74 protein-coding genes, 1 tRNA gene and 1 pseudogene (1 of these 76 running past the window's edge) are annotated in these 86,919 nt (G+C 65.4%); 27 read left to right on the plus strand and 49 right to left on the minus strand.

From position 1 onward, the window contains the following. The 10 genes in view from ABZ677_RS05005 to ABZ677_RS05050 are tightly spaced (at most 48 nt apart) and all read right to left on the minus strand, a layout consistent with a single transcriptional unit that may run on beyond the window. A protein-coding gene (locus ABZ677_RS05005; protein WP_358367047.1) for a hypothetical protein crosses the window boundary here: on the minus strand, positions 1-534 show its start. 1,719 nt of this gene lie to the left of the window's left edge; 534 of the gene's 2,253 nt are visible here — the first part of the coding sequence; the start codon lies at positions 532-534; its stop codon lies off the left edge, out of view. Next, positions 515-1,801, minus strand: a complete 1,287-nt coding sequence (locus ABZ677_RS05010) for a glycosyltransferase (RefSeq protein WP_358367050.1) — start codon at positions 1,799-1,801, stop codon at positions 515-517. Before ABZ677_RS05010 ends, ABZ677_RS05005 begins: the two co-directional genes overlap by 20 nt. Positions 1,802-1,849: 48 nt before the next feature. Beyond that, a complete protein-coding gene (locus tag ABZ677_RS05015; RefSeq protein WP_358367053.1) occupies positions 1,850-2,821 on the minus strand; it encodes a glycoside hydrolase family 16 protein in 972 nt (323 codons plus the stop codon). Next, complete coding sequence (locus ABZ677_RS05020) at positions 2,818-3,522, minus strand: DUF998 domain-containing protein (protein ID WP_052047957.1); 705 nt, start codon at positions 3,520-3,522, stop codon at positions 2,818-2,820. The genes ABZ677_RS05015 and ABZ677_RS05020 overlap by 4 nt, the downstream gene beginning before the upstream one ends. Continuing rightward, complete coding sequence (locus ABZ677_RS05025) at positions 3,519-4,799, minus strand: hypothetical protein (protein ID WP_358367056.1); 1,281 nt, start codon at positions 4,797-4,799, stop codon at positions 3,519-3,521. The genes ABZ677_RS05020 and ABZ677_RS05025 overlap by 4 nt, the downstream gene beginning before the upstream one ends. Further along, positions 4,796-6,496: a lipopolysaccharide biosynthesis protein gene (locus ABZ677_RS05030; RefSeq protein WP_358367059.1), complete on the minus strand. Its 1,701-nt coding sequence runs from the start codon at positions 6,494-6,496 to the stop codon at positions 4,796-4,798. The genes ABZ677_RS05025 and ABZ677_RS05030 overlap by 4 nt, the downstream gene beginning before the upstream one ends. Next, a complete protein-coding gene (locus tag ABZ677_RS05035) occupies positions 6,493-8,265 on the minus strand; it encodes an alpha/beta fold hydrolase (protein WP_358367062.1) in 1,773 nt (590 codons plus the stop codon). The genes ABZ677_RS05030 and ABZ677_RS05035 overlap by 4 nt, the downstream gene beginning before the upstream one ends. A 44-nt stretch (positions 8,266-8,309) precedes the next feature. Further along, positions 8,310-9,257 carry an amino acid--[acyl-carrier-protein] ligase gene (locus ABZ677_RS05040; RefSeq protein WP_358367065.1) on the minus strand — a complete coding sequence of 316 codons (948 nt, stop codon included), beginning with the start codon at positions 9,255-9,257 and terminating at the stop codon, positions 8,310-8,312. Continuing rightward, positions 9,254-10,411, minus strand: a complete 1,158-nt coding sequence (locus tag ABZ677_RS05045) for an acyl-CoA dehydrogenase family protein (RefSeq protein ID WP_358367068.1) — start codon at positions 10,409-10,411, stop codon at positions 9,254-9,256. The genes ABZ677_RS05040 and ABZ677_RS05045 overlap by 4 nt, the downstream gene beginning before the upstream one ends. 4 nt (positions 10,412-10,415) lie before the next feature. Next, positions 10,416-10,673 carry an acyl carrier protein gene (locus ABZ677_RS05050; RefSeq protein WP_037194242.1) on the minus strand — a complete coding sequence of 86 codons (258 nt, stop codon included), beginning with the start codon at positions 10,671-10,673 and terminating at the stop codon, positions 10,416-10,418. A 268-nt stretch (positions 10,674-10,941) separates the two neighbouring features. Between ABZ677_RS05050 and ABZ677_RS05055 the strand changes: the two genes are divergently transcribed. Together ABZ677_RS05055 and ABZ677_RS05060 are read left to right on the plus strand one after the other, a co-directional pair. Further along, positions 10,942-12,381: a hypothetical protein gene (locus tag ABZ677_RS05055; protein ID WP_358367070.1), complete on the plus strand. Its 1,440-nt coding sequence runs from the start codon at positions 10,942-10,944 to the stop codon at positions 12,379-12,381. A gap of 175 nt (positions 12,382-12,556) precedes the next feature. Next, positions 12,557-14,482: an Hsp70 family protein gene (locus tag ABZ677_RS05060; protein ID WP_358367073.1), complete on the plus strand. Its 1,926-nt coding sequence runs from the start codon at positions 12,557-12,559 to the stop codon at positions 14,480-14,482. 6 nt (positions 14,483-14,488) lie between these two features. Here the strand turns inward: ABZ677_RS05060 and ABZ677_RS05065 are convergent, their stop codons facing one another. Next, positions 14,489-15,013: an Lrp/AsnC family transcriptional regulator gene (locus ABZ677_RS05065; protein ID WP_170945762.1), complete on the minus strand. Its 525-nt coding sequence runs from the start codon at positions 15,011-15,013 to the stop codon at positions 14,489-14,491. Positions 15,014-15,129: 116 nt separating this feature from the next. Between ABZ677_RS05065 and ald the strand changes: the two genes are divergently transcribed. Further along, a complete protein-coding gene (gene ald, locus ABZ677_RS05070) occupies positions 15,130-16,212 on the plus strand; it encodes an alanine dehydrogenase (protein ID WP_358367076.1) in 1,083 nt (360 codons plus the stop codon). Between the two features lie 15 nt (positions 16,213-16,227). Here the strand turns inward: ald and ABZ677_RS05075 are convergent, their stop codons facing one another. Together ABZ677_RS05075 and ABZ677_RS05080 are read right to left on the minus strand one after the other, a co-directional pair. Further along, positions 16,228-17,586, minus strand: a complete 1,359-nt coding sequence (locus ABZ677_RS05075) for a YibE/F family protein (RefSeq protein WP_094632826.1) — start codon at positions 17,584-17,586, stop codon at positions 16,228-16,230. Positions 17,587-17,816: 230 nt separating this feature from the next. Then, positions 17,817-19,067, minus strand: a complete 1,251-nt coding sequence (locus tag ABZ677_RS05080) for a pyridoxal phosphate-dependent aminotransferase (RefSeq protein ID WP_094632827.1) — start codon at positions 19,065-19,067, stop codon at positions 17,817-17,819. Between the two features lie 115 nt (positions 19,068-19,182). Between ABZ677_RS05080 and ABZ677_RS05085 the strand changes: the two genes are divergently transcribed. Further along, on the plus strand, positions 19,183-19,887 hold the full coding sequence (locus ABZ677_RS05085; RefSeq protein ID WP_358367080.1) for an SOS response-associated peptidase: 705 nt from the start codon (positions 19,183-19,185) through the stop codon (positions 19,885-19,887). A gap of 7 nt (positions 19,888-19,894) precedes the next feature. On the opposite strand, the gene ABZ677_RS05090 is transcribed toward ABZ677_RS05085, so the two are convergent. Continuing rightward, positions 19,895-20,122, minus strand: a complete 228-nt coding sequence (locus ABZ677_RS05090; protein WP_094739994.1) for a DUF3263 domain-containing protein — start codon at positions 20,120-20,122, stop codon at positions 19,895-19,897. A 100-nt stretch (positions 20,123-20,222) separates the two neighbouring features. Here ABZ677_RS05090 and ABZ677_RS05095 point away from each other — a divergent pair, with 100 nt between their 5' ends. Then, positions 20,223-22,136, plus strand: a complete 1,914-nt coding sequence (locus ABZ677_RS05095; RefSeq protein ID WP_358367084.1) for a prolyl oligopeptidase family serine peptidase — start codon at positions 20,223-20,225, stop codon at positions 22,134-22,136. On the opposite strand, the gene ABZ677_RS05100 is transcribed toward ABZ677_RS05095, so the two are convergent. The 3 genes from ABZ677_RS05100 to ABZ677_RS05110 all read right to left on the minus strand — a co-directional run bounded on the left by ABZ677_RS05100 (position 22,129) and on the right by ABZ677_RS05110 (position 26,952). Continuing rightward, positions 22,129-22,398 (minus strand): hypothetical protein, encoded by a 270-nt coding sequence (locus ABZ677_RS05100; RefSeq protein WP_037194043.1) that lies wholly within the window; start codon positions 22,396-22,398, stop codon positions 22,129-22,131. The genes ABZ677_RS05095 and ABZ677_RS05100 overlap by 8 nt on opposite strands. A 91-nt stretch (positions 22,399-22,489) precedes the next feature. Continuing rightward, complete coding sequence (locus tag ABZ677_RS05105; protein ID WP_358367087.1) at positions 22,490-23,482, minus strand: hypothetical protein; 993 nt, start codon at positions 23,480-23,482, stop codon at positions 22,490-22,492. 170 nt (positions 23,483-23,652) lie between these two features. Then, entirely contained in the window at positions 23,653-26,952 is a 3,300-nt protein-coding gene (locus ABZ677_RS05110) for a heterodisulfide reductase-related iron-sulfur binding cluster (protein ID WP_358367090.1), read from the minus strand. 586 nt (positions 26,953-27,538) lie between these two features. Between ABZ677_RS05110 and ABZ677_RS05115 the strand changes: the two genes are divergently transcribed. Then, positions 27,539-28,234, plus strand: a complete 696-nt coding sequence (locus ABZ677_RS05115) for an ammonium transporter (RefSeq protein ID WP_358367093.1) — start codon at positions 27,539-27,541, stop codon at positions 28,232-28,234. 276 nt (positions 28,235-28,510) lie between these two features. Here ABZ677_RS05115 and ABZ677_RS05120 read toward each other — a convergent pair whose 3' ends face one another. The 6 genes from ABZ677_RS05120 to ABZ677_RS05145 form a co-directional block, all read right to left on the minus strand. Further along, positions 28,511-29,632, minus strand: coding sequence for a S1 family peptidase (locus ABZ677_RS05120; RefSeq protein ID WP_358367096.1), 1,122 nt, complete (start codon positions 29,630-29,632; stop codon positions 28,511-28,513). Positions 29,633-29,719: 87 nt separating this feature from the next. Continuing rightward, positions 29,720-31,018, minus strand: coding sequence for a S1 family peptidase (locus ABZ677_RS05125; RefSeq protein WP_037194051.1), 1,299 nt, complete (start codon positions 31,016-31,018; stop codon positions 29,720-29,722). A gap of 75 nt (positions 31,019-31,093) precedes the next feature. Beyond that, positions 31,094-32,734: an Hsp70 family protein gene (locus tag ABZ677_RS05130; RefSeq protein ID WP_358367099.1), complete on the minus strand. Its 1,641-nt coding sequence runs from the start codon at positions 32,732-32,734 to the stop codon at positions 31,094-31,096. Continuing rightward, positions 32,731-33,852 (minus strand): hypothetical protein, encoded by a 1,122-nt coding sequence (locus ABZ677_RS05135; RefSeq protein WP_358367102.1) that lies wholly within the window; start codon positions 33,850-33,852, stop codon positions 32,731-32,733. Before ABZ677_RS05135 ends, ABZ677_RS05130 begins: the two co-directional genes overlap by 4 nt. 42 nt (positions 33,853-33,894) lie before the next feature. After that, entirely contained in the window at positions 33,895-36,405 is a 2,511-nt protein-coding gene (locus tag ABZ677_RS05140; RefSeq protein WP_358367105.1) for a helix-turn-helix transcriptional regulator, read from the minus strand. A gap of 7 nt (positions 36,406-36,412) precedes the next feature. Continuing rightward, positions 36,413-38,176, minus strand: a complete 1,764-nt coding sequence (locus ABZ677_RS05145) for an Hsp70 family protein (RefSeq protein WP_358367108.1) — start codon at positions 38,174-38,176, stop codon at positions 36,413-36,415. Between the two features lie 261 nt (positions 38,177-38,437). Between ABZ677_RS05145 and ABZ677_RS05150 the strand changes: the two genes are divergently transcribed. The 3 genes from ABZ677_RS05150 to ABZ677_RS05160 all read left to right on the plus strand — a co-directional run bounded on the left by ABZ677_RS05150 (position 38,438) and on the right by ABZ677_RS05160 (position 44,407). Beyond that, complete coding sequence (locus ABZ677_RS05150; protein ID WP_358367111.1) at positions 38,438-40,993, plus strand: IniB N-terminal domain-containing protein; 2,556 nt, start codon at positions 38,438-38,440, stop codon at positions 40,991-40,993. Positions 40,994-41,141: 148 nt separating this feature from the next. Continuing rightward, the gene (locus ABZ677_RS05155; protein WP_358367113.1) at positions 41,142-42,950 is read left to right on the plus strand and encodes a dynamin family protein; all 1,809 of its coding nucleotides are present in this window, start codon (positions 41,142-41,144) and stop codon (positions 42,948-42,950) included. After that, positions 42,947-44,407: a dynamin family protein gene (locus ABZ677_RS05160; RefSeq protein ID WP_037194062.1), complete on the plus strand. Its 1,461-nt coding sequence runs from the start codon at positions 42,947-42,949 to the stop codon at positions 44,405-44,407. Before ABZ677_RS05155 ends, ABZ677_RS05160 begins: the two co-directional genes overlap by 4 nt. Here ABZ677_RS05160 and ABZ677_RS05165 read toward each other — a convergent pair. Together ABZ677_RS05165 and treS are read right to left on the minus strand one after the other, a co-directional pair. Continuing rightward, complete coding sequence (locus ABZ677_RS05165) at positions 44,396-44,956, minus strand: hypothetical protein (protein ID WP_141216585.1); 561 nt, start codon at positions 44,954-44,956, stop codon at positions 44,396-44,398. The genes ABZ677_RS05160 and ABZ677_RS05165 overlap by 12 nt on opposite strands. A gap of 39 nt (positions 44,957-44,995) precedes the next feature. Beyond that, entirely contained in the window at positions 44,996-47,176 is a 2,181-nt protein-coding gene (gene treS, locus ABZ677_RS05170; protein WP_037194066.1) for a maltose alpha-D-glucosyltransferase, read from the minus strand. A 297-nt stretch (positions 47,177-47,473) separates the two neighbouring features. On the opposite strand from treS, the gene ABZ677_RS05175 reads away from it, so the two are divergent. The 6 genes from ABZ677_RS05175 to ABZ677_RS05200 all read left to right on the plus strand — a co-directional run bounded on the left by ABZ677_RS05175 (position 47,474) and on the right by ABZ677_RS05200 (position 53,463). Then, a complete protein-coding gene (locus tag ABZ677_RS05175) occupies positions 47,474-47,974 on the plus strand; it encodes a Pro-kumamolisin, activation domain family protein (protein WP_094632840.1) in 501 nt (166 codons plus the stop codon). Between the two features lie 240 nt (positions 47,975-48,214). Beyond that, entirely contained in the window at positions 48,215-50,059 is a 1,845-nt protein-coding gene (dnaK, locus tag ABZ677_RS05180; protein ID WP_032376212.1) for a molecular chaperone DnaK, read from the plus strand. Beyond that, positions 50,056-50,688 carry a nucleotide exchange factor GrpE gene (gene grpE / locus ABZ677_RS05185; RefSeq protein ID WP_037194070.1) on the plus strand — a complete coding sequence of 211 codons (633 nt, stop codon included), beginning with the start codon at positions 50,056-50,058 and terminating at the stop codon, positions 50,686-50,688. Before dnaK ends, grpE begins: the two co-directional genes overlap by 4 nt. A 31-nt stretch (positions 50,689-50,719) precedes the next feature. Beyond that, the gene (gene dnaJ / locus ABZ677_RS05190) at positions 50,720-51,895 is read left to right on the plus strand and encodes a molecular chaperone DnaJ (RefSeq protein ID WP_358367119.1); all 1,176 of its coding nucleotides are present in this window, start codon (positions 50,720-50,722) and stop codon (positions 51,893-51,895) included. Further along, positions 51,895-52,311 carry a helix-turn-helix domain-containing protein gene (locus ABZ677_RS05195; RefSeq protein WP_052047962.1) on the plus strand — a complete coding sequence of 139 codons (417 nt, stop codon included), beginning with the start codon at positions 51,895-51,897 and terminating at the stop codon, positions 52,309-52,311. Before dnaJ ends, ABZ677_RS05195 begins: the two co-directional genes overlap by 1 nt. A 405-nt stretch (positions 52,312-52,716) precedes the next feature. Next, positions 52,717-53,463 (plus strand): FAD-binding oxidoreductase, encoded by a 747-nt coding sequence (locus ABZ677_RS05200; RefSeq protein ID WP_358367123.1) that lies wholly within the window; start codon positions 52,717-52,719, stop codon positions 53,461-53,463. A 9-nt stretch (positions 53,464-53,472) separates the two neighbouring features. On the opposite strand, the gene ABZ677_RS05205 is transcribed toward ABZ677_RS05200, so the two are convergent. Together ABZ677_RS05205 and ABZ677_RS05210 are read right to left on the minus strand one after the other, a co-directional pair. Further along, a complete protein-coding gene (locus ABZ677_RS05205; protein WP_094632844.1) occupies positions 53,473-53,877 on the minus strand; it encodes a MarR family transcriptional regulator in 405 nt (134 codons plus the stop codon). After that, positions 53,874-55,289: an MFS transporter gene (locus ABZ677_RS05210; protein WP_094633160.1), complete on the minus strand. Its 1,416-nt coding sequence runs from the start codon at positions 55,287-55,289 to the stop codon at positions 53,874-53,876. Before ABZ677_RS05210 ends, ABZ677_RS05205 begins: the two co-directional genes overlap by 4 nt. A 159-nt stretch (positions 55,290-55,448) precedes the next feature. Here ABZ677_RS05210 and ABZ677_RS05215 point away from each other — a divergent pair, with 159 nt between their 5' ends. Further along, the gene (locus ABZ677_RS05215; RefSeq protein ID WP_032376217.1) at positions 55,449-55,679 is read left to right on the plus strand and encodes a hypothetical protein; all 231 of its coding nucleotides are present in this window, start codon (positions 55,449-55,451) and stop codon (positions 55,677-55,679) included. A gap of 1 nt (position 55,680) precedes the next feature. Here ABZ677_RS05215 and rsgA read toward each other — a convergent pair whose 3' ends face one another. The 3 genes from rsgA to ABZ677_RS05230 form a co-directional block, all read right to left on the minus strand. After that, a complete protein-coding gene (gene rsgA, locus ABZ677_RS05220; protein ID WP_358367128.1) occupies positions 55,681-56,691 on the minus strand; it encodes a ribosome small subunit-dependent GTPase A in 1,011 nt (336 codons plus the stop codon). A 154-nt stretch (positions 56,692-56,845) separates the two neighbouring features. Continuing rightward, a complete protein-coding gene (locus ABZ677_RS05225; RefSeq protein WP_037194081.1) occupies positions 56,846-58,294 on the minus strand; it encodes a trehalose-6-phosphate synthase in 1,449 nt (482 codons plus the stop codon). A gap of 52 nt (positions 58,295-58,346) precedes the next feature. Beyond that, positions 58,347-58,520: a hypothetical protein gene (locus tag ABZ677_RS05230; protein WP_008710019.1), complete on the minus strand. Its 174-nt coding sequence runs from the start codon at positions 58,518-58,520 to the stop codon at positions 58,347-58,349. Between the two features lie 105 nt (positions 58,521-58,625). Between ABZ677_RS05230 and ABZ677_RS05235 the strand changes: the two genes are divergently transcribed. The 4 genes from ABZ677_RS05235 to ABZ677_RS05250 all read left to right on the plus strand — a co-directional run bounded on the left by ABZ677_RS05235 (position 58,626) and on the right by ABZ677_RS05250 (position 63,245). Further along, entirely contained in the window at positions 58,626-60,374 is a 1,749-nt protein-coding gene (locus tag ABZ677_RS05235; RefSeq protein ID WP_358367132.1) for an ABC transporter ATP-binding protein, read from the plus strand. Continuing rightward, entirely contained in the window at positions 60,371-62,119 is a 1,749-nt protein-coding gene (locus tag ABZ677_RS05240) for an ABC transporter ATP-binding protein (protein ID WP_358367135.1), read from the plus strand. Before ABZ677_RS05235 ends, ABZ677_RS05240 begins: the two co-directional genes overlap by 4 nt. Before the next feature lie 69 nt (positions 62,120-62,188). Continuing rightward, a complete protein-coding gene (locus ABZ677_RS05245; RefSeq protein ID WP_358367138.1) occupies positions 62,189-62,755 on the plus strand; it encodes a TetR/AcrR family transcriptional regulator in 567 nt (188 codons plus the stop codon). A 1-nt stretch (position 62,756) separates the two neighbouring features. Beyond that, complete coding sequence (locus ABZ677_RS05250; protein ID WP_094630303.1) at positions 62,757-63,245, plus strand: FBP domain-containing protein; 489 nt, start codon at positions 62,757-62,759, stop codon at positions 63,243-63,245. Positions 63,246-63,388: 143 nt separating this feature from the next. On the opposite strand, the gene ABZ677_RS05255 is transcribed toward ABZ677_RS05250, so the two are convergent. Then, complete coding sequence (locus ABZ677_RS05255) at positions 63,389-64,042, minus strand: hypothetical protein (protein ID WP_358367141.1); 654 nt, start codon at positions 64,040-64,042, stop codon at positions 63,389-63,391. Between the two features lie 30 nt (positions 64,043-64,072). Next, positions 64,073-64,600, minus strand: coding sequence for a hypothetical protein (locus ABZ677_RS05260; protein ID WP_037194096.1), 528 nt, complete (start codon positions 64,598-64,600; stop codon positions 64,073-64,075). Between the two features lie 92 nt (positions 64,601-64,692). On the opposite strand from ABZ677_RS05260, the gene ABZ677_RS05265 reads away from it, so the two are divergent. Both ABZ677_RS05265 and ABZ677_RS05270 read left to right on the plus strand, forming a co-directional pair. Further along, positions 64,693-65,502: an alpha/beta fold hydrolase gene (locus ABZ677_RS05265; protein WP_037194098.1), complete on the plus strand. Its 810-nt coding sequence runs from the start codon at positions 64,693-64,695 to the stop codon at positions 65,500-65,502. Positions 65,503-65,592: 90 nt separating this feature from the next. Then, entirely contained in the window at positions 65,593-65,853 is a 261-nt protein-coding gene (locus tag ABZ677_RS05270; RefSeq protein ID WP_008710007.1) for an MbtH family protein, read from the plus strand. A 10-nt stretch (positions 65,854-65,863) separates the two neighbouring features. Here ABZ677_RS05270 and ABZ677_RS05275 read toward each other — a convergent pair whose 3' ends face one another. Continuing rightward, positions 65,864-67,327 carry a threonine/serine exporter family protein gene (locus tag ABZ677_RS05275; RefSeq protein WP_358367146.1) on the minus strand — a complete coding sequence of 488 codons (1,464 nt, stop codon included), beginning with the start codon at positions 67,325-67,327 and terminating at the stop codon, positions 65,864-65,866. 92 nt (positions 67,328-67,419) lie between these two features. Here ABZ677_RS05275 and ABZ677_RS05280 point away from each other — a divergent pair. Continuing rightward, positions 67,420-67,494: transfer RNA gene (locus ABZ677_RS05280), tRNA-Thr, on the plus strand. A 159-nt stretch (positions 67,495-67,653) separates the two neighbouring features. Here the strand turns inward: ABZ677_RS05280 and ABZ677_RS05285 are convergent. Then, the gene (locus ABZ677_RS05285; RefSeq protein ID WP_358367149.1) at positions 67,654-68,652 is read right to left on the minus strand and encodes a DUF368 domain-containing protein; all 999 of its coding nucleotides are present in this window, start codon (positions 68,650-68,652) and stop codon (positions 67,654-67,656) included. Between the two features lie 621 nt (positions 68,653-69,273). On the opposite strand from ABZ677_RS05285, the gene ABZ677_RS05290 reads away from it, so the two are divergent. Together ABZ677_RS05290 and ABZ677_RS05295 are read left to right on the plus strand one after the other, a co-directional pair. Beyond that, on the plus strand, positions 69,274-69,546 hold the full coding sequence (locus tag ABZ677_RS05290; RefSeq protein ID WP_358367151.1) for a hypothetical protein: 273 nt from the start codon (positions 69,274-69,276) through the stop codon (positions 69,544-69,546). Positions 69,547-69,613: 67 nt separating this feature from the next. Further along, on the plus strand, positions 69,614-70,432 hold the full coding sequence (locus ABZ677_RS05295) for a hypothetical protein (RefSeq protein WP_358367154.1): 819 nt from the start codon (positions 69,614-69,616) through the stop codon (positions 70,430-70,432). A 188-nt stretch (positions 70,433-70,620) separates the two neighbouring features. Here ABZ677_RS05295 and ABZ677_RS05300 read toward each other — a convergent pair whose 3' ends face one another. The 8 genes from ABZ677_RS05300 to ABZ677_RS05335 all read right to left on the minus strand — a co-directional run bounded on the left by ABZ677_RS05300 (position 70,621) and on the right by ABZ677_RS05335 (position 80,385). Next, entirely contained in the window at positions 70,621-71,430 is an 810-nt protein-coding gene (locus ABZ677_RS05300) for a TIM barrel protein (RefSeq protein WP_358367157.1), read from the minus strand. Further along, entirely contained in the window at positions 71,427-73,145 is a 1,719-nt protein-coding gene (locus ABZ677_RS05305) for an FAD-dependent oxidoreductase (RefSeq protein ID WP_358367160.1), read from the minus strand. Before ABZ677_RS05305 ends, ABZ677_RS05300 begins: the two co-directional genes overlap by 4 nt. Before the next feature lies 1 nt (position 73,146). Then, positions 73,147-74,232 (minus strand): Gfo/Idh/MocA family oxidoreductase, encoded by a 1,086-nt coding sequence (locus tag ABZ677_RS05310; protein ID WP_358367163.1) that lies wholly within the window; start codon positions 74,230-74,232, stop codon positions 73,147-73,149. Beyond that, positions 74,232-75,065, minus strand: coding sequence for an aldo/keto reductase (locus ABZ677_RS05315; protein WP_358367166.1), 834 nt, complete (start codon positions 75,063-75,065; stop codon positions 74,232-74,234). The genes ABZ677_RS05310 and ABZ677_RS05315 overlap by 1 nt, the downstream gene beginning before the upstream one ends. Beyond that, entirely contained in the window at positions 75,062-77,020 is a 1,959-nt protein-coding gene (locus tag ABZ677_RS05320; RefSeq protein ID WP_358367169.1) for an FAD-dependent oxidoreductase, read from the minus strand. Before ABZ677_RS05320 ends, ABZ677_RS05315 begins: the two co-directional genes overlap by 4 nt. Positions 77,021-77,031: 11 nt before the next feature. Beyond that, positions 77,032-77,901 carry a shikimate dehydrogenase gene (locus tag ABZ677_RS05325; RefSeq protein ID WP_358367172.1) on the minus strand — a complete coding sequence of 290 codons (870 nt, stop codon included), beginning with the start codon at positions 77,899-77,901 and terminating at the stop codon, positions 77,032-77,034. Between the two features lie 52 nt (positions 77,902-77,953). Further along, positions 77,954-79,321, minus strand: coding sequence for an MFS transporter (locus ABZ677_RS05330; RefSeq protein WP_358367174.1), 1,368 nt, complete (start codon positions 79,319-79,321; stop codon positions 77,954-77,956). Positions 79,322-79,485: 164 nt separating this feature from the next. Next, positions 79,486-80,385, minus strand: coding sequence for a LysR substrate-binding domain-containing protein (locus ABZ677_RS05335; RefSeq protein ID WP_358367177.1), 900 nt, complete (start codon positions 80,383-80,385; stop codon positions 79,486-79,488). A 142-nt stretch (positions 80,386-80,527) separates the two neighbouring features. On the opposite strand from ABZ677_RS05335, the gene ABZ677_RS05340 reads away from it, so the two are divergent. Together ABZ677_RS05340 and ABZ677_RS05345 are read left to right on the plus strand one after the other, a co-directional pair. Next, entirely contained in the window at positions 80,528-81,217 is a 690-nt protein-coding gene (locus ABZ677_RS05340; RefSeq protein WP_094632869.1) for an SDR family NAD(P)-dependent oxidoreductase, read from the plus strand. A 264-nt stretch (positions 81,218-81,481) separates the two neighbouring features. Further along, a complete protein-coding gene (locus tag ABZ677_RS05345) occupies positions 81,482-81,676 on the plus strand; it encodes a hypothetical protein (protein WP_358367180.1) in 195 nt (64 codons plus the stop codon). Between the two features lie 81 nt (positions 81,677-81,757). On the opposite strand, the gene ABZ677_RS05350 is transcribed toward ABZ677_RS05345, so the two are convergent. From ABZ677_RS05350 to ABZ677_RS05380, 7 genes and pseudogenes are all read right to left on the minus strand, one after another. After that, positions 81,758-82,162, minus strand: coding sequence for a nuclear transport factor 2 family protein (locus tag ABZ677_RS05350; protein WP_358367183.1), 405 nt, complete (start codon positions 82,160-82,162; stop codon positions 81,758-81,760). An 86-nt stretch (positions 82,163-82,248) separates the two neighbouring features. Beyond that, a complete protein-coding gene (locus tag ABZ677_RS05355) occupies positions 82,249-82,674 on the minus strand; it encodes a nuclear transport factor 2 family protein (protein WP_358367186.1) in 426 nt (141 codons plus the stop codon). A gap of 145 nt (positions 82,675-82,819) precedes the next feature. After that, positions 82,820-83,791 carry a fumarylacetoacetate hydrolase family protein gene (locus ABZ677_RS05360; protein WP_358367189.1) on the minus strand — a complete coding sequence of 324 codons (972 nt, stop codon included), beginning with the start codon at positions 83,789-83,791 and terminating at the stop codon, positions 82,820-82,822. Next, on the minus strand, positions 83,788-84,213 hold the full coding sequence (locus ABZ677_RS05365; RefSeq protein ID WP_358367192.1) for a hypothetical protein: 426 nt from the start codon (positions 84,211-84,213) through the stop codon (positions 83,788-83,790). The genes ABZ677_RS05360 and ABZ677_RS05365 overlap by 4 nt, the downstream gene beginning before the upstream one ends. A gap of 82 nt (positions 84,214-84,295) precedes the next feature. Beyond that, entirely contained in the window at positions 84,296-85,462 is a 1,167-nt protein-coding gene (locus ABZ677_RS05370) for a cytochrome P450 (RefSeq protein WP_358367195.1), read from the minus strand. Between the two features lie 154 nt (positions 85,463-85,616). Then, on the minus strand, positions 85,617-86,216 hold the full coding sequence (locus ABZ677_RS05375) for a TetR/AcrR family transcriptional regulator (protein ID WP_358367197.1): 600 nt from the start codon (positions 86,214-86,216) through the stop codon (positions 85,617-85,619). Between the two features lie 106 nt (positions 86,217-86,322). After that, positions 86,323-86,919: pseudogene (locus ABZ677_RS05380) on the minus strand (alpha/beta hydrolase); the annotation flags it as partial.

Genomic DNA, 86,919 nt, shown 5'->3' on the forward strand with positions numbered 1-86,919 from the left:
CACGGAGGCGAGGGCGGACGTTCGCGACGACGGTGAGACGACCTCACGGGCCCGCGAGAGCCACACCGGCAGGTCGGGACGGCCGTGCTTGCGGTACCACAACACCGACGAGCCGATCAGGGCCAGACACAGCCACAACGTCCACATCCGGGGCGACCAGCGGTATCCCCACATCGCCACCGATACCATCAGTGTCACCACCGAGATGCTCAGGATCGGCAGGGCCGCAGGAACCGCGGTGCGCGGGATACGCACCCACGACAGGATCGCGGCACCGGGTCCGAAGAACAGCAGGACCGTCAGAAGCACGACGCGAACCAGCGTCGGCAGCGCGATCATCGAGGCCAGACCGGACAGGGCGGCGAGAACGCTGATGTCGGAGTAGCGCAATCGGCTACCCGCGCGCCGCCGAGTGCCTGCAGCGGAGTCGGTGGTGCCGACGGGCCAGTCGACGGTCCAGTCGGACGGGACGAACAGCTTGTGCCGCAGATCCGCGATGGATCGGTATCCGGAATCAGTCGAGGACAGGTTCACGGCTCACCCCCGCCAGAGGAGTGCGCTCGCGCCCTTCGCGTCTGCTGCGCCGGATGGCCGCGGGGCCCTTGGCGATGGACAGCAGTTCCATCCGGCCGATGCCGTCGGGCAGGTCGGCAGCGAGATCGTCGGGAGGGGAGGCGACCTTGCTCATCTTCGCCGACAACCGAATTGCGCTGCCGAGTCGGCGGACGGCCACCGTGGCGGCCAGCGTCGCCGATCTGCGGTCGGTGGCGACCGTGTACAGCCACGCACCGAGCCCGAGCCCGTACCCGCGCGCCTGCACCGCCAACGCCTCGGAATCGGCGCGGTGACGGTGCCACACGATTGCCGCAGGTTCGTACACGAGCTTGTCGCCGGCCATCAAGACCCGGAAGAACATGTCGAGGTCCTCACCGCCGTTGGTCGGGGATCCCACTCCCAGTGCCTCGTCGAATCCTCCCAGATCGAACATCCGGCCGCGGTCGACCGCAAAATTGGCTCCGGTTCCGTACATCCCGACCTGGAACGGAAACAGCGGCACGTCGGCCGGAGGATTCTTCAGGTCGTAGACCCGAGGCGTCACCGAACTCGCCCACCCGACACGACGATCGAAATACGCCTGCGCCTGAGTTCTGATCTCCCCACTCGGCACGATGCCGGACACACACGTGACCCGATCGGCCCGCCCGAAGCCGCGCGCGATGCTGCGCAACCACCTCGCGTCGACGGCGACGTCGTCGTCGGTGAAGGCGACGATGTCGTGTCGGGCCGCCCGCAACCCCGTGTTCCTCGCCCTGGACAGACCTGCCGTCGGCTCGGACACGACGCGAACACGGGGGTCGTGCAGCCCGCGAACGTACTGCTGTGTGGCATCGGTCGGGGATGCATTGTCGACGACGACCACCTCGAAGTCGGGGTAGTCCAGAGCGGACACCGACGCGAGCGCGCCCTTCAGATGGTCGACTCGGTCGCGAGTGCAGATCACCACGGTGATCGGCGGCAGCGCCCGATCGGGGTCGGGCAGAGCGTCGGGCATCGGAACCTGGGCGAGCGACATGGCCGCCCGTCGCGCGTCTTCTGCCGCGATCGCGCCGTCGACGACATCGAGTTCGACGAAGCCCAGCGGGTCCAGTCCGCGTCGGATCAACAACCGGGCGCGGCGGTAACCGTCGGAATCGTCGAGGGCGAGAGACTCCGGCAGATCCTGCTCCAGGTCGATGTCACCGATCCACACGGCACCGTCCCATTCGGGAGACTGGAGTCTGGGGAGCGCGGGAGGTAACACGGGGAGGGTCCTTTCGGGGTGACACGTACGGGCAGGTGGAGCGGAGTCTCAGTCGGCGCGATACCGCACCCAGTCGACCGTCATGGTCGCCGGGAACGGCGTGGAGTTGTCGGTTGGACCGGGCCAGTCGCCGGCGACGGCGACGTTGAACAGCAGGAAGAACGGCTTGTCGAAGACCCAGTAGTCGTCGCCGCCGATCAGGTCGTCCGGAGTGACGGTGGCCAAGGTGGTGCCGTCGATACCGGTGGTCACGCGACCCGGTGAACGCTCGACCCAGTAGGTGTGGAAGTTCTCGGACAGCGGCTCCGGCGGGATTCCGCCCGCGTCGACCTTCTGACTCGTCAACGAATCGGGTTGGGGGGCATGGATTCCGGTGTGGTACTGATCGGCCTGGTTCAGCGTCTCCATGACGTCGATCTCGCCCGAGAGCGGCCAGCCGACGGAGTCCAGGTCGGTACCGAGCATCCAGAACGCCGGATGCAGGCCTGCTCCGGCGGGCATCTTGATCCGAGCTTCGATGCGGCCGTATGTGAACTCGAACTTGTCCTTGGTGGTCACTCGGGCCGAGGTGTACCCATCACCGTTGCGCATGGCCTTGATGACCATGTTGCCGTCGCCGTCGAGAGACGAATTCTCGGTCGAATCGGTGTAGTCCTGCTTCTCGTTGTTGCCCCAACCGGTCTGTCCGACATCGTGACTCCACCGGTCGTCCGCCACCGCATCGCCCGCCGTCCCCGAGAAGTCGTCGTAGACGGTGAATCCGGGCTTGGTGGCTGCAGTGTTGGACGCCGACGTCGTGGAGGTGGCGTCGACCGTGCCCTGCGCAGTGCCGCCGGGATCGGAGCGGTGCGTCATCCCGTACACGGTGCCGGTCACAACCAATCCCAGGACGACGAGGAACGCCAGAACGGACGGCCAGCGCCGTCGTGGAGGCTCGACGATGAGCCCGGTTCCGGGTAGCCGCGAAACCTCGACGGTCCCCGCTCCGGACTCTCGACTCGATGCGGCGTGACGACTCACGCGGTCTCGTCGACGTTCTTCGGTACTCGCGTCGCGTTGAACTGCGAGACCGACAGCACGACTATGCCCACGAGAAGGGCATAGGTGGCGATGCGTTCCATGGTGCCGATGCCGAGGCCGAATTCGTGACCGCTCATGTAGGCGAAGTATCCGGCCAGACCGACGGCACCGAGTGCGGTCACGACGGTGCGAATGCTGCGTCGCAGACTCCGATGCCCGCCGGCTATGACGAGGCCGAAGTTTCCGAAGACGAAGAACGCGGTGGCACCGAACGAATGGATCGGGTAGTTCACGCCCTGGTTGACGACGCCTGCGGTGATGGCACCCACGCCTGCGACGAGGAAGAACGACGCGGCTCTACCGTCGATCCGGCGGACGATGTACCAGGATGCGCCCACTGCCGCGATCGCCACACCGAACAGCACCATCGAGGCGTTGAGCAGGACGTAGAGCTGGCTGCACGGCCAGTTGCCGGTGGGACCGCAGAACGGGATTCCGAGTTCGCTGATGTAGTTGTTCCGGTAGCTGTAGAGCCCGCGCCACGTGGCCGAGACGATGTACTCGACGAGGACGAACTGCACCACCGACAACCCTGCCCAACGAGCGACGTGGGCGACGAAGCCCGATCGCACCGGTGCCTGCGTGCTCGACGATGGCCGGTTCGCTTCGGGTTTCGTGGGGCGCTTCGCTTCGGTGGTCATGCAGTCTTCTCCTGAGGGGCCAGCAATGCGAGGGGGTTCGCTGCTACGAGATCGAGTGCGGATTGCACGGTGTGGCTGTCGAAAACATTGTCGTGGAACGACGCCGAGACGAACACGACCGAATCGATGGTCTCCATCGTGATCATCACCGACTCCGGTTGGCCCGGATCGGCGATCACGAAGAAGGCGCGGTCGGCGGGCTCGGCAACCCAGGAGATCTGCTCCAACTGCCTGACTCTACCGAGATCGGAGTACATGAGCTGGACCTTCGGATCCACCGGGACGCGGTCGCCGAACACCCCGGAGACGGCCTTGTGTTCGCGCTTGTACTTGATGGTGCTGATCGTCGCGGAAGCGATCGGACGGCCCTTGGCGATCGCACCGGACAGTGCCCCGTGCACCTCCCCGGCCGAGGTGGGATCGATGTCCGAGAACCGGATCCCGGCAGCGAAGTTACCGAGCACGACCGCCGACGGCGGAAGGTAGCGGCGGCAGTCGAAGAGAAAAGCTGCGGAACGATCGAGCGAGAACGATGTGCGCGCGAACGCCGCGGCCACGGCCGCGCACATCACCGCGCTGACACTCGCGCCGGGCAGGTGGGATTCTCGCCACTGCCGGATCGCATCGGTGGTACCCGACGGCGTCACCACGGTGGCCACCGCAGCGGACGGTGCCCACGGCCGAAAAGCCGTCGGCGATGCGGTGTCGGGTGCGGCGGCCATGACCGTGGATTCGCGCTTCGAGCCGGGACGTACGCGGTCGTAGAGCGTGTCGACGACGTTCCTGGGATTTCGAACGACCCAGCGCAGCAGTGCTTTTCGAAGTGGGTGGCCGTCGACGGCACTGTCTGCCCACGTCGGAAGCGGTGCGTCGGGGCGTGCGTCGGCCAGGTACGCGAACAGATCGACCGGCAACAGAGCGTCGCCGAGACCGTGATTGAGATCGAGGAACAGGTAGCGACCCGCCAAACGAAGTCGAAGAGGAATTTCGGGCACGGACGCGTGCGAGAACACGGTGAGTTCCTTGGCCAACTGCTCGTGACCGACGGCGGGTCCCTCGGCGATGTGCTCGAGTACCCGCTCCGGCTCGTAGACCCAGCCCGCCGAAGATTGGTCGGCGCGCAGACCCAGCCGCGTCGCAGGACCGATCGAGGCCAGGGCCAGTACCCTGCTCTGCACTCGTGCAAGATCGCCGAAGTCGGCGGGTCCCAGCACGGTCACGATGCGCGAATCGGACCGCAGCATGTCCAACGAACTGGCGCGATATGTCTGAGTCATGGTGCCGTCCTGTGTTGAGCGTGGACAGGGATACGACGCGGTGACGATTCGTCGAGGGGCGGCGGACCGTCCTGTGGCTCGCGGCGAGGCGGTTCACGGTGTCGAGGTTCGGCGTGTCGGGGCTCGCCGTGGCGGGGCTCTCGATGACGCGATCGAGGTGCACGGGCGTCGCTGTCGTCGATCGGCCCGCGGGGTCCGGGGGAGCCCGACGGGCCCTGGTCGTCACCGGACTCGCCGTTGCTGCCTGCGGACAGCTCGCGGATCCAGCGCACGAGCGGCACGATCAGCACGACGGCACCGAACGCCTCTGCGGCGAGGTACGCCCAGCCGACGGCCGCGATGCCCATCGACGACGACAGGCCGATCGATCCGCCGATGATGATCGAGGTGGCCACGACCTGCACGATCACGGCCAATCGCATGCGTCGACGGACCCGCGCCAAACCGTCGTAGAGGGAACCGACGACCGAGAGCGGGATGGTCAGTGCGGCCAGTTGCACGATGATGGTGCCCTGGTCGCGGTAGCCCTGGCCGATCAACCCCAGACCGAACGGTGCGAAGAAGGCCAGGAAGATCGACCCACCCACCGCAACGATGCACACCAGGGTCATGAACCGCTTGGTCAGGCGGTGGAACTGTTCGGGGTGGGCGGCGACCTCGGCCACGTACGGTCCGATCAACACGCTGATCAGAATGTACAGAGCGCTGACGATCGACCAGGTGAGCGAGAAGTAGGCGTTCTGCTCGGCGCCGAGGGTGGCGACGACGATCATCGGCACCAGCAGCGGAGCGAGCGATCCCAGCGCGGTGATGCCGTACGCCGAGCCGAAGTAGGCCCACATCTCACGCCGGGGCGGCAGATCCGGCTTGCCGGCGTACCGCTGTTCGGTGCGGACGTTCTTCATGATCGCGCGCAGGACGAAGATCGACGCCACGATCGCGGGGACCGCCCAGGCAGAAATGATCGAGGTACTGCGCTCGGTTGCGAAGAGCGCCAACAGCATGACGAACTTGAAGACGGCGTGGAAGACGTTCTTGGCAGCCGCCCAGCGCGCGACGCCCAGGCCGGACGACGTCTGATCCTGCAGCGCGAACACCGCGAGCACGGCGACGAAGAACGGGAACGAGACGATCTCCGCGGTGTTGGTGAACATCTCGTCCACCGGCGCAACCAGCAGGAAGCCGCCGCCGAGCACGAACGCGAACGCGGTGACGGTGAGGTAGCCGCGCACGATGAACGTCTTGGCCAACCGGCCCGAGATCGGCAGGAACCGCTCGTACATCGAACCGAGGCTCAGATTGGACAGCGTCGAGAGCATCACCGCGGAGGTGATGACCGCCGACGCGCTGCCCACCTCCGCCACGGGATAGAGCCGGCCGGCCGCAGCCCAGAACAGCAGGCCGAGTGCGCCGGTGATGGCCGTCGAGAGCATCAGGGCCATCGAATTGAGCGCGAGGTTGCGATCGGACGCCTTCGATCCCGGCCCCGTCTCGGGTGCCGGGTGCCGGGTGGACTCCTCGGCGACCGGAGATACGTCGACCGAGTGCACGGCATCGTGCCGAGGCACGGTCTGCACCGGCATCGTCGGGCTGTTCATCAGACCCAGGTCGAACCGAGCCGGTTCGACCGGATACCACCGAAGCTGTTCGAGCTGTTCGTGCTTGGGCGGCAGGATCCGGGGAGCGCGGTGCTTCACAATCGAACCTTCCCCACCGGCACGGGAGGCGACGGTGCGGCGATCTCGATGTCGAAGGCAGCAGCAGTGGCCGCGAGAAGTTCGGCGCGCACGTTCTCTCGCAGATCGCGACCGTAGAGCGAGTGATCACCGGACTCGAAGGAGGTGACGGTGGGTACGGACGATCGGCGCTGGAGCCGGCGCATTCCCTCCGGGCCGCGGTTGGTCTCGAACCAGGCGGTGTCGCTGGGGGAGAGCAGAACTCGCGTCTGCACCTGACGGTCGCTGAGAATGCGTAGCGAGATCTCGGGAACCTGGATCAGTCCGCGTCGCCCGAGCCAGATCCACAGGGCATACGGAATCCGCGGCTGCAGTGCATTCTTGGTCGCCACCCCCCAGTGATGCAGACGATCGAGTGCGCGAGCCCGCAGTCCCGTCTCCTCTGTGTGCATCGACGAGCGTTTGACGAATTCGAGACGACGAGTGGTCCAGTCGAGGGTGTTGAGCAAGACCGCGGAACGAACCCCCAGTTCCCGGGCGGCGAAGCTGGAATACCAGGAGCCGGAGCACATTCCGGCCACCAGGACGTTGTCCGGGGTGGTGCCGGACTGTCGGACGGCGGTGAGAGCGTCCTCGTTGCCCTCGTCGCTGTAGAGCCGGGTCAACTCCCCGTCGCAGACGCTGCCGCTCTCGCCGGTGCCGCGTCGATCGAAACGCACCGTGGAGACCCCGAATCGAGGCAGGAGCCGGGCCAGTTCCACCCACATGCGCACCGGACCGACGCGGTGCTCGTTGGCGGTGGGGTACAGCACCACGGTCGGTCCACCGGCCCGGCATCGATCCGAGGTGGACCGAATCGCGAAAAGCTGTTGGTCGCCCAGGTATTCGATGTTCTCGTGAATTCCGTCGACCACGAACCGCGACCGACGCTTCACCTCGAGCTCGGCGGCGGGTACCGCCGGGAACTTGGACGCCGTCCACGTCGCGAGGTGCGCGATGTCGGACGTCGGGATGATGACCTCGAAGTCGCTCGGCTCGAGAAAGTCGTCGTGCGCGGTCAGCGTGTGCTCCTGAGCCGAGAGAGCCTCGACGAGCTTGCGTACCGGCTTGGTATCGCCTCGCTCGGCGCGGGTGGCGACCAGCACCGGCGCATCCGTCTTCGTCTTCGCGGCATCGAGCGCGGAGAAGTCCGCGGCCGAATCCGGATGCAGCACAGCGCCGATGATCGACACCCTGGGATCTGCGTCGGAGTCGGTGGTCACGCTCACCGAATACAGTGCGCGCTGCTCGTGCAGATACGACCGTCCTTTGACGACCGGATCCCACAGCGTCATCGCAGTGAGCGGCCCGCACTCGGCGGCGACCGAACACGCCAACAAGGCGCCGACGCGCAGACCGACGAGGCCGACCTCGCTCACCCCGCAACCGCGAACGTAGTCGACGGCCTCGACGATGCTCCGCTGCCAGTGTGCGACCGCGCCGGGCTGATCCTGATCGCCCCACGAATCGCCGGTGCCGCGGTAGTCGAACCGCAGCACCAGAAGTCCCTGCGCACTGAGCTTCTGCGCCAGCAGGGTCATGCCGCGATACGAGTCGACCTGCTCCTTGCCGAGCGGCGGGCACAGGACGACCCCGCCGCGTGCCCGACCGCCGGACGGCACGTGGACGGTGCCGAACAGCGGTGAGTCGGACGGGCCGAACCACATCGGGTACTTGCCGCCTGCCGTACGCGAAGAGGACTCGGCGGGAACTGAGCCGATGCGCCGGGGCGCGGTGCGGGAGAAGTTCACTTCAATGAGTCCTTCGTGTACGTACACGGGTGGAGCGGTGTCGGTCAGTTGCGCAGTGCGGCAGGCCAGCCCGATCGATCGAGTCCGTGGGTGCGGAGCATCGCCAGTGCGATGCGTTCCATGCCGAAACCGACGCATGCGCTGTGGGCGGGTTCGCCGTCGGCGGTCTCGATGCCGAAGGTGTGCCCGAAGTGATCACGGTGGCAGTTGCACGAGACGACCGCGGTGCCCTCGTCGAGATCTCCGTAGAGCTTGACGACCAGCTCGGTCTTGAGGTTCTCGTTGCGCTGGTTCGCCGCGAGCATGCGTCCGGCGCGACCGAAGAAGGGGTCGTTGGCGATGACCGCCTCGGCTTCCAGTCCCAGATCTGCCAGTATCTGGAGGCCGCGCGGTACCCAGCGTTCGCGGTGTGCGACCGCCTCGTCGGGGGTGCCGACTCGAACGAACTCGTGCATCCGAAATGCCTGCATTCGAGCCGGATCCACCGCGGGCTCGTGCCGGAAGCAGTAGCCGTAGATGTCCATCAGCGTGCCCTCTTCGGGCAGCGTGCCGGTGAGCATCGAGTACGACGGATGGCAGGCGGCCGAGACCAGCATGGTGCCCGCCGAATGCAGAAAGTGATCCCAGTCCTTTCCGTCGGACCTCTCCGCCAACAACGCTGCATGTTCCTTGTTGTCGCCCTCGAACGTGTTGATGGCACCGGTGAGGTTGGGGAACGACGCGATGTAGTCGGTGCGCTCGAACGCTTCCCGGGGGAAGACCGGAGCGAATCGGAACCGCGTGGCCTGACGGCCGTGCTCGGCGACCCCGGCCTGGGTGACGCGGGCGTCGACGAACTCGATGATGTCCTCGAATTCGCCACTGCGCCCGTACAAACCGGGGATCGAGCTGGGTACCAGCAAGCCGGCGTCGACCAGCTCGGCGCGAAAAGACGCTCGGGCGGAGTCGAGTTCGCTGATGTCTGTCTCCGGTGCGGAGTGTGTGGTGGTCATTGTTTTCCCTTGTAGACGAGGGAGAGCTGGGCGTTGTGCCCCAGGATGCGTTCGTTGCTGACCATGATCGCGGACCCGTGCGCGTCCCGAAGATGACGGCCGATGCTCATCTCGCCGTCCTGTCGGTACCCGGAGATGCCGCAGATCTGCAGTGCCTTGCCGACGATGTCGATGACGAGCGTCGACGCGGTGACCTTGACGTTGTTGATCTTGAGCGCGAAGCCGATGGCTCCGAGCTCGGCCGGACTGTCGGCGACGGCCTCGAACTTGGCTGCGGCACCGAACACCGTGTCCACCAACTGCTCGTGCACCACCATCAGCTCCGCGAGGCGAAGCGCGCTCGGCGGCGGCGTCCCCGGAGTCTTGCGTGCGGCCTTCTGTACCGACTTGCGGGCCTTGGTGACAGCCGCGTCGGCAATGCCGAGCCACGCCGATCCCCACAGCACGTGCGCAACCGGAAGCATGGTCTGAGCGGAGATATCGCCGTAGTTGTCGCCCAGGATGTTCGACGTCGTGGTGCGTGCGTCCAGCATGAAGCCGGGGCTGCAGGTGCCACGGAAGCCGAGGGTGTCCCAGGTGCCGGTCTTGACGAGCGTCACGTCGGGCTTCTCGCACACCACGAGCACCTGATCGCTCGGCGGGCTGTCGACGCTGCGCCGCGCCGTCGCCAACACGATCTGTGCGTACTCGCCGTACGAGATGACCGGTGCGTTCTTGCTGAGCGTGATCTGCTCACCGTCGTACTCCACCGCACAGCTGCTCGAACGGACGTCGCCACCGATGTTGATCTCGGTGGTGGCCGACGCCACCAGTATGCGATCGGTCACAATGCGACGCTGCAGGTCTGCCATGGCGTCGGACTTGCCGTGGCGGACGATGCTGAGCACCTGCGACTGGTGCATCACGAAGATCATCGCCGTCGATGCACACTCGGCACCGAGGGCGCGCGAGATCCGGGCGATGTCGGTCAGTGTTGCCCCGCCTCCGCCGAACTCCCGCGGAATTCCGACCCCGAGCAGGCCGGCGTCGCGCAGCGCATCCACCGATTCGGTGGGAAAACGGGCATCGCGGTCGACCTCGTCGGCATAGGTCCGCAGTACGGCCAGCACGTCGGTGATCGACTGGTCGATCGAGCTCTCGTAGACGGTGGTCATGGCCTCAGTCCGTCAGCTGGGCGATGGCCGCGGCGATCGCGCTGATGCTGCCGAACGTCGACTTCTGCAGCATGGTGTCGGGGAACTCGACGTCGAATTCGTCCTCGAGCGCGATCATGACGTTGACGCTGGCGTGCGAGGTGAGACCGCTGTCGTAGAGATCGGCGGCCTCGTCGATGCCCTCCACGGGAACCGGAAGCTTTCCGAATTTCTCCAGCACGGTTCGCACTCGAACCACGTCGTGAGCATTGAGCGTCTGCATCGAAACCTCCACCGATCGCGTTAACCACGAGACCGGACGGCCTCGTCGTCGACTCAGGGTCGGCTGGCTGTGCGCCTTTTCGACCCAAAGTCTCCCCAGACCCCTCCAAACAATATCGTAGATTGTTTAGTAGCGTTACCGGGATGCCCGCATCGGGCTTCTTGACCGCCGTACACTTCGAGTGGAGCGGGGGCTCGTACGGGCGCCGGATCGGGCGTCGAAACACAATCTGTGAAGGACTGTCTGGTCGATGGGTGGAGTCTGCGGGGTGTCAGTGGGTACCGGTGCCGTGCGCATCGCGTACATCGCCGACGGCCGCCGCGTCGAGGACTCCATCGATGCCGAGGGTGCCCACGACCTGCTGCCCGGCAAGCTCGTCGACCTCGGGCCGTTCGAAGACATCGTGCTGGCCGGATGGGACACCGCAGCGGTGACGGCGTTGCTGGAGACCCTCGGCGACGGCACCGTTCCGAAAGCCCGCATGGTCGAGGAGTCCCGCGCCCTGCTCGCCTACGCCCGCACCGTTCCGGAACTGGCCGACAAGGACTACGTGCTGGTCGTCGACCTGGGCAAGAAGGGGCTCTCGGCCACCGCACTCGATGTCGCGGGCGAGTACGTCGAGTGGACCGCACGCACCGTCGACATCAGCGGCGACCGCTTCGACGAAGTGGTTCGAGGCATCGTGATGGCCAAGGGCATCCTGCCTGCTCCGGTCGGACCCGAGGGCGATCAGGAGTATCAGGCCTTCTTCCGTGAGCTCAAAGAGCTGGTCAGCTCGTCGGTTGGCGTCCGGGCACCCAACCGCGGTCCGATGTTGCTCAGCCGAAAAGAATTCGAGCGAGAGATCACCCCGCTCGTCTCCGATGCATTGGACTGGGCCTCCAAGCAGGCCCCCGACGCAGTACTGCTGATCGGCGGCGGTGCAGGCATTCCCGCGGTGCGCACCATCATCGAAGACAAGTGGAACGTTCCCGTCCACGTGCCCGACGCGCCTGCGATGGCTGTCGCCAAGGGGGCGGCACTCGACGAAAGACCCGTCGAAGCCCCCCTCGACGCCGATGTGGGAATCATCACTGTCCCGGACGATGCGTCGGAACTGCTCGATGCGCCCGAGGTGCTCACCGCACCCGACACGCTCGATGCACCCGACACACTCGATGCACCGGAGACGACCGGCCTCGACACCGTCGAGGAGTGGATGGTCGACGGCCTGACCGTCGACCAGCTCGCGACCGAGGATCTGACGATCCCGTCGACCACCTTCGATACGGACCCGGCAGCCGTCGACCTCGACGAACCTGCACTCCTGCAGCCCGAGGTTCTCGAACCCGCGGTTCTCGAACCCTCGGTACCCGAGCCCGGTGTCGTCGCCGAGCCGGTTCGCCGCGGCTCACGCACCTGGTCGGTACGCGATGCGTCCGTGCTCGTCGCCGTGAGTCTGTTGATAGTTGCGGTGGTGGGACTGGTGTTCACCAGGGGAAACACGCCGCCGCCCACTCCTCTGATCGAGCAGCAGGTTCCCGTGGATTCCACGTTCGCCGCGCAGCTCTCCGCCGCCGCCGGTCCGGCCGACGGGGCCGCTCCCGGTCCCGCCGAGTTGCCCGTCCTGGGGCCGGCCCGACTGTCCGACACGGACCTGTACGAGCGGGTGTTCACCTACGACGGCGAGTTGTACCTACCGGCTGTCGATGCGGAGCTGCCGGAATAAACCGCGGGTTCGGTTCGTGCCGGCCCTAGGGGGAGCGAGACGGGTTTCGTCACGTCCGGGTGCGCCCGCCTCCGGGGCGCGCGCCCCGCCGATTCGGCCGAAGCGGTAGCCTGGCGCTCTGGACGAGCTGTTTCGCGTCCGAAGACAACTGCCGATCGAAGTGAGGCCGAAGACCGTGACTGTGCTGCTTGGGGTGTCCATGGGGACCCGGGCCGTGCGCACGGCGCAGCCCCGAGCCGAGCAGTTCGGGGCACCCGTCGCCGACCCTTCCGGCCTGGTCACCGACATCGACCGGCCTCTGTTCTTCCGCAACGAACTCATCGACAGCGTCGGCGGAGACCTTCCGCATCTGGCCGCCGAATCGATCGGTGCTGCAGCCGAAACCGAGCCCGAACTCTCCACCGGCGTCGCGTACCGCGACCCCCGCCAGGCCGACGCGCTGCATGCTGCCCTCGCCGGGGCGCACCTGCACAACTACCACCTGGTCCACGAGGTGGAAGCTGTCGTCGAATACCTGGCAGCAACGGGCGAAGCGCGCAACTGCAGCTCCGTCGCCCTGTTCGACCTCGGAAGTTCCGGACTGACCGTCAGCGTCGTGGACCTGGTGCAGCGCACCGTCATCGCCTCGCAGCGATCCGGTGAGTACAGCGGGGATCTGTTCGACGCCTACGTGCGCAACAATCAGCTCCAACGCCTCGGCAAGCAGTCGACCGACTCCGACATGGCGCTGTTCGAGAAGCGCTGCCGAATTGCCAAGGAACGCCTGTCCACTCAGGACGCCGTGTGTCTGCCGGATGCGAGCGGCATGATCCTGCTCTCGCGTGAGAACTTCGAGCTGCTGATCACCGACCTGCTCGACGAGGCCGTCGAGTTCGCGCGCGAGGTGATGATCGGGGCCAACGTTCCTATCGACGCCGTCGTCCTGATCGGCGGCGGTGCCCGCATGCCGATCGTGCAGAAACGAGTCGGACCGCTGCTCGAACTGCCGTCGATCGTGCCGACCGAGCCCGAGACCGTCGCGGCACGTGGAGCGGCACTGGCCGCTCGGCCGCATTCGCGCACACGCACCGTGACGCGACGCGTACCGGACGCCGTTCGGCCGGTGGAGTCCACAGCGTCGATCGCAGCCGAACCCGCATCGCGGGTGCGCTCGGAGCCGGTGTCGGCTCCGGTGCCGCCTCCGCTACCCGCGCCGGTCCGACCGGTTCCGGCTCGCACCGACTCTCAGCACGCCGCGCCTGGCGTACCCGTCGAGGCTCCTTCGACAGCGCGTCCTGTTCCCGCCCGTCCCTGGATCGCGGCGGCACAGGTCGAGGCACCGCTCACCGAGGGCTCGCATTCTCGGGACACGGTTTCCGAGATGCCGGTCGAGCCCGCCGGTACGGCGGCAGGGTTCGCATCCTCCAGATTCACCGACTCCGCCGAATCCGTTGCAGTCGATTCGGTTCCGGACACGTCACCGGTAGTGGAAGATGTTCACGACGACCACGTGCAGGGGGCGCGGGTCGACGGGGAGGTCGTTGCGGTGAGCGCGAACACGGGGGATCCGTCTGCCGAGGGCTCCGCCGCCCGGACCGAGGCAGAAGACGACGGCAAGCCGGTTCCGTTCCAGCTGAAGAACGTCTACTGGCTCGACGCCGATTACGACGACGACGACGGCGAGGACGATCGCACCCGGGCTCGGCGCAAGCTCCGCACCGGAGGCGTTCTCGCGCTCGGTCTCGCGCTGGTGGTGGGCGTCTCGGCGTTCATGCTCACCCAGCAGAACACACCGCAGGTGGTCGACACCTCGGTCAGTCGCAGTCAGACCCAAGCTCCTGCTGTCACCACCACGGCACCGCCCACGTCGGTGACACCCGCTCCTGTCCTGCCGCCGCCCGCGCCGGCACCGACCACTTCCGTCGAACCGACCACGGTGCCGCCGGAGACCGAGGTCTACCAGGAGCCGTGGACGCCGGAGCCGACCACGACGACGGCCGAGCCTGCTCCGCCGCCCGTCGAGAGCGTTCCTCCGACGACGCAGCAGCCGCCTCCTCTGATCCCGGGTTTCCCGGACTTCACGTTGCCGGTGTTCCCACCGGTCGCTCCTGCTGCACCCTGATCGAACTCACTTGTCCGCGTGTGTGTTTCGCGGTCGGATGTGCTCGAAGATCAGGATGGTCTCGGTGGCGGCCACAGCGGGGTCGGCGCTGAGATTCTCGACGACGAAATCACGAAGCGTGGCGGTGTCGACGGTCGCCACATGCACCAGGAAGTCGTCCGCACCGGCAATGAAGTAGATGTTCAGCGTCTCCTTCCGTGAGGCGATCTTCGATCCGAATTCGCTGATGCGTCGGCGAGCATCTGCTTGCAGCCGAACCGAGATCATGGCCTGGATGCCCTGGCCGAGTGCCTCGGGATCGATCTCGGCGTGGAAGCCGCGGATGACGCCGCGCTCGACGAGCCCGCGAACCCGCGCCAGTGCGGTCGACGGTGCAATACCGGCCGCAGCGGCGAGTGCGTTGTTGGGTGTGCGAGCGTCGCGACGGAGCTCGTCGAGCAGGATGTGGTCGATCCGGTCCAGTGGAATCGACCGAACATCGTTCGGCTGAGTGCCCGCTCCACCCGTCTCGAATGAACTATTGCTCGCCATTTGGCGATCGTACAGAATTTTGTTCACATCCGTTGCAGGTATTTCGTAGATAATTCATAGTTGGCCTACACGGATGGAGCCACGGCTTCACGTCACCCACCACCGAGGAGGCCGCCATGAAGATCGGAATTCCACGCGAGATCAAGAACCACGAATACCGGGTGGCCATCACCCCGGCGGGCGTGCACGAACTGGTCTCGCGAGGACACGAAGTGATCATCGAAACCGAAGCGGGAGCCGGTTCGTCGTTCACCGATACCGACTACAAGGCCGCCGGTGCGCAGATCCTCACCGATGCCGCCGAGGTCTGGGAATCGGCCGAGCTGCTGCTGAAGGTCAAAGAACCTATCGCCGAAGAGTATTCACGCCTGCGCAAGGGGCAGGTGCTGTTCACCTACCTACATCTCGCGGCGTCCAAGGCGTGCACCGATGCGCTCCTGGAGTCGGGTACCACCGCCATCGCCTACGAAACCGTCACTGCGCCGGACGGTTCGCTGCCGCTGCTCGCGCCGATGAGTGAAGTCGCCGGACGCCTCGCCCCGCAGGCCGGTGCCTACCACCTGATGTCCAGTGAAGGCGGCCGCGGAGTTCTGATGGGCGGAGTTCCCGGAGTGCGACCCGGCAACGTCGTGGTGATCGGAGCCGGTGTCTCCGGAAAGAACGCCACCGCAATCGCTTTCGGCATGCACGCCGACGTCACCGTGCTCGATCTCGACGTGAAGGCGCTGCGCGCCATCGACGATCAGTACCGCGGTGCCGTCAAGACTCTGGTGTCGAATGCGTACGAACTCGAACAGGCCGTTCTCGCAGCAGATCTCGTCATCGGCGCAGTGCTGGTGCCCGGAGCCAAGGCACCGAAACTCGTGTCCAACAGCCTGGTTCAGCGCATGAAGCCGGGTTCGGTTCTGGTCGACATCGCCATCGATCAGGGCGGCTGCTTCGAGGATTCGCACGCCACCACCCACGCCGATCCCACCTACAAGGTGCACGAGTCGGTGTTCTACTGCGTCGCCAACATGCCCGGTGCCGTACCGCGCACCTCCACCTACGCACTCACCAATGCCACCCTGCCGTACGTCGTCGCACTCGCCGACAAGGGTTGGGAAGCTGCCTGCGAGGCGGACTCGGGTCTCAAAGCCGGGCTGAGCACGCACAACGGTGCGTTGCTCTCGGAGACCGTCGCCGCTGCCTTCGCCTGACGAGCGGCAGCGGCTCTACGCACTGTGGCGGCCGGAGCCCCGGGTCTTGCGGGTGGGTACCGCGGCCCGGCGCTCGGCGCGGTTCGAGGTTCCTGTCACGGTGATGGGGCGCGCCAGTAGCACCGCGATCGCCGTGGTCAGCGGAACCGACAACGCCAGCGCCACGCCGCCCACCGCGGAGCGGACGATCTCGATGGCCACCGAATCGCCGGTGAGCACGTCCTGGATGGACCGGTCGGCGACGCTGAAGAGCAACAGCAGTGGGAGCGCACCACCGGCGTAGGCGAGCACGAGGGTGTAGACGGTGCTGGCGATGTGATCGCGCCCCACCCGCATAGTGGCGGTGAAGATCTCGCGTCTCGATGCCGTCGGGTCGACCGAGGCGAGCTCGAAGGCCGCCGACGCCTGGGTGATCGTCACGTCGTTGAGTACGCCGAGCGAGCCGATGATGAAGCCGGCCAACAACAGACCGGTGACGCTGACGTTGCCGATGTACGTCTGGACGGCGGTGTTCTGTTCCTCGGACAACCCGGTCAGGTGGGTCATGCGGATGGCGACGTAGGACAGCACTGCCGCCACTGCCATCGAGGTCAGAGTGCCCAGCAGTGCCGAGCTGGTGCGCAGATTCACCCCGTGCGCCAGATACAGCACGGCGTAGAGGATCACCGCGCCGGCGACGAGGGCGACCGGAATGGCGGGTGCACCGTCGAGCAGTGCGGGCAGCATGAACACCACCAGCACGGCGAACGCGATGAGCAGACCGACCAGGGCGCGGAACCCCCGCCAGCGGGCGACGATGCAGATGACCACGGCGAACACGCCGACGATCAACGCCAGCGGCAGGCCGCGGGAGTAGTCGTTGAAGGAGTAGCGGACTCCACCGGATGGATCGGTCTGGAGGACCAGCCGGATGTCGTCGCCTGCGCTCAGAGTCGGTTGTCCGGGGCCCGGCGCGATCTCGAGTACCGTTCGTTTGCCTGCGTCCTCGCCGGTGGTGATGTCGACGATGCTGCGTTGACATTCGTACGAGTCGTTGACGGCGGGTGTCGGGTTGCCGGTGAACGCTCGACCGGCGTCGGGGCTGCCGCAGGTCCCTATGCTCTGCGAGGTGATGGTGCCTGCCTCGGTGGACACCGCACCTCCGCCGGAGGTCTGGAACGGCAGCGGGATATCGACGTTCTGCTGGCTGGGCCACAGAGCGATGGCACCGCCGATCACTGCAATGGCTATGGCGACCAACAGTCCGACGACGACCTTGGCTGCCACCGGTCCCAACGGCACCGGTGCGTCGCTGTGGCCGTGCCCATGACCGTGACCCACATGAGATCCGAGGCTCGGCCTACTGCCGTCGGGAGTATTGCCGGTTGATTCCACGGTGCCAGGCTAGTACGGGGCCGGGCCGTTGCCCGATGCGAGGAGCTCGGTGGCGGGGAGCAGGGGGGGCGTCCCCCGCCACCACCTGACCGACCCGGGGGGGAGGGGTACGACCAGGGCTCGCGGGCACCGAAGTGCCGTCCGCCAATGTACAGATCATTCGCCGTTCAGGCGTGAGCACCCCGATGTTTTGTGCATCACTTTCAACTACTTTGCGGTAACTTCGCGTCTCATTGCTTGTACGACGCGAGGAAGTTACCGAACCTCTCGATCGCCACGGCCAGGTCTCGGGCCCACGGCAGCGTGACGATGCGCAGGTGATCGTGGCCGGGCCAGTTGAAGCCGGTTCCCTGAACCACCAGGATTTTCTCCTGCAACAGCAGATCCTGGACGAGCTTCTCGTCGTCGTAGATCTCGTGGACTTCGGGATCGAGTCGTGGGAACGCGTAGAGCGCACCCCGCGGCTTGACGCACGAGACGCCGTGAATCGCGTTGAGCTTCTCCCACGCGACGTCGCGCTGCTCGAGCAGACGACCGCCGGGCAGGATCAGATCCTCGATGCTCTGATATCCGCCGAGTGCGACCTGAATGGCATGTTGCGCAGGCACATTGGGGCACAGCCGCGTCGACGCGAGAAGGTCGATACCCTCGATGAAGCCTGCGGCGTGCGCCTTCGGTCCGGTGATCGCGAGCCATCCGGCGCGGTAACCGGCCACTCGATACGCCTTGGACAGTCCGTTGTACGTCAGGCAGAGCAGGTCGGGAGCCAGGCTCGCCAGCGAGGTGTGCTCTGCGTCGTCGTAGAGAATCCGGTCGTAGATCTCGTCCGCGAGCAACAGCAGCTGGTGCTTGCGCGCCAGATCGACGATGCCCTGCAGCACCTCTTTCGAGTACACCGCGCCCGTCGGGTTGTTGGGGTTGATCACCAGCAGTGCGACGGTCTTCGGGGTGATCTTGGACTCGATGTCGGCCAGATCGGGATTCCACCCGTTCTCCTCGTCGCACAGGTAGTGCACGGCCTTGCCACCGGACAGCGTCGTCATCGCCGTCCACAACGGGTAGTCAGGGGCCGGGATCAACACCTCGTCACCGTCGTCGAGCAACGCCTGCATCGTCATCGTGATGAGCTCGGACACTCCGTTGCCGAGGTAGATGTCGTCGACGTCGAGCTCGGGGAAGCCGGGTTCGAGCTCGTAGCGCGTCACGATGGCCCGCCGAGCCGACAGGATGCCCTTGGACTCCGAGTACCCCTGGGCCACCGGCAGCGCCGCGATCATGTCCCGAACGATCACGTCGGGAGCCTCGAATCCGAACGGTGCCGGATTGCCGATGTTGAGCTTGAGGATGCGGTGGCCCTCTGCCTCGAGGCGCGCGGCATGGGCGTGTACCGGTCCGCGGATCTCGTACAGCACGTTCTGCAGCTTGGTGGACTGCTGCAACGTGCGGTAACGCGGCTGGGAGTGGATCTGCGGAGTGGTCACCCGTCACATCGTGCCAGGTGGGCGGTATCGGTTTCCACGAGGTTGTTTCGCGAGGTGGTTTCGCGCGGGGTTTGTTCGAGCGCGTTGTCGGTGGCGAGTGGAACAATCTCGTTCCATGTGCGGACGGTATGCCAGTACCCGGAGTGACAGTGACCTGCAGGCGGTGTTCGACATCGCCGAGACCGTCGGTGCGGAGGTGCCGCCGTCCTACAACGTGGCCCCCACCCAGACGGTGCGGACGGTGCTCGAACGAGCACCGAAGGACGAACCCGAGGCCGACGCCGTTCGGCAACTGCGGTCGGTGCGTTGGGGCCTGATCCCGTCGTGGGCGAAGGACGCGAAGATCGGTTCCCGGCTGATCAACGCCAGGTCCGAGACCATCACCGAGAAGCCGTCGTTCAAGAAGGCGGCAAGTCGGCGACGATGCATCGTCCCCGCCGACGGGTACTACGAGTGGGAGAAGCGCGACGGCGCGAAGGTGCCCTACTTCCTGCACGAAGAGGGCGTGCTCGCGATGGCCGGCCTGTACGAACTGTGGCGAGACCCAACCAAGGCCGAGGACGACGAGGCGCGTTGGGTCTGGTCGGTCACCGTGCTCACCTCGCCTGCAGCCGATGCGCTCGGGCACATTCACGATCGCTCGCCCGTCGTACTCCCCCCGGATCTGCGCGCGAGCTGGCTCGACCCCGGGGTGACGGACCTCGGAGACGTTCGAGACCTGCTGGCCGCGATCCCCGAACCACGGCTCGAGCCCTACGAGGTCAGCACCGCGGTGAACAGTGTGAAGAACAACAGCCCGGAGCTGTTGACGCCGGTGTAGCGGTGGCTCAGGCGAGTCTCGTTCGGCAGATCTCGGCAATCGCGGCCCGCTCGTCCGGCGTCAGCTCCTCGGCGATCGGCGAATCGAGGATGCGACCCAGTCGCTCGAAGTAGGTACGCGCGTCGACGCCGAATGCCACGTAGATGTCCTCGTCGCTGCCACCGCCGTACCCACGCCAGGTTCGGCCGAATGTCAGAATCTCGTGGTCCACCGATTGGGTAGTGGTCCGGCGCATGGTGTCCCCCTAGTGCTTCTTGTCTCCCATCATCCGGGTCACGGTTGAAGGGCCGGTGAACAACGCGTTACGTGCACGTCAGTTCACTAGGGTGGACGGCGTGACTGCTCTCGCGTTCGGATCCTGGCCCTCGCCCATCACCGCAGCCGATCTGTCCTCGGCGGGCCACCCCGTCGAGGGTGGTTGCTTCGTCGGCAGCGAGATCTGGTGGTCGGAACTGCGGCCGGCCGAACAGGGCCGAACGGCCGTCTGCCGCCACGTCGACGGAGAAGTGCAGCCCGTTCTGCCCGCACCGTTCAACGCCCGCACCCGCGTCCACGAATACGGCGGGGGAGCCTGGACTGCGACGGCAGACGGCGACCTGGTGTTCGCCGAGTTCTCCGATCAACGCGTCTACCGACTCACCCCCGGCGGCGCACCCGTCCCGCTGACTCCGAAACCGGCTGTGGCGTCGGGCATCCGGTACGCCGATCTCTCGGTGGTCGGCACCGACGTGATCGCAGTCCGCGAGATGCACGACGCAGGCGCGGTGTCACGAGACATCGTGGCCATCGATCTCGGCGGCGGCGGGGTGCGCTCGCTGGTGGCGGGCTCGGATTTCCTGGCGTTCCCGAGACTGTCACCCGACGGCACCCACATCGCTTGGATCGCGTGGAACCACCCCCAGATGCCCTGGGACGGAACGGAACTGCGTGTGGCTTCGCTGGCCGATCCTTCGTCCTGGACGGTGCTGCTGGGTTCGACCGAGGAATCGGTGATGCAGCCGGAATGGATCGACGACGGATCGCTGTATGCGATCGGTGACCGAAGTGGTTGGTGGAACCTGTATTCGGTCACCCTCGACGGTTCGGTCACCCCGCTGCTGACGCTCGACGCCGACTTCGGGGCTCCGCTGTGGCGGCTGGGATCGAGTTGGTACTCGCTGCTCGACGACGGAAAGCTGCTCACCGTGCGCACCGTCGGCACCGACACCCTCGCGGTACTCGATCCTGCGTCCGGCGCGCTGGAGGACATCGCGCTCGACGGTGTGACCTCGGTGGGGCTCGGTGGGCGCTCCGGGTCGACCGTGCTCCTCAAGGGTGGCGGAGCCCAGGTGGCAGGTGGATTGTTCGCCCTCGATCTGGAATCCGGCGAACTGACCTCGGTACGTTCGGGTTTCGAGTCCGTACCGGACAGCGCATATCTGCCCGAGGGACGTCAGGTGACGTTCCAGGGGCCGAACCGCGAGGTGCACGCCATCACCTACGCGCCGCGCAACCCCGATTACGAGGGGTTGGACGGCGAACTCCCGCCGTACGTGGCCTTCGTCCACGGCGGCCCGACGGCGCACGTGGCACCCGCTCTGAACCCGTTGTTCGCCTACTTCACCAGCCGCGGCATCGGCGTCGTCGATGTGAACTACGGCGGGTCGAGCGGATACGGCCGCGAATACCGCAACCGACTGCGTGGGCAGTGGGGAGTGGTCGACGTCGAAGACACCATCGCCGCGGTGCAGGGGCTGGCCGACAGCGGACTCGCCGACCCGCGCCGGTTGGCCATCGAGGGCGGCTCCGCAGGTGGCTGGACGGTGTTGGCTGCGCTGACATCCTCCGACGTGTTCGCTTGCGGCGCATCGTACTTCGGTGTCGCAGAACTGGAGTTGTTCGTCGCCGAGACCCACGACTTCGAGTCCCGCTACATCGACGGGCTGATCGGACCGTTGCCCGAGGCAATCGACCTGTACCGCACCCGCGCGCCGGTCAACAACGTCGACGGACTGTCGTGCCCGGTGCTGTTGCTGCAGGGGCTCGACGATCCGATCGTGCCGCCGTCCCAGGCCGAGCGGTTTCGAGACGCCATGGTGGAGAAGGGAATACCGCACGCCTACCTGGCATATGCGGGCGAGTCGCACGGATTCCGCAAACTGGAAACACAGGTGAACGCACGGGAATCCGAACTGTCCTTCTACGGCCAGGTCATGGGCTTCACGCCGCCGGGAATCCCCGAGCTGCAGCTGTGGCGTCCCCCTAGCTGAGAGGTGGGTGCGCGCGCTTCGCTTCCAGAAACTCGAGCAGCGCGCTGGGGATGGCGCAGTACTTGCTGTTGCCCTCGGACAGCTTGCTGCCTGCCTCGAACGCTGCCTTCGACGGGCCGTCATTCTCGAGGATGAGTGAACAGAGGCGCTCATCGGTGCGGCCGGACTCGCAACACGTCTCGACGTGCGCTCGGTCGTCCGGGGTCAGCGCCGACCACCACTCGTCGTAGCGTCGCCAGAGCTTGTCCGCGTCGTCGGTCATGCCTGCTCCTACTTCTCGGGTACGCCGTGCGTTTCCGACCATACTCACGGTGCCCGATTCGTCCACGTCGCGGGGGTGGTCCGGGGGAGCCTCACACCGCTTCTGCAGGGTGCGCGTCTGTATTCGGGCGCGACGAGGGGCGCGCGGTCGATAGAAAGGTCGCTCGGTTGCGTGGTCCCGTTCTGTGGGCGGCATCGCGGATCATCCGATCGACGAGCTCGGGGCGATCGAGATCCGACCAGGCGATTCGCACCACCTGACGGCCGGTTGCGCGAATGCGATCCTCGCGACGCTTCTCTTCCCACAACACATCGGCCGCCGACTTTCCCTCGGGCACGTAGCGTCCGTACTTCACCTTGCCGTCGAATTCGAGAACAGTCCCGATGTCGGGGAGGTCGAAATCGACCCGTCCGACGACTCCGCGGGAATCTGTGATCGTCACCTGCAGCTGCGGGGTGTAGCCCAGATGGTGCAGCAATACTCGGGCGCGTGATTCGCCGACGCTCTCGGACCGACCGTCCATGAATTCTGCGACTCGACGCGCCATCCGATTGCCCGGATGATTCGGACATGAATCCAGTTCTGCGACAACATCTTCGGCGGTGAGTCCGCGTGTTCTCGCAGCGAGGTCGGCGATACAGACAGCCGTCTCGAACGGGAGTGTGCGAGCGCAATCGGCGACAGTGCGCGCCAAACCTGTGACGCGCACTCCGTCGAAGTCCACGACTTCTTCGGCGGTGTACGGCGAGGTGTGTACTGCTCGAACAGCGCTGCCACGACCGCCGCCACGGGCGCGGTTGCGCGTGATGTGAACTCGGCCGAGGTCCGCATTGCATACGTCGAGACCATGGAATATTGCGGCGCTCACATGGCTGACAACGGCATCCGGGGCGGTGGTCGCGTCGAAGACGGCCTCGGCGACGACTCGATGCTTGTCTTCTCTCGACAGGGCATCGAACTCCTCTCTGCTGACGAACCGTCCTGGACGGAGTCGTCGCCACGCTCGCGTTCGGCAGTAGCGCTGCAACTCCGCGTCGGAAATTCCGCGGGAGAGTGCGTCGGATCGCGAGACGATGCGGGTCATGGAGAAATGCTCTCGGGCGCAGCCGATCTCGACAACCCCCACGCGGCCGATTTCGGATAACTCGGTGCCTGTGGATAACTCGTGGGAGTGGACCTCACACCCCTACTGACGACTGCGCGCCCCTGCTCTGAAGTGAGCGGGGGCGCGCAGTCGGTAAAAAGGGTGTGAGGTTACTTCCGGCGACCCGGAACCTTGGCACCCGGAGCGAATCCGAGTCCACCGGCCTTCGGCTTGGGCGGCGTGCGATCGTCCGATTCACCCGCAGTGTCCGACGCTTCTGCCTTCGGCGCCTCTGTCTCCGGTGCCTCGGCTGCCGGTGCGTCGGCGACCGATGTCTCGGCTTCCGGAGTCGGCTCGGCCTTCTCGGGCTCTGCTTTCTCCGGCTCGGCTGGTGTCGCTGCCGGTGCGGCCGCTGCACCCGGCGTACGCGCACCCGGCTTCTTGAATCCGGACTTCACGGCCAGGCCCTTGGGCTGGACGGTCGGCTTGGATTCTGCTGCAGCCTCGGTGGCGGGTGCCTCCGACGCCGGTGCCTCAGCAGTGGGTGCCTCGGCCTTGGGTGCCTCGGCCTGGGGAGCCTCTGCCGCAGGTGCTTCGGAGACCGGCTCCTCGGCAGCAGGCTTACCCGGTGCCTTGGCGCCCGGCTTCTTGAATCCGGACTTCACGGCCAAGCCCTTGGGCTGGACGGTCGGCTTGGATTCGGTTGCAGCAGAACCAGATTCCGCAGGTGCGTCAGGTGTTTCCGGGGCAGGTGCCGACGCCGTAGTGGCCTCGGCAGCAGGCTTACCCGGTGCCTTGGCTCCCGGCTTCTTGAATCCGGACTTCACAGCCAGACCCTTGGGCTTGACCGAGGGAGTCGACTCCGAGGCCTCTGCGGTGGCAGGTGCTTCGGTCGACGCGGCAGTGTCGGCAGGTGCAGGTGCAGCCGCCTTCGCGCCGGGTGCCTTGCCCTTCATCTGCAGACCCTTGCCGCCGGGTGCCTTGCCCCCGGCCATGCCGAGACCCTTGGGCTTGGCGGCGGGTTCTGCGTCGGCACTGTCGGCCGGTGCAGCGGAACCGGGTGCCTTCGCTCCCGGAGCCTTTGCCAGACCCTTCATCTTCAGACCGCCGCCGGCCTTGGGAGCCGGAGCTGCCGGAGCGGACTTCGCCTCGGCCGGCTCCTCGACGGGTGCGATGCGCTCGGCTTCTTCGACCTCGGCAGCGTTCTCGGTCGCCAGTTTCTCCTCGGGAGTGCGCTCGCGAGGAATGACCTTGATGTTCTCGCCCAGCACCGAGGACTCGACGCGGGTGATCGACTCGAGCATCAGCTGCGCGACGTCGACGACCTCGACGCCCTCGTGTGCGCCGCCTTCCTGACGTGCGGTCACACCGTCGGTGAGCATCACGCGGCAGAACGGGCAACCCGTGGCGATCTTCTTCGGGTTGGTCGCCAGTGCCTCGTCGACCCGGTCGATGTTGATGCGCTTGCCGATGTTCTCTTCCATCCACATGCGTGCGCCACCGGCACCACAGCACATGGACCGCTCACCGTGGCGCGGCATCTCCTTGAGGTTGGAGCCCGACGCGGCCATGAGTTCACGCGGGGCGTCGTACACCTTGTTGTGACGGCCGAGGTAGCACGGGTCGTGGTACGTGATGTCCTGGCTGACCGAGGCCACCGGGATCAGCTTCTTCTGTCGCACGAGGCGGTTGAGCAGCTGCGTGTGGTGGACCACCTCGTAGTCACCGCCGACCTGCGGGTACTCGTTGCCGAGCGCGTTGAAGCAGTGGGCGCAGGTGACGACGATCTTGCGCTTGCTCTGCTCGACGCCGTCGAACACGTTGTTCAGCGTCTCGATGTTCTGCATCGCGAGCTGCTGGAACAGGAACTCGTTGCCCGCGCGGCGAGCGGAGTCGCCGGTGCAGGTTTCGTCCGCACCCAGCACCATGAACTTCACGCCTGCAGTGGCGAGCAGCTCGGCGACGGCCTTGGTGGTCTTCTTCGCGCGGTCCTCGTAGGCACCGGCACAGCCGACCCAGAAGAGGTACTCGTAGTCCTGGAACGAATCGGCGTCCTGGCCGAAGACCGGGATGTCGAAGTCCATCTCGTTGATCCAGTTGAGGCGGTCCTTCGAGTTCTGGCCCCAGGGGTTGCCCTTGTTCTCGAGGTTCTTGAACAGACCTGCGAGCTCGGACGGGAACTCCGATTCGATCAGCACCTGGTAGCGGCGCATGTCGATGATGTGGTCGACGTGCTCGATGTCCACCGGGCACTGCTCGACGCAGGCACCACAGGTGGTGCAGCTCCACAGCACCTCGGGATCGATGATGCCGCCCTCGATGGCGTCGGCGACGAGCTTGCGGTCGGCTTCGTCGCGGGCGGCCTGCGGGATGGCGTCGAGCTTGGCCTGATCGACGTTGCCCTCGGAGTCGACGAGTCCGACCTCGTCACCTGCCATGTCCTTCTTGCCGCCGGCCAGCAGATACGGGGCCTTGGCGTGGCTGTGGTCGCGCAGCGACATGATCAGCAGCTTGGGGGAGAGGGGCTTGCCGGTGTTCCACGCGGGGCACTGCGACTGGCAGCGGCCACACTCGGTGCAGGTGGTGAAGTCGAGCCAGCCCTTCCAGCTGAAGTCCTCGATCTTTCCTGCGCCGAACGCGTCGACGTCGGGGTCGGCCTCTTCCATCTCGAGGACCTTGCCGCCGGACATCATCGGCTTGGCCGGGCCGAGAGCAACGGTGCCGTCGTCCATGCGCTTGAAGTAGATGTTGGGGAACGCGGTGAACCGGTGCCACGCGATACCCCAGTTGATGCGCGATCCGACGATGTAGAGCCAGATCATGCCGGACATCAGCTTGACGAACGCGAACACCGCGACCATGTTCGAGTTGGCGGGCAGCAGTTCGGCCAAGCGCATCGTGAAGAAGTCGGTGTACGGGTTCGCATGTCCGTAGGTGGCGATCTTGCCTGCCTTGACGAACACCATGCCGAGGCCCTCGATGAGCACGACGGCTTCGACGAAGTAGGCGGCCTTGAACCCGGAGCCGGCGAAGCGCGACTGGCGCTCGGGCTTCCGTGGGTGGTTGAGCTGGCGAATGATGATCAGCGTGGTGATGCCGATGACCGTGCCGAGTCCGAGCAGCTCGTCGATGAGGTGGTAGGCCGCGGTGTTGCCGACGATGGGCCAGTGGAACTCGGGGTTGAACGTCTGCCCGTAGGCCTCGAACCAGACGATGGCACCGAGCATGAAGCCGATCATGACCAGCCAGTGCGCCCAGCCGACGGTGCGGAACTTGACCATCTTGGTGTGGGCCAGGAACTCGACGACCATCTGCTTGAAGCGAGGCACTATCGGTCGCCAGCGGTCGGGTGCCGGCTGGCCCAGTCGCACGATGTTGAACATCCGCAGGCCCCCGCGAATGAAGACATACCAACACACGAGGCTGAGCAGAGCACCGACTGTGCCCAACGTGATCGTCAGGGCGTTCATGTCGCGGCCTTTCGTTCAGGTGGCAGCTGGGGGCTACCGCGGGTTCAGCCCGTCGAGCCGGCGGACGGGCTATGTTACTCGCCAGTAGCAGTTTCACCGTACTGATGGGTAACTTAGCATCGCCGGTTGAAGCGATGCTGGTGGGTGCGGAAATGAGGCCGTCCGACGGGTGGGCTGAACTCGTCAGTAGGTTGTCTCGCAGATCACCGTATGCGTAGGCCGTCGAGGTGCTGTCGGGAAGGCAGTCCTTACCTGCTCTGTGAACGCGGCGGGATGTCACCTGAAGGCCGGCCGAGGCCGGTGGGATCACGGGCCCGGTCTTCCTCGATCGGTCGAATGATCGACATATCCGATCCCAGCATGACGTGACTCGGGCCGCTGTGCTGCGAATATCCAAAATGTTTGTGACAGTGGGTAACTGACAGGTGGCGGACCGGTCTCAAAAGGACAACGACCGGTCCGATTCGTACGCTACAATTCGGGCGCACCAAAAGTCGCAAAAGCGTCATCGGGGTGACTTTGCGTTTGACGGTTGCCTAGCGGTACTGCCAAGCATTCAATGCACAGAAACGGAACTGAACTCCACATGAAACTCAGCAAACTGGTCGTCACGTCGGCCCTCGTTGCAGTCGCGATGGGCCTGGCCAGCGGAACCGCGTATGCCCAGCCCGTCGATGAGACGGCCCCCGGTGACACCAACTACACCGTCGATCTCGAAGATCGCACCATCGTCACCACCATCGACGCGGGTGTCTTCAAGGTCGCCGACGACGGCAAGACGGTCGACGTCCTCGACGCCGCCGACAACACCCTCGTGACGCTCCCGCTGACGTTCAACCTCGGCGGACTCAACTTCCCGTACGAGCAGAACATCGACGACAACGGCAAGACTCTGCGTCTGGTTCCGAACCTCGACCTCAGCCAGGCTTCGCTGCGTTCCAGCGACTTGCCTGCGGTAAGCACCGTCGCGTCGCCCGAGGAGAACCTCAAGGCGCAGCAGAACTTCTCGTCTCAGCTCGCTATCGCGTCTGCTGTCGGCAGCGTGACCGGAACCATCGTCGGCGCTGGCGTCGGTTGCATCATCGGTGGCACGCCGCCCGCGCTGACAGTGGTCGGAATTCCGGTCGCGGTACTCACTTGCATCGGTGGTGCCCTCGTCGGTGCACCGATCGGAGCACTTGCCGGAACCATCACGGCAGGCGGACCGACTCTCGTGGTCGCAGGCATCGACTTGATCAACACGTTGAACGCGGCACCGGGCACCTCGGTCTGGGCCAAGTAGCCTTCAGCTCATACGTCAAGCAGGGCCCGCACTCTCACCGAGAGTGCGGGCCCTGCTTCTTTCGAATCCGTCAGGCTCCGTGAATGGTGGCAAGCGTGATGCCCTCGGTCACGATTGTGTAGACGTCGCTGAGTATCGAGAAGCCGAGAGAGAGTATTGCGATCATGTGGAGGTCCGCCTCGGTATTGGAACGGAACGCAGGACGCGACAATGCGCCTCGCAGCGATGGACGCGTCGGATCATACGGAGCGTGGGTGTGTTTGTCCGAGTGGACGCCTACGACGTACGGATGGTCAGGCCGGGGTTCTCGGCGAGTATGTCGTTGATGGGGGTGGCGAACAATTCCGGTCGCTGACCCTGCAGCATGCTGACGACGGTCGCGACCTCGCAGGAGGGCTGATCGCCCACGTTCGATGCACTGGAGATGCCCACGGCGAGGGTGCCGCTGACGATGGGGCCACCACTGTCGCCGCGCAACGCGCAGATGGACGTGGAGAAGCTGCGATCGAAGACGTTCTCTCCCAATGCGACATGCTGACCCGTGGCAAGAATTGTGCCGCAATTGAATCCGGTTCTGGATCCGGATTTGCAGACCGGTGCTCCCACGATCGGATCCACTGTTCCGGTGACGTGCAGGGGAGCAGCCCAGGGGACTCGCACCGCGTTGCTCTCGAATTCGCCGACGTTGGCGTCGTCGATGTCGATCAAGGCGTAATCGTTGTGCGACCGGCTGGTTCGGTAGAACGTCCCGAATTTCGAGCCCACAAGACTGCCGTACATCGGATACGCGCCCGTCAGTGCCGCGGAACCGGTATCGGCGATATTCGGATTGCAGTGTCCCGCAGTGATATTGACGGACCCGTGCGTCGGGTCGACGGCATTGAACCCGAGTGAGCATCGCTGACCGAGGCCGGCAGGCGTGCCCGCGAGGTAGCTGTCGCCGCCGAGATACGAACTCGGGCGAATCGGGCCTGCCGTCGGTGACGGATCGAACGGGAGCAGGTCCACCAGAGGTTGGACGACATCGAGAATTGCCGGCGGGATCTCGATGGGTGATGCATCGACCTCGAAACCGCTGGCCGACGCGGCATCGGCCACGTCGGCGTGAGTCGGTCCGTCTGCCACCGCGACGACGGGACGCCCGTTCTCGTCGAGCCACGCGCGCGTGACCCCGCCGGAACCGATGGTGGCGGTGAACTCGGCCAACCGTCGCGCCGCGTCCGCTCGGTCGAGAAACTGCTGCGGATCGAGCCCGAGGTCGCGGGCCACGGCGTCGGCCAAGGCCGCGGGCAATACAGCTTCGGCCGCCGGATCTGCCACTGCAGTGGGCGCGGACACGGCCAGCGTCACCAGAAGCGGAACTGCAACGATCGACAGCCGAAACGCACGGCGACGCATAGAAACCTCTCCCCCGGGCATCCGAAGATGTGATGCCGTTCACCCTGTTGTACGACTATAGGGGGTGAACGCCTCCCGAAGTAGCCACTACTCGGTGCGCAGTGTGGCTCCGGTCGCGCGCGTGACCTGATCGATGGGAATGCCCAGGCTTGCGGTGCCGCCGTACTGCGCCAGCGCCAGGTTGGCCTCGTTGCAATCGGGTGCGCCGCCGCTGTTGGATCCGCTGGTGATTCCGAGCGCGAGTGTTCCGGTCACGATGGCACCGCCGCTGTCGCCGGCGAGAGTGCATGCGGTGCTGGCGAATCCGCGCACGGTGCGGGACGTGCCGTCCTCCATGTAGAGCTGTGTCTCGACGCGATCGGCCGCAACCACTCCACAGGTGAACGACGACGACTGCCCGGACTTGCAGACCGGCGCTCCGATCACAGGAGCCGCGGTTCCGGTGACGGTGACGGTGCTGCCGTTCGCTCCACGGACGGTGGGGCGGTCGAGTCCGGACGCGACGCCGGTGTCGTTCAAGGCGATGACCGACCAGTCGAGGCCGTCCGCCGCACCCAGGCTGGACCGATCGAACGACCCGATCTGCGTGCTGCGCGAGATGTCGGCCGGATCGGGAAGGTAGACCGGTGCGCCGCCGGATCCGGTGGCCTTGTCGGGGTTGCAATGGCCCGCGCTGAGATTGACCGCGGCACCGGAGGGGTCGACGGCGTTGAAGCCGAACGAGCAGATGCTGATGTCGGTGGCCGGAGCGTCGGCGATGGGTCCCGAGGTGGTGACGTAGGTGTCGCCGCCCATCGGAGTCGGGTCGACCGGCTTGTTTCCGCCGGGGGACAGGATGACCTTGATGTTCGCCAGCAGCGTCGGCAGATTCAGCGCGCTACCGATCGGACTGTTCACCAGATCGATGACGATCTGATTGTCGATGAAGTCGATGGCCGTACCGTTGATCTGCTCGGAGATCTCGCGGGGGAGGCCTGCGATCCAACTGTTGAGGTCGGCCAGCGACTTCTCGAGTCCGTCTGCCGACACGGGCGACTGCGCGGTGGCGTATCCGTCCTTGGCGACGGCCTGTGCCGCAGCAGGCGAGGTGACGGCGACGACGGCATTGCCGTCGGGTCCGATCCAGGCACCGGCGAAATCTGCGGGACGGCTGGCCCGGAAGTCCGATGCGTAAGCAGACAGTTCCTGCGCGCGGGCAGCACGATCGAGGTACTCCTGCGGGGAGATCTTCAGATCTCGCTGCACGGCTTCGACGAGCTCGCGGGGAAGCTGATCGGCGGGTGACTGGACGACGGGTTCGGCTGCTGCTGTTCCGGAGAACGAAGCAAGAAGAACAAAAGCCGTCGAACACAGCACTGCAGCACGCAGCGCCCCGGTGTTACGCATGAAATCCCTTCATCGGGTGCTTGTCGTCAGCGACCCACCCTAGGGCATCGGGCGCAGAATCAGTGTTTGCCCAGTTCAGGGCGCATCGAGCTCGTCGGATGGGGTGGTGGCCGCCGTCGTGGTGCTGGTGGTGGTCGTAGCCGGAGTCGTGGTCTCGACCGGTGTGGTCGTCACCGGAGTCGTGGTGACCACGGGCGTCGTGGTGGGTACCACGGGCGCAGGGGCTGGCGCGGGAGCAGGCAGGGGGGCAGGTTCGGGTGCGATGTACGGCTCGTCCGGCGTCTGTTCGACGACCTCGGGTACGAAGACGGGCTCGACGGGGGTGGCGGTGGTGGTCGCGGGTGCGCGCGTCGAGGTGACGATCGGCGAGCCGGCATCGGTGACGGTCGGAGGTGTCGCGGCCGGAGCGTCACCGAACACTCCGCTCACTGCCGCGATCGCGAGGACGATGACCACGCCTGCCGCTGCACCGGCAACGATCGTGGCGATCGTCCGCGAACGCTCGCTGCGTTCCTTCTTCGCCCCGACCTGGGCGGCGGCGGCCGGAGCGACGGGTGCGTACGCGGTGGTCGACGCGTTCTCGTCGACCGGAACGATCGGTTCGGAGCGAAATTCCGAATGGTCGAACACCGGAGCGACCGCGGGAATTGCCTCGGAGAACGCGAGGGACGGCTCGGGTGCGACGACCGGGATGGCGTCGGTGTCGAGGGACTCCGTGCCGTCGTTGCGGGTGACGACCGGCGCGGCACCGGTCACCAGGGAGTTGCCGTCGACATCCTCGACCTCGGCGAGCAGCAGTGCGCCGCGGGTCGCGGCGAGTGGCTCGACGATCGTTCGGCCCGACGAGCGTTCGCCGATGCCGGTCGCCACCGACGGGAGTGCGGCGCTGCCGCCGGTGAGTATCACGGTGCCGGACCCCGGCACGTCGAGTCGGCCGAGCAACGGCGCGACGAGGTTCGCGAACTCGGCTCGTGTGACCGCAATGCTCTGCGAGTCCCCGGGAAGTTCGACCGAGATCGTGGCGACGTCGGCCGTGCTCAGGGTCTGTTTGGCCGCCTCGCACGAGGCGACGATGCCTGAGAGGGCCGCCAGGACTGCCGCGTCGGACAGGTCGATGTGCTCGCGATCGGTGACCACGTGATCGAAGAGTGCGTCGGTGAAGGCGTCTCCGCCGACGTCGGTGCTGCGTACCGTCCCGCCTCCGGGATAGGTGGAGATGTCGGTGCCGGTGGCTCCGATGTCGACCACCGTGACCGCAGCTCCCGGGCTCGGCTGCGCGAACGCGCTTGCGGCTTTGGCGTCGGGAACCAGGGCAACCTCGGTGAGGCCGGTGTGATCGAGGGCGTCACGCAGCAGGGCGACGGCGGCGCGGGTCCACCGCGTCGGGTACGTCATGGTCGTGACGGGCATGCCGCCGGACACCCCGGCCTTCGCAGACACCATGGTGACGAGGCAGTTGGCGGCGTTGGCCATCAAGTCCTCGGCGCGGTAGGCGTCGGCGTCGGGCTCGAGATCCTCCTGCTGACCGACGAGATCGACGAACCGGGTGAACGGGGCCGTGTCGACGGGTTCACCGAGGTGGGCTCGGCCTTCCTCGTCGAATCGCAGGGTCGTCGGCAGGACGACGATTGTCGGTTCGTCCTCGACCGATGCGCGGTAGGCCGCGACGGACCTGGTGTTGCCCACGGTGATTCCGAGATGCCCGACACCGCTCATGGAGTTGTCCCTGCCGATCGGTTGTTCAGCACGGTCTGCTCGGATGCGGTCTGCCCGTCGTCCGGGTCGGTTTCGGGAGTCTCGGTGGACTCGTCGGTGGGCTCGACCGGCGGTTCCGACTCGACCGGGGCGACGATCGGAGACTTCTCGCGGTCGTCGTCCTCGGGTGCCTCGTTCGCCGGGCGCGTCTCGATGTCGGTCTCGGTCGGTTCGCTCCGCGGGCGGTCGGAGGTTTCGGGTGGGGTCGACTCTTCCGCGGTGGTCGTGGTCGCAGGCAGCGGAGCGACGGGAGCGATCTCGGCGGCCGGCTCGACGACGACGGTCGGGAATTCGATCGGGCCACCCGACCCGGAGCCGATCGACGACGTGGGTACCACCACCTGGGCGTTGTCGATGGTGGGGACTGCGGTATCGGTGGACCCACCGAGTTGGAGCGCGACGAGCGCGGCACCGACGGTCAACGCCGCCGCGAACGCTGCCGCAGCGAAGAGTGGGCGACGGTCGGATCTCGTCGGTCCGACCACCGCGAACCGCTCGGTGACGGCGTCGACGGGGAACTGTGCAGCCAGAATCGCAGCACCGCGCGCGGCGGCGACGGCGGTGTCCTTCTTCTGCAAGGTCTGCAGGGCCGAGGCGTTCCACGCGGCGAGCGCCTCTGCTTCGGCGACCAGCGACACGTGAGCGAGCCCGTGCGCGTTCATCGCCGAACGCAGCGCGAACACCTGCTCGGCCGTCCACCCGGCGGGATAGGTCGCCGCCGCGGCGAGATCACCTGGCCGCAGACCGATGGACGACGCCACCTCGGTGAGCAGGCACAGCAGGGCCATCGACGTCAGTTGCTCGGCAGGGAAGACGGTGCCCTTGCTGCCGGTGACACCCACACCGTCGGCGAGCGAGTCGAGAAAATGTGTGTAGGCCTCGGAATCGTCGTCGGTCACATCACCGAGCGAGACGGTGCCGTCGGGATGAGTGTTGAGCACGGTCGAATGCAGCGACGCCAGGTGCAAGGACGGTCCAGGCGCAATCGGATGGGACACGGCGGCGACGGCGCGCTCGTCGTCCAGGTACAGGCCGACATCCGGCGCGCCGACTCTCGCACTGCCGGGCTGCTCGGTCATGGGGCTGCTACCTGTTCTCGATCGGGGACTGATGGTCGATCGTTATGTCGCTCCCGGTCCTCGCACAGTTACAGGGTCGACGCTTGCGCTGGTCGAGGCCCCGTACCCCATGGCCCGGAGCATCGAGATCAGCTCCGACCGCGACTCCGCCCCGAGCCTGCGCCGGATACGGGCCACATGATGCTCGACGGTTTTCGGGGAGATGTAGAGCCGACTGCCGACCTCGCGATAGGTGACTCCGAGTACGAGCAGTTCGGCGACCTCGGCCTCGCGTTCGCTCAACGAGCCCGTCGGCTGCGGCGTCGATCTCGGACTGTCGCGCTGAGTCGAGCTGGGTTGGCGCAACGACCTGGCGATGTGCAGCAGCGAGGTCGCCGTCGCAGTGTCGGTGACGGTCAGGGCGGCCTCGCTCGCCAGTCGGGCTCCGTCCCAGGGCAGTCCGAAGGCGGTGAGGGTGCGTGCCGAATTCTCGACATCGGTGGCGTCGGGTCTGCCCTGCAACACCCCGAGCCAGGCGCGGCCGGCAGCGGCGAGTGCGGCGCTGTACGGGTGGGTAGGTGCGGCGGCGGCCAGAGCTCTGGCGTGCGGCACCAACGCGTCGGGAGTCTGGGCCACGATGGCCGCCTGAACCTGGTACCAATGCAGCGCCGACGCCCAGACCGGTGGATCGCCGAGCCCCGCGAGCAGATCGGTGGCCTCCGCCACCAGATGCTCGACGCGGTCCACCTGGCCGAGTCGAGTTGCGGCCAAGAGTAATTCGCCCAGGGGTAGCAGCGCGAACAGGTCGGTGGAGTACTCGGCGACGACGTCCTGCGCCTGCGTCCATGCCGTGATCAGCGACCCTGCATCACCGGACCTACGAGCCAGGCCCACCCGAATCGCGTGCAGGAACAATTGATTGCGCACGTGCGCCACCGGAACTCGCAGTGCCTCGATCGCGGCACCCGCATCGGCGGTATCCCCCCGCAGCATCGACGCCCACGCCCCGACGAGGCTCAGCCTGGTGTGGGCCTCGGAACCCGGACGGTGGTCGGGAAGTGCTCGCGCCACGATGGAATCGACACGGGGCAGGTCGCCGCAGTGCACCGCGTGCAAGGCCGAGATGGCAGCGGGAGTGTCCGGGGTGCACGAGCGATCGGAAGCATTGCCCGTCAACGTCATTGCCCGCATCAGCGCATTCGCAGCGGCACTCGACGCTGCTGCGCTCCGCGAATCGATGGACCCGATCACTCCGGTGACGAGCAGACTGCCCGACGCCGTACTCGACGTCGGCGCGAGTGCGGACACGGCCGCGATCGAACGGTCGGCGGCGCTGCGATCACCGGCCGCCGCCGCCGAGAGGGCAGCCCACACGGCGTCGGGTCCGAGCCGATCCTCGCCGAGCCAGGCGAACAATTGTGCACTGCGCGAGGTCATTCCGCGTTGCGCGGCAATCGACGCCGACACGCGCACCGCTGTCCGCAGATCCGTCGCATCGCACCCGGTAGCGCTGTCGAGAACCACATCGGCGTATCTCGCCGCCTCGTCTAGGTTTCCGGTGGCAGCCGCGACCTCGGACCGTCTCGCAGCCAACTTCGCCGAGTCGAATCCCGCGTCGACCGCCGCGTCGTACAGGGCACCTGCGGCATCGAAGGGAGCCGAATCTGCCTGCTGGACAAGGAAATCGGCGAGTCCGGCGTGAACGACGCCCCGCTCCGCCAACGCGCGTGCCGCGGTGGCGTCGAGCAGGCGGGATCGGGTGGCGACATCGGCGATGGACGAGAGCAGGACGCGGCAGCGCCCGTCTCCGATCATCTCGATCAGTGGAGCCTCGGCGGCCGGAATCAACGTGCCCGTGGTGTCGAGCATCCCGGAGCTGCAGGCCAGATCGACGATCGACTCGACATCGGTCGCGCGCGGCACGATCTGCGCGGCCGATGCAGGGTCGGGTGTGACGCCGAATCGAGCGGCGAGCAGCAGTGCCCGCGTGTCGTCGGTGGTCTCGATCAGCATCCGACGATGCTGTTCGGCAACGGATTCGGCGACCACACGCAGCGGAGTCGGATCGGAACGGTCGCCGCCGAGCGCGCCGAGGGCCGCGTCGACAGCGGCGAGAACTCCGCCGGTCGTCTTGGCGACGGCACCGGCGAGCGACGCCGAGATCGGCCGAACGGTCGCTGCTGCCCGCGCCGCGATGGCGACCTTGTCCAGCGGAACCAGCGTCAACCGGTTGGAACCGGCGGAGGCGATGAGCTTCTCGATGCGTGAATCGAAACTGCGCGGCGCGGTGGCGACGATCAGGGTGATGTCCGATCGTGTTGCAGCCGCTGCGATCTCGTCGAGACGCTGCTCCGACAGCAGGTGCGCGTCATCGACGAGAACGGTCGAGCCGGACGGCGCGTCGGCGATGGTGCCCGTGTACACGTCCACCGACGCGGCCACGGAGTCGAGAACCACGGATCGACCGGAGCCGTTCACTCCGACGACGATATGAAATCCGGTGGCGAGGAGGGCATCACGGACGAAGCGATCGGCGCGCTCGACGCCGAGGAGTCCGGAACGGGTACTGGTCACGGTCGGACTATCGGCCGGTCAGGCCGCCGAGGGCTCCGCCGAGTCCGTCACCGACGCCGCCGACGACACCGCCGAGCCCGTCACCGACGCCGCCGACCACTCCGCCGAGTCCGTTACCGACGCCCTGGCCGACATCGCCGAGGGTGGGACCCTGATAGCTGGGAACCTGCACGCTCGGTGCCTGCGGAACCTGTACGGCAGGCGGTTGGTAGCTGGGAACGGTCGGAGCAGCGACCGACGGGACGGTCGGCACCGTGGCCGCGCCGTTGTCGGCCGGAGCCGGGGATCCCGCGACCGGAGCACCGGTGGCGGGGTCGATCTGCGTCACCGTGCCGTCGGCGTTGACCACCGAGGTCGGTGCGCCCTCGGATCCGGTTGCGACGGCACCGTTCTCACCGGTGGCAGGCGTCGTCGTGGCGGCATCCGCCACCGCCGCGGTGGTTCCCGGTGTCTCGGTGCTCGAGATCGAGGTTTCCGCGTTCGATTCGGCCGGAGTGGTGTTGTCGGAGGTCAACGCCGTTCCCACCGACAGGCCTCCACCGGCGAGAAGCGCGAGGACGAGGACGGATCCGGCCACGACGCCCGCCTTCTTGCGACCGGACATGCCCGAGTCCGATTCGACGGCGGTGGGCGTCGGCGCGGGCCGGGGAGTGGGGCGAGGCATCGGCGCAGCTGCCGCAGCGGACGCGACGGCCGTGGTGGGTGCCGCAGCCAGAGCTGCGGCGTTGTCGGAGGCGGTCGCGTCGGCGATGTCGCTGCCGAGAATTGCGGCACCGACCGCGACGGTCAGTTCGGGCCGCGGTCCGGCCACCACTGGTGCGCGCAGTTCGGACGACATGAGCTCGGCGACCAGCGGGATGGCCGAGCTGCCACCGACGAGGACCACCTGGTCGATGTCGGTGACGTCGAGGCCCGCGGCCGTGACGGCGTCGCGTACCACCCCGATCGACCCCAGCAGTGATGCGCGGACCAGTTCCTCGAGCTCGGAACGGACGAGGCGCACCTCGGTGTGCAGGCCCGGCAGGTCGACCGTCAGTGACGTCGACGTGTCGTAGGAGAGCTGTTCCTTCGCCTCGCCGCAGCGGGCCCGCAGTTCCACCAGCGCGCCGACGGTGTCGGGATCGAAGGGATCGAACTCGAAGGACTGGCTTCCCGAGACGGTGTCGAGAACGTACTGCATGATCGCGTGATCGAACTGCGCTCCGCCGAACTCCTGCGAGTGAACTCCGGTGCCGACGGTGCCTGCCTCGGAGCCGGTGCGCATCAGCGTGACGTCGAGTGCGGTCGCACCGAGGTCGTAGACCACGGCCAGGCCGTCGGACTGCGGCCCGCGCGTGACTTCGAGCCACCGCATCGTGGCGACGGACTCCGGTACCAGCGTGACGTCGGCGAGCCCCGCGCGGTCAAGTGCTTCACCGAGGACCTCGGCTGTGTACGCGGTCCAACGAGTGGGATGGGTGACGACGACGGTGGGCGCGGCATCGGTTCCGGCTGAGACCTCGGCGACGAGTGCGCGAGCAGCGGTGGCGTACAGGTCCTCGGCCCGGTGACTGCGGCCGTCGTCGTCGATCAGTTCCACCGGATCGCCGACGCGGTCGGCGAAACCGCTGATCAGGTTCCGCGTCGAACGGTCCCACAGTTCTGCCAGACGCGGGGCTTCGCCGGGACGGAGGTCGAGTGCCGAACGCTTGACCACCGAGGTGACAGGATCGGTGTCCAGTGCAGCCACTGCCGTCACCGAACCGATGCGTATGCCGAGCCCTGCGTTCATTGTCGTGTCGCCGCCTTCGTCTCGCCCTGCCGTCAGCACTACTGCCGTCACTCGCACTGTCGGCAGTGGCCAATTATTCGTTACGTCTCACAGCAGGTTAGAGCGCATAACGAGTGAAATCCCCCAAAGCGCCCAGATCCCCTAATCGAAGTCCCCTGGCAACCCCCGGGGGAGTAGGGGGATCGGCCCCGTTGGGCAGGGGCTCTCCGATGCATAGCTTTGTGATCAACCACGAAGCACCACTCGTCAAGGAGACCCACGATGGCTACCAACGCCGTACTCGATTTCATCCTCAGCCTGCTGCGCGACGACCAGGCTGCAGCTGCATACTGCGCCAACCCCGAGATGACGCTGGCCGCCGCGGGACTCGGCGACGTCACCCACGCCGACATTGTCGCGGTGGCACCCCTGGTCGCCGAGTCGGGACTGTTCGCCGGTGCGGGCAGCCAGCTCTCGGCCATCCTGGGCGCAGGCGGTTCCGCAGGCCTCGACGGCGCACTCGCCGGAGGTGCGAGCCTCGGCGGCGGACTGTCGGCCGGGCTCGGACTGGCAGCCGGTGCTGTCGCAGGCGGCGGACTCGCTGCAGGTGGCAGCCTGACCGGCGGAATCGACGTCACGGGTGAGATCGCTGCATCCCTGCAGGCTGCACTCGCTGCAGCGTTGGCCGTCGGAGGTCAGATCGGTCTGGAGCTCGGCACTGCCTTCGGCGGCGCACTCGACGCGCTGATCGGTGCAGGCGCAGGTATCGGCGGCGGTCTGGATCTCGACCTCGACGGTCTTCTCGGCGGAACGGTCGGACTCGGCGCTGCCTTGACCGGATTGATCGGCGCAGGCGCAGGTATCGGCGGCGAGATCAGTGGAGACATCGCGGCACAGCTGCAGGCAGCACTCGACGCCGCTCTCGGCGCAACCGGTGCCGTCGATCTCGGCGCACTGGCCGAGATCCAGGGCGGCCTGGCCGGCGCTCTCGGTGCAGTCTTCGGAGTCGGCGGAACCGTCGGAGCCGAGCTCGGCACGGCCCTCGGAGGAGTCTTCGACGCCGTACTCGGTGCCGGAGCCGGACTGGACATCGCGGGTGACCTCGGTGCCGCCCTGACCGCGGGCATCGGCGGCGCACTCGGCGGACTCGGAACCGTCGGAGCAGATCTGACCACCGACATCGGCGCCGCACTGGACGGAGCGCTCGGTGCCGGAGGCGCACTGGTCGGCGACCTCGCCGGTGGAGTCGGCGCGAGCCTCGGCGGTCTCTTCGCTGCAGACGGTGCCATCGCAGGATCCATCGGATCCGCACTCGGAGCCGTCCTCGACGCAGGTGCGCTCGCCGACCTCGATGTCGACGCCCTGTTGGCCGCGGGCGGCAACATCGGCGCAGTGGTCGGTGGCGCACTGGTAACCGCACTCGATCTCGACACCAGCGCATTCGGCAGCCTCACCGCTGCTCTCGACGCCGCACTCGACGGCACGATCGGCGCAGGTGCCGGCATCGGCGGCGGGCTGGTCGGCGGACTCGAAGGCGGAGTTGCAGGCGGCCTCGAAGGCGTCCTCGGCACGGCTTTCGGCGTCGGTGGAGCAGCCGGAGCTCAGCTCGGCACCGCCCTCGAATCGGTTCTCGACACCAGCGCTGCACTCGACCTCGGAGCCGCTCTCGGAGCCGGTGCCGACGTCAGCGCAGGACTCGTCGGAGCGATCGACACAGCGGTTGCCGCCGGAGCAGACCTCTCGGGAACCGTCGAAGCAGCACTCGCCGGAGTCGGCGGAGTGGGCGCAGGTCTGTCGGGCGGCCTGGCCGGACTCGGCGGAGTGGGCGCGGGCCTCACCGGAGGACTCGCGGGCCTCGGAAACGTCGGTGCTGATCTGACCGGCGGCCTGGGTGCTGTCGGAAACGTCGGTGCAGATCTGACCGGTGGCCTGGCGGCCGTCGGCAACGTCGGTGCCGATCTGGCCGGCGGACTCGGAGCTGTCGGAAACGTGGGTGCCGATGTGACCGGTGGCCTGGCGGCTGTCGGAAACGTGGGTGCCGATGTGGCCGGCGGTCTCGGGGCTGTTGGCAACGCGGGCGCAGGCCTGACCGGTGGTCTCGCAGGTCTCGGTGACGCAGGTGCAGGCCTCACCGGCGGACTCGCAGGGCTGGGCAGCCTCGGCGGCGGTATCGCGGGCGGGGTAGCGGGCGGTGTCGCAGGCGGCGTCGATGCTGCGGCTTCGGCCGGGGCCGGACTCGAAGGAGCCGTGTCCGGTGGCATCAGCACCGGAATCGATGCGGCAGCATCCGCAGGCGCAGGACTCGAAGGTGCCGCGGGAGCTGCAGGCTCGGTTGTCGGTGGCCTCGAAGGTGCGGCAGGCGGAGCGGTCGACGCCGGAACCTCGGTGGGCGGCGAGATCGCATCGAACGTCGGCGCGGGACTCGACACGGGTGCCTCGATCGGAGGCGACTTCGCGTCCACTGTGGGTGCGGGTTTGGATGCTGGTGCGGACGCTGCGGCTTCCGCGGGCGGCGGGTTTGATTCCGCTGCCGACATCGGTGGCCAGGCCGCGGGCAGCCTGACCGGTGGCCTGCAGTCCGGTGCCGAGGGACTGGCAGACGCCGGCGGCAGCCTTTCCTCCGCTGCGTCGGGATCGTTCGATCACTCGAGCTCGTTCGATTCCTCGGCCACTGCGACCGGCACCGGCTGGTCGAGCGTCGACTCGGACGTCTTCGGTCAGGGCGAGACCGATTCGAGCCTGTTCAGCGATTCCGGCCTGCACGGTTCGGTGGATTCGGCAGCCGACTCTCTGGGACATGTGACCGTCGATCACGATTTCGACCCGACGCAGCCCTGATCCTTTCGGCTGCGGGTAGGCAATGACATGACTCGGCCCCGAGTGTTCGCCAGCACTCGGGGCCGAGTCGTCGCTAGAGTTCGTTCCTGGGCGTGAGTGGAGCCCGGGTACCGCGGAAGTCGACGAGAACGGTTGTGAACACGAGCGTATGGACGGGCAATCTACGGAGCTGGCCGAGCTGCTGAGCCGGACTGCGGCGGTGGCGACATCGGCGGGAAGATCCGACCTGGTGGATCGAGTCGAGGCGGCGCGCTCGCGAGTGTTGGATCCACGTCGACGCATCATCGTGGTCGGACCGCTCAAGCAGGGCAAGAGTCAGTTCGTGAATTCGCTGCTCAATCTGACGGTGTGCTCGGTCGGCGACGACGAGACCACCGCCATCCCGACCGTGGTGTCCAATGCCGAGAGCCTTTCCGCGCAGCTCGTACTCGCCGATCCGGGCAACGAACCGATCCGAGTCGACGTTCCGGCCGAGGAGATCACAACGGTCACCCCCGCCAGTCCGCTGGCCCAGGGCCGTGAGGTGCTGCGTCTGGACATCGGGGTGGCGAGTCCGTTGCTCGCCGACGGCTTGGTGTTGGTCGATACTCCCGGCGTCGGCGGGCACACGAATCCGCACGCTGCAGGCACATTGGGTCTCATTCCCTCGGCCGACGCGGTGCTCGTCGTGTCCGATGCGTCGCGCGAGTTCACCGAACCGGAACTGTCGTTTCTCCGACAGGTGCAGGGTCTGTGCCCGGCCGTGGCGGTGCTGATCACCAAGATCGATCTCTATCCGCACTGGCGGCAGATCGTCGAGGCCAATCGTGGACACCTGGACCGCGCGGGAATCGATGTGCAGATGTTGCCGGTGTCGTCTCTGTTGCGTTCGCACGCACTGCGTTTGAACGACGAGGAACTCAACGCCGAGTCCGGTTTCCAGCAGCTCTACGCGTTTCTGCGCGACGACGTGGTGGCCCGGGCGGATGTGCTGGCACGCTCCTCGGTCTCGCTCGATGTCCGATCGGTCACCGAACATCTGACGCTCTCGTTCGGCAGTGAGCTTGCGGCACTGAAGGATCCTGAGCGGGCAGCCGCGGCAGTGGCGGGGCTGCAGCGCGCCAAATCGGCCGCCGAGGAGCTGCACAAACGTTCGTCGCAGTGGCAGCAGACGCTCGGTGACGGAATCGCCGACCTCGCCTCCGACATCGATCACGATCTGCGCGACCGGTTGCGGCGCGTCACCCGGGAAGCGGAAGAGACCGTCGACGAGGGCGATCCGGGCAAGGACTGGCCGCAGCTCGGCGAGTGGCTCGAGGAGCAGATCGCCGCGTCGGTGGGCGACAACTTCGTCTGGGCTCACGAACGGGCACTGTGGCTTTCGGAGTTGGTGGCCGAACACTTCGCCTCGTCCGGGGCGGCAGCGCTGCCCGATCTCGATCTGGGCGATCTGGACAACGTCCTCGATCCCGTCTCGTCCCTGGCCGATCTGGAATCCGGCCGTGTCGGAATCACGCAGAAGGTTCTGGTGGGAATGCGTGGATCCTACGGCGGTGTGCTGATGTTCGGCCTGATCACCACGTTCGTCGGGTTGAGTCTGCTCAATCCGATTTCGATCGGTGCGGGCGTACTCCTGGGCACCAAGGCCTACAAGGAGGACAAGGAGAACCGCGTCAAAGCGCGGCGTTCCGAGGCCAAGATGGCGATCCGCCGCTTCACCGACGACGTCAGCTTCCAGGTGGGTAAGGAGTCGAAGGACCGGCTGCGCCAGATTCAGCGAGTGCTGCGTGATCACTTCACCTCGATCGCCGAGCAGACGCTGCGTTCGCTGAACGAGTCGCTGCGCTCGGCGCAGGAAGCCGCCGCTGCCGACAACACCGACCGTTCCGCCCGCATCGCTGCGCTGGAGAAGGACATGCGCGTGGTGGCCGAACTGAATTCTCGGGCAGTGTCTCTCGTCGAGGACGTCGCAGTATGAGCGTGGCGGCTCTGGCCCGAGCACGCGACCTCATCTCGGCGGCACGATCGACGTACTCCGGTGATGCCGAAGCGTCCTGGATGCTCGACGAATGCCTGTACCGTCTCGACGAGCCGTTGCGGGTGGCGCTCGCGGGATCACTCAAGGCGGGCAAGTCCACACTGCTCAATTCTCTTGTCGGGCAGGACATTGCCCCGACCGACGCAACGGAGTGCACGAAGGTCGTCACGTGGTACCGCAACGGCGTCACCCCCGCCGTCACGGCCTGGTACGACGGCGACCGGGCTGCGAACGTGCCGGTGCAACGGCGCGACGGGCGACTGACCTTCGACCTCGGGTCGTTGACGGCCGCACAGGTCGACCGACTGGACGTCGAATGGCCTGCAAGCGCTCTGGCGCAGACGACGATCATCGACACTCCCGGTACCTCGTCTCTCTCGCGAGACGTGTCGGCGCGCACGTTGGCGATGCTCACGCCGGAGAACTCGTCATCGGGCGCAGACGCCGTGGTGTATCTGCTGCGTACCCTCAATGCGACCGACGTGTCGTTTCTCGGGCAGATCGGTGCGCACGTCGGCGGCGATTCGGGACCGCTCGGTGTGATCGGTGTCGTCTCGCGGGCCGACGAGGTGGGTTCTGGGCGGATGGACGCGATGATGTCGGCCAAGGAAGTCGCTGCGCGCTTCGCGTCCGAACTCGAGGCCACCGGGTTGTGCCAGGCAGTTGTTCCGGTCGCGGGTTTGCTGGCGCTCGGCGCGGAAACGTTGCGGCAGAACGAGTTCGCTGCCTTCGAGATGTTGGCGACGGTGCCGACCGAGGATCTGCAGTTGGCGATGCTCTCGGCCGATCGATTCGTCCGTGCACAGAGCACGCTACCGGTCGACGCATCGCTGCGCGCCAGCATCGTCGACCGCTTCGGGCTGTTCGGTATTCGGATGGCAGTGACGTTGATTCGGCTCGGGGTGCGCGATTCGCCCACGCTGGCTGCCGATCTGGTCGAACGGAGCGGGCTGACCGAACTTCGCTCGGTGATCGACGTGCAATTCGGTCAGCGCGCCGACCAGCTCAAGTTGCACTCGGCTCTGGTTGCCCTGCAACGAATCCTGGAGTTCAGGCCGGAATCTCACGCGCTCCGCACCGAGGCAGGCCGAATGCTCGCCGACGTGCACGGTTTCGCCGAACTGCGGCTGCTCGGTCGATTGCGCTCCACCACACCGAAACTGCCCGACGGTGCTCTACTCGAACTGCAGCGCATCATCGGCGGCTTCGGCATCGCCGCCACCGAACGCCTCGATCTGCCTCCCGATGCCGGACGCACTCAGCAGCGCGACACCGCGCTGGCGGCCGTCCACAAGTGGAGAGCATTGTCCGAGCACCCACTGCTGGACCGGTTCACCTCGACCTCGTGCGCCACGGCGGCCCGCAGCGCCGAAGGGATACTCGCCTCACTGGCGTGAGGATCCTCGGGGCAGGAGGGCCACGATGGTCGCGGCTGCCGCAGTGCCCGCCACGACGAACGGCCCCCACTGCAGAACGCCGCCGAGCAGCGCGGAGGCGTCGGACACGAAGGTCGAGAACGTGACCGCCGCGCCGATGGTCAGGATTCCGACCGCTCCCATCAGGACCTTGGACGACATCGCTGCGTTGCGCAGTAGATTCAGTGCGACGAATCCCAGTAGCACGAGCACCGCCGCTGCGGCCCCGCTGGACAGCAGCGTGGCCGAGGCGGTGTTGCGGACATCGGCCGCACTGGCCGTCGAATCCTGCTGTGACACCGCAGTTTCGACGCCCGAGAGTACCGACTCCCAGTTCAGGGCGATGGCGGCGGCCAACGCGAGGATCAGCGCTGCCGTCAGAGCCCACAGAGCAGTCGCGACCTTCGGCATGACCGAGTGAGTGGGCTCCTGCCGTGGCCGCAGCGGTTCGACGGCAACATCCGGCCGCGGTGGTTGCGGACGGGGAGGCCGGGGCCTCCGTGATGTCGGGTCGTTCTGTTCTTCGGCCACGTGCAGGAGTCTATCCGTCGGCGGTGACGGGCTGCGGTCTCAGCGCAGCACCACCGGTACGCCCTCGTACGGACGCAGTGTCATCGGGAAGCTGTTCAGCTCGTCCACGGTCGCGATCTCGTTGTCGTCGAAGACGTCGATGGCGCACGTACCGGGCACCAGGTGCTTGGACTGAATGGTCGCGCTGATCTCCTCGGACGAGAAGTTGAGCACCGTGGCCTGGATGGTTCCCTGGCTGAGCTCGTGCACCATGACCAGCAGGCCCTTGTGCGAGACCGTCGGAATGTCGATCTGCTGAGCGGTGGCGATCCCGAACCGCTTGCGCAACTCGATGATTCGCGCCAACTGGCGGGCGAACGACTGCGGATCCGCCAGCTGCTCCGGGAGCGAGCCGTACAGGCTGCGCCCGCGAGGGATGCCCGACTCCGAGCGCACGGCCTCGGGGAAGTACCCCATCAGATCGTGTGCACCGCGGTTGATCCAGCGGGTGTCGCCTTCGCGGATGAGGTCGTCCACCTCGTCGGCCGCGATCGGCAGGATGCCCAGTAGATCCCAACCGGACAGCGCGAACACGCCCGGCTGCAACGCGTTGTACATCGCGAGCAGCAGGTGGGCCCGCTTGACCGTCTCGATGTCTTGCTCGTCCATCCGGTCCAGATCGCGGATTCCGAGCGATGCGGTGATCACACTTGCTGTGGTGCAGGCGATTCCGTTGGTGGTGAAGGTCCGGTTGTACGGCGCCCAGCGTCCGGTGAGTCGATCGGTCAGTTCACCGCGGATACGGTCGCCCAGATCGCTGCCCTTGACCGCCTCTCCGCCGTAGGTGAACTCGTCCTCGGCGTGCAGGGTGGCGAAGTGGATGAGCTCGAAGGTCATCTCGTCGTGGTTCTGCAACGCATGCACCAGGGATGCGGTGTCGACGCCGTGGTCGCGGGCCAAAGTCATGGTGAGCCTGAGGAATTCGGTGTTCCCCATGACGAGCGCATGCTGATACGCGGGCCGGTTGATGAAGTCGTACGACAGGTCGGCACCGTTGGTGCCCATGGCCTTGATGTCGTCGATCGTCAGGTTCAACTCCTGGAAGGTGAACCCGCCCATCTTGCGCACCACGCTGGCGATCAGATGGTTCGCCGCCTCCGACAGGGGATGGCCCTCGGACCAGCCGGGTCCTTCGGCTCGACGCTCGACGCCGAGAAAGCCGTTGGCGTCCAGGCGTAGTGCTCCTGCGCCCAGGTCGGCGATGGAGTGACACGCGTCGCCGATCACCAGTCGCATGCCGGCGAAGGAGGGATCGAGCCAGTTGATCGACGGCTGACCGGCCTTGAAGTAGTGCAGGTACACCCAGCGGCGTTCGACGCCGTCGATGCCGACGACGGGAGGCGTTGCGCTCCAGTTGGTTTCCTTCACACCGAGCTCGTAGAAGATCACGCGCTGCAGCTGACCGATGATGTAGCCGGCGCGGGCGAGATTGGCCTCGGCCTCGGCGTCGATGTTCTGTGAATCGGCACCCGCGCGCACCCGGGGGAGCAGATGCCAATCCTGCGGCTCGATCTCGACCATGTGGTAGATGCCGGGGTAGTCGGCCACGGCCATCTCGGCGAGCCGGAAGTCCGCACCCTTGCCGGTGTGGCCGGGGACGATGTCGTCGATCACGATGCCGTCGTATGCCGAGGCCACCACGCAGAGGCGTCGGAACTCCTCTTCCGATCCGAACGCGGGGTCGATCTGCATGCCGATGCGGTCGAAGTGGCCGTCGACCGAGGGGGTCGGACGCCAACCGTGGATACCGCCTGCCACCTTCACTGGGCCGGTATGCACTGCGGTGACACCGATTTCGGAGAAGGCCTGCCACAGCTTCTCGTCGCCGAGAGTGCTCAGGAAGCTCGTCTGCGGGGCGTTGATCACCGAGATGGGGTACGCGGTGAACCACACCGGAGCGCGCTCGACGGCCGCACGAGGATCGGGGTCGGCATACGGGTTCTGCCACATGCTGCCCTTGCCCGAGAGTTGCTCGGCGATCAGTTTGGCGTCGCGCAACATCGACTGCTCGGTGAGCCAGTCCACGTACTCGGGGTTCGATGCCACCGGCTCGCTGTCCGGGGTGGGACTGTTGCTCCGATTGGCGCGACGCACCGAAGGTCGAAGTGGTTTCGGCCGAGCCGGATAGAACTTCTCGTCGTAGGTGATCTCGCTCGGTTCGTGCTGCACTTCGGGATCCATGTGCCTCCGTAGCCTCGCTTTTCTTCAACCCTACGTAGGGCGCGGCCGATCCGCAGGGTTGTGGTTCCCCTGATCGACGACCGGTGAAACCTGGCTCGCCGACCGGTGAGAACGACGCCGAACTACATCGATGTGATTCGTTGGGGGCCTTTTACTTCGATATGCGAACGTCATCGAATCGATACCGCCTGGTGTGGAATGTCTGATTCCTTTAGGACATAGTGAAACAGGTACCAACTGTCCCATCAGTCACATCAGACTCATGAGTCACATCCCCTTCAGCTACAGGAGTTGTTCATGCGACGTCTTGCCCGCACATCGATCCTGGCCTCGACGGCCGCTCTGGCCGCCGCCATCGGTGCGGTTGCCCTCGCACCCGCCGCATCGGCCGAACCTGCCCCCGAGCCCGTCGGCCCGCTCGGCTCGGTGGTTCTCGAAAGCCCAGACCTGGTGGTGACCATGGCCGCTGTCTGCGACACCACGGTCGAGGACGCGCCGGAAGGTGGCGTCGTGGCACTTCAGGTCAAGGTCGACAACGTGGGTGCCGACGACGCGTCGAACGTCAACGTCAACTACGGCGCACTGCCGGGCGTGCAGGGTCAGAACACCGAGACGACCATCAAGGCCGGCGAAGCAGCGACGTACACCGTGCCTTCTGTCGATCGCGAATGGATGGCTCGCCCCGCAGGTGCGGCAGCCTTCGCCAGTGCGCTGGACGCGAACTTCCTCGACAACATCACCGGTGGACTGCTCACCCACAGCTGCATCCCCGCCCCGGTCGAGGAGCCTTCCGAGTAACTCCTTCAGCGATACTTTCTCCCCGCTGCGCCGCGACGATCCTCGTGATCGTCGCGGCGTACTGCTGTGTGTGCCTACGGCAGTGGGGAACAAATTCGCCACACCCTCCGTTGTGCAGGTCAGCAGCCTTGAGTGGATGAGGCTCAAGTTGGAAGTTGACGCGACAGATCGCGTTATGCAAACTTGAGTGGAGTTCGCTCACCCAGGGACTGAATCCACGCAATAACAGGAGGAAACATTATGGCTCGTGCGGTCGGTATCGACCTCGGGACCACCAACTCGGTCGTGTCCGTCCTCGAGGGCGGCGAACCGGTTGTCGTCGCCAACTCCGAGGGATCACGCACCACCCCGTCGATCGTCGCTTTCGCCAAGAACGGTGAAGTGCTGGTCGGCCAGCCCGCGAAGAACCAGGCGGTCACCAACGTCGACCGCACGATTCGTTCCGTGAAGCGCCACGTCGGCACGGACTGGACCGTGGAGATCGACGGTAAGAAGTACACCCCTCAGGAAATCTCCGCGCGCACGCTGCAGAAGCTCAAGCGCGACGCCGAGGCCTACCTGGGTGAGGAAATCACCGACGCGGTCATCACCGTTCCCGCGTACTTCGAGGATGCACAGCGTCAGGCCACGAAGGAAGCCGGCCAGATCGCCGGCCTCAACGTCCTGCGCATCGTCAACGAGCCCACCGCGGCAGCTCTCGCATACGGCCTGGACAAGGGCGACAGCGAGCAGACCATTCTCGTGTTCGACCTCGGTGGCGGCACGTTCGACGTCTCGCTGCTGGAAATCGGCGACGGCGTCGTCGAGGTCCGTGCGACCTCCGGCGACAACCACCTCGGTGGCGACGACTGGGACGAGCGCATCGTGACCTGGCTCGTCGACAAGTTCAAGGCTCAGAACGGCATCGATCTGACCAAGGACAAGATGGCGCTGCAGCGTCTGCGTGAGGCCGCCGAGAAGGCGAAGATCGAACTGTCCTCCGGGCAGAGCACCTCGATCAACCTCCCGTACATCACGGTCGACGGCGACAAGAACCCGCTGTTCCTCGACGAGCAGCTCAGCCGCTCGGAGTTCCAGAAGATCACCTCCGACCTGCTCGACCGCACCCGCGCGCCGTTCCAGGCAGTGGTCAAGGACTCCGGCATCGCCGTCAAGGACATCGACCACGTCGTGCTCGTCGGTGGTTCGACGCGTATGCCCGCCGTCTCCGAGCTGGTCAAGGAACTCTCCGGTGGACGCGAGCCCAACAAGGGCGTCAACCCGGACGAGGTCGTGGCCGTCGGTGCTGCACTGCAGGCCGGTGTCCTCAAGGGTGAGGTCAAGGACGTTCTGCTCCTCGACGTCACGCCGCTGTCCCTCGGTATCGAAACCAAGGGTGGCGTCATGACCAAGCTCATCGAGCGCAACACCACCATCCCGACGAAGCGTTCCGAGACCTTCACCACCGCTGACGACAATCAGCCCTCGGTGCAGATCCAGGTCTTCCAGGGTGAGCGCGAGATCGCCTCGCACAACAAGCTCCTCGGCTCCTTCGAGCTGACCGAGCTGCCTCCGGCTCCTCGCGGCGTCCCGCAGATCGAGGTCACCTTCGACATCGACGCCAACGGCATCGTGCACGTCACGGCCAAGGACAAGGGCACCGGCAAGGAGAACACGATCAAGATCCAGGACGGCTCCGGCTTGTCCAAGGAAGAGATCGACCGCATGGTCGCCGACGCGGAAGCTCACGCAGACGAGGACAAGGCTCGTCGCGAAGAGGCCGAGGTCCGCAACCAGGCCGAGTCCCTCGTCCACCAGACGGAGAAGTTCGTCAAGGACAACGAGGACAAGGTCGACGCCGAGCTCAAGGGACGCGTCGAAACCGCCATCGCCGACGCCAAGACGGCTCTCGCGGGCAGCGACATCTCGGCAGTCAAGACCGCCGTGGAGAAGCTCTCGACCGAGTCGCAGGCTCTCGGCACCGCCATCTACGAGGCTCAGGCCAAGGAGCAGGGCGGCGCAGAGGGTGGCGCGCAGGCCGCTGACGACGGTGTCGTCGACGCAGAGGTTGTCGACGAGCCCGCCGACGACACGGACAAGAAGTGACGTCGGAGAACACCGAGCAAGAACCGGTCACTTTCGTGGACAAGCGAAAGATCGATCCCGAGACCGGTGAAGTACGGGAAGGTGACGCAGTTCCGGAGCCCCTGGTGGGCACCGGGGCTGCGCCCCAGCCCGACTCGGTGGACGAAGGGACCGTCGACGGTGACGTTGTGGAAGACCCGCGTGACACTCAGGTCGCAGAACTCACCGCAGATCTGCAGCGCGTCTCGGCGGAGTACGCCAACTACCGGCGTCGTACCGACCGCGAGAAGCAGACCGGAGCGGAGAACGCCAAGGCGTCCGTCGTCTCGCAGCTTCTTCCGGTTCTCGACGACCTCGAGCGAGCTCGCCAGCACGGCGATCTCGAAACCGGACCGCTCAAGGCAGTGGCAGACAAGTTGGCAGGGGTGTTCTCGAACATCGGCCTGACCACTTTCGGGGCCGAGGGCGATGCCTTCGACCCGGCCATCCACGAGGCCGTCTCCCACGAGGGCGACGGCAGCAGCCCGGTCGTCGGAACGCTGATGCGCAAGGGCTACAAGCTCGGCGAGCGCGTCCTGCGTACCGCGATGGTCGGCGTGGTGGACGATGCAGCACAAGAATCGGATGCACCCGCGTCCGACGAGCAGTAAACAGAAATAGCGCGAGAGGAGGAAACGCCCGGTGAGCCAGCGGGAGTGGATCGAGAAGGACTTCTACAAGGAGCTGGGCGTTTCCTCCAGCGCGACTGCAGAAGAGATCAAGAAGGCGTACCGAAAGTTGGCCAGGGACAACCATCCCGACGCCAATCCCGGCAACGCGTCGGCCGAGAACAAGTTCAAGGCGGTCAGCGAGGCGCATGCCGTCCTCGCCGACCCGGCCAAGCGCAAGGAATACGACGAAGCACGACGGCTGTTCGCCTCGGGCGGGTTCGGTAACCGCGGCGGCGGTGGATTCTCACCCGGCGCAGGCGGTTTCGGCGGCGGCGGCCAGACCTTCGATGTCGGCGACATCTTCGGTCAAGGCGGCGGCGACGGCGGAATCGGCGATCTGTTCGGTGGCCTGTTCAATCGCGGCGGCGCGCAGCAGCGCCCGCAGAACAATCGGCCCCGACGCGGCAGTGATGTCGAAACCGAGACCTCGCTGCAGTTCCGTGAAGCGGCACAGGGCGTTACGGTCCCCTTGCGGTTGACCAGCCCGTCCTCGTGCACCACTTGCCACGGCAGCGGCGCGAAGCCCGGAACCAGCCCGCGGGTGTGCCCCAAATGCAACGGCCAGGGTGTCGTCAACAGAAACCAAGGCGCGTTCGGCTTCAGTGAGCCGTGCGACGACTGCCGCGGTACCGGATCCATCATCGACGACCCGTGCGCCGACTGCCGCGGTACCGGAGTGCAGAACCGGACCCGCACCATCACCGTGCGCGTCCCGGCCGGTATCAGTGACGGTCAGAAGGTCCGGCTCGCCGGTCAGGGCGAAGCCGGCCTGCGCGGAGCGCCGTCGGGCGATCTGTTCGTCACGGTTCGGGTCAAGCCCGACAAGGTGTTCGGCCGAACCGGCGACGACCTGACGGTGACCGTTCCGGTGAGCTACGGAGAACTGGTGCTCGGTACGACACTGTCGGTGCCCACCCTCGAGGGTCGCGTCGGAGTGAAGGTGCCACCGGGCACCGTCGACGGCCGAGTGCTGCGGGTGCGTGGACGCGGTATCCCGAAGAAGTCCGGTACCGGAGACCTGATGGTGACCGTCAAAGTTGCCGTCCCGCAGAAACTCGACGATGCTGCTACCGACGCTCTGAAGACCTATCTGGAAGCCGAGAAGGCCAGCGGATTCGACCCGCGGGCCGGGTGGGCAGGTGTGTGATGTCGGTCCCTCCCGAGGGCGGATCCGCGAAAGCCGGTGGCGGGCAAGCTGATCCCGACGCCCAGATCTTCGTGATCTCCGTCGCGGCTCAACTGGCGGGCATGCATGCGCAGACGCTGCGTACCTACGATCGACTCGGACTCGTCACCCCGCATCGCACCACCGGCGGCGGTCGACGCTACTCGCCGCGTGACGTCGCACTGCTCCGCGAAGTGCAGCGACTCTCGCAGGACGAGGGCGTCAACCTGGCCGGTATCAAGCGCATCATCGAGCTGACCAATCAGGTCGAGGCCCTGCAGTCGCGTATCAGCGAATTGGCTCAGGAGTTGGCGGCCGTGCACGCCAGCTATCGCCGAGACCTGGTGCCGATTCAACGCAACGCTCTGGTGGTCTGGAAGCCGAAGCACCAGCGCTGAATTCGAGGGTTCGCCCTTTTCACCGTTCGCCCTCCACCGTTTTGCAAACGCGCGCGCGTTCGTCAGGTGCGCGCAGATTCGCCAGCGATCGGTCACTATTCCGCGTGCGTTCGGCAAACGCGCGCGCATTTGCGGCCTCGACTGGGGCGTCGGCGGTGGCGAACCTGGCGTCGACTGGGCATCTGAGGTCGGGTCGGTCCGCGGGTGTTGAGCCCGGGTCTCTGCTGCACACGTCCTCGCAAACGCGCGCGCGTTCGTCAGGTGCGCGCGGATTCGCCGGCGATCGGTCACTATTCCGCGCGCGTTCGGCAAACGCGCGCGCATTTGCGGCGTCGACCGGGGCGGGGGTGCCGAACCTCACGCGCGTTTGCGAGACACCCCGCTTCGACCCCTATCCTGGTCGGCATGCAGGCGTGGAGTTCGACGGTCGTTCAATATCATCGCCTTCGGAACGACCTCGCGGTCATCAGACTCGAAGGCGATGCTGTGCCGTTCGCGGCAGGCCAGTCGGTGTCGGTGACAGTGCCCCAGAACGCTGCGCTGACACGGCGATACTCACCCGCGCTGCCGCCGTCGCGAGACGGAAAGTTGGAATTCCACGTTCGAGCCGTGCCGGCCGGGTGGGTGAGCGGCTCGATCGTCAACGACACGCGGCCCGGTCACGTGTGGCAGATCAGCGATCCGCAGGGCGGTCTGCACGTCGACGATTCGGGGCGCGACGTCGTCATGATCGCGGGTGGCACCGGCCTCGCTCCGTTGCGCGCGATTCTGCTCGACCTCACGCGCTGGGAGCGGCCACCGAATGTGACGCTGTTCGTCGGCGGCAAGTCGCCTCGCGATCTGTACGCCGGGGACATGCTGTGGTTGATGGCGTCGGAGCTGCCGTGGTTGACCGTCGTTCCCGTCGTCGACCAACTGCACGAGCCGTGGGCGTCGGATCGATGGAACGATCGCATTCATGCCGAGATCGGTTCCAGCACAGCGTTCTTCGAGCCCGAGCATTGCTGGGAGGGCAGTGTGGCAGACGTCGTCGCCACGCAGGGCCCGTTCCCGGATCGCCAGATCCTGGTCTGCGGCTCGCCGGGAATGGAAGCGGCGACCGTGCGCGCGCTCGTCGAGATCGGCACACCGCTCGACGCCATCCGCCGCTGAAGCGAGTAATCAGGGCAGCTGCAGAATCCGTCGTAGATGTGCCAGGTCTTCGGCGGATACCGTCGTGAATTCCGGCGGTGGGGCGTCGGCGATCGCTCGGGCCTTCTCGGCGAGGAGGCGTCCGGATTCGGTGAGTCCGATGATGCGGCGTCGGCGATCGGTGGGATCTTCGGTGCGGATCACCAGTTCCCGTTTTTCCAGCTCGCGAACGTTGAGCGAGACGTACGGCGCATCGGAGGCGAGGATCTCGGCCAGTTCGGTCACCGTCCGATCGCCCGCGAGCAACTTGGTGAGCAGCTTGGCCCGCAGGAAACTCATCCCCGTGGCGTCGGCGACGGCTCGGCGGGTGTCGTGCTTCTCGAGCATCAGCGCACGCATCTCGCGCCAGACGAGGGCTGCCTCGGTCCCGGTCATACGAGCACCGGTTGGTCGATTCGATCGGCGGTCGCGCGGGCCCACCGGCCGGTGGTGACCACCGCGAGCGCGGTGACCACCACGCCTGCGCCTGCGATGACGTACCACGCAGGAACCGCGGCAGCGGTGAAGCCGTCGGAGATCTCACCGACGATGCTCGCCGTGACGATGGATCCGACGACGGCCACGCCGAGCGATTGACCCACCTGCCTGCTCGTCGACGCGATGGCGGATGCCACTCCGGCCTGACTGCGCGGCATTCCGGACACCGCGGTGTTGGTGATCGGGGCGTTGACCATGCCGAAGGATATTCCGAAAATCACGTACGCGACGGCCAGCCACGCGAACGAGGTCGTCGGAGTCAGGCGGGTGAGCATCAGCGCCGAGGCCACGAAGCCGATACCGGCGACGAGCAGCGGAATGCGCGCTCCCAGTGTGCCGACGATGCGGCCCGAGATCGGCGCGAAGATCAGCGTCATCAACGCCATCGGCAGGGTGTAGAGACCGGCGTGCAGTGGTGAGTATCCGCGCACGTCCTGCAGATAGAGGGTGTTGAGGAACAGGAATCCGCCGAGGGACGCGAATGCGCACACCGCGATCACCGTCGCTCCGCTGAACGGCGCGCTCCGGAAGAACTTCAGTTGGATGAGCGGTTCCTCTATTCGCGACTCCACCACCAGCAGTCCGACGAGAGAGCCGACGGCGACGGCACCGGTGAACACGATCAGCGGCGATCCCCAACCCTTCGCGGGACCTTCGATGATGGTGAAGACCAGGGACGCGAGGAACGCGAAGATGAGGAACTGGCCGGCCGGATCGAACTTGCGTGAGTGTTCGGCTTTGGATTCCGGGACGAATTTCAGTGTCATCGCCAAGGCGAAGATCCCGACGGGGACGTTGATCCAGAAGATGGACTGCCAACCGGCACCGGTGACGAGGATGCCGCCGAGGGCCGGACCCGCAGACATGGAGATTCCGACGACGGCACCCCACATGCCGATGGCTCCTGCACGTTCTTTCGGGTCGGTGAAGGTGTTGGTGATGATCGACATCGCGACAGGATTCATCATCGAGCCGCCGACGGCCTGCAGCATGCGGAAGGCGACGAGCCAGCCGAGCGACGGTGCGACGCTGCACAGCAAGGAGCCGAGGACGAACGTTCCGGTGCCGATCAGGAAGAAGCGCTTGCGGCCGTACTTGTCGGCCATCGAGCCGCCGAGCATCAGCAGTGACGCCACGACCAGCGTGTATGCATCGATGATCCACTGCAGACCCGATACCGAAGCGTTCAGATCTGCGCGCATCGACGGCAGTGCGACGTTGACGATCGTGTTGTCGGTGCTGACGAGAAACAGACTCAGGCAGCAGATGCCGAGCACGAGATACCGGTGTCGTCGAGTCAACTCGGCCACGTTCACCTCCGCGATAATGCTTGTATATCTACAACTATTACATGAGTACTCCTAATTTGTTCGGCGAGCAAGTGAGATGCACGCAGAGCACGCCCGATAGGGTGTGTGTCACAGACTTGCTCGACCCCGAAATGCTTGCTCGGTGAATGGAGAACAACAGTGGCTTCCGAGATCGCACCAGGCGACCTGGTTCAGGCGTCCGGTCACGCAGGCCCGTGGAAGGTGCTCGAGATCCGTCAGGGTCTGGCGTTGCTCGAGCATCACGACGGCCATCGGTTGTCGGTACGCACCACCACGGTCGAGGTGGTGCGGAAGGCGTCGAGCAGTGAAGGTTCGGCACGGCAGGCCGAGGCGGAGACCGACAGTCCCTCACTGTTCGACGAGAGCTGACCTACCTCCTTTTGCCGTCGACGGCGTATTTCTGGCGTAGCGACTTCGAGATCTGCTTGTACTCGCGCAGCTTCTCGCTGCGCGCTCGGGCGTCGTGCCTCGAGGTCGACCAGGCATTCTCCCGCAACAGTTTTCGGTAGTTGCCCAACCTTCTGTCGGTGAGCTGACCCGCATCGACGGCGGCGAGTACCGCACAGCCGGGTTCGTGTTCGTGCGCGCAGTCACCGAATCGACACGACTCGGCCAGCTCTTCGATGTCGGAAAAGGCGCTCGCCACAGCGCCTTCCGATCCCTGTACGCCCACGGAACGCAAACCCGGGGTGTCCAGCAGCACCAGGCTCGAGGAAGGAATCGGCACCAATTCCCGATGCACCGTCGTGTGCCTGCCCTTGCCGTCGGCCGACCGGGTGGCACCGGTGGCGAGAACCGAACCGCCCAACAGGGCGTTGCCGAGTGTCGACTTTCCGGATCCCGACGGCCCGATCAGGGCGACCGTGCCGCGCAGATGTGCTGCCAACGAGTCGATTCCGCCGTCCGACACCGCACTGGTGCTGCACACGGTGACGCCCGGCGCGGCGGCCAGCAGTAGCTCTTCGGCGACGCTTCCGCTGTCGGTCTTGGTGATCGCGACGATGGGAACAGCGCCGCTGCCCCACGCGAGGGTGATGTAGCGCTCGACGCGACCGAGGTCGAGGGCCGTGTCCGACGCGACCGTGACGACGACGGTGTCGACGTTGGCTCCGAGAACCTGTATGTCGGAGGTGGATCCGGCGGAGGCGCGTTCGATGGATGTGCGGCGAGGCAGTGTGGCAACGAGCCTGAACGAGTCCAGTGTCACCCAATCGCCGGTGCAGATACCGGTGCCGGTGCAGCGGACGATGCCGCTGTCGGTGACGGCGTCGAATTCACCGCGGTCGACGCGAACGACGCGGGCGAGAGTTGTTTCCTGAGAATGCTTTTCGAATTCCGTCAGCCAGTGCTGATCGAGGCCGTAATGCTCGAGTGGAGACATGCGAGATCCTTGGGGGAGGAGGAACGAGGGCTCAGGGGTGCAATCGTCCAGGTGGCCACGATGCCCACCTCCTCACGTGAAAACGCATGAACTCGATACATGAAAAACCGTCGACGGCAAAGTAGCAGCCGTCGACGGTGTCTGGAAAGCGAATTTAGCGGGTGAGGTTGGTGCCCTCCGCCGGCGCTGCGAGCGCGGTCAGGAAGGAGCGGGCCCAGCGATCGACGTCGTGCGCGAGCACCTGCCGACGCATGGCGCGCATGTGTCGCTTGCCCGATTCCGGTTCCTGTTCGAGGGCTCCGATGATCGCGTCCTTGACGCTGTCCAGGTCGTGTGGGTTGCACAGGTACGCCTGGCGCAGTTCTGCTGCGGCACCGGTGAATTCGCTGAGCACCAACGCGCCACCGAGATCGCTGCGGCAGGCCACGTATTCCTTGGCGACGAGGTTCATACCGTCGCGCAAGGGGGTGACCAGCATGACGTCTGCGGCAACGAAATAGGCCAGCAGATCGTCGCGGGGGATCGGCCGGTGCAGGTAGTGCACCACGGGGTGGCCCACCTGGCCGTACTCGCCGTTGATGCGGCCCACCTGCTGCTCGATTTCGCCGCGCATGGCGACGTAGCTCTCGACGCGTTCCCGGCTGGGCGTCGCCAACTGCACGATGACGTTCTCGGCCGGATCGACGCGGCCCTCTTCGAGCAGTTCGCGAAACGCGTTCAGTCGAACGTCGATTCCCTTGGTGTAGTCGAGGCGATCGACGCCGAGCATGATGCGCTTGGGATTCCCCAGATCCTTGCGCAGTTGCTTCGCGCGATCACGGACGGCCTTGGAGCGCGACTTGGTGTCGAGGTCACCGGAATCGATGGAGATCGGGAACGCGCCGACTCGCACGGTCCGGAAGCCGACCTGCACGACGCCGAGCTTGGACCGCACTCCGACAGTTCCGCGCGAGGTGGTTCCCCCGGCGAGGCGTCGGGCAAGGTAGAGGAAGTTCTGCGCGCCGCCGGACAGGTGGAAACCGATGAGGTCGGCTCCGAGCAGTCCTTCGACGATCTCGGTGCGCCACGGCATCTGCATGAACAGTTCGATCGGCGGGAACGGGATGTGCAGGAAGAACCCGATGGTCAGGTCGGGGCGCAGCATCCGCAGCATCTTCGGGACGAGCTGGAGCTGGTAGTCCTGGATCCAGACCGTCGCGCCCTGTGCTGCGGCCTCGGAGGTCTTCTCGGCGAAGCGGCGGTTGACCTCTACGTAGGCGTTCCACCAGTCGCGGTCGTACTCCGGCTTGACGATGACGTCGTGATAGAGCGGCCACAGCGTCGCGTTGGAGAAGCCCTCGTAGTACTGGGTGTATTCCTTCTCGCTGATCGTGACCGGACGCAGCTGGAGGCCGTCCTCGACGAACGGCTCGACGTCGACGTCCGAGACGCCGACCCACCCCACCCACGCACCCTTGTTGGCACGCAGAATCGGTTCGAGAGCGGTGACCAACCCGCCTGGGCTTCGCTTCCATCGTGTGCTTCCGTCCGGAAGCTTTTCCAGATCGACCGGCAACCGGTTGGCCACGACGACAAAATCCGAACCCTGCGAGGCGTCAGCCACAACTGTCCAATCCGCTTGTAGATCCCTGGGTAAACAGTCCTGCGAAAACCTGTCAGTCGGTCTTCGCTACGGGATCTATACCCAACATCGACAGCAACATGCGGCATTCGTCGGCATCGGTCGCGTAGGCAGCGACGACGCGCTGAGCCTGGCTGGCCGTCTCGTACTCGAGTGGGACGATGTCTTCGTCGGCGATGTCGTTGTCGGTCGAAGTCTTGGCAGGCATGGTGTTCTCCGTACTCTCTGCTGGGCTTACACGGTGTTCGTTGGACCCGACTCTATGTAAATGTGGCGCCCCATCGCCAGTTCCCGATGCCATAGGCTGCAGCAAATGACCGATTCTGTGCCGCTCCGCCATGCTCGGACAGTGGTGGAGGTGCCTTCTCCGGCCACCGGCTCCGCGATTCTCCGCCGCACCGTACGACGGCATCGCACCCGCCTGATCGTCTCGTCGCTGCTGTTCGGGGTGCATCAACTGTGCGAAACGATGGTCCCGGTGGCCATCGGCCTGATCGTCTCGCGGGCCATCGACACCGGTGATGTGACCGCGATGATTCTGTCGTTGGTCGGTCTGGCGGCCTTGTTCGTCACCCTGTCGTACGCGTGGCGGGTCGGTGCCCGCATCATCGTGGTCGCCATCGAGCGGGAGGCGCATCTGGTGCGCGTCGAGGTCGCCGGTCGCGTCCTCGATCCGCGGGGTGTGCGTACCGAGCTGTCGGCAGGAGAGTTGCTGACGGTCTCGACCTCCGACGCCGAGAAGGAGTCCTGGATCCTCGATCTGATCGCCCGGGTCTTCGCATCGGCCGTGGCGGTCGTCGCCTCGGCGGTGGCGTTGCTGATCATCGATATTCCTCTGGGCCTGGCGGTCGTCATCGGGACGCCGGTCATCCTGATCGCGCTGCAACGTCTCGCTCCGTTGCTCACCCGTGCTGCCACCGCACAGCAGGCCGAGGTGGCCGGTGTGTCGGGTATGGCCACCGATCTGGTCAGCGGAGTGCGGCCGCTGCGCGGGATCGGTGCCGAGAATGCCGCGACGCAGCGATTCGTGACGTCGAGTCGAACAGCGTTGGCTGCGACTCTGAAGTTGGCTCGCGCGAACAACGTCTATCAGGGCTTGTCGGCGACGGTCAACGCGTTGCTGGCCGTCGGGATCGCCGGTACCGCAGGTTGGTTCGCGCTGCAGGGTCGCATTTCGGTCGGTGAATTGATCACGGTCATCGGCCTCGCCCAGTTCGTCATCGAACCCCTGACCGGATTGGCGAGGATCCCCGGCGTCGTTGCGATGGTGCGCGGATCGGCCGACCGGCTCGCGTTGGTGCTCGGTGCGGAACACGTTCTGCCGCAGTCGGAATCCGCGGTGCCCGTAGCGGCCGATCTCGGTGTCGACAACGTCCGGTTCCGTTCCCTCGACGGACTCACCTTCCGTGCAGAACCGGGCGAGATGCTCGGCGTGGTCGCCTACCGGCCCCAGGACGGGGAAGCGCTGGCCACGCTGCTGTCCGGGCAGATCTCCGACGCCGACTACACCGGATCTGTTCGTATCGGCGGCATTGCGGCGGGAGAAATCGATCTTCGACGCGCCCGCGAGACGGTGCTCGTCGAGCCCCACATCACCGACCTGTTCGCGGGCACCGTCCGCAGCAACGTCACCGCCGGGCGGGAGCGGCCCGACGCCGAACTCGACCGAGTTCTTAAGGCATCCGCGGCCACCGACGTCGTCGAATTGCACGATGCCGGTCTCGATCACTCTGTCACCGACCGCGGAGCCAGCCTGTCCGGCGGCCAACGCCAGCGAGTGGCCTTGGCGCGAGCACTGTCGGTCGACGCCCCGGTCCTGGTATTGCACGACCCCACCACCGCTGTCGACGCGGTCACCGAGCACGCCATCGCTCGCGGCATCGCCGAACTCCGACACACCGAAAGAACCTCGCAGACAACGATCCTCATCACCACCAGCCCCGCGCTGCTGTCGGTGACCCATCGCGTTCTCGTCGTCGACGACGGTCGCGTCGTCGCCGAGGGAACGCACCACGATCTCGCGTCCTCGGACGCGCAGTACAAGGACGCGGTGCTGCGATGACCACCCCCGAACTCCTTCCTATCGCCACCGGAGCCCGGTCCGGGAAGTGGCTGCTCGAACAGCTGAAGCTACGACGGGCGCGTACGGCGGTCACGCTGCTCCTCGGCGCAATTGCGGCGGCGATGTCGTTGGTGCCCGTCTACGTGCTCGGTGTTCTGGTCGACCGAGTCCGCGACGGAGCCGACTCGTCGGCGATCATCGGAGTGGTCGTCGTCATCTCGGTGGCCGCGGTTGTCGGCGGCATCGTCACCGGGTTCAGCGGCTATCTCATCAGCAGTCTCGGTGAGGGCATTCTGGCGTCGCTGCGTGAGGCGGTCGTGCGGCGCGCGCTGCATCTGCCGGTGGCCACGCTCGAGCGAGTGGGCAAGGGAGACTTGCTCTCCCGGGTGGGCGACGACGTCGCTGTGATGGCCAAGTCGATCGGTGAGGTCATCCCGCAGCTCGTCGGCGCGTTCCTGCTCGTATGCCTGAGCATGATCACGATGCTCGGCATCGACTGGCGGCTCGGCCTGGCCGGGCTCGTCGCGCTGCCGATGTACGTCCTCGCTCTGCGCTGGTATCTGCCGCGCTCGGCCCCGAAGTACGCGGCCGAACGCGTGGCGATGGGCGAGCGTGCGCAGTCCTTCGTCAGCAGCATGCAGGGCGCGAAAACCGTTCGCGCGTACGGACTCGAGTCGGCGCATCTGAAAGAGATCGATCGGGCGTCGGCGAAGGCCCGCGACATCGGAGTCGACGTGTTCCGCCTGCTCACTCGATTCGCATCTCGGAACAATCGTGCCGAATGCGTCGGACTGTCGGTGATCCTGTTGGCCGGATTCCTGCTCGTGCGCGGCGATTACGTCACCGTCGGCGAGACGACGGCCGCAGCACTGCTGTTCCACCGACTGTTCAATCCGATCGGGACCCTGCTGTTCACGTTCGACGACATCCAGTCAGCCGGAGCATCGTTGGCTCGACTGGTCGGCGTCATCGACATCCCCGACGAGCGACCCGTGGGCGACGGTTCCGCGCCCGCCGACGCCACCTTGGACGTCACCGATCTGCGACACGAGTACGAGTCCGGCCACGAGGTGCTGCACGGAGTGAACCTCCGGGTCGACGCCGGCGAGACCGTCGCACTCGTCGGTTCCACCGGCGCAGGCAAATCCACGATCGCATCCATCGCGGCCGGTTCGATGGCGTCGACGTCGGGGACGGTTCGTGTCGGGGGTGCATCACTGGATGCGCTCGGCAGCGAAGGGTTGCGGCGGCACGTCGCGATCGTCAGCCAGGAAGTCCACGTGTTCGCCGGGCGGTTGGTCGACGACGTGCTGCTCGCCGCCCCGGATGCCGGTCGTGACGACGTGGAAGCCGCACTGCGCACCGTCGGAGCATGGGCGTGGGTCGAGACGCTGGACAACGGCCTCGACACTGCCGTCGGCGAGGGCGGACATCAGTTGACCGCGGCTCAGTCGCAGCAGTTGGCCTTGGCGCGACTGGTTCTCGCCGACCCGGCCGTCGCCGTGCTGGACGAGGCCACTGCAGAAGCCGGCAGTTCCGGGGCACGAGACCTCGAAGCCGCGGCCGAGGCAGCGACCAGAGGGCGCAGCACGTTGATCGTCGCGCATCGCCTCACCCAGGCTGCCGCCGCCGACCGTGTGGTGGTCCTCGAACACGGCAGGATTCTGGAACAGGGTCCGCACGAGCAGCTGGTCGCGGCCGGTGGACGGTACGCACAGCTGTGGGAGGCGTGGCAGGGCCGCTGATTGTTATAGCAATTTGCCTAATGCCCTTAGGTTTGGTTACGGTGTCCTCGAAAGAACGAGGAGGCCGGCATGGCACGTGCAGGATTGACCGCTCGACGCATCGTGGCGGCGGGAGCGGATCTGGCCGATGAGGTCGGCTTCGATCGCGTCACCGCCAGTGAGGTAGCCAGACGCTTCGACGTCAAGGTGGCAAGCCTGTATTCGCACCTGAAGAACGCGCACGAGTTGAACGTCGGGATAGCGCTGCTGGCGTTGGAGGAACTGGCCGATCGGGTGTCCGAGGCACTGGCGGGTCGAGCAGGAAAAGACGCTCTGGTTGCCGTCGCCAACGCGTATCTCGACTATTCGCGCGAACACCCCGGTCGCTATGCAGCGACGCAGTTTCCGCTCGATCACGAGACTGCTCTTGCAAGTGCGGGAGTGCGTCACTCGACGATGATGAAAGCGATCCTCCGGGGGTACGACCTCGGTGAAGAGGATCAGGTACATGCAGTTCGATTGCTCGGCAGTGTGTTTCACGGCTACGCCAGCCTCGACGCGTCTGGCTCGTTCGGTCACAGTGCGCCCGACTCGCAGCAGTCCTGGGCTCGCATCCTCGACGGAATCGACACACTTTTACAGCACTGGAGGCAGTGACATGGAACCGATCTCCGAACGCGACATCAGGTCGTCGTTCGTCAACTCGTCCAAGGGCGACGCCGGTCGGCTCTCCCTTCCCGACATGTTCGACGCTGTGCCGTGGGACGATCTCGACTTCTTCGGTTGGGTCGACCCCAAGCTCGCCGGGAGGAGCTACATCGTCGTTCCTTCGGAGGATCGCCTGCGTGGAATCTCGTTGCGCTACAAAGTCGGTGGGCCGCGCACGGCGCAGATGTGCAGCATCTGCCTCACCACGCACGCCAACGGTGGAGTGTCGTTGATGGCTGCCGCCAAGGCAGGCGAATCCGGCAGGCGCGGCAACACGGTGGGCACCTACATCTGCTCGGACCTCGCCTGCTCGCTCTACGCACGCAAGAAGAAGACCCCGGCGCTGGGCCGTCAGTTCAAAGAGGACTTCGACGTCCCGACACGAACCGCGGCAGTCGAAGACAACATCGCCGCGTTTCTCGCTCGCGTCCTCGATTGATCAACTGATGGTGGGACCGCGCGCCGCGATCGACGACTGCGCGCCCCTACTCTGATGCGAGTAGGGGCGCGCAGTCGGCAAAAAGGGTGTGAGGTCCTGTCGGAGATAGGACCGGTCGACGTCATTCGCCGACAAGACCGAAGTCAGTCCTTGTTCTTCTCCGCGATGAACAGCTTCTCGATGCGCTCCGTCTCGTCCTTCTTGGCGGCGGCTTCGTCGGAACGCTCAGCGGCCTCGGCCAATTCGGCCTCGGACGGCGCGGCGGCCAGCTTCTCCTGCTTGTCGACCTGAGCCTGCTGGGCCTTCTTGCGATCCTCGGCGGCCTTCGCGGTGGCCGCGGCCTGCTCGTCGGCCTTCTTCTTGTCCGCAGCAGCCTTGCGCTCGGCTTCCTCCGCGGCTTCGCGTTTGCGTTGCTCGGCCTCCTGGCGGGCGTCACGTGCGGCTTCCTGGGCAGCGGCGTCGGCTGCGCGGCGATCCTTCTCGGCGGTCTCGCGAGCCACCTTCAGTTCGTCGTCGGCCGCGGTCTTCTTGGCCCGAGCCTCGGCGTCCAAGCGGGCTGCCTCGGCACGGTTCTCGGTGCTGTCGACGAGAGTCTCCCCGCGGTCGGCGAGGTTCTTGTCTCCCAACAGGTTTCCGACGGCACGGTCGAGTGATCCGAGCGTGTGCTCGTACACCAGCCGGGCGGGTGCTTCGGCATTCATCTTCTCGACCACATTGGTCTCGATGAGCTGCAACGGAATTCGAGCGATCTTGTACTGAATGCGAAGGATGGTCAGTGGTATGGCTAAAACGCTCATGTAGCGAAACTCCTGGTATGCGGTAGTGGGTCAGGCCTGATTGCGGAGCTCTTCGGCCTTCTTGCGATCGGCCTCGGCCTGCCGAAGTGCTTCCTGATGCTTCTGTGCAGCCACCATCTCGTCGGAGTCCGCGGCGGCCTGCTCGATGCGCCGGTCCTCGTCGGCCTCGATCTGCTCGGCGGTCGCGTCGACCTCCGCGGCAGCGCGCTCCTGTGCGACGGCCTCTCGCTTGTTCTGTTCGGCCGCGACCACCTGTGTTTCGCGAACTCGATCTGCCTGCGCCTCGGTCACCGCGGCATTTTCCTCCGCGGCCTCCCTGCGACTCTCGGCCGCAGTGCGCACGTCGGCCAGTTCCTCGGCGGCTTCGGTGGCCTGTGCCTCGGCGACGCGCTCCGTGGCCTGTGCTTCCTTGTGTTCACGGGCCTGAGCGGCCTGCAATTGGCCCTCGGCTGTCAACGAGTCGTTGCCGGTCACCGCGCCGACGACCTCTTTGGCCTTGCCCTTGATTCCGTCGAGCAATCCCTTGCGTGCTTCGCCCGCTACGTTCTCGTCAGTCATGTAACACCAGGTACCCACTGGCTGTTCGAGTAACCCCGCGCCCGGCCCGAACGATACGATCCCCGACGAACGCATCAGGAGTGAGGAGACGTATGCCTATCGCCAAGATCAACGGCATCGACGTGAACTACCAGGTCAAGGGCAGTGGAGACCTGGTGGTTCTGATCATGGGCACCGGCAGCCCCGGTCGCGTGTGGGAGCTGCATCAGGTGCCCGCTCTCACAGCAGCGGGCTACCGGGTGTGCACGTTCGACAATCGCGGCATCGCTCCGTCGTCGGAGAGCACGCACGGCATCACCATGGAAGACATGGTCGCCGACACCGCAGGCCTGATCGAGCTCGTCCGCAACGGCGACGAGAAGGCCTACGTCGTCGGAACGTCGATGGGCTCACGCGTCGCGCAGGAGCTTGCGCTGAGCAGACCCGACCTGGTGCGTAAAGCAGTGTTCCTCGCAGGCCACGCCCGCGTCGACGAGTTCCAGAAGACTCTCGCCCACGGCGAACGAGCGCTGTACGACAAGCGCGTCGAGCTTCCCGGCACCTACTCGGCTGCGGTGACCGCGGTGATGAACCTGTCGCCTGCAACGTTGCGTGACGCTCGTGGGGCACGCGACTGGCTGGACCTGTTCGAGTTCTCTGCCTCCTCGCCGTCCGCCGGAGTGCGCGCCCAGCTCGGCATGGAGGACGATTTCGATCGAACTGCGGCCTACCGCGGCGTGGCGGTGCCGTGCCTGTCGGTCGGATTCGCCGACGATCGAATGATCCCGCCGTACTTGGGCAAGGAGTTGGCCGACGCCATTCCCGGTGCCCGGTACGTGGAGATAGCGGACGCCGGGCACTACGGATATCTCGAGCGTCCCGAGGCGGTCAACGCGGAACTGCTCGGCTTTCTCGAGGCCTGACGCCACCAAGGCCCGACCTGCGTTGCTAGGGTCGTGTGGCACCTCACGGTGCAGACTTACCAATCAAACGTTCGCGACGAGTGAGGCGAGATGAGTACCAACCCGTTCGATGACGAAGACGGACGCTTCTTCGTGCTGGTCAACGACGAAGACCAGCATTCGCTGTGGCCGACGTTCTCCGAGGTCCCCCAGGGATGGCGTGTCGTCTTCGGTGAAGACACCCGCGCCGCGTGCTTGGAGTACGTCGAGAAGAACTGGACCGACATGCGTCCGCGCAGCCTGCGTGAGGCCATGGAGGCCGACGCTGCTGCACGCGCATCCGCTGAGGGAACCCCCAGCACAGAGGCCTGAGTTCCGCCTTTTACGAAGGGCTCGTACCGCGCCGCCGACGAACAGTCGGTCGGCGCGGTTCTTCTGTGCGGCGAAGCGTCGGGCGCAGTAGTTCCTCGGTGCGCGCGATGATGCGCGGCCGACGCAGGGTGCGGGCACCCCACTCGCCCAGTGTCACTCCGGCAGCCAGGCCGCAGCCGACGCCGAACGCCGCGAACAGCGAGCTGATGCCGAGTAGCAGCTGGTCGTTGAGGATCGCGTACAGACCGCGGTACAGCGCCAGGCCGGGGAGCAGGGGAGTGATGCCCGCGACGGCGACGATCAAGGGCGGAATCAGCGCGCGACGAGCCAGCAGACCACCTGCGAATCCGACGACGGTGGCAGCGATGGCCGAGGCGATGATCGGTCCCACGTTGAGCGTCTGCGAGAGCAGATACACCAGCGAGCCCGCGAAGCCGCCCATGAAGGCAGCCGTCAGCGCCCGACGCTCGGCGTAGCAGGCCAGTGCATAGAACAGTGACGCTGCTGCGCCGGCGATCACCTTGGTGGGGACCTGCAGGATGTCCGGTGGTGCCAGGTTGCTGATCTGCGGCAGATCGCTGCCGATCAGCGCGGCCAACCGCAGAGATGTCGCGACGCCGGCGATGATGCCGCCGGTCATCATCAGTACCTCGAAGAATCTCGACACCGCCGTGATCGGGGCCCCGGTGATCGCGTCCTGCACCGAGCCGACGAGGGACAGGCCCGAGAGCAGCACGATCACCCCGGCCGCGATGATCTGAGACGGCGAGATGTTGATGTTCAGTTGGTCCTGGAAGTTGTAGAGCGTGATCGCCGGTGTCGCCGCCACGAAGCCGCCGACGACCTGCTGGAAGAAGAACGGCAGACCCGCGCGGTTGAGGACGCGTCCGATGCGGTCGATCACCATCGTCGTCAGGAAGCTGACCACAGCCACCAGCGCGCCACCGCCGAGCAGCACACTGATGGCCGCGGCCATGCCGGACCACGCGAGGGTGGCGATCCACCGGTTGTACGGGTGCGGAGCCTTGGTGATCTCGTCGAGCCGCTCGAGCGCTGCACTCGGTGGCACCATCTTGACGCGCACGGCGCGGATGAGACGGTCGACTTCGGCCAGACGTGTGAAGTCCATCGAGCGGTAATGCACGATGCGCATCGTCGACGCCGGAGGGCGCGTCGGGCCGCGGTGCGCACTGAGGGTGATCGAGTTGTACGTGACGTCCACATCGCACCGTGCGAGGCCGTAGGTTGCCGCGATGAACTGCACCTGGGTCGCCGTATCCATGGCCGCCGTGCCCGAGGCCAGTAGTACTTCACCGACGCGAACCGCGAGGTCCAAGACCTCCGCAACCGACGCATCGTCGGTCAGATCGATCGGACGAAGAGGTGACGGTGCAGCGGTCGGCGTATCGATGGTGGCCCGACGCTCACCGGTGAGACGGCTCAGCGAAGCCGTCAGGTCTTGCAGGAAAGTCATGACCGTCTTTACACGTTGCTGGGGTGATCCACCGACAAGGTACCTGTTGACACTGAGCGTCCGATGAACGGATATGATTGCCTCGCTTCACTGCCTCCTTAGCTCAGCGGTAGAGCACTCGCCTTGTAAGCGAGCGGTCAACGGTTCAATCCCGTTAGGAGGCTCCACTGCTCCGATCCCGCTGCTGGGGTCGGGGTTTTTGTGTCTGTGGGGGCCGGTGTGGAGGGTTCGCGCGCACATACGCCCCTAGTGGGAATTCACGGCGCCTGCAGGCGGTGCGGATTCCGACGAGGGGCGTGGATGGCCGGCTACGCCTGCCGTTTCGGTCAGGACGTACGCGTAATTGCCAGTCGCCGCTGAGCGATGGCGACCACAGCCACGACCGCAACTCCGACGGCGAACAATCCCAAGGCAGCGGGCCATTCGTTGCCGACGGCCAGCAGCTCTCTGTTCTCGCCCTGCCACGGCCACAGCGCGCGCAACGACCCCAACAGCAGGCCGGCAGCGGCGACCATCGCGAGATCGTGGTAGTTCGCCAGCAACCACTCGAGCACTCGAACGAAGCTGACCAACCCCACCAGAGCGCCCAGGGCGAACACAGCCAGGTATGTCAGGTTCCGCTCGTCGACGGCCGTGAGCGTCGGCGCATACAGGCCGATTACGAGCAGAAAGAACGACCCCGACACGCCTGGCAGCACGAGCGCACATATTGCGATCGTCGCGGCGAAGAACACCAGAACCAACGACGGGCTCGACGGCTCGACCCCGGGTAACGACGTGAGAACAACGACTCCGGCAGCGAGAACGACGAACAGAAGTACGGCAGACAGTCGAGACCGGGTGGTGGGGAAAGCGCCACGAGTGATCTCCATGAACGGAATCGCCACCGACATCGCGATCATGCCCATGAACAGTGCCTTGGAGTGGACGGGCTGATCCGTGACGAACGACGCCATGATTCCCGCCACCGAGAACACCATCAACAGCATGCCGACACCGACCGTGACGAGCAGCCACCAATCGACCTGACGGACCTCGGCGCGCACGTCGGACCTTGTCACCACGGCCTTGGGGATGTCCGTCAGATGCTTCGCCGACGCAATGGCCCTGGTATAGATGCCGGTGACCAGGGCGACCGTGCCGCCGGAGACCCCGGGAACCGTTTCCGCCAGACCGATCAGACCGCCGCGAACGACGTTCGCCGCCAATTCCGTCGCCGGCGGCCGTCCCCTGGGAACCTCATCGAGTCCGGGTCGCTGATCCAGGCTGGGTCGACTCTGCTCGTTGTCCCCATGGTCGGAGGGCGTCTGCCGGTTCGTCGTCATGCCCGAATCGTCCCAAATGCCGCTATGTCACCTGACACCGGCTCGATCAGCGCCGATCGTTCGGCGACGGTGCCTGGTTCCTGAACCCGGTTATGTACTGCAGGTCAACGGTTCGATCCTGTCAGGAGGTTCCACTGCTCCGATCCCGATCCCCGGGGTCGGAGTTCTTTCGTTCGCGCCCCGCGTTGGATCGGCTCCTCGCGCACGGAAATCCGACGCCGATCGGAGTCGGGAATCCGAAACGGAGGAGCCGATCCGGGGGCGTACGTTACCCGCTTTCTGCGTGCTTGCTGAAGGTTAACCAGACTGCCGACGTAGTTCGAAGGGTGACGGTGCCTCGAACATGTCAGGTAGGAAAACCCGGTAGATGAGGCGGTGCTGGTCAACGGTGATATCCGGAGCGGGACTCGACACAATTTGCCGTAAGTACTGGATCGAAGCCGGCTTTCAATGTGCTTCGAGCTGTTCAGCCGTTCCGGTTTCGTGATTGCGTTGCCGTGCGAGGTATCGTAGGTGGGCGGGTGTCAGTCGCGGACACGGGTGAAGATGTTGATGCCTGAAAAGTTGCTGGATCGGACCGTCGCCCGTGCGAAATTTGCGACGAAGTGTTTAGATGTCGATATGCCTGTGTCGGGAGGTAACACAAATAATTCGCGCGCTATCGGTGATGTCGTCGATGTAGTTCGACCTGAGAGCGGGGTCTGCGCCGGGACCATCGTCGAGGATTTCGTCGATGTGTTGTCGGCCTCGAACGATCTCGGTCGAGACTGGGCGCAACCGCGGCGATGGGCGGTCGCGCTCGAGACCGGTGTGCTCGTCTTCGTAGACGATGCAGATCTCGACGACGCAGATCTCGACGAGGGGGATACCGATGATGCCTCACGAAAACGATGACCGGATGGGAGATCGGTCTCTGTGTCGTAGGTGCGGTCGCCGTGAAGCGGAGAAGGTCCGACACGCGATGAATGTGATGAAGTTCTGGGAGTCGTGGTTGCCCGGGAGGCGTAGAACTGCGCGAGTGCAGACCGCGGCGGTCGTGGCCCGAGCACGAAAAGCGTTGCTGCATCATCAGAAGCTGGCGCGTACTGCGCAGATTACCGGCAGCGCCGATGATCGGCATGCCGCAGATGTAGCGCGCAGGTATTGCCAGCATCGGTGGTTCGCGATCGGCGAGGCAATGCGGTCTCTACCCAAACGGGAGCAGGAGTTGGTGCGGGTGTGGGACCACGCTGCCGCGATGACGTGGTGGCACCGAACCGGTGATCGTCAGGGGTGGGCGCGCTTCGAAGCGGCTGCGGCGCAGGTGATTGCGGCATTGCCCGACGGTGTGAGTTCCGACGCTGTCGCTGCGGTGATCGAGACCAACGCACGTCGTTGCGAACTGGAGTTGCAGCGGTGGAGCGATATCGATCCCGATCGGTCGGTACCGGGTGGGCCGGAGCCGATCGACCAAAACGAATTGCTGAACCTGCTGCGCGAAAACCAGTTGCAGGTGCTCACCGACGAGTCGGGATCGGTGCGTGCGGATGAGGCGCTGCGGTATTTCGAGCCGTGGCTGTGTGAGTCGATCGTGGAGTTGTCGCGCCCACAGTCCCAGGACAGGCTGCTCGAGATCGCCGATCGATGGCGCGCGCTGCGAGTGCGTTTCTCGGGGCACGTCGCCGGTCGGAGTGATCCGACACCGGCATGCCGAACCGCGTCCGGACAGCATCACGCGCACCCGCCTGTTCTGCGGCTTCGCGGGATGCCGCCCTGGCACCGGAAATCGCCGACTACGTAGATGATCGACCGGGCCGGCCGTAGATCTTGCCTGTCGACGACGCTGCTTCGCAAATAGTTCAGAAACCCAGTGCGGACGTCCTTCTTGGACCTTCCGGTGCTCGGTGATGGGGTGTCGTGTTTGCAAGTTCGGCGTGGATGTTCAGTGGGTGGGTGCTGTCGTTGTCGATCTTCGGTCCGCAGCGATGGTCATTTGCGTGCCAGCAACTCCCGTGCAGCCGACACGAGGGAATCGAGCCAGGCGTCGGTGCCGACCTCCTGGCGCAGTGGCTCGTTGGGAAGCTCGATGCTCACGGGGAGGTCGCCAGGTAGCGTCGCCCAGATTCCATCGAGGTCGATGCCGCCGCTGCCCGGGACGAGTCTCTCTTCGCGGGCGTGACGAATGAGTTCGGCCGTCTCGGTCGGCGCTGGGACATTTCCATCGCACAGCTGTGCGTAGTGCAGCCAGTCCCGTGGGATCTCGGCCAGTTCTGCCAGCGTTGTCGCCGAACGGTCCACGTGCAGTGCGTCGATGAGGATGCTCCGGCCGGGACCGTCGGCCTGCGAGACGACGTCGAGTGCAGTGCGGGCATCGGGTACCGCTGTCCAGGGCATGAATTCGAGGCTGGCAACCATCGAGTAGTCAGCGCACAGCGCCGCGAATTGCGCGTAGGAGTCGGTGAGCCGAGAGCGGTCGTGGTCATCGCCGCCGACCAATACGGCTTTGGCTCCGAGACGTGCACCGGCAGCCACGAAGCGTTCGTACTCGGACGACCGGAAATCCTCTCCCAGACGGACGATTTCGAGGTCGAAGACCGTGACCGAGGAGTCCGCCAGGCGTCGGGCCAGCTCGTCGAGATCCGCTTGGTTCTCGTGCAGCGGATAGGCCGTGGTCCCTGGGGAAGCGGGCAGCAGTCGGACGCCGATGGTGTCGAAGCCGTGCTTCTCGGCCAGCGCCACCTGCTCGAGTGGTGCACTGTCGAGCACAGTGAGCGCGGCGAGCCCCAGAGCTGGCGTCATGACGGTGTTCCTGTCTGTGTGGCGAGGCGACGGCCGGTGAGGTAGCCGAATGTCATTGCGGGTCCGAGGTTGATTCCGCCGGAGGGGTAGTGCCCACCCATCACACTGGCTTGATCGACGCCCACTGCGGAAAGACCGGCAATCGGCTCGTCGCCGGCATCGAGGACCCGAGACGATGCGTCGGTGATCAATCCCGCGAACGTGCCGAAGCTGCCCGGGATGACCTTCACTGCGTAGAACGGTCCCTTCTCGAGGGGAGCCAGTGAAGGATTCGGCCACGGGTTCGACGCATCCCCGGATGCTCGATTGAATGCGGTTGTTCCCCTATCGAACTCGAGATCGACGCCGTCTCGTGCCCCCTCGTTGAACGCGGCAACGGTTTTGTCGAGGCCGTCGGGATCCACTCCGATCTTCTCGGCAAGTTCTCGCACGGTCTTTCCGCGCTGCAAGTAGCCGGACCGCAGGTACGGCAAGGTGGGGATCGGAAAAGGCTTCGCCATTCCGAGAGGGAGGTAGCGAATGTACTGCTGGTCCGCGATCAGCCACGAACAGACTTCCTCGCCATCGGGAACCGTGTCCATCATCGCCAGGGTGTAATCGTGGTATCCCAGCGCCTCGTTGACGAATCGTCGCCCGTCGGCGAGGACGCCGATCACCCCAGGTTTACCGCGATCGAGGATGTGTGGGAATACGCCTTCTTTTCCGTTGCGATACTTGATGATCGAAACCGGGCAGTAGGCGACGGGCGAGGCGAGTGACGTATCCAGTCGTCCACCCACCGATTCGCCGAGCGAGATCCCCTCTCCCGTGGTCGTTTCCGGAGTCAATGTGCGATGTTCGGTGACGGATGGGCTACGCGGGAACAACTCTCGACGACGATCGAGATCATGGGTGAATCCGCCGGTCGCCAGGACGACACCGCTGCGTGCGTGCACGCTGTAGGCACCATCAGGCCCGGTGAGACGAACGCCCACGACGCGGCCGCTCTCATCGGTGATCAGAGCTGTCGCTGCGGTGCGAACTCGGATATCGACATCGGAGTCGAGCGCGGACCGGAGCAAGCGACCGACCAGTGCTGTGCCGTTGACGAGATGCTGTCCTCGCCGCTTTGTCGCGAGATCGAACATGTGTCGGGTGACGCGTCGGGCGCAATGCGCGAATGCCGACACCGATCTGGTGCCGTGCAGGAATCCCTGCAGATCGGGTCCGGCCATGATTCCCATTCCGAGGAAGGAGGTTTCGTAGAGTTGCCGCCGCAGGAGGACTGCAACGTCGGGTCCGAGCGTGCGGAGGTCGACCGGTTTCGGAGCCACTGAGCGATTGCCGGTGCCGGCTCCGGGGGTGTCGCCGTGGATGTCGGCGACGTGTGTACCGGGGACGAACTGCAGCGCGGTGTTCTTCTCGAAGAATTCGACCATTTCCGGCGCACCGTCGAGTAGGGCGTCGACTTTGGCGGCGTCGAAGTTCTCGCCGAGTCTGTGTTCGAGGTAGGTGCGAGGGGTTTCGCGGTCTTCATGGAGCCCGGCGGCGTGGGCGAACCTGGTGCGCGGTGTCCACATCCATCCGCCGGACCATGCGGTGGCACCTCCGCAGACATCGGCTTTCTCGACGACGAGAACCGAGGCACCACCTCGAGCGGCCGCGATTGCGGTCGACAGACCACCCGCACCGGACCCGATGACGACGACGTCGTAGATATTGTCGGTGGGTGTCATGTCAAGATCCTTCCGAGACGAGTGTCGTTGTAGGAGTGAGGTCGACGACGCGGCCGGTCCGTGAGGACTCGTAGATTCCGGCCACTATCGCGAGCGAGGCCCGGGCGTCGCGTCCGGTCACGGCTGGGCGACTCCCGGTGAGGATCGCCTCGGCGAAGTCCTGAACCTGAAGAGTGTGAAAGTCGGCGAGTCCAGCGTTGACCTCGTCGACATCGAGGTTGGCATCGGTATCCGCGGAGAACACGGTGCCGAGCGATACCTCACCGGGAACGGTCCACAGCTCGTTCACGCCTTCGCTGCCCTCCGGAAATTCGAGAACGCTGGCTATGGCACCGGTACTGCCGACGACGGTCACCCGGTTGCCGAGGTTGAGGTTGGCACCGGTGGTGGCAGTGACAGTCGCCGTCCCGCCGGAAGCGAAGGAGATGACTGCGGAGGCGGAGTCTTCGGTCTCCATATGGTCACCGTGAGTGTGGGTGCGGATGAAACCGGCGACGGACACGGCCTCGCCCATGAACCATTGCAGCATGTCGATCTGGTGGATCGCTTGGGTCATGAGTACGCCTCCTCCGTCGGTGTCCCAACGGCCGCGCCATGCGTCCGCCGAGTAGTACGCCGAGGGCCGATGCAGAACGACCGAGGCTTCCCCGAGCATCGGAACTCCGAGTCGTCCGTCGTCGATGGCAGCTCTGATTCGCTGGGAAGCTGGCCAGAATCGTCGCTGGAAAAGTACGCCGAAGGTGACCCCCGCGCGGTCGGTCGCGTCGATCATTCGGTCGGCCGCGGCCAGGTCCACTGCTATCGGCTTCTCGCACAACACATGTAGACCCGCAGCGGCTGCGGTGAGTACGACCTGCTCGTGTACTGGATGCGGGGTGCAGACGGTTACCGCATCGAGCCCGTGTGCGATCAACTCCTCGACACTGCGCACTCCGAAAGCAATGCCGTTGTCGACGGCAAACTTTCGAGCGCGATCGAGATCGGTGTCGCAGCATCCGACCACCTCGACGCTGTCGATCAGCTGCAGGGCTCGGGCGTGATTGCGCGCGATCCGTCCGCATCCGACGATGCCGATACGCAGTGCCATCAGTAGTGCTCCTCTTTCTCTGGATTTCGTGCGGCCGATTCGCCCCGGTCCAGATCAGCGAGTGCGGCGATATCGTCGTCGGCGAGCTGTATCCCGCGTGCTGCCAGGTTCTCTGCTTGTCTGGCCGGGTTCGCGGATCTCACGATCGGAACCACCCCGTTGTGCAGGTGCCAGGCCAGCGCGACCTGTGCAGGCGTGCACCCGAGGCGCGTTGCGATGGCGGCGACGACATCGGAGGCGACGACCTCTCCGCGACCCAAGGGGCTCCACGACTGGGTCACGACGCCGAGTTCGTCGTGTACCCGACGGATCGGGCGGCGTGCCAGTGTCGGATCCATCTGAATTTGGTTGACAGCCGGTGCTTCTCCGGTTGCAGCAGTTGTCCGCCGAAGATGTTTCTCGGTGAAGTTGGATACTCCCACGTATCGCACGAGCCCGGCGTCACGGCAGTCGAGCAGTGCTTCGAAGGCCGCTACGTACCTGTTGTGCTTGGGAAGTGGCCAATGAATCAGGAACAGATCCAGGTAGTCCAGGCCGAGTCGGTCGATACTGCGTTCGATCGCACCGCGAACATCACCGGAGACGTGGTCGGTACCGCGGAGTTTGGTGCAGACGAACAGCTCGCCTCGGGGAACCATGCACTCGGACAATGCTCTTCCCACTGCCTCCTCGTTCTCGTACACCGCTGCGGTGTCGATGGACCGGTATCCGGATTCGATTGCGGTCAGGACGGCATCGGTGGCGGGTCCACCGGTCAGTGGCCACGTGCCCAGCCCGATGGCGTGGATGGCCTCGCGGATATCGATGGTGGGCCGGGAGCGGGGCAGCGTCATGCGTCGACCTGTTCCTTCGAGACTGCAGCCGCGTCGACGGTGATGCGGGCAGCCACGTCGGCGGCAGTGACGAGTGCAGCGTGGATGGAACCACCGTCGCCGCTTGCATCACCGACGGTATGAACTCCCAAACGCGGCTCGAGGGATCTCGCGATGTCCAGCAAATCCGTACGGGGCTCGATGCCGTGGGAGATGAGCAACTCGCCGGGTGCGTCGACCCAGCGGGTCTGTCCGTCGGTGCGGATCTCGACTCGGCCATGGTCGACGGCGGTGACGATCGACGACAGGTACGTGGTCAGACCGGCAGCCGCTGCGAGGCGAGGAAGGAGCACGATCTTGCCGCGCCGCCCTACGTCATGGGCGATCTGCTGCTGTGGCCCCACCATCACTACACGCGTTCCGCGTTGCAACAGGTCGTCGGCGACTGCTGCTGCTTCGCGGTCGGCACCGAAGATGGTGATCGCGGGCGGTGGTGATTCCGCTGCGAGTAGGAACTCTCGGACGTCTCGCACGCGGCGGGTATGTGAACCCGGAAGGTCGATCGTAGGTCCGCGCCCTCCGGTGGCGAGGACGATCGTATCGAAGTTCCCCTCGGCCAGCGCTCGCCCCTCGACGGTCTCGCCGAGGTGGGTGGTGACGTTCAGATCGGCCAGTTCGTCGAGATACCACTGCACGATCTGCCGGTACTCCGGGTACTCGTGCAGGCTCGATGCGAGCGCGAAATCACCTCCGAGAGTAGGCCTCTCGTCGAACAGGTCCACTCGATGGCCTGTGAGAGCGAGTTCACGCGCCACCGCCATGCCGGCGGGGCCACCGCCGACGACCGCTGCAGCGAACGCGCCGGATACACGCAGGCTCGGTTGGTCGATCTCCCGGCCGACCCATGGGTTGACCGAGCATGGAATCGGCCCCGCGGCAAGGGAGTCGATGCAGTAGTTGCACGCTATGCACGGGCGGTACCGTTCGCCGGCGAGGACGCGGTTCGGGAAGTCAGGATCAGCGTGCAGGGTTCGTGCCATGCTCACGAAATCTGCTTGGCCGGAGGAGATCACCGCGTCGGCGGCCTCGGGGCTGCTGATTCGTCCTGCGACACCGACGGGGATCTCGAAGTCACGGGTGTATTGCTCCGCATACGGCGCGAGAAGTCCGCGCTTCCACTCGCCGGGCTGGATGATCCATTGGCCGGCTTCGTAGTTTCCTGCCGAGACGTCGAGGAAGTCCAGGCGGTCGGTGTCGATGGCGTCGATTCTGGCGCGGGTGGTCTCGGCGTCGAGACCGTTGTCGATCCCCTCGAACGCAGAGAACCGAATTCCGAGAGCCACGTCCGGAGCTGCTGCGCGTACGGCGTCGATGACTCGGTTGACGAACAGTGTGGGCTCGGCCCATTTGTCGTCACGGAGATTGTAAGCGGGGGAGAGGAATTGGTGGATCAGGTAGCCGTGTCCCCCGTGCAGGGAGATGACGTCGACTCCTGCTTGACGGCATCGACGGGCAGCGTCACCGAAGCATTCGATGATGTGCTCGATATCGTCCTCCTCGAGCTGTTCGGGCATCTCACCGCCGACGACCGCGCAGGGAACGGGCGACGGGGCGACGGGGGTGAATCCGCTGACACTTCCTTGGGCAGTCCGGCCGCCGTGGTTGAGTTCGACGCCGACAAGTGCTCCGTGGGCATGAAGCGCATCGGCCATCTTTCTGATTCCGGGGATCCGGTCGTCGACGTCGACGCCCATCTGTCGGATGCGTCCCTTACCGTCGGCGCGGACGTAGCTGGCCTCGGTGAAGATCAGGGCCGCTCCGCCTGCGGCTCGGCGTTCGAGGTAGGCGATGTAGCGATCGGTCATGGTGCCGTCGATCTCGCAATAATTGCGCTCCATCGGTGCGGAGATGAATCGGTTTCGGAGGGTGAGTGTGCCGATTCGAAGCGGCTGGGCGAACGAGGGAAGTGTACTCACTGTTGTTCCTCTCACGCTGCGATCGATTGCGCAGCAACGAGTTCGGTGAGATGTTGACGCATTCTTTCTCGATCGGGGGCCGCCCCGGTGAGGAGGGCGAACGTGTCTGCGGCCTGGGCGACGAGCATTCGTCCGCCATCGAGCACCGGGGATCCGGCGACGCGTGCGGCGGAGATGAGCTCGGTCTGCATCGGTCGGTAGACGATGTCCGCCACCCACATGGACGCGCGCAAAGCCGCCGTGTCGAACGGGGTGCCGGGATGGCCGGTCATTCCGATCGGAGAGGCGTTGACCACTCCGTGCGATGTCGCGAGAATCAATTCGATCGCGTCGGGTGTGAACGGTGTTGCCGTCGCTGTCGGTATGGACTGCGAGAGACGTGTGCTCAACTCCTGCGAGCGGTTGCGGTCGACATCACAGATACGGAGGTCCGTCACTCCTGCGGCCGCAAGAGCGAATGCGACGGCAGAGCCGGCCCCGCCTGCTCCGATCAGTGCCACGCGGCCCAGCTCGGCTCCGGGGAGTCCGGTGCGTAGCGCGGACATGAATCCTGTGTGGTCCGTGTTGAATCCGATGGATTTGCCGTCACGCACGGCGATGGTGTTGACGGCACCGAGCGTCCGGGCATCGTCGGACATTTCGTCCAACGAATCGATGATCGTTTGCTTGAACGGGTGGGTGACGTTGAATCCGGTGTAGCCGGCCGAGATCGCCTCGTGCAGAGGGCGGCCCGGATCCGCCTGCACGTCGAGTTCGATCAGTTCGTAGCGGTAGTCATCGAGGCCGAGACGGGAGGCTTCGCGGTTGTGCAGGTCGGGCGAGAGCGATGTCGAAATCGCGCTGCCGATCAGTCCGATGTGATGGTGCGTGTTCGTGGACACGGTGAGCCCTTCGATTGTGTCGAATCCGAAACTGCGCGAGAGGAATTGCGGGTCAGGCGGAGTTGTCCGCGAGCAGCTTGGCAGGCTTTCCTGCCTGTGCCTGCTCAGTGGCGTTCTCGCCGAGCTCCTCGGTGGGAGTGCGGAATGTTTCGGGTCCGGTCAGAACCGCGACAGCAGCCAGAGCGGCGAAGCCCATGCACATCCAGGCGACCGGTCCCCAGTTGCTGGTGTCGCCGGAGGTGATCGACTGAGCGATGGCGGGGGTGAAGCCGGCGGCGAGAAGGCCGAGCATGAGGCTCACCGCCATACCGGTGTAGCGAACCTTGGCGGGAAACTGCTCGGGAAAGTATGCCGGGTAGATGCCGTTGGGCATGGCGTAGAAGACGCCGATCAGAACGATGCCTGCAGCGAAAACCATTGGTACGCTGCCGGTGCCGATGGCATGGAAGAAGGCGAACACCATGGCACCTGCGCCGAGGACGCCGACGACGAAGACCGGTTTGCGTCCGATGCGGTCGGCAAGGATGCCGTAGAGCGGCTGGGTGAGGACGGCGACAAAATTTGCGGACGCGATGGCGAGCAGCATTGTGGTGCGCTCGAAACCGACGACGTTCACCGCGTAGGCGAGAGCAAAGACGTTGACGATCGTGTTGATCATCGCGAAGCTGGCGCTGAGGCTGATGCGGATGACCGTGCGCCAATGGGATCGGAACATCTCGACGACGGGAACACCCGCGGTCTCGTCCTGCTCTTTGAGTTCCTCGAAAACTTCGGGCTCGTCGAGGCTGCGTCGCAGCCAGATCGCGACGGCTGTGACGATGATGCTGAGCAGGAACGGTATACGCCATCCCCAGGAATAGAGGTCTTCGTCGGGTAGCGCTGCGACGGGGATGAACACCAGGCTCGAGATGACGATGCCGAACATGATGCCGCTCATCGTGAACGAGGTGAAGAATGCGCGACGGTGCGCTGGTGCGTGTTCGAGCGTCAATGCAGAGGACCCCGGTGACTCGCCGCCGGCGGACAGGCCCTGCAGCAGTCGCAGAATGACGAGGATGATCGGTGCAGCGATTCCGATGGTGTCGTATGTGGGGAGGCAGCCGACCAGAACCGTAGCGATGCCCATCATGAGCAGACAGCCCAGCAACGCGTTCTTTCGGCCGTAGCGATCACCGAGGTGGCCCCACAGAACCGCTCCGAGGGGCCGTGCGATGTAGGCGACACCGAGGGTTCCGATCGACAGCAGGGTGGCGGTCGGTCCGCCGCCGGTGAAGAAGATGGCGGGGAACACGAGCGCGGCGGCGGAGCCGTAGATGAAGAAGTCGTAGTACTCGAGTGCACTTCCGAGGAAGCCTGAGGCCGCCGCGCGCCGCGCATTCCTGTTCGGATGGGCGGTGGCAGAAGCGGATTTGCTTGCCATGACAGTTCCTTCTCTCTCGCGCTGCACGTGGCGGCGACGGTGACGGTCGGGGCTCGCTGGAACGTCGTTGGTATGACGTGCTTCACAACGGGCTACCGAAAACGAGAGTGTCACGCCCAACTATGCCGCGTCCAACACTAAAAAAATCTGAGATAAAGACTGAATCAGTCTTGAACTGGGGTGGGCAAGATTTCCTCCGCGATCCGGAGCGCGACCGCCATGGCGGGACTCGGCGGCGCGCTGGACCACGCAATCGCGTGTGGCATGTACACCGGCTCACCGGTCAGCGGGACGAACACAGTGCCTGGGGGAAGAATCTCCGCGATGCCGTCCGACATCAGAGCGACGCCCACTCCCGCGGCCACCAGCATCAAGATCATGTACGGGTCGGTGATCTCCTGAACGATCTGCGGACGGAACCCGGCGTCCAGGCAGGCCCGCATGGCAATTTCCTGCAGTGAAGATCCTGCGGAGATCGGTGTGGTGACGAACCCGTCGTCGGACAGGTCGCGCAGATCGATCTTCGACTCGCCGGCCAGCCGGTGATCGGACGGCAGTACCGCGCCGAACGGTTCGCGTCGGATGAGTCGAGTGGTAACCGACGGCGACGTCACGGGCAAGCCGACGAAGGCCAGGTCGAGAGCTCCACTTTCGATCTGGTTCACTGCGTCACGAGTCATGATCCGTCCGACGAGGGTCAGTTCGATATCTGGATGGCGCTGGCGAAGCGTTCGGGTGAGCGGCGGTAGCGCGCGGTGGTTGAGAACGCCGGTGAAGCCGATCCTGATTCTTCCGTACACACCTCCCTCGGATGCGCGGGTCGCGTGCCGAGCGGTTTCGATACCTTCGAGGACTCGGTGTGCGTGCGGGAGAAACGCATGGCCGGCCGCAGTCAGCTCCACACTTCGTGTGCTTCTGTCGAACAGGGTTGTCCCGAGATCTTTCTCGAGTTTGCGGATTGTCTGACTCAGTGGAGATTGAGCCATTCGTAGTCGTTGCGCGGCACGGCCGAAGTGAAGTTCTTCGGCAACGGCTACGAACGATTCGAGCCAGCGAATTTCCAAGAGATTTCTCCGGTCGTCAGGGTGGAGGTTGACTACTGTGCTCCACGTCATATAGTCCGTTGAGAATACAGTGAATCACATTTTATGTGCCATATGTACATAGAGAATGTGGTGCTGCCACTCGATCGAAGGAGCTCACGCCATGACTAGCTACCCCGCCGACGCCACTGCGCTGATCACGGGCGGTGCCAGCGGAATCGGGGCAGCCTGCGCGACACGATTGAGGGACTCGGGGGTACGGGTAATTACTGCCGATATTTTCGGCGGTGACGAATTCCTCGATGTGTCCGACGCACGCGCGGTGGATGACCTGCGAAGCAAGATCGGACAAGTGGACATCTTGATCAACAGTGCAGGTGTCGTGGGGCCGTCGGCCCCTCTCGTCGATGTGGAACTGGACGAGTGGCGTCGGACATTCCGAATCAATGTCGACGGCACCTTCCTGATGTGCAAGGCGTTCGTTCCGGCCATGGTGGACAACGGATGGGGCCGGATCGTCAACCTCGCCAGCATCGCAGCCAAGGACGGGAACCCGCTCCAAAGCGCCTACTCCGCGTCGAAGGCCGCTGTGATCGCACTGACGAAATCCTTGGGCAAGGAGATAGCCACCACCGGCGTGCTCGCCAATGTGGTTGCGCCTGCGGCGGTATCGAGTCCGATGAACGCGGGCACCGACCCAGCGATTCTCGCGCGGTCGCAAAGCCTGACCCCTATGGCTCGCATGGGACTACCCGCGGAGATTGCCGAACTCGTTGCGTGGTTAGCATCCGAGGAACTCAGCTTCTCGACCGGCGCTGTCTTCGACATCAGCGGTGGACGTGCGTCCTACTGACGGTACGAAGGGTCTGCCGGCCAAATCCATCCTCGCTGCGAGCATGCCTGGGATCGATGTTCACGCAAAGGTTGGTCGAAAAGTAACTACCTCTCGACCACTCGGGATTCGGTAGGCAGCCTGAGCTCCGCCTGCCGTTTCTCTTCCCATTCCCGTGGCGAATCAGCTCCCCGGTTTGGCATCCCCGACGCCGATCGAAGTCAGATATCCCGAACGGAGGAGCTGATCCGCTGGGGTGGCCGACGAATGAGACATCGTGAGTTGATGAGCGATCTCGCGTACCTCGCCACTTTGCTTACTGGACTGGAGGCTGAGATTGCGCGAGTCTCTGCTGCCGAATCGGGCTCCGATGAGCAGTCGTCTGCCGTCGATGACGCGGTCGATGCGGTTTTGCGGTTGCGCTCGAAGGTCAAGGCTGGTTACCCCGGCAAAAAGGCTTATATCTCTCAGCGGCACTAGGTCTCGCCGAAAAGTAGATCACAGCAGCGCACAGATCCGGACTGCCGAACGTGAATTTCGGGGACGCGACCTGGGCCTGCGTCAGCCGGACTTGTCAGTGGGAGCGACCGGGGCAATCTCGGCGGCGAATTCCGTAGCCATAGCGCGGGAGAGTGCCTGCGCTGCCGACAGTGGACGCACCATCACCGTGAAGGTGTCGATCAGGCCATCGGAATCGAGGTGGAGGATGTCGCAACCGTGGACGGTGACGTCGTCGATGCGGGCCTCGAAGAACATGACGTGATCGCGGCCGCCGACGTCGTCGACGGTTCTGACGTAGTGGAAGTCGCGGAACACGCGAGTGACGGCGCGCAGTATCGCCGCGGTCGTCTGCTTGCCGTGGTACGGCTTGAAGGCGACCGGGGAGCTGAAGAGGACGTCGTCAGCAAGGGTGGAGGCCATGGCGTCGTGGTCGTTCGCCTCGACGGCTTCTCGGAACAGCTGCACGCGTCATCTCCTGAGTGAGGCCAGGACCTGGACGGCCCACGATCCGGATGTTACCCAACCACGCTGACGTCGCAACGCTTTCTCGGCTACGAATCCGGAACGTCCCTGAGGAACAAGGGCGTCACCGCCCTGTTGCCGAACAGCCAGCGGCCGTCTTCGTCTCTGACGTAGGTGTCGGAGTAGTCGGCCACGAGCACCGGATCGAGTCGAAGGGGAGGCGCACCCTGCTCGGCGTGCAAGGTCAGCACGCTGATTCCCGTGATGGCATCGTCGTTGGCTGACAATCGAAGTCCGGTGAACAGATGTCGCGACGTTCGGGGGCCGCGAGCCCGACGGTCGTCGTAGAAGTGTTTGATGTCCTCTCGCCCGCTGATTACCCAACCGGCCATGTCGTACGTGCCGTCTTCGGTGAAGAGGTTCTCGACCCCCACGCCGTCGTTGTGGTCTACGCGCCAAGCGAATTCGGCGACCAAGTCGTGAATGGCGGAACGATGCTCCAGAGTGATGGGCATTGCTGTCAACTTTCTGTTCGAGCGTGTTCGGGGGAGCGCGGACTCCATGGCACCGGCCATCACCCCGCGGGTGCGAGGTTCAACCGATTTCACTGTGCTACATACTGATTCGCGCCTCGAAAGGCGCGGTACCGCGGGGTGGCACTCAGGGATTGCTCGATCTGCAGATCGAGTTGTCCAGACGACCGAGAGTATCGATTTCGACCGACACGGTACCGCCGAACTGTGACAGATCGATCGATCTGATGGTCGGGAACCGATCCGGTCGGCTGGGCCGAGCCGCCGTGCCGAAGTGCACGATGTCTCCGGGCAGGAGTGTCATGGACTGGGACAGGTGCGCCACTACTGTCTCGATGGAGAAGGTCAAGTTCGCGGTCGAATCTTCGAGAACCAGTTCGTCGTCGAGGTATCCGCGAACACCGAGCGCATTGGGGTCGGGTACCGAGTCCGCCAGAGTGATCCATGGTCCGATGGGCGCGAATGTATCGGCACCTTTCGAGCGAGCGTGATACGTGAGGTAGAGCGACGTGTCCTGTGGTCCACGCATGGTGCGCCACGGTTCGTTCACATCGAAGCCCTCGGGCATGACGAGTTCGACGCTGTCGTCCGCTTTCAAGCCAGGAGACGTGACATCGTTGATGATGGTGTACCCGAATATCGCGTCCAGCACCTTCTCGGGTCCCACGTTCTTCATCTCGGTACCGATCACTGCTGCGAGTTCGGGCTCAGGATGTACCAGCCCCCATGCAGGATCGATGCAAATCGCGCCGCGGTGCCCGGTCATGGCCGTCGACGGGCTCAGAAAGTACATCGGGGCGTTCATCTTTCGCGACGCGAGATAGTTGAACACGTCGTTGTTCAGGGCCACGCCGACGATCTTCGATGGGGTGAGTATCGGTGGTCGCCAGGTGATCTCGTCGATGCTCACCACTGCCTCGGGTGTGGCGTGGCGTACTCGATCCAGGAGATGCCCTTGGCTGGTCGGGTCCAACTCGATGAGCTCGCGCATGGTCAATTTTGGTTGTCTCGCAACGAACCCGACATCGACGAGATGGCCATCGGTGTTCTGGGACAGCACAGTATCGCGGTCGCCGATGCGACCGGTAGCGAGCTTCATGTTGGGAAACCTCCGTTGGTCACGGTGAGCAGAGCTGCCGTTGCGAGAACAATCATCGCGGTGCCGAACAGCAGGACGTTCAAGTCGAGGCCGTACCTACGTCGACCGATCGGTATCGCCAACTGCGGGTAGCCGTTCGGATCCGCGAGTCGGCCGTCGTAGAGCGGCATCGCGAGGGCGGAGACGAAGAATCCCAAGAGGACGACGAATGTGAGGGACATGGCCGTCACGAGGCGTAGTTCGATGGATCCGAGCGGTACCCAGACCAGCACCAGCGCAACAACTCCCACCCCGATGTGAGTGAATACCTGCCACACCACATGGAATCGGGCATGGCCGCCCCACAGGGGGTTGGTGGCGTGGGTGCTGTTGAGGTCGGCCGCTGCGGCTACGGCGGCGTACGCGAGAATGCTGATGGTCACAAGCGATTGGATCGCAAACAGCATGACTCACCTCCAGAAATAGTAATCGAGCGATCGATGCGGTATCCGGGCGCGTGGGCTCTCACTTCTCACCGCTCAGCGGCACCAGTCGAAGCGGGAGTTCCTCCCAGCGGTAGATGACGTTGTTGGACGCTCTCTTGCCAGGTCCGCGACGTTCGATGGACTCGACGTGGTCGAGCAACGCCTCGAGGATCGAACTGGTCTCCAACCGGCCGAGACCTTGTCCGGCGCAGGAATGTACGCCGTAGCCGAAGCCCACGTGACCTACCAGATCCCTCGAGATGTCGAATGCGTCGGCGTCGTCCCAGACTCGGTCGTCGCGGTTGGCAGAGGCGAAGAGCATGAGAAGTCGTGAGCCGGCGGCCAGGTTCGTGCCCGCGACGACCGTGTCGTTGTTCACGCGACGCTGGAACGCTCTCAGGGGAGACGCGAGTCGGACGACCTCGTTGATTGCCTTGGGCATGAGCGATCGGTCGTTGCGCAGTGCGTTCCACTGATCAGGATTGTCGGCGAACAACTGCAGTGCGGCGGCAATGATGCTCGCTGTCGTGTCGATCGACGGTGCCAACAGGTCGATCAGCAGGGACGCGCACTCGGACTTGGAAAGAGTGCCGTCGTCTACCGCTGCCAGGAGTTCCTCTCCGGCACTATCGGGTGCGAAATCCCGACGGCGAACGACTTTTCCGACGAACATGCGCATAGCGATGACACGGGGCAGCGACTTGAAAAAGAGGCGGTTCGTGGGTCCGGCGAAGTCGAATCCTGCAATGCCCCAGTCCAACAGCTTCGCGCGCCCGTACTCGGGCCACCCGATCAAGTTGGGAACGACCGTCAGCGGCAGGGCGAGAGTCAGGTCCGCCACGCCGTCGATATCGCCACGGGACACGGCGGTCTGCACAAGCCCCTGTGCCAGCTCGGCGACTTCGGCCCGCAAGGGCCGCAAAGCTTTCGGAGTCAGTCGGCTGGTTACGAGCTTTCGGCGAGCAGCGTGCACATCGGCGTCGCTGACGAGAGCGGTCTTGCTTCCGAAGAAGCGCGCCAACTTGTTGAGTGCGATCGCATCTCCGGACCGGAACGTCGAATCGTCGGCCAGGACGTCATGAACCTCGGAATACCTGGAGACGGCGTACATGTCATGTTTCGAAAGCCACACGACCGGCCCGAGTTCCCGCAGTGCGCGGTAGTGGGTATAGGGATCGGCGATGGCATGCGCCGAGTACAGATCCATGTCGTAAGTCGGAACCGAATTCGACGACGATGAACGGTATCGCTCACGGCGAGTGGCTGGGTCCGCGTCAGCAGGCTCGGTTCGAGGGCAAGTGGGGTGTTCGTACATAGCTACTTCCTGGTTCCTTCCCTCGCTGTGAATGTGCGGTTTCACGTCACGCGCCACCGACGGCACCGATGATCGCGACCAGCGTGTCGATCAGAGAGTCGCGACTGACTCCGGTGTCTTCCGTCAGCCACCACGAGAGGGTGCCGGTGAGCATCGCGAACTCTGCCCGAACGGTGACCCGTTGGTCAGGATCGACCGTGCTCGTGGTCGATGTTCGAGCGGCGACGAGTTCGAGTCGTCGCTGTTCCAGCAGGGCGTCGAACGGGTCGGCACCCGCGAGTAGCGAGGATGCGCGCATCGCGCCGACGAACAGATCGCGGTTCTGCTCGGCACACGACACGATGGCGTCGACGGCTCGACGATCTGTGGCCGACAACGACGAATCATCCTGTCTGACTTCCCATAGCGCTCGCGCAAGCTCTTCCACTGCCTGGCCGACGACGGCTGCTACCAGAGCGTCTCTGTCGTCGAAATGAAGGTAGAAAGTTCCGTTGGCAACACCCGCGTCTCGTGCGACGGAGGCTGTCTTGACACCGTCCAAGCCTCCCTGAGCCAATGCGCGACCACCCGCTTGAATGAGGCGGGCGTGAGTATCCCGCCGCATGCGTGCATGTGCGGACCCCTCTTTGGAAGACGTTTCTCTCATTCGCTGAGACTACTCTCAGTGAATTGCGTACGTCAACGCTCTATCTGCCAGGAAAGTGGACTTCTCAGGAGGCTTCGGACATCCGACGCCGATCGGAGGCCGGAATTCAGAGCCGAGGGGCCGATTCGATCACGAAGCCGAGATTCGAGGCATCAGTTGTGTCGTCACCGACCAATGCGCGTCGCATCCAGCCGTACACCCTCTCGTCGTTGAGCAAGGTGAAGTGATGTGCGCTGTTGATCGCCAAACCGTCGTCCGGACGAAGTCCTATGTCGCGGAGCTTGTTTCGACCACCGGCGCTGTCGGTGCGGACCAGGCCGTCGCCCACGAAGATCCCGACCGGATGTCGAGGGTTTCCGGTGACGACCGCGGAGGCGTGATGATGCCGAACCCCCTCCGGGACCGTGATGTCCGCGGCCGTTCCGACGTCGAATCCATCGGCGTAGCTGGCATGTCCCTCTGTTTCGGTGATCGATCCGTGGACCAGGTCGCGGATTCCGGCGCTTCGGCGCGCCAACAGGTGTGCGAACGGCCGGGTTTCGGGCGCGAGTGCCAGCGCCGCCACAGCGACATGGACGCCGTGCGCGAGCGGTGCACCCAGATGCGGCGTCCCGAGTGTGAATACGTCCGTCAACAGGTCCACCCACCGGCGGCCGCTCTCGGCGGCGTGATGAGCGGCGCTGCGTGAGACCAAGCCGCCCAT

This window comes from Rhodococcus sp. NPDC006774 (assembly GCF_040636045.1).
In the GTDB taxonomy this organism is placed as follows: domain Bacteria; phylum Actinomycetota; class Actinomycetes; order Mycobacteriales; family Mycobacteriaceae; genus Rhodococcoides.

Excerpts from the sequence above, each read along its gene's own strand:
- ABZ677_RS05020 (WP_052047957.1), bottom strand. The coding sequence starts at position 3,522 with ATGACCACCGAAGCGAAGCGCCCCACGAAACCCGAAGCGAACCGGCCA.
- ABZ677_RS05025 (WP_358367056.1), bottom strand. The coding sequence starts at position 4,799 with ATGACTCAGACATATCGCGCCAGTTCGTTGGACATGCTGCGGTCCGAT.
- ABZ677_RS05040 (WP_358367065.1), bottom strand. The coding sequence starts at position 9,257 with ATGACCACCACACACTCCGCACCGGAGACAGACATCAGCGAACTCGAC.
- ABZ677_RS05045 (WP_358367068.1), bottom strand. The coding sequence starts at position 10,411 with ATGACCACCGTCTACGAGAGCTCGATCGACCAGTCGATCACCGACGTG.
- ABZ677_RS05050 (WP_037194242.1), bottom strand. The coding sequence starts at position 10,673 with ATGCAGACGCTCAATGCTCACGACGTGGTTCGAGTGCGAACCGTGCTG.
- ABZ677_RS05065 (WP_170945762.1), bottom strand. The coding sequence starts at position 15,013 with ATGGCGAGCAATAGTTCATTCGAGACGGGTGGAGCGGGCACTCAGCCG.
- ald (WP_358367076.1), top strand. The coding sequence starts at position 15,130 with ATGAAGATCGGAATTCCACGCGAGATCAAGAACCACGAATACCGGGTG.
- ABZ677_RS05085 (WP_358367080.1), top strand. The coding sequence starts at position 19,183 with ATGTGCGGACGGTATGCCAGTACCCGGAGTGACAGTGACCTGCAGGCG.
- ABZ677_RS05090 (WP_094739994.1), bottom strand. The coding sequence starts at position 20,122 with ATGCGCCGGACCACTACCCAATCGGTGGACCACGAGATTCTGACATTC.
- ABZ677_RS05100 (WP_037194043.1), bottom strand. The coding sequence starts at position 22,398 with ATGACCGACGACGCGGACAAGCTCTGGCGACGCTACGACGAGTGGTGG.
- ABZ677_RS05105 (WP_358367087.1), bottom strand. The coding sequence starts at position 23,482 with ATGACCCGCATCGTCTCGCGATCCGACGCACTCTCCCGCGGAATTTCC.
- ABZ677_RS05110 (WP_358367090.1), bottom strand. The coding sequence starts at position 26,952 with ATGAACGCCCTGACGATCACGTTGGGCACAGTCGGTGCTCTGCTCAGC.
- ABZ677_RS05115 (WP_358367093.1), top strand. The coding sequence starts at position 27,539 with ATGAAACTCAGCAAACTGGTCGTCACGTCGGCCCTCGTTGCAGTCGCG.
- ABZ677_RS05120 (WP_358367096.1), bottom strand. The coding sequence starts at position 29,632 with ATGCGTCGCCGTGCGTTTCGGCTGTCGATCGTTGCAGTTCCGCTTCTG.
- ABZ677_RS05125 (WP_037194051.1), bottom strand. The coding sequence starts at position 31,018 with ATGCGTAACACCGGGGCGCTGCGTGCTGCAGTGCTGTGTTCGACGGCT.
- ABZ677_RS05130 (WP_358367099.1), bottom strand. The coding sequence starts at position 32,734 with ATGAGCGGTGTCGGGCATCTCGGAATCACCGTGGGCAACACCAGGTCC.
- ABZ677_RS05135 (WP_358367102.1), bottom strand. The coding sequence starts at position 33,852 with ATGACCGAGCAGCCCGGCAGTGCGAGAGTCGGCGCGCCGGATGTCGGC.
- ABZ677_RS05145 (WP_358367108.1), bottom strand. The coding sequence starts at position 38,176 with ATGAACGCAGGGCTCGGCATACGCATCGGTTCGGTGACGGCAGTGGCT.
- ABZ677_RS05150 (WP_358367111.1), top strand. The coding sequence starts at position 38,438 with ATGGCTACCAACGCCGTACTCGATTTCATCCTCAGCCTGCTGCGCGAC.
- ABZ677_RS05155 (WP_358367113.1), top strand. The coding sequence starts at position 41,142 with ATGGACGGGCAATCTACGGAGCTGGCCGAGCTGCTGAGCCGGACTGCG.
- ABZ677_RS05160 (WP_037194062.1), top strand. The coding sequence starts at position 42,947 with ATGAGCGTGGCGGCTCTGGCCCGAGCACGCGACCTCATCTCGGCGGCA.
- treS (WP_037194066.1), bottom strand. The coding sequence starts at position 47,176 with ATGGATCCCGAAGTGCAGCACGAACCGAGCGAGATCACCTACGACGAG.
- ABZ677_RS05175 (WP_094632840.1), top strand. The coding sequence starts at position 47,474 with ATGCGACGTCTTGCCCGCACATCGATCCTGGCCTCGACGGCCGCTCTG.
- dnaK (WP_032376212.1), top strand. The coding sequence starts at position 48,215 with ATGGCTCGTGCGGTCGGTATCGACCTCGGGACCACCAACTCGGTCGTG.
- ABZ677_RS05195 (WP_052047962.1), top strand. The coding sequence starts at position 51,895 with ATGTCGGTCCCTCCCGAGGGCGGATCCGCGAAAGCCGGTGGCGGGCAA.
- ABZ677_RS05200 (WP_358367123.1), top strand. The coding sequence starts at position 52,717 with ATGCAGGCGTGGAGTTCGACGGTCGTTCAATATCATCGCCTTCGGAAC.
- ABZ677_RS05205 (WP_094632844.1), bottom strand. The coding sequence starts at position 53,877 with ATGACCGGGACCGAGGCAGCCCTCGTCTGGCGCGAGATGCGTGCGCTG.
- rsgA (WP_358367128.1), bottom strand. The coding sequence starts at position 56,691 with ATGTCTCCACTCGAGCATTACGGCCTCGATCAGCACTGGCTGACGGAA.
- ABZ677_RS05230 (WP_008710019.1), bottom strand. The coding sequence starts at position 58,520 with ATGCCTGCCAAGACTTCGACCGACAACGACATCGCCGACGAAGACATC.
- ABZ677_RS05235 (WP_358367132.1), top strand. The coding sequence starts at position 58,626 with ATGACCGATTCTGTGCCGCTCCGCCATGCTCGGACAGTGGTGGAGGTG.
- ABZ677_RS05240 (WP_358367135.1), top strand. The coding sequence starts at position 60,371 with ATGACCACCCCCGAACTCCTTCCTATCGCCACCGGAGCCCGGTCCGGG.
- ABZ677_RS05245 (WP_358367138.1), top strand. The coding sequence starts at position 62,189 with ATGGCACGTGCAGGATTGACCGCTCGACGCATCGTGGCGGCGGGAGCG.
- ABZ677_RS05250 (WP_094630303.1), top strand. The coding sequence starts at position 62,757 with ATGGAACCGATCTCCGAACGCGACATCAGGTCGTCGTTCGTCAACTCG.
- ABZ677_RS05255 (WP_358367141.1), bottom strand. The coding sequence starts at position 64,042 with ATGAGCGTTTTAGCCATACCACTGACCATCCTTCGCATTCAGTACAAG.
- ABZ677_RS05260 (WP_037194096.1), bottom strand. The coding sequence starts at position 64,600 with ATGACTGACGAGAACGTAGCGGGCGAAGCACGCAAGGGATTGCTCGAC.
- ABZ677_RS05265 (WP_037194098.1), top strand. The coding sequence starts at position 64,693 with ATGCCTATCGCCAAGATCAACGGCATCGACGTGAACTACCAGGTCAAG.
- ABZ677_RS05270 (WP_008710007.1), top strand. The coding sequence starts at position 65,593 with ATGAGTACCAACCCGTTCGATGACGAAGACGGACGCTTCTTCGTGCTG.
- ABZ677_RS05275 (WP_358367146.1), bottom strand. The coding sequence starts at position 67,327 with ATGACTTTCCTGCAAGACCTGACGGCTTCGCTGAGCCGTCTCACCGGT.
- ABZ677_RS05285 (WP_358367149.1), bottom strand. The coding sequence starts at position 68,652 with ATGACGACGAACCGGCAGACGCCCTCCGACCATGGGGACAACGAGCAG.
- ABZ677_RS05290 (WP_358367151.1), top strand. The coding sequence starts at position 69,274 with ATGCCTGTGTCGGGAGGTAACACAAATAATTCGCGCGCTATCGGTGAT.
- ABZ677_RS05295 (WP_358367154.1), top strand. The coding sequence starts at position 69,614 with ATGAATGTGATGAAGTTCTGGGAGTCGTGGTTGCCCGGGAGGCGTAGA.
- ABZ677_RS05300 (WP_358367157.1), bottom strand. The coding sequence starts at position 71,430 with ATGACGCCAGCTCTGGGGCTCGCCGCGCTCACTGTGCTCGACAGTGCA.
- ABZ677_RS05305 (WP_358367160.1), bottom strand. The coding sequence starts at position 73,145 with ATGACACCCACCGACAATATCTACGACGTCGTCGTCATCGGGTCCGGT.
- ABZ677_RS05310 (WP_358367163.1), bottom strand. The coding sequence starts at position 74,232 with ATGGCACTGCGTATCGGCATCGTCGGATGCGGACGGATCGCGCGCAAT.
- ABZ677_RS05315 (WP_358367166.1), bottom strand. The coding sequence starts at position 75,065 with ATGACGCTGCCCCGCTCCCGGCCCACCATCGATATCCGCGAGGCCATC.
- ABZ677_RS05330 (WP_358367174.1), bottom strand. The coding sequence starts at position 79,321 with ATGGCAAGCAAATCCGCTTCTGCCACCGCCCATCCGAACAGGAATGCG.
- ABZ677_RS05340 (WP_094632869.1), top strand. The coding sequence starts at position 80,528 with ATGACTAGCTACCCCGCCGACGCCACTGCGCTGATCACGGGCGGTGCC.
- ABZ677_RS05345 (WP_358367180.1), top strand. The coding sequence starts at position 81,482 with ATGAGCGATCTCGCGTACCTCGCCACTTTGCTTACTGGACTGGAGGCT.
- ABZ677_RS05355 (WP_358367186.1), bottom strand. The coding sequence starts at position 82,674 with ATGCCCATCACTCTGGAGCATCGTTCCGCCATTCACGACTTGGTCGCC.
- ABZ677_RS05360 (WP_358367189.1), bottom strand. The coding sequence starts at position 83,791 with ATGAAGCTCGCTACCGGTCGCATCGGCGACCGCGATACTGTGCTGTCC.
- ABZ677_RS05370 (WP_358367195.1), bottom strand. The coding sequence starts at position 85,462 with ATGGATCTGTACTCGGCGCATGCCATCGCCGATCCCTATACCCACTAC.
- ABZ677_RS05375 (WP_358367197.1), bottom strand. The coding sequence starts at position 86,216 with ATGAGAGAAACGTCTTCCAAAGAGGGGTCCGCACATGCACGCATGCGG.